Annotated in this window: 97 protein-coding genes and 1 tRNA gene; 44 read left to right on the forward strand and 54 right to left on the reverse strand. The window is 65.3% G+C overall.

The annotated features are described in order from the left end of the window. Positions 1 to 64: 64 nt before the first annotated feature. Both DQG17_RS00005 and DQG17_RS00010 read right to left on the reverse strand, forming a co-directional pair. Complete coding sequence (locus tag DQG17_RS00005) at positions 65 to 1,567, reverse strand: FGGY-family carbohydrate kinase (RefSeq protein WP_116130719.1); 1,503 nt, start codon at positions 1,565 to 1,567, stop codon at positions 65 to 67. Next, the gene (locus DQG17_RS00010) at positions 1,564 to 2,274 is read right to left on the reverse strand and encodes a hypothetical protein (RefSeq protein WP_157973461.1); all 711 of its coding nucleotides are present in this window, start codon (positions 2,272 to 2,274) and stop codon (positions 1,564 to 1,566) included. The genes DQG17_RS00005 and DQG17_RS00010 overlap by 4 nt, the downstream gene beginning before the upstream one ends. A gap of 807 nt (positions 2,275 to 3,081) precedes the next feature. Here DQG17_RS00010 and DQG17_RS00020 point away from each other — a divergent pair. Continuing rightward, positions 3,082 to 15,963 (forward strand): autotransporter outer membrane beta-barrel domain-containing protein, encoded by a 12,882-nt coding sequence (locus tag DQG17_RS00020; protein WP_157973462.1) that lies wholly within the window; start codon positions 3,082 to 3,084, stop codon positions 15,961 to 15,963. Between the two features lie 16 nt (positions 15,964 to 15,979). Next, the gene (locus tag DQG17_RS00025) at positions 15,980 to 16,483 is read left to right on the forward strand and encodes an invasion associated locus B family protein (protein ID WP_116130723.1); all 504 of its coding nucleotides are present in this window, start codon (positions 15,980 to 15,982) and stop codon (positions 16,481 to 16,483) included. Between the two features lie 48 nt (positions 16,484 to 16,531). Here DQG17_RS00025 and DQG17_RS00030 read toward each other — a convergent pair whose 3' ends face one another. Beyond that, positions 16,532 to 17,521 (reverse strand): helix-turn-helix transcriptional regulator, encoded by a 990-nt coding sequence (locus DQG17_RS00030; RefSeq protein WP_116130724.1) that lies wholly within the window; start codon positions 17,519 to 17,521, stop codon positions 16,532 to 16,534. A gap of 151 nt (positions 17,522 to 17,672) precedes the next feature. Here DQG17_RS00030 and DQG17_RS00035 point away from each other — a divergent pair, with 151 nt between their 5' ends. Genes DQG17_RS00035 through rhaM form a run of 8 tightly spaced genes read left to right on the forward strand, consistent with a single transcriptional unit; the run spans position 17,673 to position 26,235 of the window. Next, on the forward strand, positions 17,673 to 19,160 hold the full coding sequence (locus DQG17_RS00035; RefSeq protein WP_116130725.1) for a rhamnulokinase family protein: 1,488 nt from the start codon (positions 17,673 to 17,675) through the stop codon (positions 19,158 to 19,160). Beyond that, the gene (locus DQG17_RS00040; protein WP_116130726.1) at positions 19,157 to 20,404 is read left to right on the forward strand and encodes an L-rhamnose isomerase; all 1,248 of its coding nucleotides are present in this window, start codon (positions 19,157 to 19,159) and stop codon (positions 20,402 to 20,404) included. The genes DQG17_RS00035 and DQG17_RS00040 overlap by 4 nt, the downstream gene beginning before the upstream one ends. Before the next feature lie 10 nt (positions 20,405 to 20,414). Then, positions 20,415 to 21,290, forward strand: a complete 876-nt coding sequence (rhaD, locus tag DQG17_RS00045) for a rhamnulose-1-phosphate aldolase (protein WP_116130727.1) — start codon at positions 20,415 to 20,417, stop codon at positions 21,288 to 21,290. Positions 21,291 to 21,319: 29 nt separating this feature from the next. Then, positions 21,320 to 22,309 (forward strand): rhamnose ABC transporter substrate-binding protein, encoded by a 990-nt coding sequence (rhaS, locus tag DQG17_RS00050; RefSeq protein WP_116130728.1) that lies wholly within the window; start codon positions 21,320 to 21,322, stop codon positions 22,307 to 22,309. A gap of 57 nt (positions 22,310 to 22,366) precedes the next feature. Continuing rightward, the gene (locus DQG17_RS00055; protein WP_116130729.1) at positions 22,367 to 23,902 is read left to right on the forward strand and encodes a sugar ABC transporter ATP-binding protein; all 1,536 of its coding nucleotides are present in this window, start codon (positions 22,367 to 22,369) and stop codon (positions 23,900 to 23,902) included. After that, on the forward strand, positions 23,899 to 24,891 hold the full coding sequence (locus tag DQG17_RS00060; RefSeq protein ID WP_116130730.1) for an ABC transporter permease: 993 nt from the start codon (positions 23,899 to 23,901) through the stop codon (positions 24,889 to 24,891). The genes DQG17_RS00055 and DQG17_RS00060 overlap by 4 nt, the downstream gene beginning before the upstream one ends. 2 nt (positions 24,892 to 24,893) lie before the next feature. Beyond that, positions 24,894 to 25,919: an ABC transporter permease gene (locus tag DQG17_RS00065; RefSeq protein WP_232829275.1), complete on the forward strand. Its 1,026-nt coding sequence runs from the start codon at positions 24,894 to 24,896 to the stop codon at positions 25,917 to 25,919. Between the two features lies 1 nt (position 25,920). After that, a complete protein-coding gene (gene rhaM / locus DQG17_RS00070; RefSeq protein ID WP_116130732.1) occupies positions 25,921 to 26,235 on the forward strand; it encodes an L-rhamnose mutarotase in 315 nt (104 codons plus the stop codon). Between the two features lie 255 nt (positions 26,236 to 26,490). On the opposite strand, the gene DQG17_RS00075 is transcribed toward rhaM, so the two are convergent. Then, the gene (locus DQG17_RS00075; RefSeq protein ID WP_232829276.1) at positions 26,491 to 27,141 is read right to left on the reverse strand and encodes a 3'-5' exonuclease; all 651 of its coding nucleotides are present in this window, start codon (positions 27,139 to 27,141) and stop codon (positions 26,491 to 26,493) included. Between the two features lie 351 nt (positions 27,142 to 27,492). Here DQG17_RS00075 and DQG17_RS00080 point away from each other — a divergent pair, with 351 nt between their 5' ends. The 3 genes from DQG17_RS00080 (at position 27,493) to DQG17_RS00090 (ending at position 29,594) form a co-directional block, all read left to right on the forward strand. After that, the gene (locus DQG17_RS00080; protein ID WP_116130733.1) at positions 27,493 to 28,059 is read left to right on the forward strand and encodes an NADPH-dependent FMN reductase; all 567 of its coding nucleotides are present in this window, start codon (positions 27,493 to 27,495) and stop codon (positions 28,057 to 28,059) included. 237 nt (positions 28,060 to 28,296) lie between these two features. Further along, complete coding sequence (locus tag DQG17_RS00085; RefSeq protein WP_116130734.1) at positions 28,297 to 29,259, forward strand: DnaJ C-terminal domain-containing protein; 963 nt, start codon at positions 28,297 to 28,299, stop codon at positions 29,257 to 29,259. Then, a complete protein-coding gene (locus DQG17_RS00090; RefSeq protein WP_116132505.1) occupies positions 29,256 to 29,594 on the forward strand; it encodes a chaperone modulator CbpM in 339 nt (112 codons plus the stop codon). The genes DQG17_RS00085 and DQG17_RS00090 overlap by 4 nt, the downstream gene beginning before the upstream one ends. A gap of 109 nt (positions 29,595 to 29,703) precedes the next feature. On the opposite strand, the gene DQG17_RS00095 is transcribed toward DQG17_RS00090, so the two are convergent. The 4 genes from DQG17_RS00095 to DQG17_RS00110 are packed head-to-tail and all read right to left on the reverse strand — an operon-like array spanning position 29,704 to position 32,084. After that, positions 29,704 to 30,600, reverse strand: coding sequence for a TonB family protein (locus DQG17_RS00095; protein ID WP_157973463.1), 897 nt, complete (start codon positions 30,598 to 30,600; stop codon positions 29,704 to 29,706). Beyond that, entirely contained in the window at positions 30,597 to 31,016 is a 420-nt protein-coding gene (locus DQG17_RS00100; protein ID WP_116130736.1) for a biopolymer transporter ExbD, read from the reverse strand. Before DQG17_RS00100 ends, DQG17_RS00095 begins: the two co-directional genes overlap by 4 nt. Before the next feature lie 4 nt (positions 31,017 to 31,020). Continuing rightward, positions 31,021 to 31,401: a biopolymer transporter ExbD gene (locus DQG17_RS00105; RefSeq protein WP_116130737.1), complete on the reverse strand. Its 381-nt coding sequence runs from the start codon at positions 31,399 to 31,401 to the stop codon at positions 31,021 to 31,023. Beyond that, positions 31,398 to 32,084 carry a MotA/TolQ/ExbB proton channel family protein gene (locus tag DQG17_RS00110; protein ID WP_198665997.1) on the reverse strand — a complete coding sequence of 229 codons (687 nt, stop codon included), beginning with the start codon at positions 32,082 to 32,084 and terminating at the stop codon, positions 31,398 to 31,400. Before DQG17_RS00110 ends, DQG17_RS00105 begins: the two co-directional genes overlap by 4 nt. A gap of 810 nt (positions 32,085 to 32,894) precedes the next feature. Here DQG17_RS00110 and DQG17_RS00125 point away from each other — a divergent pair. Together DQG17_RS00125 and DQG17_RS00130 are read left to right on the forward strand one after the other, a co-directional pair. After that, on the forward strand, positions 32,895 to 34,394 hold the full coding sequence (locus DQG17_RS00125) for a multicopper oxidase family protein (RefSeq protein ID WP_116130741.1): 1,500 nt from the start codon (positions 32,895 to 32,897) through the stop codon (positions 34,392 to 34,394). A 210-nt stretch (positions 34,395 to 34,604) separates the two neighbouring features. Continuing rightward, on the forward strand, positions 34,605 to 34,991 hold the full coding sequence (locus tag DQG17_RS00130) for a DUF302 domain-containing protein (RefSeq protein WP_116130742.1): 387 nt from the start codon (positions 34,605 to 34,607) through the stop codon (positions 34,989 to 34,991). 75 nt (positions 34,992 to 35,066) lie between these two features. On the opposite strand, the gene DQG17_RS00135 is transcribed toward DQG17_RS00130, so the two are convergent. The 4 genes from DQG17_RS00135 to DQG17_RS00150 all read right to left on the reverse strand — a co-directional run bounded on the left by DQG17_RS00135 (position 35,067) and on the right by DQG17_RS00150 (position 38,783). After that, the gene (locus DQG17_RS00135) at positions 35,067 to 36,341 is read right to left on the reverse strand and encodes a TRAP transporter large permease (RefSeq protein WP_116130743.1); all 1,275 of its coding nucleotides are present in this window, start codon (positions 36,339 to 36,341) and stop codon (positions 35,067 to 35,069) included. Next, positions 36,338 to 36,814 carry a TRAP transporter small permease gene (locus DQG17_RS00140; protein WP_116130744.1) on the reverse strand — a complete coding sequence of 159 codons (477 nt, stop codon included), beginning with the start codon at positions 36,812 to 36,814 and terminating at the stop codon, positions 36,338 to 36,340. Before DQG17_RS00140 ends, DQG17_RS00135 begins: the two co-directional genes overlap by 4 nt. Positions 36,815 to 36,912: 98 nt before the next feature. After that, a complete protein-coding gene (locus tag DQG17_RS00145) occupies positions 36,913 to 37,887 on the reverse strand; it encodes a TRAP transporter substrate-binding protein (protein WP_116130745.1) in 975 nt (324 codons plus the stop codon). Between the two features lie 68 nt (positions 37,888 to 37,955). After that, complete coding sequence (locus DQG17_RS00150; protein WP_116130746.1) at positions 37,956 to 38,783, reverse strand: phosphogluconate dehydrogenase C-terminal domain-containing protein; 828 nt, start codon at positions 38,781 to 38,783, stop codon at positions 37,956 to 37,958. A gap of 68 nt (positions 38,784 to 38,851) precedes the next feature. On the opposite strand from DQG17_RS00150, the gene DQG17_RS00155 reads away from it, so the two are divergent. Then, positions 38,852 to 40,288 (forward strand): four-carbon acid sugar kinase family protein, encoded by a 1,437-nt coding sequence (locus tag DQG17_RS00155; protein ID WP_232829277.1) that lies wholly within the window; start codon positions 38,852 to 38,854, stop codon positions 40,286 to 40,288. Between the two features lie 147 nt (positions 40,289 to 40,435). Further along, positions 40,436 to 41,677: an MFS transporter gene (locus DQG17_RS00160; RefSeq protein ID WP_116130748.1), complete on the forward strand. Its 1,242-nt coding sequence runs from the start codon at positions 40,436 to 40,438 to the stop codon at positions 41,675 to 41,677. A 75-nt stretch (positions 41,678 to 41,752) separates the two neighbouring features. On the opposite strand, the gene oiaX is transcribed toward DQG17_RS00160, so the two are convergent. Then, positions 41,753 to 43,033 (reverse strand): 3-oxo-isoapionate-4-phosphate decarboxylase OiaX, encoded by a 1,281-nt coding sequence (gene oiaX / locus DQG17_RS00165; protein WP_116130749.1) that lies wholly within the window; start codon positions 43,031 to 43,033, stop codon positions 41,753 to 41,755. Between the two features lie 462 nt (positions 43,034 to 43,495). On the opposite strand from oiaX, the gene nanR reads away from it, so the two are divergent. Then, positions 43,496 to 44,269, forward strand: a complete 774-nt coding sequence (nanR, locus tag DQG17_RS00170) for a transcriptional regulator NanR (RefSeq protein WP_116130750.1) — start codon at positions 43,496 to 43,498, stop codon at positions 44,267 to 44,269. Positions 44,270 to 44,320: 51 nt separating this feature from the next. Here nanR and DQG17_RS00175 read toward each other — a convergent pair whose 3' ends face one another. The 7 genes from DQG17_RS00175 to DQG17_RS22105 form a co-directional block, all read right to left on the reverse strand. Beyond that, positions 44,321 to 45,340, reverse strand: a complete 1,020-nt coding sequence (locus tag DQG17_RS00175) for an ABC transporter ATP-binding protein (RefSeq protein ID WP_116130751.1) — start codon at positions 45,338 to 45,340, stop codon at positions 44,321 to 44,323. A 3-nt stretch (positions 45,341 to 45,343) separates the two neighbouring features. Continuing rightward, on the reverse strand, positions 45,344 to 46,180 hold the full coding sequence (gene ugpE, locus DQG17_RS00180) for a sn-glycerol-3-phosphate ABC transporter permease UgpE (protein ID WP_116130752.1): 837 nt from the start codon (positions 46,178 to 46,180) through the stop codon (positions 45,344 to 45,346). 17 nt (positions 46,181 to 46,197) lie between these two features. Then, complete coding sequence (gene ugpA, locus DQG17_RS00185) at positions 46,198 to 47,079, reverse strand: sn-glycerol-3-phosphate ABC transporter permease UgpA (protein ID WP_116130753.1); 882 nt, start codon at positions 47,077 to 47,079, stop codon at positions 46,198 to 46,200. Between the two features lie 40 nt (positions 47,080 to 47,119). Next, entirely contained in the window at positions 47,120 to 48,430 is a 1,311-nt protein-coding gene (ugpB, locus tag DQG17_RS00190; protein ID WP_116130754.1) for a sn-glycerol-3-phosphate ABC transporter substrate-binding protein UgpB, read from the reverse strand. Positions 48,431 to 48,679: 249 nt separating this feature from the next. Next, on the reverse strand, positions 48,680 to 49,732 hold the full coding sequence (locus DQG17_RS00195; protein WP_116130755.1) for a hemin-degrading factor: 1,053 nt from the start codon (positions 49,730 to 49,732) through the stop codon (positions 48,680 to 48,682). 310 nt (positions 49,733 to 50,042) lie between these two features. Next, entirely contained in the window at positions 50,043 to 50,582 is a 540-nt protein-coding gene (locus tag DQG17_RS00200; RefSeq protein ID WP_116130756.1) for an AAA family ATPase, read from the reverse strand. A 370-nt stretch (positions 50,583 to 50,952) separates the two neighbouring features. After that, on the reverse strand, positions 50,953 to 51,321 hold the full coding sequence (locus DQG17_RS22105; RefSeq protein ID WP_116130757.1) for a winged helix-turn-helix transcriptional regulator: 369 nt from the start codon (positions 51,319 to 51,321) through the stop codon (positions 50,953 to 50,955). A 48-nt stretch (positions 51,322 to 51,369) separates the two neighbouring features. On the opposite strand from DQG17_RS22105, the gene DQG17_RS00210 reads away from it, so the two are divergent. Beyond that, entirely contained in the window at positions 51,370 to 51,837 is a 468-nt protein-coding gene (locus DQG17_RS00210) for a VOC family protein (RefSeq protein WP_116130758.1), read from the forward strand. Positions 51,838 to 52,091: 254 nt separating this feature from the next. On the opposite strand, the gene DQG17_RS00215 is transcribed toward DQG17_RS00210, so the two are convergent. Both DQG17_RS00215 and DQG17_RS00220 read right to left on the reverse strand, forming a co-directional pair. Continuing rightward, positions 52,092 to 52,167 (reverse strand) — tRNA-Ala (locus tag DQG17_RS00215). Between the two features lie 72 nt (positions 52,168 to 52,239). Then, a complete protein-coding gene (locus tag DQG17_RS00220) occupies positions 52,240 to 52,566 on the reverse strand; it encodes a TIGR02300 family protein (RefSeq protein ID WP_116130759.1) in 327 nt (108 codons plus the stop codon). A 92-nt stretch (positions 52,567 to 52,658) separates the two neighbouring features. Here DQG17_RS00220 and DQG17_RS00225 point away from each other — a divergent pair, with 92 nt between their 5' ends. Both DQG17_RS00225 and DQG17_RS00230 read left to right on the forward strand, forming a co-directional pair. Next, positions 52,659 to 53,369 carry a M48 family metallopeptidase gene (locus DQG17_RS00225; RefSeq protein WP_116130760.1) on the forward strand — a complete coding sequence of 237 codons (711 nt, stop codon included), beginning with the start codon at positions 52,659 to 52,661 and terminating at the stop codon, positions 53,367 to 53,369. A gap of 56 nt (positions 53,370 to 53,425) precedes the next feature. Beyond that, positions 53,426 to 54,067 carry a GntR family transcriptional regulator gene (locus DQG17_RS00230; RefSeq protein WP_116132506.1) on the forward strand — a complete coding sequence of 214 codons (642 nt, stop codon included), beginning with the start codon at positions 53,426 to 53,428 and terminating at the stop codon, positions 54,065 to 54,067. Here DQG17_RS00230 and DQG17_RS00235 read toward each other — a convergent pair. The 4 genes from DQG17_RS00235 to DQG17_RS00250 form a co-directional block, all read right to left on the reverse strand. Further along, a complete protein-coding gene (locus tag DQG17_RS00235; protein WP_116130761.1) occupies positions 54,048 to 54,662 on the reverse strand; it encodes a thymidine kinase in 615 nt (204 codons plus the stop codon). The genes DQG17_RS00230 and DQG17_RS00235 overlap by 20 nt on opposite strands. A 74-nt stretch (positions 54,663 to 54,736) precedes the next feature. Beyond that, positions 54,737 to 55,441 (reverse strand): purine-nucleoside phosphorylase, encoded by a 705-nt coding sequence (deoD, locus tag DQG17_RS00240; RefSeq protein ID WP_116130762.1) that lies wholly within the window; start codon positions 55,439 to 55,441, stop codon positions 54,737 to 54,739. A 69-nt stretch (positions 55,442 to 55,510) separates the two neighbouring features. After that, a complete protein-coding gene (locus DQG17_RS00245; RefSeq protein WP_232829278.1) occupies positions 55,511 to 55,870 on the reverse strand; it encodes an H-NS family nucleoid-associated regulatory protein in 360 nt (119 codons plus the stop codon). Positions 55,871 to 55,930: 60 nt separating this feature from the next. Continuing rightward, positions 55,931 to 57,922, reverse strand: a complete 1,992-nt coding sequence (locus DQG17_RS00250) for a methylmalonyl-CoA mutase family protein (protein WP_255415651.1) — start codon at positions 57,920 to 57,922, stop codon at positions 55,931 to 55,933. Between the two features lie 362 nt (positions 57,923 to 58,284). Here DQG17_RS00250 and ccrA point away from each other — a divergent pair, with 362 nt between their 5' ends. The 4 genes from ccrA (at position 58,285) to DQG17_RS00270 (ending at position 63,067) form a co-directional block, all read left to right on the forward strand. Continuing rightward, the gene (ccrA, locus tag DQG17_RS00255) at positions 58,285 to 59,568 is read left to right on the forward strand and encodes a crotonyl-CoA carboxylase/reductase (protein WP_116130765.1); all 1,284 of its coding nucleotides are present in this window, start codon (positions 58,285 to 58,287) and stop codon (positions 59,566 to 59,568) included. A gap of 415 nt (positions 59,569 to 59,983) precedes the next feature. Next, positions 59,984 to 60,697 (forward strand): LuxR family transcriptional regulator, encoded by a 714-nt coding sequence (locus DQG17_RS00260; RefSeq protein ID WP_116130766.1) that lies wholly within the window; start codon positions 59,984 to 59,986, stop codon positions 60,695 to 60,697. A 110-nt stretch (positions 60,698 to 60,807) separates the two neighbouring features. Continuing rightward, entirely contained in the window at positions 60,808 to 61,449 is a 642-nt protein-coding gene (locus DQG17_RS00265; protein ID WP_116130767.1) for an acyl-homoserine-lactone synthase, read from the forward strand. Between the two features lie 91 nt (positions 61,450 to 61,540). Then, positions 61,541 to 63,067, forward strand: a complete 1,527-nt coding sequence (locus DQG17_RS00270; protein ID WP_116130768.1) for an ATP-dependent RecD-like DNA helicase — start codon at positions 61,541 to 61,543, stop codon at positions 63,065 to 63,067. Between the two features lie 4 nt (positions 63,068 to 63,071). On the opposite strand, the gene pgeF is transcribed toward DQG17_RS00270, so the two are convergent. Genes pgeF through lgt form a run of 3 tightly spaced genes read right to left on the reverse strand, consistent with a single transcriptional unit; the run spans position 63,072 to position 65,817 of the window. Further along, positions 63,072 to 63,827: a peptidoglycan editing factor PgeF gene (gene pgeF, locus DQG17_RS00275; RefSeq protein WP_116130769.1), complete on the reverse strand. Its 756-nt coding sequence runs from the start codon at positions 63,825 to 63,827 to the stop codon at positions 63,072 to 63,074. Beyond that, the gene (locus DQG17_RS00280) at positions 63,824 to 64,897 is read right to left on the reverse strand and encodes a class I SAM-dependent methyltransferase (RefSeq protein WP_116130770.1); all 1,074 of its coding nucleotides are present in this window, start codon (positions 64,895 to 64,897) and stop codon (positions 63,824 to 63,826) included. The genes pgeF and DQG17_RS00280 overlap by 4 nt, the downstream gene beginning before the upstream one ends. Beyond that, positions 64,894 to 65,817: a prolipoprotein diacylglyceryl transferase gene (gene lgt, locus DQG17_RS00285; protein ID WP_116130771.1), complete on the reverse strand. Its 924-nt coding sequence runs from the start codon at positions 65,815 to 65,817 to the stop codon at positions 64,894 to 64,896. Before lgt ends, DQG17_RS00280 begins: the two co-directional genes overlap by 4 nt. Before the next feature lie 96 nt (positions 65,818 to 65,913). Between lgt and DQG17_RS00290 the strand changes: the two genes are divergently transcribed. The 6 genes from DQG17_RS00290 (at position 65,914) to DQG17_RS00315 (ending at position 69,755) form a co-directional block, all read left to right on the forward strand. Next, positions 65,914 to 66,165, forward strand: a complete 252-nt coding sequence (locus DQG17_RS00290; RefSeq protein WP_116130772.1) for an accessory factor UbiK family protein — start codon at positions 65,914 to 65,916, stop codon at positions 66,163 to 66,165. Positions 66,166 to 66,473: 308 nt separating this feature from the next. Further along, on the forward strand, positions 66,474 to 66,974 hold the full coding sequence (locus DQG17_RS00295) for a YbjN domain-containing protein (protein ID WP_116130773.1): 501 nt from the start codon (positions 66,474 to 66,476) through the stop codon (positions 66,972 to 66,974). Positions 66,975 to 67,056: 82 nt separating this feature from the next. Further along, positions 67,057 to 67,869, forward strand: a complete 813-nt coding sequence (gene proC / locus DQG17_RS00300) for a pyrroline-5-carboxylate reductase (protein ID WP_116130774.1) — start codon at positions 67,057 to 67,059, stop codon at positions 67,867 to 67,869. After that, positions 67,866 to 68,204 carry a tRNA-binding protein gene (locus DQG17_RS00305; RefSeq protein ID WP_116130775.1) on the forward strand — a complete coding sequence of 113 codons (339 nt, stop codon included), beginning with the start codon at positions 67,866 to 67,868 and terminating at the stop codon, positions 68,202 to 68,204. Before proC ends, DQG17_RS00305 begins: the two co-directional genes overlap by 4 nt. Continuing rightward, positions 68,204 to 69,163, forward strand: coding sequence for a D-glycerate dehydrogenase (locus DQG17_RS00310; protein WP_116130776.1), 960 nt, complete (start codon positions 68,204 to 68,206; stop codon positions 69,161 to 69,163). Before DQG17_RS00305 ends, DQG17_RS00310 begins: the two co-directional genes overlap by 1 nt. 148 nt (positions 69,164 to 69,311) lie before the next feature. After that, positions 69,312 to 69,755, forward strand: coding sequence for a hypothetical protein (locus tag DQG17_RS00315; RefSeq protein WP_157973464.1), 444 nt, complete (start codon positions 69,312 to 69,314; stop codon positions 69,753 to 69,755). Between the two features lie 325 nt (positions 69,756 to 70,080). On the opposite strand, the gene DQG17_RS00320 is transcribed toward DQG17_RS00315, so the two are convergent. From DQG17_RS00320 to mntR, 5 genes are all read right to left on the reverse strand, one after another. Further along, the gene (locus tag DQG17_RS00320; RefSeq protein ID WP_116130778.1) at positions 70,081 to 70,860 is read right to left on the reverse strand and encodes a succinate dehydrogenase iron-sulfur subunit; all 780 of its coding nucleotides are present in this window, start codon (positions 70,858 to 70,860) and stop codon (positions 70,081 to 70,083) included. 191 nt (positions 70,861 to 71,051) lie between these two features. Beyond that, on the reverse strand, positions 71,052 to 72,857 hold the full coding sequence (gene sdhA / locus DQG17_RS00325; protein ID WP_116130779.1) for a succinate dehydrogenase flavoprotein subunit: 1,806 nt from the start codon (positions 72,855 to 72,857) through the stop codon (positions 71,052 to 71,054). A gap of 17 nt (positions 72,858 to 72,874) precedes the next feature. Then, positions 72,875 to 73,276, reverse strand: a complete 402-nt coding sequence (locus DQG17_RS00330) for a succinate dehydrogenase, hydrophobic membrane anchor protein (RefSeq protein WP_116130780.1) — start codon at positions 73,274 to 73,276, stop codon at positions 72,875 to 72,877. Between the two features lie 13 nt (positions 73,277 to 73,289). Then, positions 73,290 to 73,685, reverse strand: coding sequence for a succinate dehydrogenase, cytochrome b556 subunit (gene sdhC, locus DQG17_RS00335; RefSeq protein ID WP_116130781.1), 396 nt, complete (start codon positions 73,683 to 73,685; stop codon positions 73,290 to 73,292). Positions 73,686 to 74,030: 345 nt separating this feature from the next. Further along, entirely contained in the window at positions 74,031 to 74,546 is a 516-nt protein-coding gene (gene mntR, locus DQG17_RS00340) for a manganese-binding transcriptional regulator MntR (RefSeq protein WP_232829279.1), read from the reverse strand. Between the two features lie 235 nt (positions 74,547 to 74,781). Between mntR and DQG17_RS00345 the strand changes: the two genes are divergently transcribed. Next, complete coding sequence (locus DQG17_RS00345) at positions 74,782 to 76,041, forward strand: Nramp family divalent metal transporter (protein ID WP_232829280.1); 1,260 nt, start codon at positions 74,782 to 74,784, stop codon at positions 76,039 to 76,041. A gap of 21 nt (positions 76,042 to 76,062) precedes the next feature. Here the strand turns inward: DQG17_RS00345 and DQG17_RS00350 are convergent, their stop codons facing one another. From DQG17_RS00350 to DQG17_RS00370, 5 genes are read right to left on the reverse strand one after another with little or no spacing between them, the layout of a single operon-like run. Then, positions 76,063 to 76,911, reverse strand: a complete 849-nt coding sequence (locus tag DQG17_RS00350) for a hypothetical protein (RefSeq protein WP_116130784.1) — start codon at positions 76,909 to 76,911, stop codon at positions 76,063 to 76,065. 20 nt (positions 76,912 to 76,931) lie between these two features. Beyond that, the gene (locus DQG17_RS00355) at positions 76,932 to 77,963 is read right to left on the reverse strand and encodes a MaoC family dehydratase (protein WP_116130785.1); all 1,032 of its coding nucleotides are present in this window, start codon (positions 77,961 to 77,963) and stop codon (positions 76,932 to 76,934) included. A 2-nt stretch (positions 77,964 to 77,965) separates the two neighbouring features. Next, positions 77,966 to 78,169 (reverse strand): DUF1737 domain-containing protein, encoded by a 204-nt coding sequence (locus DQG17_RS00360; protein ID WP_116130786.1) that lies wholly within the window; start codon positions 78,167 to 78,169, stop codon positions 77,966 to 77,968. Between the two features lie 4 nt (positions 78,170 to 78,173). Next, positions 78,174 to 78,728 (reverse strand): NnrU family protein, encoded by a 555-nt coding sequence (locus DQG17_RS00365; protein ID WP_116130787.1) that lies wholly within the window; start codon positions 78,726 to 78,728, stop codon positions 78,174 to 78,176. A gap of 19 nt (positions 78,729 to 78,747) precedes the next feature. Further along, a complete protein-coding gene (locus DQG17_RS00370) occupies positions 78,748 to 79,620 on the reverse strand; it encodes a CoA ester lyase (RefSeq protein ID WP_116130788.1) in 873 nt (290 codons plus the stop codon). 473 nt (positions 79,621 to 80,093) lie between these two features. On the opposite strand from DQG17_RS00370, the gene mdh reads away from it, so the two are divergent. The 4 genes from mdh to sucD all read left to right on the forward strand — a co-directional run bounded on the left by mdh (position 80,094) and on the right by sucD (position 84,257). After that, positions 80,094 to 81,056, forward strand: a complete 963-nt coding sequence (gene mdh, locus DQG17_RS00375; protein ID WP_116130789.1) for a malate dehydrogenase — start codon at positions 80,094 to 80,096, stop codon at positions 81,054 to 81,056. Between the two features lies 1 nt (position 81,057). Beyond that, on the forward strand, positions 81,058 to 81,915 hold the full coding sequence (locus DQG17_RS00380; RefSeq protein ID WP_116130790.1) for a putative nucleotide-diphospho-sugar transferase: 858 nt from the start codon (positions 81,058 to 81,060) through the stop codon (positions 81,913 to 81,915). Positions 81,916 to 82,176: 261 nt separating this feature from the next. Continuing rightward, positions 82,177 to 83,370: an ADP-forming succinate--CoA ligase subunit beta gene (gene sucC, locus DQG17_RS00385; protein WP_116130791.1), complete on the forward strand. Its 1,194-nt coding sequence runs from the start codon at positions 82,177 to 82,179 to the stop codon at positions 83,368 to 83,370. Positions 83,371 to 83,375: 5 nt separating this feature from the next. Continuing rightward, entirely contained in the window at positions 83,376 to 84,257 is an 882-nt protein-coding gene (gene sucD, locus DQG17_RS00390; RefSeq protein WP_116130792.1) for a succinate--CoA ligase subunit alpha, read from the forward strand. Positions 84,258 to 84,469: 212 nt separating this feature from the next. Here sucD and DQG17_RS00395 read toward each other — a convergent pair whose 3' ends face one another. Continuing rightward, a complete protein-coding gene (locus DQG17_RS00395) occupies positions 84,470 to 84,793 on the reverse strand; it encodes a hypothetical protein (RefSeq protein ID WP_157973465.1) in 324 nt (107 codons plus the stop codon). Between DQG17_RS00395 and DQG17_RS00400 the strand changes: the two genes are divergently transcribed. From DQG17_RS00400 to lpdA, 3 genes are all read left to right on the forward strand, one after another. Beyond that, a complete protein-coding gene (locus DQG17_RS00400; RefSeq protein WP_116130794.1) occupies positions 84,761 to 87,712 on the forward strand; it encodes a 2-oxoglutarate dehydrogenase E1 component in 2,952 nt (983 codons plus the stop codon). The genes DQG17_RS00395 and DQG17_RS00400 overlap by 33 nt on opposite strands. A gap of 4 nt (positions 87,713 to 87,716) precedes the next feature. Further along, positions 87,717 to 89,213 carry a 2-oxoglutarate dehydrogenase complex dihydrolipoyllysine-residue succinyltransferase gene (gene odhB / locus DQG17_RS00405; protein WP_116130795.1) on the forward strand — a complete coding sequence of 499 codons (1,497 nt, stop codon included), beginning with the start codon at positions 87,717 to 87,719 and terminating at the stop codon, positions 89,211 to 89,213. 157 nt (positions 89,214 to 89,370) lie between these two features. Next, positions 89,371 to 90,765: a dihydrolipoyl dehydrogenase gene (lpdA, locus tag DQG17_RS00410; RefSeq protein ID WP_116130796.1), complete on the forward strand. Its 1,395-nt coding sequence runs from the start codon at positions 89,371 to 89,373 to the stop codon at positions 90,763 to 90,765. Positions 90,766 to 90,935: 170 nt separating this feature from the next. Here the strand turns inward: lpdA and carB are convergent, their stop codons facing one another. The 3 genes from carB to DQG17_RS00425 form a co-directional block, all read right to left on the reverse strand. Continuing rightward, positions 90,936 to 94,292 (reverse strand): carbamoyl-phosphate synthase large subunit, encoded by a 3,357-nt coding sequence (gene carB, locus DQG17_RS00415; protein WP_116130797.1) that lies wholly within the window; start codon positions 94,290 to 94,292, stop codon positions 90,936 to 90,938. 188 nt (positions 94,293 to 94,480) lie between these two features. Continuing rightward, positions 94,481 to 95,446, reverse strand: coding sequence for a collagen-binding domain-containing protein (locus DQG17_RS00420; protein WP_232829375.1), 966 nt, complete (start codon positions 95,444 to 95,446; stop codon positions 94,481 to 94,483). Positions 95,447 to 95,841: 395 nt separating this feature from the next. After that, a complete protein-coding gene (locus tag DQG17_RS00425) occupies positions 95,842 to 97,044 on the reverse strand; it encodes a cyclopropane-fatty-acyl-phospholipid synthase family protein (RefSeq protein ID WP_116130799.1) in 1,203 nt (400 codons plus the stop codon). 224 nt (positions 97,045 to 97,268) lie between these two features. Here DQG17_RS00425 and DQG17_RS00430 point away from each other — a divergent pair, with 224 nt between their 5' ends. Then, on the forward strand, positions 97,269 to 97,577 hold the full coding sequence (locus DQG17_RS00430) for a hypothetical protein (RefSeq protein ID WP_116130800.1): 309 nt from the start codon (positions 97,269 to 97,271) through the stop codon (positions 97,575 to 97,577). Positions 97,578 to 97,601: 24 nt separating this feature from the next. On the opposite strand, the gene DQG17_RS00435 is transcribed toward DQG17_RS00430, so the two are convergent. The 6 genes from DQG17_RS00435 to DQG17_RS00460 are packed head-to-tail and all read right to left on the reverse strand — an operon-like array spanning position 97,602 to position 104,140. Next, on the reverse strand, positions 97,602 to 98,537 hold the full coding sequence (locus tag DQG17_RS00435; RefSeq protein WP_116130801.1) for a glyoxylate/hydroxypyruvate reductase A: 936 nt from the start codon (positions 98,535 to 98,537) through the stop codon (positions 97,602 to 97,604). Continuing rightward, entirely contained in the window at positions 98,534 to 99,682 is a 1,149-nt protein-coding gene (rodA, locus tag DQG17_RS00440) for a rod shape-determining protein RodA (protein ID WP_116130802.1), read from the reverse strand. The genes DQG17_RS00435 and rodA overlap by 4 nt, the downstream gene beginning before the upstream one ends. After that, positions 99,679 to 101,598: a penicillin-binding protein 2 gene (mrdA, locus tag DQG17_RS00445; RefSeq protein WP_116130803.1), complete on the reverse strand. Its 1,920-nt coding sequence runs from the start codon at positions 101,596 to 101,598 to the stop codon at positions 99,679 to 99,681. Before mrdA ends, rodA begins: the two co-directional genes overlap by 4 nt. Next, positions 101,595 to 102,134 carry a rod shape-determining protein MreD gene (locus DQG17_RS00450; protein ID WP_116130804.1) on the reverse strand — a complete coding sequence of 180 codons (540 nt, stop codon included), beginning with the start codon at positions 102,132 to 102,134 and terminating at the stop codon, positions 101,595 to 101,597. The genes mrdA and DQG17_RS00450 overlap by 4 nt, the downstream gene beginning before the upstream one ends. Further along, complete coding sequence (gene mreC, locus DQG17_RS00455) at positions 102,127 to 103,053, reverse strand: rod shape-determining protein MreC (protein ID WP_116130805.1); 927 nt, start codon at positions 103,051 to 103,053, stop codon at positions 102,127 to 102,129. The genes DQG17_RS00450 and mreC overlap by 8 nt, the downstream gene beginning before the upstream one ends. A 49-nt stretch (positions 103,054 to 103,102) precedes the next feature. Next, the gene (locus DQG17_RS00460; RefSeq protein WP_116130806.1) at positions 103,103 to 104,140 is read right to left on the reverse strand and encodes a rod shape-determining protein; all 1,038 of its coding nucleotides are present in this window, start codon (positions 104,138 to 104,140) and stop codon (positions 103,103 to 103,105) included. A 273-nt stretch (positions 104,141 to 104,413) separates the two neighbouring features. Between DQG17_RS00460 and DQG17_RS00465 the strand changes: the two genes are divergently transcribed. Further along, positions 104,414 to 105,259, forward strand: a complete 846-nt coding sequence (locus DQG17_RS00465; protein ID WP_116130807.1) for a cycloisomerase — start codon at positions 104,414 to 104,416, stop codon at positions 105,257 to 105,259. A 135-nt stretch (positions 105,260 to 105,394) separates the two neighbouring features. Here the strand turns inward: DQG17_RS00465 and DQG17_RS00470 are convergent, their stop codons facing one another. After that, positions 105,395 to 106,960 (reverse strand): 2-isopropylmalate synthase, encoded by a 1,566-nt coding sequence (locus DQG17_RS00470; RefSeq protein WP_116130808.1) that lies wholly within the window; start codon positions 106,958 to 106,960, stop codon positions 105,395 to 105,397. A gap of 295 nt (positions 106,961 to 107,255) precedes the next feature. Next, the gene (locus DQG17_RS00475; protein WP_232829281.1) at positions 107,256 to 108,776 is read right to left on the reverse strand and encodes an MORN repeat-containing protein; all 1,521 of its coding nucleotides are present in this window, start codon (positions 108,774 to 108,776) and stop codon (positions 107,256 to 107,258) included. A 176-nt stretch (positions 108,777 to 108,952) separates the two neighbouring features. On the opposite strand from DQG17_RS00475, the gene DQG17_RS00480 reads away from it, so the two are divergent. Further along, the gene (locus tag DQG17_RS00480; protein WP_116130809.1) at positions 108,953 to 110,614 is read left to right on the forward strand and encodes an NAD+ synthase; all 1,662 of its coding nucleotides are present in this window, start codon (positions 108,953 to 108,955) and stop codon (positions 110,612 to 110,614) included. 90 nt (positions 110,615 to 110,704) lie between these two features. On the opposite strand, the gene DQG17_RS00485 is transcribed toward DQG17_RS00480, so the two are convergent. Further along, on the reverse strand, positions 110,705 to 111,034 hold the full coding sequence (locus DQG17_RS00485) for an SMR family transporter (protein WP_116130810.1): 330 nt from the start codon (positions 111,032 to 111,034) through the stop codon (positions 110,705 to 110,707). Positions 111,035 to 111,232: 198 nt separating this feature from the next. On the opposite strand from DQG17_RS00485, the gene mgtE reads away from it, so the two are divergent. Continuing rightward, the gene (gene mgtE, locus DQG17_RS00490) at positions 111,233 to 112,639 is read left to right on the forward strand and encodes a magnesium transporter (RefSeq protein WP_116130811.1); all 1,407 of its coding nucleotides are present in this window, start codon (positions 111,233 to 111,235) and stop codon (positions 112,637 to 112,639) included. A 28-nt stretch (positions 112,640 to 112,667) separates the two neighbouring features. Continuing rightward, positions 112,668 to 113,567, forward strand: coding sequence for an HD domain-containing protein (locus tag DQG17_RS00495; RefSeq protein ID WP_157973467.1), 900 nt, complete (start codon positions 112,668 to 112,670; stop codon positions 113,565 to 113,567). Between the two features lie 219 nt (positions 113,568 to 113,786). Here the strand turns inward: DQG17_RS00495 and DQG17_RS00500 are convergent, their stop codons facing one another. Then, the gene (locus DQG17_RS00500; protein ID WP_116130813.1) at positions 113,787 to 114,734 is read right to left on the reverse strand and encodes a 1-phosphofructokinase family hexose kinase; all 948 of its coding nucleotides are present in this window, start codon (positions 114,732 to 114,734) and stop codon (positions 113,787 to 113,789) included. Positions 114,735 to 114,880: 146 nt separating this feature from the next. Then, entirely contained in the window at positions 114,881 to 115,306 is a 426-nt protein-coding gene (locus DQG17_RS00505; RefSeq protein ID WP_116130814.1) for a metallopeptidase family protein, read from the reverse strand. Positions 115,307 to 115,343 lie beyond the last annotated feature (37 nt).

Consider the following 115,343-nt stretch of genomic DNA (forward strand, 5'->3'; position numbering starts at 1 on the left):
ATCAGGACGGGGATGTGGTCGATGTCGCGCAGACGGTTCAGAAGGGGCGCGCGGCCCATGTCGGTCATCGGATCGATATCCTTGCTTGGAGCTGAGCCAGCGTCGCCGCGGCATCCTGATACCTGGCGTAGCTGGCGTTCAGGCGGTCCGATCTCGGGCCGGGGTCATAGACCCTGAGCGGCCCCGCGGTCTGCGCCAGCGCATCGTCCCAGTCCTCATAAAGGCCCGCCGCCAGACCGGCGCAGATCGCCACGCCGAGGGCGCCCGCCTCCAGCGTCTGCGGCACCTCGACCCGGCGGCCCAGCACGTCGGACATGAGCTGTGCGAAATAGGCGTTGCGGCTGCTGCCGCCTGTCAGCCGGACCGACGGGATGGCATGGTTTGGGTCGAGCGTGTCGACGTGGTGGCGATGGTTGAAGGCAATGCCCTCGCCCACCGCGCGCAGCATGTGGCCGCGCCCGTGCCAGCCCCGCAGCCCGAGGAAGGCGCCCGGCACATCCACCCGGTGCGGAGAGCCGAAAAGATAGGGCAGATAGATGATCTCGGACGGGTCCTGCGCGATGGCATCGAGCTCTTTTTGCAGCATGGCAAAGGGGTCGTCCGTCGCCAGGGCATCGCGCGCGGCCTGATGCAGGAACCAGTCCAGATTGGCGCTGGAGGCGGGCGAGATCGACATGCAGTTCCACTGCCCCGGCATCAGCCCGTTGCGGGTCAACCAGCCGGGCGAGGTTTCGGGGCGCTCGCGCAGGGCCTCGTTGATCGAATAGGTGCCCGAGACCACGGCCAGCTTGCCCGGTCCCGCGATGCCCGACCCCACGGCGCAGGCCGTGACGTCGTGCAGTCCCGCGGCGACGGGAAGGCCCTGTGGCAGGCCGGTCGCCTGTGCGGCCTCGGCGGTGACACGACCGGCGATCTGACCGGGCAGGAACACTTGCGGCAGCGCGTGACGGATCGCGCCCAGGCCGAACAGCTCCAGTGCCGCGTCGCTGTAGGTCTGGGTCTGCACGTCGGTGAAGGACAGGCTTGCCTCGGTAAAATCGGTGCCGACAATGCCGGTCAGGCAGAACCGCAGCCAGTCCTTGCACGACAGGATCGCCCCGATGCGCGCGAACCCTGCGGGATCGGCGTCGCGCATATAGGCCAGCAGGGCTGCTGGAAACGCGGGAAATGGCTGTTGCCCGCAAAGTGCCTGCGCCCGCGCCGAGGTGCCGTCGGCATCCCAGCCGGCGACGACATCCTGTGCGCGGCTGTCGAGCGAGGTTGCGGCCAGACCCAGCGGCACGCCGTCCCGGTCGAGCAGATAGACCCCGTCACCATGTCCCGCGACCGCGATGGCGGCGGGCCGAACGGCGTGCCCCTCGGCCGCCGCCGCCGCGGCAAGCGCGTCGCGGATCGACCGCGCCGCGGCGTTCCAGTGCGCGGTCATATCGCGTTCGACCCGGCGCGGCGCGTCCTTGATCTGCGGCACCGCGCAGTGGCCCGAGGCCACAACGGACCCGTCCCGCCGGAACACCACCGACTTGGTCACGGTCAATCCGCTGTCGAGGCCGATCAGATAGTCCGTCATGTCTCGATCCTTGCATGTCGCAGCCTGTCTTGCAGGCTGGCAAGATAGATCGCCACCAGCATCACCGCGCCGACATCGCCGGCAATCCGGCCGGTCCGTTTGCGCGCGGCGGTTTTCGCGGCGTTGCGGCGGCCGTTGCGCATCGCCGACACGCGGTCAGAAAGCCCCATGAATTCGACCACACGGTTCGAGGTCGGTGGGAACGACAGGGGCGGATCTGGCACAATCAGTGCCTCGCGCCGTTGCAGGAGTTCTTGCTTGCGGTTGATGCTCAAAAACGCGGCGATCTTGTCCAGCAGAGCCTCTCGCCGCCCGGCGGCTTCGTTGTCGATGGCGACAAAGGTCCGTGCGGCCCCGGGCAGCCAGGCGTCCGAGGTCACGACAGGTGTCCCGGTTTCTGCCATTTGACCACGATGCCGCGCCTCTCTGCTCCAGGGAACAGGCATCATGCCATCCACCCCACGAGCCACCTGCGTCAGAAGCGCGTTCAGGTGTTCGCGGACATCGTTCGCGCTGATAATGCGAAAGAAGGTCACGTCTCCCGTCCCGGTTTCGATCCGCGCCGCCGTCTGCGGCTGACCCATCTCAACACCGTTCAGGTAGTTGTCGTTCGGCGCCCAACGGCTCGCCGCGCCTTCACAGGTCTTCGCCATCGCGAACTTGCAGAGCGCCATCGTCAGCGCGGTCCAAGTCGTGTCCACTCGCATGTTGTCCTCCGCCTTGCGAGGTCCAAGGGATCATTGCACGCAACGGAAAATGTATCAATATTTCTGTTACAGGAGTTTCAATAAAGGGATGGTGCTCTCTGATACTTGAGTAAATGACCATATTACACTGCAGAAGAACGATAATTATGTCAGTCAATGTTATCAATAATTGTGGTGAATTATGAGGGCAGCTTCATGGTCGCATCCGCCGTCCGGACCGGAAGACCGTTCAGGCGCCACAGCGGTCGCGCCATGGCGGTTCGACTGGCTCGCACCCTGCCAGTGGGGCGGTGCCCACATGCCGAAGACTCCGCAGCCATAATTTTTCGGCGATTGCATGTTTGACAAACCCAAACGGAAAACCGTCGGCTGATGTATCGTCTTTCATCACAACCGCGAACTCTGTTGCCACACGTACCGGCACACTGACCTTCCGCGACCTCGACCTTTGGGTCTGTGCCGACGACGTCACGCTGGACGTCACGCGGCCCGGCAAGCCGACGGACCACGGGTTCATCGAGGCATTCGAGTTTCACGTCAGGCTCGCGCAATTCGAGTCGCAAAATAGTCGCAACTAGTTCCAGCTGGGGCTTTTTCGCTTTGTGGTCGGGGTGGACGTGGGTAAAACAACCAAGACGTGCAAATATTCCTGGCATTCGGTGCAAAAATATGCGGCTGTTGAATTCCATTGGCGAGCAGGCTGAATGTTTCCGGTTTGAGAACAAGGCCTTGGATCTATTTCTGAGGCGCGCGTGCGGGGGCGTATTGGTTTGCGCCATTGCGCTTTTGCTGTTCGCCGGGCCGGTGATGGCTGCAGGTCCGACAAGCAGTTCGACGGTCGGCGAGGCGATTACGAACCCTGTTACCGGCGACCCCACAACGGTTACCGCCTTGCTGGTCGATCCGGTCGGGACGCCGACGGCGGGGGATACAGCCTTCGTGCAGACCGACGACGGCTATACCTTTCTGGTGAAGTCGGTTGGCGAGGACTTCTACAACAGCGATGACCCGCCGGTGCAATTTTCCGTTGTCAGCATCAGCGGCAATACCGCCACAGTCACCAGCCCGGAGGCGGACGGCAATACCGATTTCCCGGTCGGGCAGCTGACGACCGATTTCGACGCCGACTTCGAGAGCTCCGGCACCCCAGGTACCCTGACGCCGCCGGTCGATGTCACCGGGCCGAACGGGGTAAATCAGGTCGTATACGGGCAGAATGGCAGTAACGGCCGGGATGGCGCGTTGTTCGTGCCGCCCTCCTCGGGGGGAGACGGCGCCAATGGACCGGTTCAGACCCAGACGCTGAGCACCGATGTCAGCGCAAGCTCGAACATCGGCTGGGAAATCGGCAGCGTCGGCGGCAACGGTGGCGTTGGCGGGGATTCGTATCTGAGCTTCTGGAGCGGGAGCGATGGCGGCAACGGCGGGGCCGGCGGCCAGGTGACGGCGACGCAGGCCGCCACCAGCACGATCACGACCACCGGCGACGACAATTACGGCATTTTTGCCTACAGCCGCAGCGGCGAGGCCGGCAATGGCGGCAGCGGCTATGCCGCGCCGGGTGGCGGGACAGGCGGCCATTCGTCGGATGGCGGCAGTGTCACCGTGAACCAGTTCGGAGAGATCTCGACCGCCGGCACGAATGCGCACGGAATCTATGCGCTGAGCGTCAGCAACAATGGCGGCAACGGCGGCAACCAGTGGGGACTTGTCGGGACGGCCGGTAGCGGCGGATACGGCGGCAGCGGCGGGGCCGTCGATGTGAGCACCGATGCGGGTGCAATCATCCTGACGTCCGGAGAGTTCGCCAATGGCATCCTCGCCCAGTCGATCGGCGGCACCGGCGGCTCGGCGGGCAACAGCGGCAACCTTCTGGTGTCCCTGATCGGGGCCGCCGACAATGGCGGCAACGGCGGGACCGTGACCGTTTCCAACGGCGGCAGGATCCAGACCACAGGAAACCTGTCACGAGGGATCATGGCGCAGTCGATTGGCGGCGCTGGCGGCGGTGGCGGCACGGCCGGCGGTCTGGTGTCGCTGGCGCTCGGCGGGGTCGGGACGAATGGTGGCTCCGGGGCTGCGGTGAGCGTGACGAATACCGGAACCGGGCAGATCGCGACGACCGGGCTTCTTTCGGACGGCATTTTGGCGCAGTCGATTGGCGGCAGTGGCGGTCAGGGTGCCAATGCCTTCGGTCTGGTTGCGGTGGGCGGAAACGGCACCAAGGCGGGCTCGGGCTCGACCGTCACTGTCACCAACCTTGGAACAATCTCGACCGAGGGCAACGGGGCGCGCGGTATCGTTGCGCAATCGATTGGCGGCGGCGGCGGCGATGGCGGTTCGTCCGGCGGGATGGTTGCGGTCGGCGGCAGCGGTGCGGGTGGCGGCAGCGGCGGCACGGTCAATGTCACCAATGACGGCAAGATCACGACCACCGGGGCGGATGGAATAGGCATTCTCGCGCAGTCGATCGGCGGCGGCGGCGGCAACGGCGGATCGTCCGGCGCGGTCGGCGCCTTTGTCGGGGTCGCGGTTGGCGGGACCGGCGGCACCGGCGGCGCTGGCGGAGATGCCAACGTGACCCTGTCCGATACCGACGCAAGCCAACCCTCGCGGGTTCTTACATCGGGCGACCGTGCAACGGGCGTCTTCGTTCAGTCGGTTGGCGGCGGCGGCGGCAACGGTGGCGGCGCCGTCAGCGTGGCACTTGGGGCCTTTGGCGCGGCATCCGTGTCGGTCGGCGGCGATGCCGGCGACGGCGGTGCAGGTGGAACCGTTACCCTGTCCGGCAGTGGCGATGCTACGGTCCAGACCGGTGGCGACGACGCCGCAGGCGTCATGCTGCAATCGGTCGGCGGCGGCGGCGGCAACGGTGGCTACTCGGTCGCGGTCGCAGCCTCGGCCGGGCCTGTCTCGGGGTCGTTGGCCGTTGGCGTCGGCGGCAGCGGCGGGTCGGGCGGCGCAGGCGGAGAGGTCGTTGTCGGCACGGTGGACGGCGGAGGCAACCTGACCGCTCCCGGCTTTTCGGGCAGCATCCTGACCTCCGGCGCACGTTCGACCGGGCTGTTGTTCCAGTCGGTTGGCGGCGGCGGCGGCAATGGCGGCCTGGCGGTGGCTGCCTCGGGCGGCGGGTCGTTGTTCTTCTCGGGAAGTGTCTCGGTCGGAGTCGGGGGATCGGGCGGGACCGGTGGCCTCGGTGGAACGGTTCTGGCCTATACCGACAGCGACGTGGTCACGACCGGCGACAGTTCGACGGCGATGCTGGTCCAGTCGATCGGCGGCGGTGGCGGCAACGGCGGGGGCAGCATTGCCGCCGGCGTCGACGGCAGCGGCGGCGGCGCGGCCGGGATCAGTGTCGGGGTTGGCGGCAGCGGCACGACCGGGGGCGCGGGCGGCGACGTGACTCTGATCGCGGGTGGAAGCGTGATCCGAACCAGCGGACAGTTCTCGAACGGCGTTTCGGTCCAGTCGATCGGCGGCGGTGGCGGCAACGGTGGCTACAGCGTGGCCGTGTCCGGTACGGGCGCGGGCATCGGGGCGGGATCGGTCAATGTCGGTGTCGGCGGATCAGCGGCAAACGGCGGTGACGGCGGGGCGGTCAATGCCCGCATCGATGCCGCTGTCAGAACGACGGGCGTCGGATCGGGTGCCATTCTGGTCCAGTCGGTCGGCGGCGGTGGGGGCAACGGCGGATTTTCTGTCGCGGCCGGCGCGGCCGGCGGTGGCGCCGGAGCCGGGACAGTGACCGTTGGTCTGGGCGGTTCGGGAGGCGCCGGGGGCGCAGGCGGAACCGTTGTTGCCACGGTGAACGGCGATGTCGCGACCAAGGGCGACCGCGCAGCGGGCGTTGTTGCGCAGTCAATCGGCGGTGGCGGCGGCAACGGTGGATTTTCGGTTTCGGGCGCCGTCTCGGGCGCCGGAACCGGAAGCGGCGCGGTTTCGGTCGGGCTTGGCGGGGCGGGCAACAGTGGCGGCGCAGGCGCTGACGTGACGGCGACGGTCACCGGCGACGTGACCACCGAGGGGAGCGATTCGACCGGGATCCTGGCGGAATCGGTCGGCGGTGGCGGCGGCAACGGCGGCTTCAGCGTGGCCGGGACGATCAGCGGCTCGGGCATCGGCAGCGGTGCCGTCAGTGTCAGCCTTGGCGGCGGCAGCGGCACGGGTGCCGATGCCGGTACGGTCACGCTGACCAGCGACGGTACGGTCTGGACCCAGGGCGACCGGTCCTCGGGCTTTGTCGCGCAGTCCATCGGTGGCGGTGGCGGCAATGGCGGATTCTCGGTCTCGGGGGCTGTTTCCGGGTCTGGCGAGGGGTCTGGCACTGTGGCGGTCGGGCTAGGCGGCAGCGGCGCTGGCGGCGGCACTGCCGGGGATGTCATTGCAACCTCGAATGGCCAGATCCTGACCGAGGGCTATGCGTCCTCGGGGTTTGTGGCACAGTCGATTGGCGGCGGCGGTGGCAATGGCGGCTTCAACGTCAGCGCCTCGGTCGCAGGTGCGGGCACGGCCGCGGGGTCGGTCGCGGTCGGGCTTGGCGGCACCGGCGGCGGTGGCGGCAATGGCGCGACGGTGACGGCCGACACCACGGCCAATATCGAGACCCGGGGCGATGCCTCGGTCGGCGTGCTGGCCCAATCCATCGGCGGCGGCGGCGGCAACGGAGGTTTCAACGTCTCGCCCGCGCTCTCGGGCGCAGGCACCGGATCGGGCGCGGTCTCGGTCGGGCTTGGCGGCAGCGGCACGGGGGGCGGCAACGGCGGAACGGTCGGGCTGACGATTGCCAATGACGTGCTGACGCGCGGCGCGCAATCGGCGGCCGTGATCGCGCAATCGGTCGGCGGCGGTGGCGGCAACGGCGGCTTCAATGTTGCAGTTGGCGGCACAGGTGCCGGCACCGGATCGGGCGCCATCGGCGTCGGTCTTGGCGGCCGTGCGGGCACCGGCGGCACCGGCGGCGCGGTGAGCAGCAGCGTGACCGGCAATCTGACGACGCTGGGCGAGACCTCCAGCGCGCTTCTGGTGCAATCGCTCGGCGGCGGTGGCGGCAACGGCGGGATGAATGTCTCGGCCGCGATTGCGGTCGCAGGCACCGGCGCGGGTGGCGCATCCGTCGGGATTGGCGGCGCGGGTGGCAATGGCGGCGATGCCGGCACTGCGACCTCGGTCCTCAGCGGCGACGTGACGACATTTGGCAAGGATTCGGGCGGCGTCATCGTGCAGTCGCTTGGCGGCGGCGGCGGCAATGGCGGGTTGAATGTCTCGGCCATCATCACTGCGGCGAGCAGTGGCTCGGGCGGTGCATCTGTCGGCATTGGCGGCAGCGGCGGCGACGGCGGTAACGCGGGCGCGGCCGACAGCACCATCACAGGCGATGTCGTGACGCTTGGCGACAATGCGGGCGGCGTTCTTGTCCAGTCGGCTGGTGGCGGTGGCGGCAACGGCGGGGTCAACGTCTCGGCCGCGGTCAACCTCAGCAGCACGGCCGGCGGCGCGGCGGCAATCGGTGTCGGCGGGTTCGGCGGCGGTGGCGGCGACGGCGACATGGCGACAAGCCAGATGACCGGCGATATCGTGACCACCGGCGACAATGCCGGCGGCATGATCGTGCAATCGCTCGGCGGCGGTGGCGGCAACGGCGGGCTCAACGTCTCGGCCGCCGTCAGCCTGACGGGCGAGTCGAGCGGTGCGGTCGGGATCGGTGTCGGCGGTTTTGGCGGCGATGGTGGCAATGCGGCGGCTGCGACCGGCACGCTTGCCGGTGACGTCACGACGTCTGGCGACAATTCGGCCGGCGTTCTGGTGCAATCGCTTGGTGGCGGCGGCGGCAATGGCGGGCTGAATGTCAGCGCGGCTGTCAGCATCGCAGGCTCGGGGTCGGGTGCGGCGGCAATCGGCGTCGGCGGCTTTGGCGGCAGCGGCGGTCTGGCGGGCAATGTCACCGGCACGTACAGCGGCACGGTCGTGACCTCGGGCGACCGCGCGGCCGGTGTCGTGGCGCAGAGCCTTGGCGGCGGTGGCGGCAATGGCGGCGTCAACGTCTCGGCGGGTCTTTCGGTTGCCCCGAGCTATTCGGGTTCGGTCGGGATCGGTGTCGGCGGCTTCGGCGGCGCCGGCGGCGCGGCGGGATCTGTCACGCATAATGTTGCGGGCAGCGTGGAAACCGCAGGCGACGATTCGATCGGCGTGCTCAGCCAGAGCCTTGGCGGCGGTGGCGGCAATGGCGGCACCAATGTCGCGGGCGCGGTCTCGATCTCCCGCTCGACCAGCGGTGCGGTCGGGATCGGCGTCGGTGGCTTTGGCGGTGTTGGTGCGGATGCGGGCGGCCTGACCACGTCGGACTTCACGGGCAACGTGCGGACCCTTGGCGACCGCAGCCTGGGCGTCGTCACGCAAAGCCTTGGCGGCGGTGGCGGCAACGGCGGTACCAATGTCGCGGGGGCGATCAACCTGACCCAGTCGAATGGCGGATCGGCGGGTCTGGGCGTTGGCGGATTTGGCGGTGGCGGCGGCAATGGCGGTGCTGTCACCGGCACGGTGCAAACCGCGGCGGCAAGCGATAGTATCGAGACCCGTGGCGATGACAGCACGGGCGTTCTGGCACAATCGGTTGGCGGCGGCGGCGGTGCGGGCGGCGTGAACGTCAGCGGCGCGATCAGCCTGAGCGGAAAGTCGGGCGCCGCGGTGGCGCTTGGCGTTGGCGGCTTTGGCGGATCGGGCGGCGATGGCGACACGGTCACGCTCGACGTTGCCGGCACTGTCAGCACCTATGGCGACCGCTCCGATGGCATCCTCGCGCAGTCGCTTGGCGGCGGCGGTGGCGCCGGCGGCACCAATGTTTCGGGCACGCTCGCCCTGACCAAGCCCTCGGGGTCGGACACGATCTTCTCGATCTCGGCCGGTGTTGGCGGCTTTGGCGGCGGTGGCGGCGATGCCGGTGCGGTCGATCTTTCCTATTCGGGGGCCCTGACTGCCCTGCCGCGCACCGTGAATGGCGACGGGTCTGTCACCTTGAACGAGACCGAGGGCGCAAACGGTCTGGTCGCCCAGTCGATTGGCGGCGGCGGCGGCGATGGCGGCGTCAATGTCAGCGCGGGCGTTGCAATCAGCAGCAAACCTGGCGCGGGCCAGAGCGATACGAGCAAATCCTATGCGGTGCTGGTGGGCGTCGGCGGTTTCGGCGGCACCGGCGGCAACGCGGCGGCGGTCAATGTCGACGTGGCCACGGGCAGCACGATCCGCGCCCATGGCACCGGCAAGTCGGGCATCCTGGCGCAGTCGGTCGGCGGTGGCGGCGGCAATGGCGGGCTGAATGTGTCCGGCGGCATCGTCTCGGACACCTCGCTGATCGTGGGCGTGGGCGGCCTTGGCGGCAATGCCGGCATCGGCGAGGACGTGACCGTCACGTCGCGCGCCGATATCGCCGTCACCACCGACCCTGCCGATTTCGAGGTGCCGAGCGACGAGAGCTTCGAGGCGAAGCTGCGCGAGGTGCTGGGCGACACGGTGGTCGATGCGGCGAAAGATCTTGTCGACTCGAAGGGGTTGAAGAACCTGTTCGTCGATCTCGGCCTGTTCAAGGGCGACGAGGTGACCGAAACCGAAGGCTCCGCCGGCCTGCTGGCGCAGTCTATCGGCGGCGGCGGCGGCAATGGCGGGATGAATGTCTCGGGTGGGATCGCGCTCAGCAAGGACGGCAAGATACCGTCCATCACCTTCGGCATCGGTGGCTTTGGCGGGTCGGGCAACGTCTCGGGCGACGTCAGCGCGGACCAGGGCGGCACCATCGCGGTCGAGGGCAACTGGAAGCACGGCATCCTTGCCCAGTCTGTCGCGGGCGGCGGCGGCAACGGCGGCATGAACGTCAGCGGCCAGCTCAACTGGGGCAGTTCCGAGGGCACAGACGGCGCCACCGACCTCAGCATCGTTGCGGGCCTTGGCGGCCATGGCGGTACGGGCGCGGATGCGGGCGGTGTCGCGGTGGTCTCGACCGGCAACATCAGCACCGAGGGCTATCATTCACGCGGCATTTTTGCCCAATCGGTCGGCGGCGGCGGCGGTACCGGTGGCATGAACGTGACGGCGGTTGCCACCAAGGACAGCTCGCCCGTGGCCATCGGCATTGGCGGCTTTGGCGCCGCGGGCGGCGATGCGGGCGACGTGGCCGTGACCCGTGGCACCAGACTGGCCTCGGCCGGAACCATCGTGACCGACGGCATCGGCGCCCATGGCATCGAGGCCAGCAGCATCGGCGGCGGCGGCGGCGACGCCGGTATCAATGCGGTGCTCGGCTTCAGCAAGACCACCGGATCGGGCAGCGACAGCGGCTCGGCCGGGGATCGCAAGACGCCCACCAACACCGGCGTCGATGACAGCGTGATCGCGAATTTCAACACGGTACTGGACGAACTCGAAGGCAAGTTCAGCACGACCAACACCGATGGCAGCAAGTCGGTCAATTCGGCGCTGATCGCCATCGGCGGATCGGCGGGCGACGCCGGTATCGGCGGCGACGTGACCGTGACGCATTTCGGTGACATCGCGACGGCCGAGGACAGCAGCAACGGCGTCTTTGCGCAATCTCTCGGCGGTGGCGGCGGCAACGCGGTCTTCAACCTCGGTCTGATCTTCGAGGCCGGGGATGCCGCACAGAACAAGGGCGTCGGCCTTGCCATTGGCGGCGGAACCGGGGACGGCGGCTCCTCCGGCACGGTGACGGTCGAAAACACCGGCAACATTGCCACGGAAGGCGACGATTCCCACGGCATCTTCGCCCAGTCGGTCGGCGGCGGTGGCGGCAACGCCGGCTATACCTCGCTGAACCAGTCGGGAGACGGCGGCAATGTCGGCATCACCATCGGACGCACCGGCGGCACCGGCGGCGCGGGCGGCAATGTCTCTGCCAGCAGCAATGGTCAGGTGAGCACCGAGGGCGACCGGTCGCATGGTCTGTTCGCACAGTCGATCGGCAATGGCGGCGGCAATTCGAGCGCGACCTCGGTATCGCTCGCCACGGCCAAGACCGACGATGACAAGGGCAACAGTTTCAGCCTTAGCGTCGGTCTGGAAGGCGGCGAAGGCGGGGCTGCAGGCAATGTGTCGGCCGATGCCGCAGGGCTGCTTTACACCATCGGCGACGAATCCCACGGGATCTTTGCGCAGTCGGTCGGCGGCGGCGGCGGCAACGGCGGCGGCGCGGGCGGCTCGGCCGGGGCCGCGACCTCGTTCTCGCTCAACATCGGCGGCGATGGCGGCGCGGGCGGCATTTCGGGCAGGGTCGGTGTGGCCAGCACGGCGCGGATCGCGACCGAGGGCGCGCGCTCTGACGGCATCCTGGCGCAATCCATCGGTGGCGCTGGCGGTACGGGCGGTATCGTCAAGGGCGGCACCAGCGTCATCGCCATCCTGAAGAACACCATAAAGGGCTCGGCCATCGGCACCACCACCTCGGTCAACATTGGCGGCACGGGCGGCGACGGCATGACCTCGGGCGATGTCACGGTGACAAGCGGCGGTGTGGTGACGACGAAGGGTGACAATGCCCAAGGGATCTTTGCGCAATCTGTCGGCGGCGGCGGCGGCAAGGGCGGTCTGGTCGAGACCGACATCGTCAACCTGCGCTCGACCATCGCGACAACCGTGACGATCTCGGTCGGCGGCGATGGCGGCACCGGGGCCGTGTCGGGCGATGTCAGCGTGACCAACAGCAGCGATATCGGCACGCAGGGGGTCCGGTCGGCGGGCGTCTATGCCCAGGCCGTCGGTGGCGGCGGCGGCGATGCGCAGCACGTGCGCAACCTGGTCATCGGGCCCGATGCCGACAACAGCTCGCGCAACGCGTTGCTGATCGGCGGTTCGGGCGGCAGCGGCGGTGCGGCGGGCGCGGTCAGCGTCACCAACACCAGCACTGCGCGCATCGTCACCGATGGCGACGAAAGCCATGGCATCTTTGCCCAGTCGATCGGCGGCGGTGGCGGCAACGGCAGCGACGTGCTGTCCGTCTCGATCAGCCGGCTGGGCAGCACGGCCACAATGGCGCAGGGGCTGCAACTGGCGATTGGCGGATCCGGCGGCACCGGCGGCACCGGCGGCGCGATTGACGTGATCAACGACGGGCTGATCGTCACCAGCGGCGACAAGGCCCACGGCATCCTGGCGCAATCGATCGGCGGCGGCGGCGGCAATGGCGGTTATTCGATCACCGGCACCGCGACGCTGCAGAAGGGGACCGGATCCGATCCGACCATGGCGCTGAATATCGGTGGATCGGGCGGCAATGGCACCGAGGCAGGCGATGTCACCGTTACCAACACCGGCGAGATCGACGTCCTCGGCGACGGGTCCTATGGCGTGCTGGCGCAGTCGGTTGGCGGCGGCGGCGGCAACGGCGGTCTGGCGGTGTCGCTGTCACTGAACGATCTGGCCGAGCAGGCGACGAACCAGACATTCTCGAAGATCGCGATTGGCGGATCTGGCGGTACCGGTGCCGATGCCGGCGACGTGACGGTCAACCATAGCGGCCCGATCACTGTTCTGAGTGAAAATGGCTATGGCATCTTTGCCCAGTCGATCGGCGGTGGCGGCGGCACGGCCGGGCTGTCGTTCTCGACCCCGGCGGCGACGGTCGGCGATTTCACTGTCTCGACCGGGCTCGGTGCGCGGGATGGCGCCAAGGGGACGGCCGGAAATGTGGTGGTCAACAGCACGGGCGATATCATCGTGATCGGCGCCGGCAGCCAGGCGATCTTCAGCCAGGCGGTCAATGGCGGCGGCGGCACGGTCGATACCTTCATCGACTTCACCAAGACGGCCGAAACCGAGGCCAGCGCTTCGGTGACAAGCGAGATCGTGCTTGGCGGCGACGATGTGGACGGCAGCGCCAGCGCCGAGGTCCAACAGACCCACACCGGGGACATCGCGACCACGGAAGACCGTTCGACGGCGATGGTGCTGCAGAGCATCGGCGGCGGCGGTGGCACCGCCTCGACGACGCTGCAATCCGGCATCAGCGGCGACGTGACGTTGAACGCCATGCTGGGATCCAAGAATACCGACGACGCCACCGGCGGTACGGTCACGGCAACTCGCACCGGCTCGATCCTGACGATTGGCGATCTGTCGGAAGGCGCGTTGGTTCAGTCCATCGGTGGCGGCGGTGGCCGTCTGGTCGTCGCTGCGGGCAGTGATGACGGAACGTCGGGCGAACGGGTTGCCACCGTCCTCATGGGGTCCGATCCCTCGTTCCGAAACGATGGTGGCGACATTGCCGTGACCCTTGTTGGTTCGGTCGCGACCATCGGTGACAACTCCAGCGCCCAGATCATCCAGTCGATTGGCGCAGGCGGTGGCGAAACCTATCTGACCGGGCTCGACAGCGCCGAGATCGTGATGGGCGCGACCGACGATTCGACCGGCGATGGCGGTGCGGTCACGGTGGTGAACACCGGCGACACCAGCACCGAGGGTTACCTTTCCTATGGCTTCGTGTTGCACAGCATCGGTGGCGGCGGCGGCCTTGTCGGAACGGACCTGAGCGCGGATGCGGTCGATGTGCAGCTTTCGACCGCAAATGGCGGCGACGGGGGCACGATAGAGTTCACCAACGACGGCTATGTCGTGACGAGGGGCCGCGATGCCGTGGCCGTTCTGGCGCAGAGCCTTGGCGGTGGCGGCGGATCGGTCGACGGCATCTTCCGTGGCAGTTCCGGCGGTGCCGGCAGCGGCGGGGCGGTCACGCTCGACCTGAACGGCAATGTCATGGCTCTGGGCGAGGGCGGGATTGCGGTCATGGCGCAATCCGCGGGTCGCGATGGCGCAGGGCCGATCGACGTCTCGCTCGATGGGCTGATCGTCGGCGGCAGCGGCGGAACCTATCTGGCGGACCCGGTCGAGCAAGGCGTGGCCGGGCTGACCTCGGGCACCGCAGCCATCGTCATCGATGGCGGCACGGACAATACGCTCAAGCTTGAATCGGGCAGCTTCCTGATGGCGCTGAACAACCGCATCCTCAGCGGCGGTTCGGGCAACGAGACGGTCCGCCTGTCAGGCGGCGCGGTCGGCAACATCGATCTCGGTGGCGGCACCAACAACGTGACCGTGACCGAGGACGGTGCCTTCTATGCGCAGGATCAGGTCGATCTGGGCACCTCGGGGCTGTTGACCATCGACGGCGATCTCTACCTTGGCGGCACGGCCTATCTGACCAGCGGAACGCTTGGTGCGCAGACCAGTGCCTCGGACATCCGCGTCACGCAGGATGTCATCCAGACCACGGCCGTTACCGGATCTCTCGGCTTCGGCAGCACGGCGACCTATACGGCCGACGTGTCTTTTGGCGGCGGTGACAGCGACCTGATCAATGTTTCGGGCGATGCGACGATTGCGGGCACGCTTGTTCCTGTCCTGCATGAGCTTGGAAACGACAAGCCGATCACGCTGATCAAGGCCGGCGGCGCGGTTTTCGACGCCGGCACGACGCTCGTCGATACCCCGGTCCTGAGCTATTCGCTCTCGCTCGATTATGCACAGGGCACCATCGACCTCGATGTCGACGCAGATTTCGAGATGCCGGGCATGAACCGCAACCAGACCAACACGGCAGCGCAGATCAACCGCGTGCTGAGCGGCCAGGGTTCGTCCGACATGGCGCCGATGTTCGCGCTGATCGCCAACATGGAGGACGAAGACGATGTCGTCGATGCCGTCGATCAGCTGATATCCGAGGACTATGCGGCGACACTGGCCGATGCGCTTTATGCCAGCCGCCGGTTCGCGGACACGATCTATCGCTGCGACTTCTACAACCTCGCGAAGGCCAACGACGACCCGCGCACCTGCTATTGGGCGATGGCAAGCGACAGCACCCTTACCCGCGATGCGTCCTACGAATACCGCCGGTATCACAGCGACGGGTCTGCCTTTACGGCGGGCGCCCGGATCCCGGTCGGGGACGACCTCTATCTGGGTCTGACGGCGGGCTTCGAGAACTTCTCGGTGTCCAATGGCGACAACTTCGCGGCCGACGGAACGCGGACTGAACTCGGCGTGTCCCTGCAGCGGTTTGCCGGACCGTTGGAGCTCTACGGGATGCTCAATGGCAGCACCGCGCAATACAACTCCAACCGCTTCATCGACATCTCGGGGACCCTGCCGGGGGGCGATGTGGTGACCGGCGGCACGGCGCAGGCCAAGCAGCGGGTGAGCGTTGCGAACCTGCGGTTCGGGGCGGGCTATCGCTATCAGGTGCCGGGCAACAGCTTCTATCTTCGACCGGGACTCGACCTCGATGCCACCTATCTGCAGTCGAACAATGTTGCAGAAAGCGGCACGGACTATGGTCTGGTGCTTGACGAAACCGGCCAATGGGTGCTGTCGGCGACGCCGTCTGTCGAGATCGGCTCGGACATGAAGGTGAACGCCACGGACCGGTTGCGGGGCTTCCTGCGCGGTGCCGTCGCGTTCTCGGATGTCGACGATGTCTATATCGACGCAACCTTCGCAGGCGCCAGCTCTTCGGACGGGTATTTCCGCAACTACAGCGGCATCAGCGATCAGACGCGAAGCCTTTCGGCGGGCCTCGTGCTCTATTCGAGCGACAACAGCGCCTACATGAGCGTTGCGTATCAGGGCATCTGGGACGATCAACTGAGCGGGCAAACCGCGACCGTGAATTTCGGCTTCCGGTTCTGAGGCAAGAGGAAAACAGATGAAACCGACGACCCCGACGATACTGGCGGTGGCGATCAGCCTTCTGAGCGGCGCCACGGCGTTCGCCCAGGCCACGCCACCGGCTGCGCCCGCAGCGCCGATGTGGCTGATGTCCTGTTCGAACCGGCAGGACCCCGCCCAGCTGGTGTGCGAGCTGTCGCAGAGCATCGTGCTGACGCAGGGCAACCAGCGCGTTGCCACCGCGTCGTTCGCGCGCGTCGCTGGGCAGACCCGGACCAACGCGAACTTCATTCTGCCGGTCGGGGTCCTGCTGCCGGCGGGGGTGACCGTGGCGGTCGATGGCAATCGCGTCGGCGAGGCGATCTATCAAAGCTGCGATGCCGACGGCTGCTATGCCACTGCTGACGTTGGGGACGCCTGGCTGAAGGCAATGCGCGCGGGCGAAACGCTGACACTCGGCCTCAAGGCGCAAGACGGGCAGGCGGTCGATTTTGGCTTTCAGCTCGACGGGTTCACGACGACCGAGGCGATGTTGCCCTAGGGCACGTCGGTTGTCGCGCCGTCACAGCGCTGAGTACGAAGGTAGCCGTCAGGTCGGCAAGGGCGCCGCGATGCCAGGCCGGCGGCCGTCGGGGTGGCAGGCGATCTCGCGCACGGGCGGCGCCTCTGGCGGAGCCGCGACAAAGCTGCCGACCCGTTCACGGATCTGTTTCGGCGAAAGCCCGAACGCGGCCTGACAGTTCCGCGCCATCGAACGGTAATCGGCAAAGCCCGCTTGCTCGCTTGCCTCTTCGAGGTTCCGCCCGGGATCTTCGAGCAGCAGGTTGAGGAAGCGGATGATGCGGTTGCAGGTACAAAGCTCGTGCGGGGTCAGTCCGGCCAGTTCAGGCAGCAGCCGTTCGAAACTGCGCCAGGCAAGCCCGTGACGACCGACAAGCGCACGCAGCGCTTCGCGGTCGAACACCTGTGGCAGCGCCGGGTCCGAGAACACCAGAAGCGCCTTGCCGCGGCTGATCTCGTCACCTTCCAGCGGACGAACCGCGTCGGGCTGGCGGTACTGGCGCAGCACCAGCACCAGAAACTCGACCAGATGGGCCAGGGCTGAATATTCAGAATACTCGTCGGCCCGCAGCGTTTCGAGGTCAAGCTGGTTGGCGAGCGCGCGCAGACGGGCATAGACCGGATAGTTGGTGAACAATCGCGACTGTTCGCTTTGCAGGCGGTAAAAATCCTCGAGCAGCTCGTGCATCTTGGGGAAGTTGTGGTTGAGCCGGGCATGGTCGAAGAAGATGTTCACCAGCACCAGATGGTCGACCATCGGATAGGCATGGGTGTCGGCGGCGCGCAGATAGACGATGTTTCCTGGCAGCAGCAGCTGGAACTGTGCCATGAAACTCACCCCGTGGCCCTTCAGGATATAGGCGATCTCGTCGAAATCATGGTTGTGCAGCGGGAAAAGCGGCTGCGGATCGCGGCGCGAGACCTGAATCGGCAGCCAGAGATTGTGAAAGAACCGCGACCGCGACGCCTGAATGACCTGCTCGGGAAAGGCGATGTCGAGATGGAACGGCGCGAGCATTCTCTTCTCCGTTGAAGCAACGCGATCCGCGTCTTCAGACTGGTCATTTTACGCCAGCCTTCTGCGAAAAACACCCCTTTCTGTCCTGCCACTTTTGCGGGCAACTTCCTAGCCTGATTGCAAGCAGATCAAGCCTTTTTGGGAGGGAGGCATGGCGCAGAAATCCGTTATTGCCGTTGATCTTGGTGCCTCATCGGGGCGCTGCGTGGTGGTGTCGCTCCAAGACGGGCGGCTGAGTTCGCGCGAGATCAACCGCTTTCCCCATGGCCCGGAAGACCGCAGCGGCACGCTGTGCTGGGATCTCGACTACCTGTGGACCGGCATCCACGACGGTCTCGCCAGCGCATTTGCCGAGGATCCCGATATTGCCTCGATCGGCGTTGACAGCTGGGCGGTGGATTTCGTTCCCGTCGACCGGCGGGGCAAGGCACTGCTGCCGTTCGTATCCTACCGCGACGGGCGCACGACCGGGATCATTCCCGAGTTTCTGGCGGCGGCGGGTCTGACCGACCGGGAAATGTTCCAGCGCACCGGCGTCCAGTCGCTGGATTTCAACTCGCTCTATCAGCTCTACGCGGTCAAGCTGCACCCGCCGTCAAGCTATGCCGCCCTCGACCGCTGGATGCTGCTGCCGGACTGGGTCCATTTTCAACTGACCGGCATCTGGTCGACCGAATACACCAACGCCACCACCACGCAGATGCTCGACTGCCACGACCGGGACTGGGACCCCTATCTTGTCGAGGCGGTGGGGCTGTCTCAGCAGGCGATGCCGCCGATCCGCGAGGCGGGCGAAGTGCTTGGCCCGGTGAAACCCGAATTCTGCCGCGAATGGGGCCTGTCCCAGCCGCCGAAGGTCGTGCTGCCCGGCACCCACGACACTGCCTCGGCGGTTGCGGCCCTGCCTTCGACGGCGCCCAGCACCTATTTCATCTCGCTCGGCACCTGGGCGCTGGTCGGGCGCGAGTCGCTGGTGCCGGACCTGACCGACTTTGCCCATGCTCACGGGCTGTCGAACGAGGGGGGCGTTTTCGGCACCTATCGCCAGCTTCGCAATGTCTCGGGTCTCTGGCTTATCCAGCGGGTGCGCGAGGAACTGGCACCCGACAGCGACTTTGCCGACTGGGTGGCCGAGGCCGCGACGGTCAGTCCCGGCCGCTCGCTGATCCTGCCGACCGATCAGCGGTTCTTTCGCACTCCGAACATGACCGAGGAGATCCGCGCCTTCTGCCGCGAGACCGGCCAGCCTGTGCCCGAGAGCCATGGCGAACTGGCGCGCTGTATCTTTGAAAGCCTGGCGCTGAACTTTGCCGACGTGCTCGACGATTTCCGCAAGGGCGATCAGATCCACGAACTGCATGTTGTGGGCGGCGGTGGCCGCAACCGGATGCTGTGCCAGATGGTGGCCGATTTCCTTGGCGCACCGGTGCTGGCCGGGCCGTTCGAGGCCTCGGCGCTTGGCAATGCGCTGGTGCAGATGATCGGGCTTGGCTGGATCGAGGACCTGGCCGAGGGGCGCCGCATCCTGCGGGCCAGCGAAGAATTCGTGCGTTGCGAGCCCAATCCGGGAGCGCGCAGCAACGCCATACGCGCAAGCTATCACGCGCTTCTGTCTCCCGAAAAGGACATGGTATCATGACACGCCTCGACTATTCCGCCGCTCAGGCCGCCTTTGCCGATTGGGGCGTCGACAGCGATGCCGCGATCGACCGGCTGGCCGATATCTCGATCTCGGTGCATTGCTGGCAGGGCGATGACGTCGCCGGCTTTGAAGGCCGGAGCGGCAGCAGCGGTGGCGGCATTCAGGCCACGGGCAATTTCCCGGGCCGCGCCCGGACCCCGGCCGAACTGCGCGCCGACCTTGAATTCGCCTATTCCAGAATACCGGGCCGTCACCGGCTGAACCTGCACGCCTCCTACCTCGACAGCCCGGAAACCCCGGCCCGCGATGCGCTCGAATACCGCCATTTCTCCTCCTGGGTGGATTGGGCAAAGCATCAGGGGCTGGGGTTGGATTTCAACCCGACCTTCTTTGCCCACGAAAAGGCGGACGACAATCTGACGCTCGCGCACCCCGATGCGGGCATCCGCGACTTCTGGATCGCCCACGGCGAGGTCTGCCGCGAAATCTCGGCCCGGATCGGGCAAGAGATGGGCAGCCCCTGCATCATGAATATCTGGGTGCCCGACGGGTTCAAGGATACGCCCGTCGACCGGCTGGCGGCGCGCAAGCGGCTCGAGGCATCGCTCGACCGGATGCTGGCCAAACCCTTCGACAAGGCCCTGATGCGCGATGCGGTGGAAAGCAAGCTGTTCGGCATCGGAGTCGAGGCCTGCACCGTCGGCAGCCACGAATTCTATCTTGGATATGCGATCCGCAACGATACCGTGCTCTGCCTCGACATGGGGCATTTCCACCCGATGGAAAGCGTGGCCGACAAGCTGTCTGCGGTCAGCCTGTCGGTCGACGAGATCCTCATGCACGTCAGCCGGCCGATGCGCTGGGACAGCGACCATGTGATCCTGCTGAACGACGACATCCTTGCCATCGCGCAGGAACTGGTGCTGGGCGACCTGCTGGGGCGGACCCACATCGGGCTCGATTTCTTCGACGCCACGATCAGCCGCACCGCCGCCTGGGTGATCGGCACCCGCAACATGCAAAAGGCGCTGCTGCGCGCGCTGCTTCTGCCCAAGGCACCACTGCAGGCAGCCGAGGAGGCGCTCGACTTCAACCGCAGGTTCATGATGACCGAGGAACTGAAGGACCTGCCCTATGGCGCGGTCTGGCAGGAGTTCTGCACACGGTTGGGCGTGCCGACCGGCAACGCGCTGATTTCCGATCTCGACGTCTATCAGGCGTCGGTTGCCGACAGAGGCTGAGGACACACAGATGACATCCTTTTCGCACGCCATCCCCTTCGTTCAGGAAGCCGCGCCGATCATCCGGCTGTGTTGGGAGAACGGCTGGAACGAGGCCAACGGCGGCAACTTCAGCTGGCGTCTGCCAACCGACGAGATCACCGGCGTGCTGGCACGGCGCTATCCGAATGTGGCCCGCGGTGCGGCGACCCCCTTGCCGCAGCCGCAGCCAAGCCTTGACGGGGAATATTTCCTTGTTACCGGCACCGGGCAGTTCTTTCGCCACGCGACCGAGTACCCCGAACAGGTCTTCGGCATCGTCCAGATCGTCGAGGGCGGCACCGCCTGTCAGACCGTCTGGGGGTTCGAGAACGGCGGCAGGCCGACCTCCGAATTCGCCACCCATCTGGTGGGCCATGCCACGCGCAAGCGGATATCGGGCGGGCGCGAACGGGTCGTGCTGCATTGCCATGTGCCCGAGTTCATCGCGCTGAGCTTCCTGATGCCGCTCGACAGCCGGACCCTGACGCTGGCGCTGTGGGAAAAGATGCCCGAATGCATCGTGATCTTCCCCGACGGGGTGCGGGTTGTGCCGCCGCTGCTGCCCGGCACCGTCAAGATCGCCGAGGCTTCGGCGCGCGAACTGGAAAAGGGCCGGGTGATCTCGTGGAGCCACCACGGCATCTTTGCCTCCGAGGAAAGCCCCGAAAAGGTCTTTACCCTGGTCGAGACGGTCGAGAAGGCGTCGGGCATCCATCGCCGGGTGCTGTCGGCCGGAGGCCCCAAGCGCGGCATCGACAAGGCGCTGCTGGCCGAACTGGCGTCGTATTTTGCCAAGATGATGGTCTGTCCGCCCGACCTGCTGGAGGAGCCCGCGCGGGACGCGGCGGTCGAACCTACCGAGTGACGAAAACGTAAACCAAAGGGAGAGAGAAAATGAAACTCAAGACACTTCTGCCGCTGGCACTTGCCGGCGCGATGGTGGCCGGTGCCGCCGCCGCTGATGACGTCCGCATTGCCATGGTCCCGAAAAGCCTTGGCAATGCCTTCTTCGAGGCTGCCCGCGACGGCGGCATGGAAGCTGCCAAGGAAATCGGTGGCGTCGAGATCATCTTCAACGCGCCTGCGGTCGTTACCGCCGAAGGCCAGATCGAGGTGATCAACGCGCTGATCGCGCAACGGGTCGATGCCATCGTCGTATCCTCGAACGATCCCGACGCGCTGGTGCCGATTTCCAAGAAGGCGATGCAGCGCGGCATCAAGGTGATGTCCTTCGACAGCGCCATCGCGCCCGACGGCCGCATGCTGCACCTGCATCCCGCGACTGCCCCCGGTGCGGCAAAGTCGATGCTCGAGATGACCGTCGATGCAATCGGCCCCGAGGGCGAGATCGCCATCGTGTCGGAAACCCCGCAATCCACCAACCAGAACGAGTGGATCGCCGAGATGGAGAAACTGCTGGCGACCGAGGAATTCTCGGGGCTGAAACTGGTGCAGACCGCCTATGGCATGGGCCAGTCCGACAAATCCTATCGCGAAACCATCGCGTTGCTGCGCCGCTATCCCGACCTGAAGGCGATCATCGCCCCCTCGACGGTCGCGATCTCGGCCGCGGCCAAGGCGGTCGAAGATCAGGGTATGGTCGGCAAGGTTTATGTCACCGGTCTCGGCCTGCCGTCGGAACTGGCGGGTTATGTCCACAACGGCTCGGTCAAGTCCTTCGCGATCTGGAACCCGATCGATCTGGGATATGCCGCGACCTATCTGGCCTATGACCTGATCCAGAACGACGGCGCCAAGGCGGGCGATACGCTCGACGCCGGCCGCATGGGCAGCTTCACCCTCGACGACAAGCTCGAGACCTCGCTGCCGCAGCCGTTCATCTATGACGCCACCAACGTCGACGAGTTCGCGGAAATCTTCTGATCCGGTCACGACAACCGGGCAGGTCGGTCCGCCGGCCTGCCCTCAAGGGAGGACGTCATGGCAGTGCACGAAAACACCACCCCCCTCGTTGAACTGGAGGGGATCAACAAGATCTTCGGTGGCATCCACGCCCTGCGCGACGCGCATTGCAGGATTCATGCCGGCGAGGTCGTGGCGCTGGTCGGCGAGAACGGGGCCGGCAAGTCGACGCTGGTCAAGACGATGACCGGCCTCTATCAGCCCAACTCCGGCACGATCCGGGTCAAGGGGCAGGCGGTACGGCTGGCGACGGCCAAGGCGGCCTCGGAATACGGGATCACCGCGATCCACCAGGAGACGACGCTGTTCGAGGAACTGTCGATCGTCGAGAACATCTTCATGGGCCACCCCCGCACCAAGCCGAGCGGGCTTCTGGACTGGGCGGCCATGCGGTCCGAGGCGCGCGAGCATCTGGAACGGGTCAATCTGGATGTCGAACCGACGACGCTGTTGAAACAGCTAAGCCTCGGGCAGCAGCACATGGTGGCTATCGCCCGCGCCCTGGCCGAAGCGGCCGATGTGGTGATCATGGACGAACCCACCGCCTCGCTGTCCTCGAACGAGATCGAGAAGCTTTACGTCATCATCGAAAAGCTGCGAGATCTGGGCAAGGGCATCCTGTTCATCTCGCACAAGTTCGACGAGGTGTTCCGCATCGCCGACCGCTATGTGGTGTTCCGCGACGGCGCCTTCGTGGGCGACGGCAATATCGCCGAGGTGACCGAACACGATCTGGTCAAGATGATGGTCGGCCGCGAGGTCGGGACGGTGTTTCCAAAACGCGCGGTCGAGATCGGCGCGCCGCTGCTGGAGGTCGCGAGCCTGTCGAACGGCATCGAGTTCAAGGACGTCTCCTTCACCCTGCACAAACGCGAAATTCTGGGGTTTTACGGGCTTGTCGGCGCCGGCCGGTCCGAAGTGATGCGCGCCATCATGGCGCTCAGCCCCTATCCGTTCACCGGGCAGATCCGCCTCGATGGCGTCCCCGCCAACTGGAAGATCTGCGGCGATGCGATTGACGCGGGCGTGGTCTATGTTCCCGAGGACCGGCGCAATCAGGGCGCTATCCTGCCGCTGTCGATCCGCGACAACATCGCGCTGCCCTCGATGAAACGGCTGGCCCGCGGGATCTGGCCCGACAAATCCGCCGAACGCAGGCTGGCGCAGGAATACGGCCGCGTGTTCGAGATCCGCGCCGCCAGCATCGAACAGCCTGTCGAGGACCTGTCGGGCGGCAACCAGCAGAAGGTGGTTCTTGCCCGCTGGCTGGCGACCAATCCCGATGTGGTGATTGTCGATGAACCGACCCGCGGCATCGACGTCGGCGCCAAATCGGCGGTGCACGAGGCCTTGGCCGAGATGGTCGAACAGGATCTGTCGGTTCTTCTGGTCTCGTCCGAACTGCCCGAACTGATGGGTATGGCCGACCGGATCATCGTGATGCGGCTGGGCGAGATGGTTGCCGAATTCACCCGCGACGACTTCAGCGCCGAACTGATCGCAGCCTATGCGACCGGCGCGCGGGCGCCGCAACCCGCCAGGGAGGTGGCATGATGCTGAATGTCCTCAAAAGCCGCGAGGCGCTGTTGGCGGCAAGCTGGCTGGCGCTGATCGCGCTGGCGGGCTCGATCACGCCCAATTTCGTCTCGATCCAGGGTCTGAGGGATCTGATGACAGACCTGTCGATCCTTGTGGTGCTGGCGGTCGCGCAGATGATCGTCATCCTGATCCGCGGCATTGACCTGTCGGTCGCGGCCAATCTGGCCTTTACCGGGATGGTGGTGGCGCTGCTGTCGGTCGCCAACCCCGGCCTGCCGACCGTGGTCTGGCCGCTGGTCTGCATTGTCGTCGGCGCCATGGTCGGGATGCTGAACGGGGCGCTGATCGCTGAACTGCAGATCCCGCCGATTGTCGTCACGCTTGGCACGATGAGCATCTGGCGCGGCATGATCTTTGTCATCTCGGGCGGATCCTGGGTGGTGCAGCACCAGTTCCCCGAGGGCTATCTGGCCGTACCCCGCACCCAGATCCTGGGCCTGACCCTGTTCTTCTGGATCGGGCTTACGGTCGCGGCGGGCATGTGGCTGGTGATGACCCAGACCCGGTTCGGCCGCGAGCTTTACGGCATGGGCGGCAACCCGCGGGCGGCGCAATATGCGGGCGTGCGGGTCAAGCATCACGAATTCTGGGTCTATACCATCACCGGCGCGCTTGCCGGTCTGTCGGGCTGGCTCTGGACCTCGCGCTATGCCATGGCCAACACCGATGTCGCGGCGGGCTTCGAGCTGCAGACTGTGGCGGCTTGCGTGATCGGCGGCGTCGCGATTGCGGGCGGCGCCGGCACGGTGATCGGTGCCGTGTTCGGTGCGCTGTTTCTTGGCACGCTTTACAATATCCTGCCGGTCATCGGCGTCAGCCAGTTCTGGCAACAGGCGCTGTCGGGCGCGATCATCCTTCTGGCCGTCTACTTCAACATGATCAGCCGCAAGCCTCCGGTCCGCCGGATCCTGCCGCTTGCCTCACCCCAGGGAGCAGGAGAATGACGATGTCCGTGTCCCACGAAGCCCCTGCCGACCTGCCGGCCCCGCCGACGCTGTCGGTCGGCAAGATCCTGAGATCCCGCGAGCTTGTGCTGATCGGGCTGCTGGCGATGGTGTTCATCGGCGGCAATGCCTCCAGCCCATGGTTTCTCGATATCTACAACCTGCTCGATTCGACCGCGATCTTCTCCGAGATTGCGCTGATGGCGCTGGGGACGGCGCTGGTGATCATCACCCGCGACATCGACATCTCCATGGCCTCGATCCTGGCGCTGTCCTCGCTCGTCATGGGGCTGGCCAGCCAGCATCTGGGCCTTGGCGCGGTGCCGCTGGTGCTGATCGGGCTTGCCACCGGCGCGCTTTGCGGTGCGGTCAACGGCACGCTGGTCGCCCGTCTGGGAATGCCCGCGATCGTCGTGACAATCGGCACCATGTCGCTGTTCCGCGGGATTGCGGCAGGCATCCTCGGCGACGGCAAGATCGCCGAGTTTCCGACCGCCTTCACCGCCATTGGCCAGTCCTATCTGTTCGGGATGATCCCGCTCAGCTTTGTCGTCTTCATCCTGCTGTCGGTCGTCTTCGTGGTGCTGACGCATTTCACCGTGCTTGGGCGCAACCTGTTCGCGCTTGGCAACAACCCGGAGGGCGCGCGGTATTCCGGCGTGCGTACCAACCGGCTGCGGTTCCTTCTGTTCACGCTGAACGGGCTGATGGCGGGGCTGGCGGCGGTGTTCCTGACCGCACGGCTTGGCAGTACGCGTCCCGACATCGCCATGGGGCTCGAGATGGAGGTGATCACCATGGTCGTGCTGGGCGGCGTGTCGATCTCCGGAGGCAAGGGCACCATCACCGGCGTCGTGCTGGCCGCGCTGGTCATCGGTTTCCTGCGGCTTGCGGTGACGCTGAACAACGTGCCGGGCAATATCCTGATCGTCTTCACCGGATTGCTGCTGATCGGGTCGGTCGCACTGCCCATCATCGGCGAGAAATACGCCTATCTCTTCAAATTGATGCGCCGCCCGAGGAACTGACATGGAACAGATCGCCTTCGCCATGCAGTTGAAACCGGGCGTTGCCGCGGAATACCAGAAGCGCCACGACGAGATCTGGCCGGAACTGGTGGCAGCGCTGAAGGATGCGGGGATCTCGGATTATTCGATCTTCCTCGACGAGGCGACGGGAACGCTGTTTGCGGTCCAGCGGCGGACTGCCGACAATGGTGCCGACGCCCTGCCGGGGCTGGAGGTGGTGCAGAAATGGTGGGCGTGGAACGCCCCGCTGATGGAGGTTCACCCGGATAACGAGCCCGTCGCACGGCCGCTGCGACGGGTGTTCCACCTGCCCTGAGCCGGGCGTATCCGACGGGGAAAGCTCCTCAGGGTGAGGGCAGGGGTCTGCCCGATCCCGCAGCCTCAGCTTTCGTCCCCCTCAAGCGGGGCGGGACACGGTCCCGCCCTTTGCGTCGCCAGAACGTCCGCAACCTTCACTCGAAACGGATCGCGCGGCAGGCGGCCGCCTTGCGGCGACGGGCATAGGATCAGGCCGAAGGGCCGCCTCTGGCAGGCCGCTGCGCCCGAACCTTCGCGAGTACGCCGTCCAGGGTCAGGCCCCGGCGGCCTTTCGCGTTTTGGGTGTCGGGCCAAGGAGCGCCTCGAACACTTCCCTTGTGCGCCTTTCGGCACGAAGAACCACCTCGGCCGCGGCGCGCGCGTCCTCGCCGGCATCGTGGTGATCAAAGCGCAGGTCGAGCCGCTGTTTGAGGTTCGCAAGCCCGTGGCCGCCATTGCCGATGAACTCGGGCCATGCGCGGCGGGCAATCCGCACGCTGTCGCCCCATGTCCAGGGCGGGGCCTCGCGGCCGAGAACGGCATAGGCGCCCGAGATCGCGCGCCGGTCAAAGCTGCTGTGCTGGATGATGTGGTGGCGCGCGAGCAACGGCTCGAGCAGCGCGATCGCTTCGTCAAAGCAGGGGGCATCCACCACATGCTCGGGCTCGATGCCGTGAATCCGGATGTTGAACGGCGAGAAATGGGTTCGGGGATTCACATGGCTGGCCCAGGTTTCAATCGTGTCGTCCGGGCTTACACAGGCGATGCCGATCTGACAGATGCTGGCGGCATCGCTGCAGGCGGTCTCGACGTCGAGGGCGATGAAGCGATAGCTGCCGGCAGGAACTGACGACAGCGGCCGCGTCGCGAATTCGGTCAGATCGCGCAGTCCGGCATAGTCCCGTGTCGCTGGGGTCTCTGTCACTGCGGGCGTCCTTGCATCGTGATGGTCTGGGCCGTCGCCGGACTTTGGCGCATCTGCGGGTCCACCGCAAAGGGCGTTGCCTCCGCCCGACCCTAGCGCCGAAGTCAGAGCTTTGCCAGTTCCGGGACAGGGCCGGACATAGTGACCGGATGCCTCTTTCGACCGGATCGGTCCGCGGGCAGGTTGGAGCGCGCAATGCTACGCACAGACGCCATACGGCGCAATCATACCGGCCCTGCGCTCTGGCACAGGCCCTGTGAACCCTTTGGCCTTATATTGGCGCGTCCTGGACCATAGGTGAAAAAAAGCATCCCTGTCATCGGGGAAAGCAACAGCAGTCAGGAGAGTCCCATGAAATTGAACGTCATTATCACCAGCACCCGCCCGGGCCGGGTCGGCAAGCCGGTCGCAGACTGGTTCTATGATCATGCCCAGAAGAACGGCGCAGGCTTTGAAGCCGTGCTGACCGATCTTGCCGAAATGGCCCTGCCGCTGCTCGACGAGCCGAACCACCCGGCGCAAAAGAAATACACCAAGGAACACACCAAGGCGTGGAGCGCCATCGTGGAGGCAAGCGACGCCTTCGTCTTCGTTTTGCCTGAATACAACTTCACCATGCCGCCGGCGTTCGTGAACGCGGTCGATTACCTCTACCACGAATGGGCCTACAAACCCGCGGCCTTCGTCAGCTATGGCGGCATCTCGGGCGGGCTTCGGTCGACGCAGACTGCGAAGACGCTGCTGACCACGCTCAAGGTCATGCCGATCCCCGATCAGGTGATCATCCCCAATGTTTCCAACCAGTTGAAAGATGGTGTCTTCACACCCGGCGAGATGCAGGTCCAGAGCGCCGATACCCTGCTGGACGAACTGGCAAAATGGGCCGGCGCGCTGGCCGGACTGCGCACCGCGGCCTGAGCGCAGGGGCTGATCGTCCCGCGCGGGCGCTGATAGTCGGTCCCCCGGTTCAGCCGGGCCAACGGGTGCGACGAACAGGCCAGCGGTTCCGGCGGGGCGGCTATTGCACCGGGAGGCTTTGGTTCGCATCTTAGGATCGAACCTCGCCTTCTTTGCCCCCGGGGGGCGCGAGCCGCAATGGCTCGACCGTTCCTTCGGGTGCGGTGGGCGCGCCCAGGGACAAGAAGCAGACACAAGATGGCAAAAGACACCCTGAAGGATCCCTATGAGGCGCTCGGCGTTGCCAAGACGGCCAGCGATGCCGAAATCAAGAAGGCCTATCGTCAGCTTGCCAAGAAGCTGCACCCGGATCTGAACGCGGGCGACGCCGGCAAGCTGGAACAGTTCAAGGCGGTCTCGGCCGCCTATGACCTTTTGCGCGATGCCGAGAAACGCCGCCGTTTTGACGCCGGCGAGATCGACTCGAGCGGGCAGGAACGGCCGCAGCGCCAGTATTACCGTCAATACGCCGAATCCGATCCATCGAACCGCTATGAATTCGACGGCGGCATGGACGATCTGGGCGACATCTTTTCCCGCGCCTTCCGGTCCCACGGGCAGGGCGGGCAGGGCGGATTCTCGGGTGGACCGTCCGGCGGGCAAAGCCAGTTCAGGATGCGCGGCGCCGACCGGCATTTCCATATGGAGGTCGATTTTCTCGACGCAGTGCAGGGTGTGTCCCGCACCGTGACCCTGCCCGAGGTCGGCCGCATCGAGGTTTCCATTCCCGCCGGAATCGAGGACGGCCAGACGCTGCGGCTTGCCGGCAAGGGCGAGCCCGGGATCGGCGGCGGGCCTGCGGGCGACGCGATGGTGCGGATCGCGGTGCGGCCCGATGCGGTCTTTACCCGCGAAGGCAACGATCTGCTGCTCGAACTGCCGGTGTCGATCGACGAGGCGGTCCTGGGCGGATCTGTCGAGGTTCCTGTGCCGGGCGGTCGCGTCAAGCTGAAGGTGCCGCCAAATTCCAGCTCGGGCCGGGTGATGCGGCTGCGTGGCAAGGGCGTGGCACCGGCGCGGGGAACGCCGGGCGATCTGTTGGTGACGCTCAAGATCGTACTTTCCGAAAGTGACGACACCGCGCTGGCAGATGCGGTTCGGGCCTGGCGTGCCAAGAACCACTATGACCCGCGCGCCGGATGGAGGGGGAACCGCTCATGATGACCGAAAGCGATATCCTGGACCGGGTAGGACGGCTCAGCGTCGAGCGACTTCAGGTCTGCGTGACTCGCGCCTGGGTGCGGCCAAGGCAATCCGAACGCGGCCGTGTCTTTGACGAGACAGATCTGGCGCGGCTGCGGCTGATCGTCGAACTGACCGAGGACATGGATGTGAACGACGAGGCCGTGCCGATGATCCTGACGCTGATCGACGAGGTCAGCACGCTGCGGCGGCGGATGCGGGCGGTCGACGCGGCGATGAGCCAGCAGGGCGCCGAGGCCTGCGAGGCGCTGATCGCCCGGTTGCGCCAGATGCAGCAGACGCCGCAAGGCTGAACCCTGCGCCCGCCGCCGGGTCAGGGCGCGTTCCGACGGCCCCGTCGGGCCATTTCGGTGGTCGTGCAGGATACCCGTGATATGGCGCCCGTCCCTTCGGGCCGTCCGGTTAGGGATCGAAGCGGATCGGCAGGCTGAAGCGATAGCTCGCGTCGGTCAGCCCCTTTGGGGCAGCCGGGAACCGCCCGGCCTGCCGGACGGCCGCGATTGCGGCCTGATCGAGCGCAGCATTGCCCGACGACCGGGCGACCGAGACCGTGCTCAGACGGCCGTCACGCGCCACAGTCAGCGCGACGGTCGTCGTGCCCTCGGCGCGCCGGGCCGCACTCGGGTAGCGTTTGTACCGTTCAATCCGGGCCCGGATCGTAGCCCCCCAACCGGCCGCAAGGCTCTGGCGCTGACCCGCTGACAGGGCGGACCCTGCCGGTCCGCCGGTGCCGCCTGCGCTTCCTCCGCCCGCGGTTCCTGCGCGCGTGCCCGCCGCCTGCGTCGCGCCGCTTGGGCCTGCCGGAGCGGTCCGCGCCGCTCGCGGCGCCTGTTCCTGAGGCGGGGCGTCAGGGCGTTCGGGGGGCCGTGGCACGGCCTCCGGGGCCGCCTCGGTCGCGGTGTCGGGCGGTGCAGGTTCTGTCGGCTGCGGGGGCGCCACCAGCTGCGCAGGCGCCGTCGGCCGATCCGGCGCGGCCTCATGTGGGGGCTCGGGCAGGCGGGGCAGGGGCGGTGCATCTGACGGTGCGCCGGTCGCTGCCACTGGCACCTCGGGCAGGGCCGTGGCTTCGGGCGGCGGCGCCAGCGCGGGCCCCGCAACCGGCGTTGCGGGCGGCGATTGCCATTGCGTCACAAGATCCGAGATCGTGTCGGACGCACCCGCGACAATCATCGCCGTATCGCCGCCACCGCCACCGCCCTGCGATGCGCCCTCTTGTGCTGCGGGCCGCAGCCCGAAGGCCACGAGGTGCAGCAGCACGGCCAACCCGACGAAGACCGACATCTCGCCCCAGCGTCTCATCTGAGGGCGGTGATCATCAGGACATCGTGCACGCCGATCGCGCCAAGCCGTGGCAGCAGGGCCGCAACTGTCGCGGCCTCGACCGCGCGGTCGGCCCGCAACCGGACCCGGGGCCGGGCCTCATCGCTGCAGCCGTCGGCGCCGCAAATGTCCTGCACCGCCGCCTGAAGCGCGGCAAGCACGGCCGCCTCGCCCGTCGCGTCGCGAAAGCCAAGCTGCCCGCCCGCGTCGAGAAACAGCGTCAACTCGCCCTCGGCGGGGTCCTCGCGCTCGGCACTCGGAACATCGACCGGAAAGGGCTCGGGCGGGGCGAGTTCCGCCGAGATCAGGAAAAAGATCAGCAGCAGGAACACCACGTTGATCATCGGCAGGATGGGCTCGCCCCGATGCGGGCGCGGCGGCTCGGGGATCAGCATCGCCCTATTCCACCAGCACGAAGTGCGAAAAGCCGCCCGCGCGCAGCAGCTCCATCGCCCCAATGACACGCTGCAGATCGGCGCCGTCGCGGGCGCGCAACACGATCGTGTCCTCGGGGCTGTCGGTCAGCGCGCCGATCCGGGCAACCAGATCCTCGGGGGCAACCGCGACCCCGTTCAGCGCCATGGTATCGGGTGCGACCTCGAGCAGCCGGGGCGCGCCGGTATAGCCGCGGCCTTGCCCCGCGACCTTCAGCGGCAGGAACATGTCGGAACCAAAGCGCGAGGCCAGCATGAAGAACACCAGCAGCAGGAACACCACGTCGATCATCGGTGTCAGCGAGGGCCGCCGGCGCGGCGGAGGGGCGCCGAACGACAGTTTCATTCCGCGGCGTCCCGGCGTGCCTCTGCTCCCGCTGGCCCCTCGCCCGGACGCATCAGGATCACGGTCGCCGCATCCTCCATGTCATGGCGCAGCCGGTCGACGACGCTTTCGAACCAGGTCAGCGAGACCGAGGCGGGGATCGCGACCGTCATGCCGGCCGCGGTCGTCAGCAGCGCTTCCCAGATCCCGCCGGCCAGCAGCGAGGGATCGGCGCGCGCGCCCGCCTCCTGAAGTGCCTGAAAGGCGCCGATCATGCCCAGAACCGTGCCGAGCAGGCCCAGAAGCGGCGCAATCGTGGCGATCAGTTCGAGCGCCCGCAGACCGCTGCGCGCCTCGGCCAGCAGGCTGCGGGCGACGCGCCCGGTCTCGGCCTCGGCCGCCTCGGCGCCGATCTTTGGGTCCTGCTGGGCCTGCATCGCCGCCACCGCGAGCCGCGCGCGATAGGATCGCCGCCCTTCGACCAGCGCCATCGCCTCGGCGGCCGACCCGCGCCGCCACAGCATCGCCGCCTGTGCCGAACGGGCGCCGCCGCCAAAGGCGCCTTGCCGCAGAAACTGCCAGACCTTCCACAGGATCAACGCGACGGTCAGCACCGACAGCGCCCCGATCCCCCACATTGCGGGACCGCCTCGGGCAAGGAACCCGAACGCCAGATCGAAGGCTTGGGCCAGAGAAAACTGCATGTTCGCGACGCCACCCATCACAAACGGGTCGATTCTGCCATGGCACCATCGGTATCGCGCAGCGTGGCGCGAGGGCGGGCACAGTCTGCCCGAGCGCGGCTCTGGGCGAGCGTTGACAACATCGAGATCCCCATTTCGATGAAACCTATCAGACAGCCCGGGTGCAGCAACCCGGCGCCACCCGTTGCATACTGCACCTGAACCGAATTACCCATCCCGTCCTGCCGGTAATCCTGACGCGGCCCAAGGCCCGGATCGTGCGATCCGAGCCACAGCCCGTCTGCCAAACGCCGTGGTTGCTGGCGCCCGCCTGCACACACCCTCGCCGCCGCACACGGAGTTGTGCGTTATGCGGAAATGGACAGGACCCTGGCGCTGCCACTAGGGTTGCGCATGATCCGGTTTTTCCTGGCCCTTCTTGTCCTGGTGTCACTGAGCCTCGTTCCACTTGCGAGCGTGGCTCATGTTGCCAGCATGTCCGCTGCGTCTGGGCATGGTGGCGCCGCGATGCAGCAGCACGGCCACGACGGCGCGGGATCTGCCCTGACCCGCAGTTGCGATGCCGCGGCGGGCCAATGCGGGGCGGTCTGCTCGGGTATCGGCATCGTTCCGGCCTTTGCGCCCGGCAACGCCAGCCCTGCGTTCCTGATCCTGGCCTATGGTATCCCTGATGGACCGCGGATCGTCGGGGCCGTTCCGGACCCGGCCATCAGACCTCCGCAATCACGTCTCCTCTGAAGCTGCGCCTGGGCGAATGCCCGGCGCGATCTGCAGGATTTTCAGCCGGGACAGGTTCCCGAGGAGACATACATGACGACCATTTCAAGACGCGGCTTTCTGGCCGGCAGCAGCGCCGTGCTGGCCGCTTCGAGCCTGCCTGTCGGTTCCCGGGCACAGGGCGATGCACCGCTGTCGTTGGCGGCGACCACCCGGACGCTCGATATCGACGGGCGGGCGGCCACGGTGTTTGGCCTTGCCGGGCCGCAGGGCGAAGGGCTGATCCTTGACCCCGGACAGCGTTTCCGGGTCGACCTGACCAACGATCTCGACGTCGAGACGATCATCCACTGGCACGGTCAGATCCCGCCCAATGTGCAGGACGGCGTGCCCGACATGCCGATGCCAAAGCTGAGGCCGGGCGAGACGCGCAGCTATGACTATGCGCCGCGGCCGGGGACGCACTGGATGCACTCCCACGTGCCGCTGCAGGAGATCCGCCAGCTTGCCGCCCCCTTGATCGTGCGAAGCCCGGAGGACATCGCGGCCGACCGGCAGGAAGTCGTGCTGTTCCTGCACGACTTCTCGTTCAGCACGCCCGAGGAGGTGATGGCAGAGATCACCGCCGGACACGGCACGACCGGACACGACGATCACGGGGCGATGGGGCAGGGCGCGATGCCGGGGATGGCCGGCAGCGCCATGGCCATGGATCCGGCGGAGATGAGTGCGATGCCGATGGACGCCATGCCGATGGGGGGCATGGGCGGCATGGCGATGGACCTCAACGATTATGACTGGGACGCCTATCTGGCCAACGGCCGGACCCTGTCGGACCCCGAAGTGGTGACTGTCGAGCGTGGCGGGCGGGTCCTGCTGCGGGTCATCAATGGCGCGGCGGCGACCGTTTTCTGGATCGACACCGGTGCCGCCCCCGCGCATCTGGTCGCGGTCGATGGCCACGGCGTGGTGCCGGTGGCCGGGCGCCGGTTCGGCATCGCCATGGGCCAGCGGCTGGATATCGAGATCGCGCTGCCGGGCGAGGGCGGCGCCTGGCCGATCCTTGCGCTGCGCGAGGGCGCGCGGGACCGGACCGGGCTGATCCTGGCCACGCCGGGTGCGGCGATTGCACGGCTCGGGTCCCTGGCGGCGACCGAGGCGCCCGCCTTCGACACCGATCTGGCGCAGGAATCCCGGCTGGTGACGCGCGATCCGTTGCCCGCGCGGCCGGTCGAGCGCGGCCATATGCTGATGCTGTCGGGCGCGATGCAGCCCTATGTCTGGACCATTGACGGCCGGACCTGGGCCAACCACCTGCCAGTCGAGGCGCGCTCGGGCGAGCGGGTGGAACTGATGTTCCACAACATGTCGATGATGGGGCACCCGATGCACCTGCACGGCCATGCCTTTCAGGTCGTCGAGATCAATGGCCGGCGCCTGTCCGGCGCCCGGCGCGATACCGTCTATGTGCCGCCGATGGCGAGTGTGACCGTGGCGCTCGACGCCGGCGAGGCGGCGCGCTGGATGCTGCATTGTCACCACATGCCGCACCTTGCCACAGGCATGATGACAGAGCTTTCGGTGACCGCGTAGGGCTGAGCGCAAGCCCCGCGGCGGAGCCGGCCGATTTCTGTCCGGGTCCGCCGTCGCAAGCGACACCGGGGCCATCGTCCCGGTGTTGCAACCCGAAGGATCACCCCACATGTGCGTGTAGGGAATGGGCCGTGGACAGGGGCCGCGGTGCCCCGCTTGGCCTGGCCACAGCGGCCGCGGCGACAGTCCCGGCGAAATGAAGGAGCGAAAATGTCCTATACCCTCAACCGCCTGTTTGCCGATGGCGGCATCGACGAGGTCGAGACCCGCACCCGCAAGGCGCTGGCCGATCACGGCTTTGGAGTCCTGACCGAGATCGACGTCAGGGCCACGATGAAAAAGAAGCTCGATGTCGAGATGCCGGGGTATCGCATCCTCGGGGCCTGCAACCCGGAGATGGCCTGGCAGGCCATCGGGATGGAGCCGCGTATCGGAGCGATGCTGCCCTGCAACGTCATCCTGCGCGAGGTCGAAGGCGGCGTCGAGGTCAGCGCGATTGATCCGGTTGCCTCGATGCAGGCCATCGAAAACCCGGATCTGCAGACGGTCGCGGGGCCGATGCGCGCGCTATTGCAGACGGTGGTCGACGCGATCTGAAACCGGGGCTCCAGGGGGGCGAGGGATGCCCCCCTGGCAGAGTTCCGGCGATCCGGTGCGGACGGCTCTTTGGGCTCAGATGCCCCAGTTCGCCACGCCGACGGAAAGCGCCGGCACATAGGTGATCAGCATCAGCGCGCTGATGACCACCAGGATCGGCCAGACGAGGCTCGAAAACATCCTCTGGACCGGGATGTCCGCGACCTGTGCCGCGGCAAAAAGGTTCACCCCAAGCGGTGGCGTGAACATGCCAAGGGCGAGGTTGACCACGATGATGACCCCGAAATGCACCGGATCGATGCCGAAGGATATCGCGACCGGCGTCAGGATCGGTGCCAGCACCAGGATCGCGGCCGAGGTTTCAAGGAACATGCCGACGAAGAACAGCAGAACATTGATGCCGAGCAGGAAGAAGATGGGAGACGAGAATGTCTCTTTTGCCCAGGCGCCGATTTCGTCGGGCAGCCCGGAGAGGCTGATGAGGAAGCTGAACAGCGATGCGGCGGCAATGATCATCATCACGGCGCCCGAGGATTTTGCCGCGTGCCGGAACAGGGCCGGAAGTTCGGCAATCGTGATCTCGCGATAGATGAAGACCGAGAGGATCAGCGCATAGACGACCGACACGGCCGCCGCCTCGGTGGGCGTGAAGATGCCGCCATAGATACCGCCGATGATGATGATCGGCATCAAGAGCGCACCGAAGGCCCGGTAGGTCGCCTTGCCGATAGGCTCGCGGCTTTCTCCGTCCCGCAGGCCATAGCCTTTGCGGCGGCACCAGACCTGCACCATGATGATCAGCGCGACCACGATGGTCAGGCCGGGGACCAGCCCCGCAAGAAAGAGCTTGGTGATCGAGGTCTCGGTCGAGACGGCATAAAGGATCAGCGGCACCGAAGGCGGGATGATGACCCCGAGTTCAGCCGAGGATGCCTGGATCGAGGCGGCCATCGGCGTCGGGTATCCGTGCCGCACCATGGCCGGGATCAGGATCGAACCGATGGCGAATGTCGTTGCGACCGACGATCCCGAGATTGCCGCAAAGACCATGCAGGTCAGCACGCAAGAGCTTGCCAGTCCGCCCTGGATGCCGCCGACCAGCGACTTGACGAAGTCGACCAGCCGTTCGGATATCCCGCCATGGGTCATGATGACCCCTGCCAGGATGAAGAAGGGCACGGCCATCAGCGGGAAGCTGTCGAGACCGGTGAACATCTTCTGGGGTACGACGAGCAGCGGCAGGTTGGAAAAGAAGTGGATCGAGAAGATCGAGGCGAGGCCGATCGAAACCGCGACGGGAACCGAAAGCGCGAAAAATGTGATCAGGAAGAAGGCAAGTGCGGCGTTCATGACTCGCCCCTTTCAGCATCCGCATAGCGCAGCAGGACACCCGGAATGGCGAACAGCGCGCCGATCGGGATGGCATAGTAGAACACCGACATCGACACGTTCAGCATGGCGACCCTCTGGTTCTGGACCCGTTCCGCCATGGCAATGCCGTACCAGACCAGAACGCCGAGGAAGATCAACGTCAGCAGCATCACAAGCCGGATCACCCACAGCTGAAGACGTGGCGGCAGCAGCGCGCGCAGGAAGTCGATGGGGATCATGGTGCCGGTGCGAAACGCTGCCCCGGCGACGAGGAACGTGGACCAGATGATGATCCCGCGCGCCAGTATCTCGGACCAGACCGCCGCATCCCCGAGCAGGAAACGCGTCACCACCTGTATGAAGACCAGAAGTGTCGCGATGGCGAGTAACAGCGCTGACATATTATGTGTCAGGCGCACCACGGATTCACCCGCGGCTGTCAAGGTTTTCATTATGTCTCCTCCCGAAACAGGGGGGCCGCGGTGGCCCCCCTTTTGCCCGATCGGGCGATCCGTCGGGCGCGGTTGAATGCCGTGCCCGACGTGGTCTGTCACTTCTGTGCGTCTTGAATCCGCTGGATGAGTTCGGGCGCATAGCGATCGGCATATTCGTCATAGGCAGGTTGGACTGCGGCTGCGAAGGCATCCTTGTCAACCACCGTGACCACTTCCATCCCGTTTGCGATCATTTCCTCGACCCCGGCCGTCTCGTTTTTGGCGACGGTTTCCCGGGCTGCCGTGGCGGCGGCCTTCGCGGCTTCACGCATCCAGCCCTGCTCTTCCTCGCTCAAGGCATCCCAGTGGATCTTGGACATCACCACGACAGCGGGGGAATAGACGTGCCCGGTCAGGGTCGCGTATTTCTGGATCTCCCACATGTTGTTGGCGGTGATGATCGGCACCGGGTTTTCCTGCCCGTCGATCGTGCCCTGCTGCAGCGAGGTCAAGACCTCGGTCCAGCTCATCGGGGTCGGCGAGGCGCCGGCTGCCTTGAACGCCGCGATATGGACCTCGTTTTCCATGGTCCGCAGCTTGAGACCTTGAAGGTCCGCGGGCGTCACGATCGGGTGTTTCGAGTTGGTGACATGCCGAAACCCGTTTTCGGACCACGCCAGACCGACAAGGCCGGCGTCTTCGAACTTGGCAAGGATCTCTTGTCCGATCGGCCCGTCGAGAACCGCATGGGCCGAGTCGTAATCCTTGAACAGGAACGGGAAATCGAGCGCATAGACCTCGGGGACGAAGTTCCCGATCGGTCCGGTCGAAGAGATCGTCAGTTCGACGGTGCCGATCTGAAGTCCCTCGATCACATCCCGCTCGCCGCCAAGCGCACCGGCCGGCTTGAGCGCAATCTCGATGTCGCCGCCCGAAAGCTCTTCGGCGGTGGCCTTGAACGCCCGGCCCGCATCGCCGTAGTGGCTTTCGAGCGGCGGCGTGAAGGCAAGGTTGAAGGTCTTGGCGGATGCCGGAAGGGCAACCGCGGCCGTGCCGGCGAGCAGCGCGGCAAATACTGTAAATCGTGTCATACGAGTCCTCCCTTGGATGACAGTAAGATGTGCGGCGCGCGACTGGCGCGCGCCGCCCGTGAGTGGTGTCAGGTAATCCTCTTGACGCTTTCCAGGATCTCTTCGCGTTCGAAGACACGCTTCCAGTCGTCCCGCATCAAGACGGGAATGCCGAACTCGATAGCCTTGTTGCAGGCATCCGAGAACACGCCATCGACCTCTTCAAAGATCACGGCGCCGAGAATGTTCATGTGCCCGAGCAGGAAGTCGCGCGCGCAATCCTTGCTGACGCCGGTCTTGACCACCTCGTCCATGGCCTGCCGCATCACCACCAGAAGCGAGGCGCAGACGGTTTCGGAAAGACCGGGCTCAAGATAGGCCATCTGCTCGACGGTGCAGCGATGGGTGCGGGAGACGGGCGCATAGATGGTGCGGGCAATCTTGTCGCCAAGCGCATAGTGATCTTCCGGGCCCTGCATCAGCGCGTTCACGACGCCTTGTTCGGCCGCGATGCCACCGAAATGGTCCTTGCGGCCTGCCTCGGTCGCCTCGTTGCTGAAGATCACCGGATGGCAGGGGTGGGTGACGAAATAGGTGATGTCCTCGCGCACCGGCAGATAGCCCGCATAGGGCGCCGCAGCGTCGAGGACGACAACCATCGTGCCGGGGGCCAGTTGCGGAACGAGGTCCGCCGCGACCTTGCCGAGCACGGTGTCCGGCACCGCCAGAATAACCACGTCCGCGCCGTCGATCGCAGCTTCGGGCGTAACGGCGTCGGCGCCGATCTCGGTCTTCAGGCGCGCCTTGCCAATGTCGGATACTTCGACGTGGCGCACGTCGAAGTCGGACTTGGCCAGATTCTTGCCGAGTCGAACCCCCATCTTTCCGCCTGCACCGAACAACGCAACTACTGTCATGGAACCTCCTCCAGGTATGTCGTGTATACCTTGCTAAACTGGTATAATGAGATAACAATGTGACGATCATGTCAATAGCGGCTGTGGTCGAGTATTCGACCGGTGCCGACGTACTGGGGGGAGCGATGTCTGCTGAGTTGAAAGGTGGGGACCAGAGGGCCCCTTGGGTCACGTGGTATGGTGACGATTTCACCGGATCGGCGGCTGTCATGGAGGTTCTGGCCTTTGCGGGCGTGCCGACAGTGCTGTTTTCCGGCGTTCCCTCGGACGCGCTCCGCGACAGGTTCCGCGATGCCCGCGCCATCGGCATTGCCTCGACCGCGCGGACGAAGGATCCCGCCTGGATGGAGCAGAATCTGGCCCGGCCACTGGCCTGGCTCGATGCCTGCAAGGCACCGATTCTGCACTACAAGGTCTGCTCCACCTTCGATTCCGCGCCCGATGTCGGCTCGATCGGAAAGGCCATCGAAGTCGGTCTTTCGGTGCGGCCCGCGGCGGCGGTTGCCATGGTGACGGCGGCGCCGCAGATGCGGCGATATCAGGCGTTCGGTCACCTGTTTGCCGGAACGCTTGACGGGGTGTTCCGCCTTGACCGCCATCCGGTCATGGCGCGACATCCGGTCACCCCGATGGACGAGGCCGATCTGTTGCGCCACCTCGCCTGCCAGACCGGCCTGCCATCGGCGTTGATCGATCTCGAGATGCTGGCAAGCGATCCGCAGGCGGCGCTCGACCGGCTGGTTTCAGCGGGTGCGCGAGTCGTGTCCATCGATTCGATGGAAGAAATCTCTGAAACGGCCGCCGGCCGATTGATCTGGGAAAACCGGGACCGGCTGGGGTTCGTCGTCGGCAGCCAGGGGGTCGAATATGCGCTCGTCCGGCATTGGCTGGCCACCGGCCAGCTGGCCGAGGCGGCCCCCGCCCCCGGTGCCGGAAAGGTCGAGGCCATTGCCGTGGTCTCGGGCTCGGTTTCGCCGACCACGGCGCGACAGCTCGATCACGCGGCCGCACATGGATTTGCGCTGCTGGGCTTCCCGGCAAGCGCGGTCTGCGGCGCGCAGTCCACGCTCGATGTCGAGGTCGAGCGCCTGATTGCCGCGGGTGCCGCGGCCGCGGCACGTGGCGCAAGCCCGCTGGTCCATTCGGCCAGCGGTCCCGATGACCCGGCGGTGGCGGCGTTTCGGGCGGCCCTGTCGGGGTCGGGCCTTTCCCCCGCTGACGCCAACGCGCGAATCGGCGATGCCCTTGGCCGTATCCTTGACGGGATATTGCTTAAATCCGGTCTCAGGCGGGCGGTCATCTCGGGCGGCGATACCTCGGGCTATGGGATGGAGCGGCTGAAGCTGCAGGCGCTCGTTGCCCGCGCGCCGACGATCCCCGGCGCGTCGATCTGCACGGGCCACGGCGAGTCGCCGCACGACGGGCTGGAAATCGCCCTGAAGGGGGGGCAGATGGGGTCGGAGGACTTCTTCAGCTGGGTTCGCGATGGTGGCGGTCCCCGCTGAGGCAGGGCCGCTTTGGCCATCGACCCGTCCCCGGTTTCGCGGTTTTCGGCCTTCATTATCGGGCGCGGGAAGGCGTATGCACCCCATGTTGCACCGGTCTGCCGGCTCATAACATTCCGGGCATTCAACCTGAAGGACCCAGCCTGCATGACCGACCTCTGGTGCCAGCGCGATGATGCGCGCCCGGACAATCGCGAGAGCCGTGCCGTTACGGACCCGCCACGCCGGGACTTTGCCAGCCCGCCTTGGATGGGCGCGCAGGCCCTGCTGGCCGCTGCGGCCTTTGTCCTGCTGCTGGCGGGCACCAACACGACGACGCCGCTGTTGCCCGTTTATCGCGACGTGCTGGGGTTCTCGTCGCTATCGATCACGCTGACCTTCTCGGTCTATGTCGGGGCGCTGGTCTCGGTGCTGTTTCTGGCCACGCATCCCGCAGTGCTGCGCCGGGCCCCCCTGATGCTGGTGGTGTCGCTCGGCGTTGCCATCCTTGGCGATCTTCTGCTGGCCACGGCAACGTTGCGCGGGGTTCTGGCTGGTCGGGCGCTTGCCGGTATCTCGGGCGGGATCGGCACCGGGGCTGCGGCCTCGCTGGTCGTCGCGGCCATCGGGGCGCGCGGGCGGGCGCTGTCGGCAACCGGCAATCTGGCGGGGGCGATCCTTGGCACCGCCGCGGCCGAGCTGCTTTTGCAGCTCGTCGGCGTGCGCGCCATATCGCTCAGCTTTCACCTTCACGCCGCTGCCTGCACCCTGCTGGCGCTGCCGCTGGCCGGGTTGCTGTTGCTGCGCCGGGCCGACAACCGGCGCCTGATCCGTGTCGATCCGGTGGCGACCGGGAGCCTGGGCGCGATCCTGCGCCGGCGCCGCGTCGCGATCCTGACCGGCTGCCTCGCCTGGGCTGTCACCAGCACCTGCATCGTCTTCCTGCCGACCTATTTCGCCGACCACCAGCTGCCAGTGGTGCAGGCGGTCGGGATCCCGATGCTTCTGCTGAGCAGCCTCCTGGCGCAGCTTTTCAGCGGGGCTCTGACGCGACACCTGCCAGGGCTTTCCGGCATGGTGCCGATGGCGCTGGGGATTGTGGCCGTTCTGATCTCGGCCGGGGTCGGGTCGACCCCGTCGGGCATCGCCGGATTCATGCTGATCGGGGCAGGGGCCGGCACGGCCTATCGGATCTCGCTGGTGCTGCTGACGCTCGATGCCTCCCCCGCGGCCCAGGGCAGGCTTGCCTCGCTGTTCGCGGCGATCACCTACACCGTTGCGGCGGCGGTCGTGCTGTCGGGCGGCGCGCTGGCGCAGGGCTTTGGCATGGCGGCTGTGACCACCTGCATGCTGGCAACCGCCGGGCTGCTGGCGATTGTTGCGATTCCGGTGGCGCCGCGATTGGGGTGACCGACCCGAGCCGGGTCATGGCATCGTCGAACTGCGAGCCTGTCGAACGGACAGATGGTCTGCGCGGCCGTGCTCTCAGCGTCCGAATTTTGCCAGGGCGGCGGCAAGTTCGGGATGGGTCTCGGCATAGACCGGCAACTCGATACCGGCCTCGGCCGCTTGCCAGGCCTGACGGATCGCCGAGACACCTGCCTTTGCGCCCATCGGGTGGCCATGAATGCCGCCGCCGCCGAGATACATGAGATCAAGGCGCTGGCCGGTCCTTCGATAGGTCTCGGGTGCCTGTCCGCCCCACTGGCCGGAGCAAACCACTGGCAATGCCCGGTCGGCCTCCGTGAAGATCGGGGTGAGACAATCGTCGAAGCTGCGGACGAAGCTCTCGTCCGGCTCCCAGTATTTTGCGGCAATTCCGTTGACCTGAAACTGATCCACACCCAGCAGGCGCCAGATCTTCTGATAGGCGCGGAACTCCATGCCAAGGGCGGGGTGACGGGTCAGGATGTCCCATCCGTTGCGATGCGCGTGCAGACACAATTCGGATCGCTTGCGCAGAAAGCTCATGCCGCCATAGCCGATGGAGTTGATGTTGACGACGGCGGCCTGTCCGCCGGCCGCGCGCACCAGGTCATGGTTTCGCATCATCACATCGGGGTCGGCCGAGGAGATGCCGAAGGCGTAAAGCACGCGCTTGCCGGTCCGCTGGGCATGATCGTCGATCACCGGCATGATCGCGGCAACCCGGTCTTCCAGCGAGGAATAGCCGGGCGACATGAGCTTTTCGTCATCCTTGATGAAGTCGACCCCGGCCTCGCAAAGCTGGCGCACGACAAGCGCGGTCTCCTCCGGGCCAAGGCCCAGCGATGGCTTGATGATCGAGGCGAACATCGGCCCTTCGGGCACATCCATAAGCCGGCGCGACCCGTCGATGCCGAATTGCGGCCCCGGGTGGCAGGACCAGGCGTCGGGAAGATCGATATCCATCACCCGGACCCCCGACAGCCCGCGGACGGCAAATACCCCGCCAATGGCGATGGTCATCAGCGCGGCAATATCCGTTCCCACAGCCTCGAGCGGGAAATCGATCGCCACATCGCCGCGCAGATAGCTGGTTCCGTCCGGGTCTTCGGGACGCGGAAAGCCTGGGGTCGCGACGCTGTCGAGCGGGGTGACCGACACGACGCGTGCGGCACAGCGGGATTTGACCGCTTCGGTCTCGCCCGGAAGGTCGGTGAAGGTGCCGGTGGATTGGTCCGACGCAATCTTGGCGGCCATGGCCTCAAGGCTCTGACCTGCAAGCGCGGGGACCTCCAGACGGTATGTGACCCGGATCGCGTTAGTATCAGGGGTTTCGACCATGGTATCCTCCCAACGGATCGTAGATTTGGCATACTCATTATACCTTATGACATCAATACCAATCTGTTCCGCCCGCTGCTCGGTGGACAGGTCACAACGATCCGCGACTGTGGCGGTGACATGTGAATGCAAATGATGACTTTTGCCTCGAAGTACGTTTCGTTACAGTTTCAGGGTTGCCGCGGATCTGGCCCGTTTCGGGCGCTTGGCGGCCACTGGAAAACTTGTTGCGAAACTGAAGAAAGCGAACTACCTTGTTCAAGATGTCATGTGATCATACCAGATAGGCAGGGCCTGAGGTTCCGATGGCGCTTCGCCCCCGAACTGCGGAGACGGGGACGCCCTCAATCGGGCGACCGTTCGAAACAGGCGGCGCCAACTTAATTTCGGCGGTCATCCCGCAGACCTGCGATTCGATCGCGCCCAAACCCGGGCCGCCAGGAAAGATCCAACGAGACACCCATGCCCCGGACTTTTGAATCGAGCAACACGTCGTCAACGGAGACCCCGGCCGGGTCCCGGAATGCTGCCGAGACCGCGGACAAGATCGTTCGGCGCAAGCTTTCCGACGAGGTCTTTGACCGGCTTCGGACGATGATCGCCTCGGGCGATCTGGGTCCAGGCGACCCCATGCCCTCCGAGCGTGACCTGATGCAGCGCTTTGGCGTCGGCCGCCCGGCGGTGCGCGAGGCGCTGCAATCCATGCAGACCATGGGGCTGATCACGATTTCCCACGGCGGGCGCAGCCGGGTCAATGCGCTGACCCCCGAGAGCGTGTTGGAACGTGTCGACGAGGTGGCCCAGATCCTGCTGTCGTCGGTACCCGACCAGTTGGAGAACCTAAAGGAAGCCCGCCGGATGTTCGAGATGGGCGCGGTGCGTCTGGCGGCCGAACGTGCGACCGAGGATGACATCGCCGACCTGCGGGCCATTCTGGACCAGCAGCGCGACGACCTTGACGACCCGAAGCAATTCATCGAATCCGACATGCGGTTTCACGCGCGGATCGCCGAGATGACCGGCAACCCGATCATGGGGGCGGTGTCGCACGCCATGCTGCGCTGGTTGCTGCGCTACTACACGGCGCTGCTGCATTGGTCGGGAAACGAGGAAAAGACCCTCGCCGAACATGAGCAGATCTTTTCGCTGATTGCTGCAAAGGACCCGGTGCGGAGTGTGGACGCGATGCGCAAGCACCTCGATCGGTCCAGCGAAATGTACCGCCACGACGTCTGACAGGGGGGCTCGTCTGGCCTGTCGCTGGAAACTACGGCTTCCTGCGGTTGCCTATCGATCTTGCCTCAATCGCCGGCCGTCCGGGCCAAAGCGGAACTCCTGGCTCGGGTCCCAGACGGCACCAAGGCGGTCGCCCTCGGCCGGCACCGGCAAGACACCGTCCTGCCGGATCGTCAGGGCCTGGCCATCCGCGGTGCGCAGGTGGATCAGGGTCTCGGCTCCCAGCGGCTCGGCATAGGCGACGGTTCCCTCCAGCCGTCCCTCGGACGTGCCGACCAGCCGGACGCTTTCGGGCCGCACCCCGAGGCTGACCCCTGCAGGCGCGTTCTCGAGCGCCGCGGCATCGAGGAAATTCATCGGCGGCGAGCCGATAAATCCCGCGACGAAGGTGGTGGCAGGATTGCCATAGACCTCGAGCGGTGCACCGATCTGGTCGGCGGTGCCCTCGTTCATCACGATCATCCGGTCCGCCAGCGTCATCGCCTCGACCTGATCGTGGGTCACATACAGCGACGTCACGCCCAGCTTGCGCTGCAGCGCCTTGATCTCCAGCCGCATCTGGACCCGCAGCTTGGCGTCAAGGTTGCTGAGCGGTTCATCGAACAGGAACACGGCCGGCTTGCGGACGATGGCGCGGCCCATGGCGACCCGCTGGCGCTGTCCGCCCGAAAGCTCCCTCGGCTTTCGCTGCAGATAGGGGCCGAGCTGCAGGATCTCGGCCGCGGCCTCGACACGCGTCCGGATCTCGGCCTTCGGGACGCGGCCGATCTTCAGCCCGTAGGCCATGTTGTCAAAGACCGACATGTGCGGATAAAGCGCGTAGTTCTGGAACACCATGGCGATGTCGCGGTCCATCGGCTCGACCCCGTTGACCGGCCTGCCGCCGATCAAGACCTCGCCCGCGCTGACCGTCTCCAAGCCCGCAACCATGCGCAACAAGGTGGACTTGCCACAGCCCGAGGGGCCGACGATGACGATGAACTCGCCATCGGCGATGTCGATGTCGACGCCGTGGATGATCTCGGTCTTGCCGAAGGATTTCTTCAGGTTTTCAAGGGTGACGGTTGCCATGCTCTATTTCTCGCTGTCGACGAGGCCGCGGATGAAGAAGGTCTGCATCCCGACCACCACGGCGACCGGCGGCAGCATCGCCAGGATCGAGGTCGCCATGATGACTGGCCAGTCGGCGGTGTCGTCGCCCGACGGGAACATCTGCTTGATGCCCATGACGATGGTGTTCATCGACGGGTCGGTGGTGATCAGAAGCGGCCAGAGATACTGGTTCCAGCCATAGATGAAGAGGATGACGAACAGCGCCGCGATATTGGTCCGGCTCATCGGCAGCAGGATGTCGAAGAAGAACCGCATCGGCCGGGCACCGTCGACCCGCGCCGCCTCTGCCAGCTCGTCGGGTACGGTCATGAAAAACTGCCGGAACAGAAAGGTCGCCGTGGCCGAGGCGATCAGCGGGAAGATCAGCCCCGAATAGCTGTTGAGCATGCCAAAGCTTGCCGCGACCTCGTAGGTCGGCACGATGCGCACCTCGACCGGCAGCATCAGCGTCAGGAAGATCAGCCAGAAGAAGATCTGCCGCCCCGGAAACCGGAAATAGACGATGGCAAAGGCCGAGATGATCGAGATCGCGATCTTGCCCACCGCAATCCCCACCGCCATCACCGCCGAGTTGAACAGCATCCGCGCCACCGGCGCATTGATGCCCGCGCTCAGCGCGCGGCCGTAGTTCTCGACCAACTTGTCGCCGGGCAACAGCGGCATCGGCGGTCGCACGATGTCCTGCTGGCTGACGGTCGAGGCGACGAACGCGAGCCAGATCGGAAAGAAGATGAACAGGATGCCGACGATCAGACCGAGGTGGGTCAGCCAGATCCCAAGCCCGCGCGATTGCACCATGCCGCCACGATCCGCCATCAGTAATGCACCCGGCGTTCGAGGTAGCGGAACTGGATGACGGTCAGGATCGACACGAGCACGAGCAGGATCACCGATTGTGCCGCCGAAGATCCCAGATCCTGCCCGATGAAGCCGTCGGAATAGACCTTGTAGACCAGGATCGTGGTTGCCTGCTGCGGCCCGCCCGAGGTGATGGTGTGGATCACCCCGAAGGTCTCGAAAAAGGCATAGACGATGTTGACCACCAGCAGGAAAAAGGTGGTGGGGGACAGAAGCGGGAAGACGATGGTGCGGAAGCGTGTCCAGAACCGCGCCCCGTCGATCGCCGCCGCCTCGATCACCGAGCGCGGGATCGCCTGCAATCCGGCCAGAAAGAACAGGAAGTTGTAGCTGATCCGCCCCCAGGCCGAGGCAACGACGACCAGCCCCATCGCCTCGCGCGGGTTCAGCACGTGGTTCCAGTCATAGCCGAGCTGCCCGAGATACCAGGTGACGACGCCGACGCGGGTGTTGAACATGAACAGCCACAGCACGCCCGCGACCGCCGGGGCGACCGCATAGGGCCAGATCAGCAGCGTCCGGTAGGTGCCCGATCCCTTGATCAGCCGGTCGGCCAGCACCGCAAGGTAAAGCGCCACGCCCATCGAGACCGCCGTCACGAGGGTCGAGAACACCGCCGTGGTGACGAACGAGGCGCGGTAATAGGGATCGGACAACAGGAATTCGAAGTTCCCGAGGCCGACATATTGCATCGACAGCCCGAAAGGATCGGGGATGAACAGCGACTGCCAGACAGCCTTGCCCGCCGGATAGAAGAAGAACACCGCCGTGATGACGATCTGCGGCAGAACGAGCAGGATGGGCAGCCAGAGGCCCTTGAAGGTGACACGCTTTTCCATGGCGAAGGGCGCACCCCGGACCGGCCGGGGCGCGCCTGTCTCAGCGGTTGGCTTGTTCGAACCGGCGCAGCAACTGGTTGCCGCGTTCGGCTGCGTTATCAAGTGCCGCCTGTGCGGTCTTGTCGCCGGTCCAGACCGCCTCCAGTTCTTCGTCGATGATGGTGCGGATCTGGTCGAAGGATCCCAGCCGGATGCCCTTGGAATTGGCCGTCGGCTCCTTCGTCGTCATCTGGATCACGGCAACGTCGGTGCCGGGGTTCGCGGCATAGAAGCCCTGTTCGCGCGTCAGCTCTCCGGCCGCCTTGGTGATCGGCAGATAGCCGGTGTCCTGGTGCCACTTGGCCTGGATCTCGGGCGAGGACAGGAAGTTCAGGAAGGCCGCCGTCGCCTTGTATTGCTCGGGCGTGTGCCCGGCCATCACCCAGAGCGAGGCGCCGCCAATGATCGTGTTCTGGGGCGCGCCCTCGACCCCGGCCCAATAGGGCAGCGGGCGAACGTCGAAGTCGAACTGCGCCTCGGACTTGATCCCGGCGTAGCCTGCCGAGCTTTCGGTGAACAGCGCGCATTCCCCGGCGCGGAAGTTCGCCCCGCCCTCGTTGCGGCGGCCGGTATAGACGAACTTGCCGTCCTTCGCCCAGTCGCCGAGGGTCTGGATGTGCTGGACCTGCAGCGGGCCGTTCAGTTCGAGCACGGTGTCGAGCCCGGCAAAGCCGTTCTCTTCGCTAGCAAACGGCACGTTGTGATAGGCCGACAGGTTTTCAAGCTGGATCCAGCTTTGCCAGGCGGTGGTCAGCGGGCAGGTGTTTCCGGCGGCTTTCAACTGGTCGAGAACCTCGCCGACCTGTTGCCAGGTGGTCAGATCGACATCGGGGTCGATGCCTGCGGTCTCGAGCGCGTCGCGGTTGACCCACAGCACCGGGGTCGAGGAATTGAACGGCATCGACAGCATGTTGCCGTCGGTGTCGGTGTAGTATCCCTTGACCGCACCGATGAAGGCGTCGGGGTCGAAATCGGTGTTCGACTGCGCCATCAGCTCATAGACCGGCACGATCGCGCCCTTGGCCGCCATCATGGTTGCGGTCCCGACCTCGAAAACCATCAGGATCTCGGGCTGTTCCTTGGCACGGAAGGCGGCGATGCCGGCGTTCAGCGTTTCGGAATAATTGCCTTTGTAGTTCGCCGTCACGACATAGTCGCTTTGGGCGTTGTTGAAGGTCTCGACCTGTTCGGCCACCAGATCACCCAGCCTGCCGGTGAAGGCGTGCCAGAACTGGATCTCGGTCTGTGCCAGGGCCGCCTGGGCCGAGCCCAGCGTTGCCGCAAGCGCCAGCACGGACGTTGCATGTCTCATGAATTCCTCCCGTCTTTTCTCTTTCTTGCCGAGGCACCTTGCCCGCACCGACGTTTCCGGCGGTGCTCCTCCTGGACAGTCGGGCCTCTGCTACAGGTTTGCCGCGTATGGGCATGGCTTGTCATCCCCCTTCTTGTCCGGACGGTGGATGGATGGCGCGACGGTTCGGCCGGGCACCTGCCGAATTCGGGTCGGGATAGCGTCGCGCGCTACATCCGGTCCTGTCAGGGATGGCGCGCCCGTTCGCTGTCAGGCGTCCGCGCTTTGCAGGCCGGGCAGGGCCGCGACGATCTCGTCCCACGCGGGGCGGAAATCCATTGCTTCGGTGCGCCGGCCGAAGATCTGAAAGATCAGCCCGCCCTCGGCATCGAAAACCTCGACCGAGACCGCCGGGCCGCGCTGCGTCGGCTTGTCGACGGCCCAGACCTCGGCGATGTGATCGGCGCGCAGGTGCAGGTTGAACCCGTCGTCGAGCACGTTCTGCCATGGCCCCGTGGGCGCAAGCGACAGGATCGGTCCGCCGTGGATCTCGATGCAGCCCCGGTTGCCGACGAACAGCATGACCTCGATGCCCTGCGCCTTCACCGCTTCCAGCATCTTGTTGACCGCACCAACCGCCAACTGCCGGGCAAGTGGCGCACCGGCGATCCGGTAGGCGCCAAGGCGGTTCATCTTCAGCCGGGAGGTCAGGCGCAGGAACTGGTGCGTGTCCGTCAGCTTGGCCCATTCCTCGCGAAGCTGTCCGGCCTTGTCAGGATTTGCCTTTGCCGGCTCGACGGGTTGCCGCGGCGCGACGGCGAGGGCGCAGGATTGTTCGTCGAGCGCCAGTCTCGGCACCAGCGCCTGCCAGTAATCGAGGTTCGATCCGTCGCCCAGATGCACCTTGTGCACCGCGTCGCCGGCCGCATCGAACACCTGGATCGAACGCCGCGTGCCGGCCGCCGTCCGACGCTCGACCGCGAAGGCCGAGACCCAGTGCGACGGGAACATCCGCAGATCGATCTCGGGTGTCAGAACCATCGCCGCGTGCTGGCCGGGTCGGTAAGTGTCATAGGTCCCGACCTTCTCGATCACGCAGGAGCGATTGCGGGTCAGGGCCATGACCTCGCCCAGCCCGGCCAGGTGCGGCATCAGATCGTCGGGATGCGCGCCTATCCGTGTCGCCCCGTGGCCGACATGTGCCGCAACAAGCTCGGCCTCGGAAATCCCCAGTCCGTCGGCCAGATCCCTGTCATAGCTTCGGGCGTCTTCAATACGGGCGGCGCGAATTTCGGCCGCGGTCAGGATTGCCTGATATGTCATGTCATCTGTCTCGCACATTCAGTGTCGGGGGGGCATCGTCGGAGGGCCCGTCTGCGGCGGCAAGTGGAAACGCCCCTCGGCAGGAAAACCTGGCAAAAGGCGTGCCCGGAGCGAACAAACTTATCTCGATAAAATTAGTATGTTATAATGGTGAGTACAAGGCGGAGGCGGGGATTTCGAGACACTCAACAACAGGTCTGCGCCAGTTCCCTCGTCAGCATCCGGTCGTAGGACATGCTGCAAAGGAAACAGCACTGCGACTGTCAATTCCCGAAAGGCCGTGCCGCATTGAGGTGGCGCTTGGCGCATGTCACAAGCCCAACTGCGCAGCAACGAAGTTGGCGCGCTGCGCTATGTCGGTCCGTGGAAGCTCCGTAATCGCGTATCCGAGCGCGGCGTAGGTGTCGCGCATGGTCGCGCAGGTCGCTTCGGCCTCAGTCCGGCTTTGCTTGCGCTCGATGTCCTGCGTGAAGATCTCGTCCCAGTAGGGCGCCAGCAAGACGCGGCTGTTGTAGCGGGCTGCCTTGGCTGCTGCGGCGATGTGGGGCGGCACGGGGAGCCCGCAGAGCGTCAGGTAGCCCATGATGTCGGGAATGCCCCGGTCGAAGATCACTGGCCCTGTCAGGCGCTCTGCCGCACCGTAGGCGCGGAGGTCCCGTTCCAGCATCCGTTCGGCATAGGCCAGGCGATCCGCCCAGGGAAGGGCGCTGCCGCCGGTTAGCATTTCCTCGCGGATGATCGCGCGGCCGGATTCGGGGATCGTGTGGAAGCCGCGGCGGGCGAGTTCGGTGATGAGGCTGGTCTTACCCGCACCGGGGCCGCCCGTCACGACGAAGAAATGGTCACTCATGGGCCATCCTCGGGTTCGACAGGGAAATGGCTGCGCAGCGATCGGCACGCCATCGGCAAGGATCGAAGCAGCATGGATTTTGATAGGGAAAACAGCACCCGTCTGCGCGGCAGAGGCAAACCCTCTGACGAGAAAGGCAGACCTATCTGGTGCGTTTCAAACGGTTGGCAGAGGTCACAAAGGTCTGCCTCTGGGGCTGTAAGATATCGTTTGGAAAGAAAGCGACGCAATTTCGGCGCGGAGCCGAGATTGCCTCCCTTGTTCGAAAGGTTTGCCTTTCGTGGGCCGCGCGCCGCTCGCTAGGCCCGCCAAGCTGCCGTTCGTGCAGGGCGCGGCGAACGACCCCTCCGAGCCCTTAATGCCGGTTAACTCAGGCACCAGTTTTTCTGCGAGCCCTCTGCCATCGGGCAATATCCCCCAGAATTTCAATTACCTGGCTTCCGTCAGATGTCAGGGAGTACCGGGTGCCGCCAGCCGAACGTTCGACAAGACGATCTTTCTCAAGTTCGCGCAACGCTCGGACAAGCACCCTTCGGTCCGCCACGGCGAGACGACCTTGCAGAGCTGGTATATCACTCTCAGTTTCCGAAAGCACCATAAGGATAGATGCTTTCCACTGTCCTCGAATGGCTTGCATACCAACCGCAAGATCACACCATTTCTGCAGGTTCGCACGATTTCGCTCTTGTGTCGTAGCGGGCGTACGAAACCCTCTGTCAAAATTGTCAGACTTGTTCATGGGACCTTAGGGCTGAATACCGATCTCCCGTAATATGGAGACCAGAGTATGACTGAACAACTGTTTGTCGGATTTCACCATTTTGCCATGCGCACCCCAGATTTGCAGCGTTCGATCACGTTCTACGAAGCGCTGGGTTTCCGGCAGGTGCACGAGTGGGCACTGCCAGATTATGGGATCGATCGTGCCGTTATGATGCAAGCGGCCGACACTAAAAGCTGGATCGAGATTTTCGACCTGAAGGCAGGTATCCCGATGCAGGGACGGGGCGCGAAAGTCGGCCAAGCTATCGCGACGGGCGCACTCGCGCATATTTGCCTGACAGTAAATGACTTGGAGAAAGCATGCGCGCGGATCGTCGAAGCAGGCGCTACGCATCTGCATGGCCCTGAAAATCTTGGACTTGGCCAACCTGAGGTGAGCGTACAAAACGCGATCTTTGAAGGCCCCGCTGGGGAAGTGATTGAGCTACTGCAGCACGTTCGTTTTCCGGGTGATCTGCCGGAGGCAGAGTGAATGCGAAGGTCGGTGACCTTCCCTACGACGCCTTATGAGTTAGTCCAGATGTTCGAGCGCGAGTTTCTCCGGCGGAACCGATAACATTGTGGCCGGAGCGGTCCTTGGCATCCAAACAACGAAAGCCCGCTCAGTCCCGCACTGTGGACACTCGCGCCAGCGGCAGCGATGGGCCGCTTCTCCATAGACAGTCCGGCCAGAGGCAACGCCTCTGACGAAAAGGGCAGACCTATCTGGTGCTTTTCAACGGTGATTGGTGGAGCCAAGGGGGATCGAACCCCTGACCTCTTGCATGCCATGCAAGCGCTCTCCCAGCTGAGCTATGGCCCCGGTAGCGCGGTGTCTAGTCACGCGCTGGGGGGAGTTCAAGAAGAAAATGCTCCCCCCAAAAACGGAATTCTGTCAGGATTCCTCGTCGTCGGCTTCGACCTCGGCCAGGTCATCGAACGAGACGCTGTCGTCGTCGGCGTCCTCGTCCAGCACGTCGTCATCGAGATCGACATCTGCGTCGGCGTCAAGAACGTCGGCGTCATCTTCGATCAGGACGTCTTCGTCTGGCTCGACCACCTTTTCCTTCACGTCCTTGATCAGGACGCGGGATTTGTTGCCGGTGTCGAGGGTCACGACTTCGCCGGTATAGGGTGAAACGATCGGGTTGCGGCCGAGATCGTAGAACCGTTTCCCGGTGGTCGGGCAGACACGCTTGACTCCCCATTCTTCCTTGGGCATCGATTGGTCCTTTGATTGTGGGCGAATTCTGAAAGCGCCCGATGCCACAAGGGCGCGGGTCTGTCAAACCCCAAAACACCCGCGGAGATGGGATGCACGAGTTCATTCTGCCCGGAGATCCGCCCGTGCGTGTCTTGTTGCGGCGTTCTGCGCGGGCGCGGCGATTCTCGCTCAGGGTTTCGCGACTGGACGGGCGGGTGACCCTGACATTGCCGGCCAACGTCGCCGAACGCCGGGGGATCGCCTTTGTCGAGGAAAAGGCCGGCTGGCTGCGGCAGCGCCTGTCCGAGCGCACGCCGGACATTCCGGTGGCCGTCGGCACCGTGCTGACGGTGGCGGGCCAGCCGCTGGTCGTCGCCCCTTCGAGCCGCAGCCGGATCGACCCTGCCGCCGGGGTGATCGCGGTCGCGCGCAGCTCGCGCAGCGTGCCGACCACGGTCGCCGCCTTGCTGCGGGGGTTGGCGCGGGACCGGGTTGTCGCTGCCTCGGACGATCATTCCGGGCGTCTCGGGCGACCCTATGCCCGCATCACGCTGCGCGACACCCGCTCGCGTTGGGGGTCCTGTTCGGCCGAGGGCGCGCTGATGTACTCCTGGCGGCTGATCCTTGCGCCGCCCGGTGTGCTCGACTACGTCTGTGCCCATGAAGTCGCCCATCTGGCCGAGATGAACCACGGGCCGCAGTTCTGGGCCACGGTCGAACGACTGCGCCCCGACTATGGTCCCGACCGAAGCTGGCTGCGCCGCCATGGCGAGGACCTGCACCGGTTCAGGTTTGCCGCAGACGCAGAGGATCGATCGTGATCGAAGGGCCCGAAGGCATCCCCCCGGTCCTGGTGAATGCGGGTCAGAGCCCGGCCATGGCCAGCGTCGGGGCGACCGTTTTGGCCCACGACCGGATTTACAGGACGATGCGGGTGCGGATCATGCACGGCGAGATGCAGCCCGGCCAGTCGCTGACCCTGCGCGGCATCGGCAAGGAGTTCGGCGTCTCGATGACCCCGGCGCGCGAGGCTTTGCGCCGGCTCGTTGCCGAGGGAGCGCTGACGCTGTCGGCCTCGGGGCGGGTGTCGACGCCCGAGCTTTCCAATGACCGGATCGAGGAACTGGCGGCACTGCGGGCCCTGATCGAGCCCGAACTGGCCGCACGCGCCCTGCCGCGGGCCCACATGGCCCTGATCGAGCGGCTGCAGACCATCAATCAGCGGATCGTCGAGCAGCGCGCCATCAAACATGCGGCCCAGACCTATATCAGGGCCAATCTGGAGTTTCACCGCACACTCTATCTGCGGGCACAGGCGCCGGCGATGCTGGCGATGGCCGAAACAGTCTGGCTGCAACTGGGCCCGACAATGGGAATGCTCTATGACCGGCTGCGGCGGACCGAGGCGCCCTATTATCACAAGGTGATCATCGCGGCGCTGAAGGCGGGCGATGAATCCTCGCTGAAGCTCGCCGTGCGGACCGACGTGACCCGCGGTCTCAGGCTTCTGGCGCAGTAGCGTCGGGGCCGCGGGCGGCCTCGCCCACCGCCTCGCGCCAGTGCCGCCGACAGAGCGAGACATAGGTCTCGTTGCCGCCGATCTGAACCTGTTCGCCGGTCATCGTGGCCTGGCCGTCCGGGCCGATCCGCGCCACCATGGTGGCCTTGCGCCCGCAATGGCAGATCGTGCGCACTTCGCGCATCTCATCGGCCAGCGCCAGCAGGGTCGCCGAACCGGGGAACAGCCGGCCCATGAAATCGACGCGGAGCCCATAGCACATGACAGGGACCCCGAGGTCGTCGACCGCGCGGGCCAGTTGCCAGGCCTGAGCTTCGGTCAGGAACTGTGCCTCGTCGACAAAGACGCAGGCGATCCGCCCTTTCGCCATGCGCTGCGAGATCCGCGCGAAAAGGTCGTCATCGGCATCGAACACCTCGGCCGGCGCCGAGATCCCGATACGCGACCCGATCGTGCAGGCGCCGGCGCGGGTATCGACCCCGGCCGTCAGCAGATAGGTGTCCATACCGCGTTCGCGATAATTATAGGACGCCTGCAGCAGGATCGTCGACTTGCCGGCGTTCATGGTGGAGTAGTGGAAGTAGAGCTTGGCCATGTCCAAGGCTCTAGACCGAGGCGAGGGGCGCGCGCAATGCGGCCGGCGGACCTGACCAGACGGTCGCCACGCGCTCAGCCGAAGGCAGTTTCAAGCGCGATTTCGACCATGTCGCCAAAGCTGCGTTCGCGCTCGTCGCTCGACAACTCCTCGCCGGTCAGCAGATGGTTGCTGATGGTCAGGATCGCCAGCGCCCGGCAGCCATGGCGGGCAGCGACGGCATAAAGCTCGGCTGCCTCCATCTCGACCGCAAGGACGCCATGGCGGGCCAGCTGATCGGAAAGGTCGGTACGCTCGTCATAGAATGTATCGGAGGAATAGATGCCGCCGACGTGGGTCTGAACTCCGCGCGCTTCGGCGCAGGCGACGGCACGCGACAGCAACGACCAATCGGCGCAGGGGGCAAAGTTCAATTCCCGAAACAATCCCCGAGAGGGGGTGGACATCGACGAGGCGGTCATTGCGATCACCAGATCGCGAACTTCCACCGACGTCTGCATTGATCCGGCCGATCCGATCCGGATCAATGTCTTTGCACCGAAATCTTTTATTATCTCATTTGCGTATATCGAAAGTGATGGCATTCCCATTCCGGAGCCATGGATCGTCACTCTATTTCCGTGCCAGAACCCCGTGAAGCCCAGCATTCCGCGGACTTCATTAACGCATTCTATCTCATTCAGAAACTTCTCGGCTGCCCATTTTGCGCGGTACGGATCGCCGGGAAGAAGAACGACCTCTGCAATGTCGCCCTCATTCGCGCCAATATGCACTGACATTCTTGCCTCCCGCGCCGCAACGGACCCTGTTGGCCGGCCTTGGGGGACCGGACCTGAACGGGGCTGCGATCAGATAGAAAACTCTTCTATGTTCGCACCTTCCGCTTCGGCGTCCTTGATCCATTGCGGTTTGCGCCCGCGGCCGGACCAGGTCTGTTCCGGGTTCTCGGGGTTGCGGAATTTCGCGGGGTTCTTTGACTTCATCCGCGCGCGCATTCGCAACGACGGGTCGGCCGTCAGTTCGTCGAGGCGGAAGCCATGTGCCGCCGCCGCCTTTATCGCGGCATCGAGCGCGGCACGCCGTTCGCGTTCCGCAAGGCTGGACAGGGCCGCATCGACATCGATCTTGAGCTGTTCGAGCTCGGTTCTCGAGAGTGTGTTCAGGTCGTGCAAGTTCGTTTCTCCGAAGTTATGGCGATTAAAAGCCACAACCTCCGGGAGAAATCAATTGCCAATTTCTTGATGTCCGCTCTTCGGAGCGGCAATTGCCTATTCAGCGGCCATTTTTGACGGGTCGGCAAGCATAACGATATCCATCATGATTTTGTTGAGCTCGAAATCTTTTGGTGTGTAAACCTTGCTGACTCCGATGGACAGCAATGTAGCGGCATCGTCATCGGGGATGATGCCCCCGACAATCACGGGAATGTGACCAATTCCGGCATCGTTCAATTTCGCAATGATATCCGAGACCAACGGTATATGGCTGCCTGACAGGATCGACAGGCCGATCACATTGGGACGTTCCCTGGATGCCGCTAGGGCAATTTCATCGGGGGTAAGGCGGATGCCTTCGTATTCGATCTCCATGCCGCAATCGCGGGCGCGGAAGGCGATCTGTTCGGCCCCGTTTGAATGGCCGTCGAGTCCCGGTTTGCCCATGAAGAACTTCAGCCGCCGGCCAAGCCGGTCGGAGACCGCATCAACGGCTTCGCGAATGTGATCGAGCCCCTCGGTCTTGTTCGAGATCGAGCGCGAGACCCCGGTCGGGCCGCGGTACTGCCCGTGGACCTCGCGCATGACCCCGGCCCATTCGCCAGTAGTCGCGCCGGCCTTGGCCGCGGCAATCGACGGCGGCATGATGTTGTCGCCCGCCTGCGCCGCCTGACGCAGCCGGTCGAGCGCTGCGGCGACAGCCGCGGCGTCGCGGCCCGCGCGCCAGGCCTCGAGCCGGCCGATCTGATCCTGTTCCATCGCCGGATCGACCACCATGATGCCGCCATCGGCACCGACCAGCGGCGAAGGCTCGGCCTCGGTCCAGCGGTTGACACCGACGACCACGGTCTGGCCCTGTTCGATGCCGACCAGACGGTCGGCGTTGGAATTGACCAGTTGCGCCTTCATGTACTCGATCGCCCCGATGGCGCCGCCCATGCTTTCGATATTGGCCAGTTCGGCGCGCGCGCCGTCCTTCAGCGACTCGACCTTGCGATCGACCGCAGGGTTGCCATCGAACAGGTCGTCGTATTCCAGCAGGTCGGTCTCGTAGGCCATGATCTGCTGCATCCGCAGCGACCATTGCTGGTCCCAGGGCCGCGGCAGTCCCAGCGCCTCGTTCCAGGCCGGCAACTGCACGGCGCGGGCGCGGGCGCGTTTCGACAGTGTCACCGCCAGCATCTCGATCAGGATGCGATAAACGTTGTTCTCGGGCTGCTGTTCGGTCAGGCCGAGGCTGTTGACCTGCACGCCATAGCGGAAGCGGCGGTATTTCTCTTCGGTGACACCATAGCGGTCGCGGCAGATCTCGTCCCAGAGCTCCGCGAAGGCACGCATCTTGCACATCTCGGTCACAAAGCGGATGCCCGCGTTGACGAAGAACGAGATGCGTCCGACGAGTTTCGGAAAGTCCTTGTCCGCCACCTTCCCCCGCAACCCGTCCAGCACCGCCTGGCCGGTTGCCAGCGCGAAGGCCAGTTCCTGCTCGGGCGTCGCGCCGGCCTCTTGCAGGTGGTACGAGCAGACGTTCATCGGGTTCCACTTCGGGATCTCGCGATAGCAATATTCCGCGACGTCGGTGATCATCTTCAGCGATGGCTTCGGCGGGCAGATATAGGTGCCGCGCGACAGGTATTCCTTGATCAGGTCGTTCTGCACCGTGCCCTGCAGTTTCGACACGTCTGCGCCCTGTTCCTCGGCCACGGCGACATAGAGCGACAGCAGCCAGGGCGCGGTCGCATTGATCGTCATCGAGGTGTTCATCTGTTCGAGCGGGATCTGGTCGAACAGCGCCCGCATGTCGCCCAGATGCGCCACCGGCACGCCCACTTTGCCGACCTCACCCCGGGCAAGTTCGTGGTCGCTGTCATAGCCGGTCTGGGTCGGCAGGTCGAACGCGACCGAAAGGCCGGTCTGACCCCTGGAAAGGTTGTTGCGATAAAGTTCGTTCGAGGCCTTGGCCGTGGAATGCCCGGCATAGGTGCGGAAAAGCCAAGGCTGGTCTTTCTGGGTATCGGTCATCGGCGGGCCTCGCGACTGGGGAATGGCAATAATATTCCGATCTGGAGCAACTATGCGAAAGATTGTGGCGGTGTCAATTCGCTGCAATGCGGCGGGTGTGACAGAGGGCGGCCTCGGCAATGCCGGTAATTGCCGGAAGGCTGTATTGAGGCCGCCCAGGCGGCTGCAGCGGGGATTGTCCGGGCAGGCGCAGCCCTGAGACGGCAGAAACGGGAGGGCAGGCGGCAGAATGCCGATGCCGTCGAGGGCGCCATGGACTCTTCGGTGGCGACATAAAGTTTCAAAAACCTTAGCAGCACTGTTGATAAGTTGCGCCAAGATCTCTAATCCACTACGAGCAGCCGTGATGATTCTGCATTGCGGCACGTACTATGGTGGAGGCTTGGATGGCTCTGGACGACATGAACCACGCAACCTACGAAGCGCCTGAGAAGGAGCTGTACGAGATCGGCGAAATGCCCCCGATGGGCTACGTGCCCGCCAAGATGTACGCTTGGACAATCCGTCGCGAGCGGCACGGCGAGCCGGACAAGTCGTTTCAGGTCGAGGTCGTCGATACCCCCAAGCTCGACAGCCACGAAGTGCTGGTTCTCGTCATGGCGGCGGGCGTCAACTATAACGGTGTCTGGGCCGGGCTCGGCATCCCGATCTCGCCCTTCGACGGTCATGGCGCCGATTATCACATCGCGGGTTCGGATGCCTCTGGCATCGTCTGGGCCGTCGGCGACAAGGTCAATCGCTGGAAGGTCGGCGACGAGGTCGTGATTCACTGCAACCAGGACGACGGCGACGACGAGGAATGCAACGGTGGCGATCCGATGTTCTCGCCCAGCCAGCGGATCTGGGGCTATGAGACGCCGGACGGGTCGTTCGCCCAGTTCACCCGCGTCCAGGCGCAGCAGCTTTTGCCGCGTCCGCAGCATCTGACCTGGGAAGAAAGTGCCTGTTACACCCTGACACTGGCAACCGCCTACCGGATGCTGTTTGGCCATCACCCGCACGAGTTGAAGCCGGGCCAGAACGTTCTGGTCTGGGGCGCCTCGGGCGGTCTCGGCTCGTTCGCGATCCAGCTGATCAACGCCGCCGGTGCCAATGCGATCGGCGTGATCTCGGAGGAGGACAAGCGCCCCTTTGTCATGGGCCTTGGCGCAAAGGGCGTGATCAACCGAAAGGACTTTTCCTGCTGGGGCCAGCTGCCCACGGTCAACACGCCCGAATACGCGGCCTGGTTCAAGGAAGTGCGCAAATTCGGCAAGGCGATCTGGGACATCACCGGCAAGGGCGTGAACGTCGACATGGTGTTCGAACACCCCGGCGAGGCAACGTTCCCGGTCTCGACCTTCGTCGTCAAGAAGGGCGGCATGGTGGTGATCTGTGCCGGCACCTCGGGGTTCAACTGCACCTTCGACGTCCGGTATCTGTGGATGCACCAGAAGCGTGTGCAGGGTAGCCACTTCGCGCACCTCAAACAGGCCGCGGCGGCCAACCGGCTGATGATCGAACGGCGAATCGACCCCTGCATGTCCGAGGTCTTCCCCTGGGAAGAGATCCCGACCGCCCACATGAAGATGCTCAAGAATCAGCACAAGCCGGGCAACATGGCGGTTCTGGTCCAGGCCCCGACGACCGGTCTGCGGACCTTCGAAGACGCCCTCGCCGCGCGCAGATAGCAGGTGAGTGTGCGCAAAAAGCAGGTGATTCTATAGCGCCAATGACGGCCGGTTCCGCTCGGCGGGGCGGGCCGTCTGTTCGGCATGGCTCAAATTTATTTATATTCAATGGCTTGGCCGGTGGCCGGCTCGCCACATCTGGGGAGGATAAAGCCGTGAGTTATGTGGCGTAAATGTCCCGTGCTATGGCTGCGGGGATAATTCGCTATCCTCCCGAACCGAGGTTCTGATATGACCCATTATTGGATGCTGGACGTACTGGCCGATCTTCGGGCGTATGCCCGCGAATGCGAACTTCCGGCGTTGGAACAACAGCTTGAAGTTGCCATTGGGGTCGCTTCGTCCGAGTTTTCCCTGCAGGAAGGCCTCTTGGTGCCGTCCCTAACGTCGAGGAGGTTGCCGGAAGCGGCCATATATGCAGGAGACGCTCGACGATCTGTGTGAATACGTTCAGGCCGCCACGGATGTTGGTGGCCTTCAGAGTGCGACCGAGCGTCTTAGAGATCATTATGGTGTTGCGCACATCGTTTACCACTGGGTGAATGCCGTCGGCGAGCGGTTCGGGGCCGGGACATACAGCCAGGAATGGGTCGACCGTTACGTCGAGAAAGACTATCTGCGGATGGATCCGGTCATCCTCGGGTGTTTTCAACGATTTACGCCGGTCGACTGGAAAGACCTCGACTGGACCAGTCGTGCAGCACGGGCCTTCCTGAAGGAGGCAATCGAGTTTGGTGTTGGCAACCAAGGCTTCACCATCCCGATTCGCGGTCCCTCCGGCCAGTTCGCCCTGTTCACGGCGTCGGATAGTTGCGAGGATTACGAGTGGACCCGCTTCATCGACGGCAACCTGAGAGACTTGATGATAATCGCCCACGAATTCAACAAGAAGGCGTTGGAATTTGAAAGTGGCGGCGACTCGGCTCCGGTTCCGGCGCTGTCGCCGCGGGAGTTGGCGGCGATGACCTATCTGGCGCGTGGGATGAACCGCGCGCAAGCGGCGCAGGAGATGGACATCTCGGAACATACCCTTCGGGTCTATATCGAGGCCGCGCGCCACAAGCTTGGCGCCATGAATACAACCCATGCCGTGGCCCGTGCGCTGAGCCGAGGGCTCATCGTCGTATGACGAAATCGTGAATCGTGCGAATTTGTTAAGGTGACCTAGGGTCTGCGTAGGACCTTGTTAACCAAGTTGGGCCAATCCTTTCCGTACCGGACGGAAAGGAGCCAATCAATATGCTACGGTACATCTACGGAAACGACCTCAATCGCTACCCCACGCTGCGTGACACCATGTTTCGCGACCGCGCCGACCAGTTCTCTCGGAGGCTCGGGTGGGAAGTAAATGTTAACGATCGCGGCGAAGAACGCGATCAATACGACATCCTGAACCCGCTATACGTGATCTGGGAGCTCGACGACGGCACCCACGGGGGCTCCATGCGCTTCCTGCCCACAGTTGGCCGGACCATGATCAACGAGCATTTCTCGCATCTGACGGACGGGGTGAAGATCGAATCACCCCTGATCTGGGAGTGCACGCGGTTCTGCATCTCGCCGCGCGCCGACCGCCGCGCCGCGGCTGCGCTGGTTCTGGGTGGGGGCGAGCTGATGGAGCTCTACCATCTGATGCACTTCTGCGGCGTCTTCGACCCGCGGATGGAGCGGATCTATCGCCTGTACCACGTGGAACCCGATGTGATCGGGACTGCGGGCGAAGGCAAGGATCGCATCGGCGTCGGCCTTTGGGAAATGAAGCCCGAAGCCTGGAAGCCGACGCTCGCCCGTCTTGGCATCGATCGCGCTACCTCGCTCAGCTGGATCAACCGCTCGTTCAACCGTGTTGAGCCGCCGATGGAGCTTGCGAAGATCGCGTGACCTGTTCCTCAAAGGAAGAGCCGCGAATTCCCGGGACGGATCGCGGCTCTCCTGGCTGGAACATCACCGCATTCGTCGCTAGGCTCCGGCCATGGCCGTCCCCGTCGTAACATTCTCGGACGACCAGGCCGAAGCCTGGGATCGCGCGACGGAGGTTCTGGCCTCGGCCGGCGTGGATCTTGTGAACGATGCCCTGACCCCACGGGACGATTCCGCCACCGGACTTCTGGCGGTCATCGGCAAGGCGGGATCGGGAAAGACCCTTCTGCTTGCGCGGCTTGCCGGCGATCTGCTGGCCGCAGGCGTCGAAATCGTCTCGGGCGATTGGGAAGGACGGCGTCGGCGCGACCGGCGTACGCTGGCGATTCTGGCACCGACCAACAAGGCGGCAAGCGTGCTGCGTAACCGCGGCGTGCCTGCAACGACGATCCACCGCATACTCTATACCCCGGTCTACGATCCGGAATACGAAAAGATCGCGGCCTGGCTTGCCGGCCAGGGTGAGCGCCCGACGGTCGAGGGGCTGACAGATGCCGCGCTTGACCGCGCCCATGCGTTTTTTCAGACCCACAAGTCGATCCCCGGCGCGCTTGCGGTCGCAGGACTGCGCGGGTCCGATTTCATCACCGGCTGGAAGCGGCGCGACGAGCCGCTCGATATCGGCTTTGTCGACGAAAGCTCGATGCTCGACACCCGGCAATTCGACGACCTGCGCGAGATCTTTCCGACCCTGATACTGTTCGGCGACCCGGCGCAGTTGGCCCCTGTCAACAATTCCGGCGCCATGGTCTTCGAAACCCTCCCCGAGGCGAACCGGATCGAACTCCACCGCGTTCACCGTCAGGCCGGCGACAGCCCGATTCTCGATCTCGCCCACGCATTGTCCGACCCGGATCTCGATTTCGAGCAGTTCGAGCGGATGATCGAACAGGCTGCCCGCGATGATCCGCGGGTCGAGATCGCGGGCCGGGTCGATGCCGAATTGATGGCGCGCTCGCCGGTGCTGGTCTGGCGCAACGCCACAAGAATCCGGCTGATCAACGCTTTCCGCACCGCCTATGACGCGCCGCCCGACGGTCTGCTGCCGGGCGAGCCGCTGATCTGCGACGGGATCGAGCTGCCGCTCAAGCACCGCAAGAAGCGGCTCGACCTCGAGGCACGGGGCCTGATCAAGGGCGCGCAGGTGATCTGGCTTGGCCCCGGGCGTCGCCCCGGATTCTCGCGCCTGCATGTGATCGGAACCGAGGATCCGCGGCTTTCGGCGGCCTCGATCATCAAGATCGAGATGCCGGGCGAGGAAGAGCCGTTCATTCCCTTTGCCGCCAACATGGGCGCGGCGTTCCTGCATGGGGCTGCTGTCACGATTCACAAGGCGCAGGGCTCGCAATGGCCCGCCGTCCAGGTCTTTGCCCCCGATCTCTATGCCGCCGCGCGTGCAGGCCGGGTCGAGGCGGGCCAACCGCTCTGGAAACGACTGGCCTATGTGGCGATCACGCGCGCCGAAGAGCGGCTGATCTGGGTTACCCGCTATCGCCTTGCGCGGCCAAGGTCGCCGCTCGACATCGCGGATCTGCCGGTGCCGCAGACCGCCCTGTCACTGACCCCGGCCGAACTGTGACGGCCTAAAGCCGGACCACAGAAATCAGCCGGCCATAATCCGCCTCGCCCCGATGTACCGACCGGCGATAGGAATAGAACCGTTCCGGGTCGGAATAGGTGCAGTGCCGGGTCCAGCTGGCCTGACCGATGCCGGCCGCGCGCATCCGCGCGAGGCTGTAGGCGGGCAGGTCGAAGTATGGCTTTTCGCCGCCGCTGCCCGCAAAGAACCGCTGGTTGTCGGGATCTTCGGCGATGAACTCGTCGAAAAACTCCCAGCCGACCTCATAGGCGCGCTGCGAGATCGTGGGGCCGATCACCGCGCTGATCCGCTCGCGGTTGGCACCAAGCTGCTCCATCGCGTCAAGCACCGCCTCAAGCACGCCGCCAAGTGCACCGCGCCAGCCCGCGTGCGCCGCCCCGATCACCTGGGCCTCGTGATCGGCAAACAGCACCGGCTGGCAATCGGCCGTCAGCACCGCAAGCGCGATCCCGGGGGTGGCCGTCACCATCCCGTCGGCATCCGGCCGGTCGGTCGGTGCCGAGTCGAGGGTGATGACATTGGCCGAGTGGATCTGGTTCATCGAGATCAGCTGGCCCGATCCGACGCCCATGGCCTGGGCGACGCGGTCGCGGTTGATCGCCACGATTTCGCTCTGGTCCGACGATCCCGGGCCGCAATTCAATCCCTCGAATACCCCCGAGGAGGCGCCGCCGCGGCGGGTGAAGAACCCGTGGCGCAGGGGCGACAGGCTGTCGGCGGTGAGAATTTCGAGGGTCATGTTGCAAATCCGGGGGGCAATGGGGTTTCGGGCGAATGAATGCCGATGACTTTGAAGAGCGAACCCATTTCCTCGGGGTGGGTCAAGCGGCGATGCGCGGCAACATGGGATGCCAGAGCGGATTCGTCACGGATATGGGCGGCGAGCGCCCGGGCGCGTTCGGTGATGCCAAGCCGCTCCAGCCAGACACCTTGCGGCGTCATCGGGGTCACGGCGGCGCCGGCCGCTTGCGCGGCGGCGGCGACCGCTTCGAAATCCACATGGGCGGTCAGGTCGGCCCGGCCGGGGGCTGCCAGCGGATCGGCAAAGCGGTGGTCCTGCACCGCCTGCAACGTGTCCCCCCGCGATCTCCAGTCGCCATAGTCGATGACGAGCGCCAGCCCGCCGCGGTCGGCAATCTGCCCCGCGATTCTGGCAACGATGCCGGGCAGGGCGGGGCAAAGCTCGACGATTTCGCCCGGTTCGGTATCGCCCAGACGGTGGTCGAGCGCGGGGACCGGCCCCGGCTGCGCGAAATCGAACGCCAGCCTGCCCGAGGACAGCGCCACCTCCCGTTCGCGCCAGCCCGCCCCGTCGCGGCGAAACTGCCGGATCGGCAGCGCATCGAGGAATTCGTTGGCGATCAGGAACAGCGGCGCGTGCGGCAAATCCGCGATGCCGCCGATCCAGACCGCCTCGTGGTTTCCCAAAGCCGCCCGCTGCAGATCGCGCAGGCGCGGGCTGGCCTCCAGCAGATGCAGATGCGTCGCCACATGGAACCCCGGCACCCGGCCGGTTGCGCGCAGCGCGTCCCGCATCAGGGTGCCGCGGCCGGGGCCAAGCTCGGCCAGAACGCTGGGGGCAGGGCGCCCCTGGTCGAGCCAGCCTTGCGCCAGTGCCAGGCCCACCAGTTCGCCGAACATCTGGCTGATTTCGGGCGCGGTGGTGAAATCGCCGGCCCGTCCGAAGACCTCGCGCGTGGTATAGTAACCCCGTTCGGGGTCGAACAGGCAGGCCGCCATGAAGGCGTCGAGGCCAAGCGGGCCGGTCGCGGCGATCCGGCGGGCCAGATCCTGCGCAAGGTCGGTCACGGCATCGACCTGCGGCGAAGGGCAATCGCCACCAGCATGAGCCCGAGCGCCAGCATCGGCAGCGACAGAAGCTGGCCCATGGTAACGCCATAACCGCCCAGGCCGATCACATGACCCGACGGATTGCCGGGGCCGACGAATTGCGCGTCGGGCTGGCGGAAGAACTCGACCACGAAGCGTGCGATCCCATAGCCGGCAAAGAACACGCCCGCGGCCAGTCCGGGCACCTTCAGCGCCCCGCGTCGCAGCACCAGCCACAGCAGGACCGCGCCCAGCACCAAACCTTCGAGCCCGGCCTCGTAAAGCTGGCTCGGGTGCCGCGCCAGTTCGTCGCCATAATAGAACCACTTGCCGGCCTCGGCGCAGCCTTGCATCGCCGGATCGCTGCACATGGTCGGGAATTTCATCGCCCAAGGCGCATCGCTGGCCCGGCCCCAGAGCTCGCCGTTGATGAAATTGGCAATCCGGCCAAAGAACAGCCCCGGCGGCGTCGCGATCGCCATCGCATCGGCGGCGGAAAGCCGCGGGATGGCATTGCGTCCGGTAAAGATCCAGGTGGCCAGAATCACCCCGAGCAGCCCGCCGTGAAACGACATCCCGCCCTCCCACAGCGCGAAGATGCGCAGGGGATTGGCAAGATAAAACAGCGGGTTGTAGAACAGCACGAACCCCAGACGGCCACCCAGAACGACGCCGAGGATCACCCAGCTCATCAGCTCTTCGACCTGCGCCGCGGTCATCGGCGGCCGGTTGGCGGGCCAGAGCGTCGGCCGGCGCATCAGCAGGACGAGCAGCCGCCAGCCGAGGAGCAACCCGGCGATATAGGCCAGCGCATACCAGCGCAGCGCGAAGTCCATGCCGAACATGGAGAACGAGAACAGCTCGGGGCTTGGCTCGGGAAATGGGATCAGCGCTTTCATCAAACCGCTATTGCCTGTGGGATCGCGGCGAAGTCAACCTTGAGGCCTGCCGCCTGCGGGGCCATATAGGGTCCAGATGTAACGGACGGATAGGCCATGCAAAGCCGCAGCAGTATTTTCGATGACATGTCAAAGCTGATGACCAACGCCATGGGCGTGGCTCAGGGTGCCAAACAGGAGGCCGAGACGGCCATGAAGTCCATGATCGACCGCTGGCTGGCGGATCGGGATTTCGTGACGCGCGAGGAATTCGACGCCGCCCGCACCATGGCGCAGAAGGCGCGTGAAGAAAACGATGCGCTCAAGGCCCGGATCGAAGCCCTCGAAGCGGTGCTGAAATCCGAGTGACCTGACCGGCCGCGCAGGTCTGGCCGCCGCGCGGGACGTGCGGCGGCCTTGGTGATTCCCCGGCAAAGCGCCGGCTGGAATTGGCACTGCCGCTAGCTTCATTCGGGATGAATTTTCCAATAGGTGCGCACTCGCGCAACATATTGGTGTGTCTGCCCTTTACCGACCGAAGAATCCTCTTTACACAGAGGCCGCTTTGCCCGCACCATATATGGTAAGGGCGGTGGAAATCTCCTCCGAACCTAGAGCAGGCACCTAGCCCTAGTTGCTGCCAGCAAGCTCAGGGCGAAAAACCAAAGAGGCCCGGTATGTCCCTTTCAGAAGACTTCCTTTCCGAAGACCTTCACCCGATCGACATCGTGGAAACCCTGGCCGAGAACAACGAATGGGATTTCGACCGGGTTGGCGAGGACCAGATCGCCATGGCGGTCGAGGGGCAATGGCGAACCTACTCGATCACCCTGGCCTGGTCGGCCTATGACGAAACCCTGCGGATGATCTGCACCTTCGAGATGGAGCCGCCGGAGGCCAAGCTGCCGGCGCTTTACGAGGCGCTGAACCGCGTCAACGACGCCTGCTGGGCGGGAGCCTTCACCTACTGGCGCGACCAGCAGCTGATGACCTATCGCTATGGTCTCGTGCTGGCCGGTGGGCAAATGGCCAGCCCCGATCAGATCGACCGGTTGATCGGCACCGCCGTGATGGCCGCCGAACGCTATTACCCCGCCTTCCAGCTTGTGATCTGGAGCGATCAGACCCCGGAACAGGCGCTGCAGATCGCGATTGCCGAGGCCTACGGCCGCGCCTGAGCGAGGCGCGCGCAGATCGTGGCGCCATTGCAGAGCGCCGCGGTCGCGCATACCCTCCGCCCCTGACTGACAGGGGGCAAATATGGATCTCGAGGATGTGAAGAGTCGCGGCCTGGTGCTTCTGGGCTGCGGCAAGATGGGCTCGGCGCTGCTGCGGGGCTGGATCGACGCTGGCCTGCCGGCCTCGGTCGTGGGCGTGTTGGACCCGTCGCCACCGGATTGGCTGGAAAGCGCCGGCGTCACGCTGAACGCCGAACCCCAGTCCGCGCCGGCTGTCGTCCTGCTGGCCGTCAAGCCGCAGATGATGGCCGAGGCGCTGCCACGGGTCGCGCGCTGGAAGGGGGGCAAGACGCTCTATCTCAGCGTTGCTGCCGGAACCCCGATCTCATTTTACGAAAGTGTCCTTGGCGCCGAGACCCCGGTGGTTCGCGCCATGCCGAATACGCCGGCGGCGGTCAGCCGCGGCATCACCGCGATTGTCGGCAACGCGGCGGCGGGGCCCGCGCATCTGGCGTTGGCCGAAGCGCTGCTGTCGGCGGTGGGCGAGGTGGTCCGGCTCGACAATGAAGGCCAGATCGATGCGGTCACCGGGGTTTCGGGCTCCGGTCCTGCCTATGTGTTCCATCTTGTCGAGGCGCTGGCGCTGGCTGGCGAGGCACAGGGTCTGCCGCCCGAGCTTGCCATGAAGCTGGCGCGCGCCACAATCGTCGGGGCGGGTGAGTTGCTTCGACAATCCGACAAGTCCGCCGAGCAACTGAGGATCGACGTCACCTCGCCCAAGGGCACGACGGCCGAGGCGCTCGAGGTGCTGATGAGCGAGGAGGACGGCTTTCCGGTTTTGCTGTGCCGTGCCGTCGGCGCCGCCGCCGACCGCAGCCGCGAGTTGTCGCGATGAGCACGATTGCCTTTGACGATTTCCTGAAGGTCGATATCCGGGTCGGGCGGATCGTGGCGGCCGAGCCCTTTCCCGAGGCCAGAAAGCCCGCTTACCGGCTTCGCGTCGATTTCGGCCCCGAGATCGGCGAACGCAAATCGTCTGCGCAGATCACCCGCCACTATAGCCTCGAGGAGCTTCCCGGGCGTCTGGTTCTGGCGGTTGTGAATTTTCCGGCGCGCCAGATCGGCCCGGTGAGGTCCGAGGTTCTCGTGCTCGGCATTCCCGATGCCGATGGCGAGGTGGTTTTGCTGACACCCGAGCGTGACGTGCCGCTTGGCGGAAGGATGTTCTGATGACGCGACCGAAGGTTCTGATCACCCGCCATCTGCCCGATGCCGTCATGGCCGAAGCCGGGCGTCTGGCCGATATCCATGTGCTCGATGCCGCAAAGGGGCTGACGGCGGCCGAGGCGCGCGATGCGCTGGCCAGCTTTGACGGCATCGTTTCGTCCCATGGCGACGATTTCAGCGTTCCGGCCTTCGATCTGGACCGCCCGCGCTGCAAGATATTGGCGAATTTCGGCGCCGGCATCGACCATATCGACCCGGGCGCGGCGCGCGCCTGCGGGGTCCTGGTCACCAACACGCCCGACACCGTGACCGATGCCACCGCCGATATCGGCATTCTGCTGATGCTGATGACCTGCCGGCGGGCGGGCGAGGGCGAGCGGCTGTTGCGCCGTGGCGACTGGACCGGATGGAAGCCGACCCAGATGTTGGGCACCCATGTGACCGGCAAGACGCTCGGCATCATCGGCATGGGGCGGATCGGCAAGGCTGTGGCAAAGCGGGCGCATCTGGGATTCGGCATGGAGATCGTGTTCTTCAACCGCTCGAAGGTGCCTGACCTCGGGTTTCCCGCCCGCCAGCTCGAAACGCTCGAACAGGTGCTGGGCGGTGCCGATGTGGTGGTGATCGCCTTGCCCTCGACCCCGCTGACCTGGCATCTGATCGGGGCGGAGCAATTGGCGGCGATGAAGCCCACGGCCTATCTGGTCAACATTGCCCGCGGCGACATCGTCGACGAAAGCGCGCTGGTGGTGGCACTGGAGGCGGGGCAGATCGCCGGAGCGGGGCTCGACGTCTACGAGTTCGAACCGAAGGTGTCCGAGGGGCTGCTGGCGCTGGAGAACGTCGCCTTGCTGCCGCATCTGGGGACGGCCGCGCTGGACGTGCGCGAGGCGATGGGACGGATGGCGCTCGAAAATCTGCGCGCCGGGCTGGAAGGGCGACCGGTCCCGAACCCGGTATGACGGACCGGCGCCAGCCTTTTCTGGCCGGGCGATGCGCAGATTTCGAGGGCTTGCATCAAGCCCCCCGGCGTCCGGGACAATCGCACTTGACCGATGGCGGCGGTCGCTCTTTGGATTCTTCGGGGACCCATCGAATCGGAGGATAGCCATGCGGAGAGTGACACTGGCCCTGCTGCTGGCGCTGGCCGGGTTGCCCGCCGGGATCGCGGCGGCGCAGGATCTGGGTGAACTGATGCGCTCGGGCCTCGCGCCCGGGCGAAGCTTTGAGAACGGCGGCTACTGGCTGCCGAACGATATCGATCCGGCCGCAGCGGTCGAGGCGATCGGGTTCGTCTATCCGATCATCGAGGGTGCTGCCGGCAATTTCGACATCAGCGTCGGTTATTTCACGCGCCAGCCCGGCAGTCTCTGGCGGCTGAGCGGTACGGTAAGCGGCCTCTATGGCACCGATCCGCGCGACACCTTATTCCTGCCCGACCGGATCGAGCTGACCACGACGACACTGGCGCCGTCCGATGCGCGTTGCTGCCCGACCGGTTCGACGCGCTGGGGCATCGACCGCAGGACATTGGTGGCGCAGGCGGTGAAGTAATCGTGGCTCGCGGGTGTGGCCTGGTTGTGGCGTCTCGACCGTCAGTCTGGTCCCTTCTCCCGTTGACCCAGAGATAGCCTCACAAAGGCCGGGTTCCGCATCGAGACTTGGGCCTTGGTCTCGCTCCGGAGCCCCCACCGGGACTGAGGACCGCGGCTTGGGCAAACGGGGTGCGAATGCTGTCGAACGGTCGAAGGCCGATATGCCGACCGAACGCGGTGGGGCGCCCGACGATGCGGTCTTCATGCGTGTCGTCGGAGCCAAAGTGAAAAGCCCGACCTTGCGGCCGGGCTTGACGATTTGCGGCTGGAACGGACTGGCGCGCCTAAAGCAGCCGTTCCTGCGCCAGAAGACGGATCTCGGCGATTGCCTTGCCGGGGTTCAGGCCCTTGGGGCAGGTCTGGGTGCAGTTCATGATGACGTGGCAGCGATAGAGCTTGTAGGGATCTTCCACGTCGTCGAGCCGCTCGCCCGTCGCCTCGTCGCGGCTGTCGATCATCCAGCGGTAGGCATGCAGCAGCGCGGCCGGGCCGAGATAGCGATCGCCGTTCCACCAATAGGCCGGGCAGGACGCGGTGCAGGAGGCGCAGAGCACGCATTCGTAGAGGCCGTCAAGCTTGGCGCGGTCCTCGGGGCTTTGCAGCCATTCCTTTTCGGGCGCCGGTGTCTTGGTTTCAAGCCACGGCATGATCGAGGCGTGCTGGGCATAGAACAACGTCAGGTCCGGCACCAGATCCTTGACCACCGGCATGTGCGGCAGCGGATAGATCTTGATGTCGCCCTTCTGGTCGTTGATCCCCCAGATACAGGCAAGCTTGTTGATCCCGTTGATGTTCATCGCGCAGGACCCGCAGATCCCTTCGCGGCAGGAGCGGCGGAAGGTCAGGGTCGGATCAAGCTCGTTCTTGATCTTGATCAGCGCGTCCAGGATCATCGGGCCGCACTTGTCCATGTCGAGGAAATACGTGTCGAGCCGCGGGTTCTGCCCATCGTCCGGGTTCCAGCGGTAGATCACGAATTTGCGGACGTTGGTTGCGCCTTCCGGCTTGGGCCACGTCTTGCCCACCTTGATCTTGGAGTTCTTGGGTAGGGTGAACTGAACCATGTTGTTCTCCGACCTGGTCTCGGGCCGACCCTAAACCCAAAGCGGCCTTGGAACCAATCGCCTGGGCGCACATTCCGGGGACACGATGTCGCTATCGGAGGTGGACAGGCCGCGTGGAAACCAATGCGCTGCGTCGGGTCGGGCAGCGTGGGGGGAAGGGCGCCGCCGGTCAGACCGGCGGCGCCGCGAAATCAATAGACCCGCGCTTTCGGCGCGATCTTCTTCAGGTCGATGCCGCCCTCGTCGGACGTGGTCAGCGGATCGAGGTGCACCGGACGATAGCGCAGCGTCACCTGCGGCCCGTCGACATAGGCCAGCGAGTGCTTGCGCCAGTTCTCGTCGTCGCGGTTCGGATGGTCCTCGGAGGCATGTGCCCCGCGGCTTTCCTTGCGCGCCTCGGCACCGACGATGGTCGCCATGGCGTTCGGCATCAGGTTGTCCAGCTCCAGCGTCTCCATGAGATCGCTGTTCCAGACCATCGACCGGTCGGTGACCTTGATGTCGTCCATCTTCTCGGCAACGTTCATCATCTTGACGACGCCTTCGGCCAGCGTCTTGTCGGTGCGGAAGACGGCTGCGTCCGATTGCATGGTCTTCTGCATCTCGTCGCGCAGGTCGGCGGTTGACACGTTGCCGTCGGCATGACGGAAACGGTCGAACCGGGCGATTGCCGCGTCGAGGCTGGCCTGGTTCAACTCGGGGTTGGCCTCGGTCGGGTCGACCACCGTACCCGCCTTGATGGCGGCGGCGCGACCGAAGACGACGAGGTCGATCAGCGAGTTGGAGCCAAGCCGGTTGGCCCCGTGCACCGAGGCGCAGCCGGCTTCGCCCACGGCCATCAGGCCGGGTGCGATGGCGTCGGGATTGTCCTCGGTCGGGTTCAGCACCTCGCCCCAATAGTTCGTCGGGATGCCGCCCATGTTGTAGTGGACCGTCGGCAGAACCGGGATCGGTTCCTTTGTCAGGTCCACACCGGCGAAGATCTCGGCGCTTTCGGTGATGCCCGGAAGGCGCTCGGCCAGCACTTCGGGGGGCAGGTGGTTGAGGTGCAGGTAGATGTGATCCTTGTTCGGGCCGACGCCGCGGCCCTCGCGGATCTCGATCGTCATGCAGCGGCTGACCACGTCACGCGAGGCAAGATCCTTGTAGGTGGGCGCATAGCGTTCCATGAACCGCTCGCCCTCGGAGTTGGTGAGGTAGCCACCCTCGCCGCGGGCGCCTTCGGTGATCAGGCAGCCCGAGCCGTAGATGCCGGTCGGGTGGAACTGCACGAACTCCATGTCCTGCAGCGGCAGTCCCTGACGGGCGATCATGCCGTTGCCGTCGCCGGTGCAGGTGTGCGCCGAGGTCGCCGAGAAATAGGCCCGGCCATAGCCGCCGGTCGCCAGCACCACCATCTTGGCGCTGAAGGCGTGCAGGGTGCCGTCGTCGAGTTTCCAGGCCAGAACGCCCTGGCAGGTGCCGTCTTCGGCCATGATCAGGTCGGTGGCGAAGTATTCGACAAAGAACTGCGCGTCGTGCTTCAGCGACTGGCCATAGAGCGTGTGCAGGATGGCGTGGCCGGTGCGGTCGGCGGCAGCACAGGTGCGCTGCACCGGGGGGCCTTCGCCGAACTCGGTGGTGTGGCCGCCGAAGGGCCGCTGATAGATCTTGCCCTTTTCCGTGCGCGAGAACGGAACGCCGTAGTGTTCAAGCTCGTAGACGGCCTTCGGGGCTTCACGGGCGAGGTATTCCATCGCGTCGGTGTCGCCGAGCCAGTCAGAGCCCTTGACGGTGTCGTACATGTGCCACTGCCAGTGGTCGGGACCCATGTTCGACAGCGAGGCGGCGATGCCGCCCTGGGCGGCGACGGTGTGGGACCGGGTCGGGAAGACCTTGGTCACGCAGGCCGTCTTGAGCCCTTGTTCGGCCATGCCGAGCGTTGCGCGCAGACCAGCGCCGCCGGCGCCGACCACGACAACGTCATAGATGTGGTGTTGGATATCGTATGCGGACATTTTCGTCTCCGGGGGGCTCAGAGGGCAAGGACGATGATCATCGCCTTGATGATCATCAGCTTGACCAGGGAATAGAGACCGAGGCCACAGAAGAACCAGCCGAGCGCAGTTGTGATGATCATTCCGGCGAAGTCCCAGCCCTTGGGGACGTAATCCTCGAACACCTTCTTGATGTTAAAGCGCCAGTGATAGGTGGTGCTGACAATGAAGAGGCCGCAGATCACCGTGTTGAACGGCGAGGTCAGGCCGGCCAGGACCACTTCGTAGGGGGCCCCGATCAACGGGGCGATGCGGATCAGGAACAGGACGACCAGGATGGCCATCATGTAGGAGGAGTAGGTCACCTGAAGCTGGTGATCCGCCCCATGGGCGAGCGACCCCTTGCCGGCGGCGCGCTTGCGATCTGTAATATAGTGCATGGCTGGCTCCGGTTCAGAGGATGAGCATGAAGATCGAGATCACGACGGCAAGTGCGCCCGATCCGATCACGATGGCCCAGCCGAGCTTTTCGGCTGTTTTCAGATCCAGCCCTACGGCTTCGTCCCAGATGATGTGCCGGATGCCGCCGAGCATGTGATAGCTCAGCGCCCAGATCAGGCCGAACCAGACGATATAGGCAAGCCACCAGCCGGTCAGCCATTCCATGTTCGCGGCATAAGCTTCGGGGCCGGCCGCTGCGGCCAGAAGCCACCACAGCACCAGAACGATTCCGACGGTCAATCCGTTGCCCGTGATCCGGATCAGGATCGAGCTGACCATGAGGATGTGCGTCCTGTAGATCTGAAGGTGGGGCGACAGAGGACGGTTCCCCTGATTCACATCTGCCATGAGATCTGGCTCCCTTTTGTTTGCGCGGGGTGCGACCCGCCTTTCGACCCTTTCTCTAATACTTCTCGCGGCAGTGTCACGCGGATGCGGTGCGCTCCGGCGCGGTAAATCGGCGCAACATGTCGCAGAGCCCCGGCGGCAGGACAGGGCGAGGGGCAGGCGCCGGGCCAGGCAACCCGAGGGCACGGCCGGTCACAGGCGCTGGTTCGGGCACGCTTCGGGGCCAGCCAATGCTGACATTTGCGGTGAAGAAGGGTCCTGAGAGACGCGCTCGCGACCGGGGAGCAATGGCATGTGATCGGGGAAACGCGGGGCTTGCTCCGATCCTTCGCAACTGCGGGCGCCTCAGTCCTGACTGGAGGATTCGGTGCCCGGCGGAGCGTCGATCTGGCGAAGATAGTCCTCGAACGCGCGCAGCGTCGTGCGCGAGACATGGTGTTCCATGCCTTCGGCGTCCATCTCGGCGGTCTCGGCCGGCACGCCAACGGCGACCAGCAGGTCGACCACCGTGCGGTGGCGGGCGCGCACCCGGCCGGCCAGCGCCTCGCCTTCGTCGGTCAGGAAAATGCCGCGATAGGGGCGCGAGATCGCCAGCCCCTCGCGTCGCAATCGGGCGACCGCCTTGGTGGCGGTGGGATGAGTTACCCCCATGCGGTGGGCAATGTCCGTGACCCGCGCCTCGCCGAATTCGGCAATCAGGTCGCCGATCATCTCGGCATAGTCCTCGAGGATCGTCGCGGCCTGCGCGGCGCGGGCGCGGTTGAAGCGGTCGGGCTGACAGGCCGTTTCCTGCTCGGCACCGGTTTCGGCGCGCTCAGGCCCTGGCGCGGCAGCGGATCGGTCGAGTGGGTCGGCTGGCACGGGGCGCCCTCCGGTCTGAGCGGGGTTGCAATCTTGGGTACAGATTACAGCCATGGCTACATTTTGCAATTCCGCACCACCATCGAGCCATGTTTCGGGCGAAGGTCCGCACTGCCCGCGTTGCCAGTTGACATAAGTGTAGCCACGGCTTCATTTCGGCACCAGCGGCCCGCAACGGGTGCAATCGGGGTGACGGTAAATGGACGGGTCCACGACGGGACGCACGAGAGCCGGCATGGATCTGGTGCTGCAGGGCAAGCTGCGCGGGCCGCGGGCCACGCTGCTGTTCTTCGGGCCGGCCGTGGTGGCCTCGGTGGCCTATATGGATCCGGGCAATTATGCGACCAACATCCAGGCCGGGGCCGGCTATGGCTATACCCTGCTGTGGGTGGTGGTGCTGGCCAACCTGATTGCCATGCTGTTTCAGGGCCTGTCGGCGCGGCTGGGGATCGTCACCGGGCGCAACCTGGCAGAACTTTGCCGCGACCGCTTTCCGCGGCCCGTCGTGCTGGCGATGTGGGGGGTCAGCGAGATTGCCGCCATGGCGACCGATCTGGCCGAGTTCCTCGGCGGCGCGATCGGTCTGTCGCTGCTGGCAGGCATGCCGCTGCTTTACGGAATGATCGTGACCGCGATCGTGACCTACGGGATCCTGATGTTCGAGGGCCGGGGGTTCCGCCCGATGGAGCTGATCATCGGTGCGCTCGTGGCGGTCATCGGGCTTTGCTATCTGATCGAGGTCTGGATCGCCCCGATCAACTGGGGCGAGGCGGCGATGGGGATGGTGACCCCTGCGCTGCCCGATGCCACGGCACTGACCATTGCGGTCGGGATCATCGGGGCGACGGTGATGCCGCATGCGATCTATCTGCATTCGGGGCTGACCCAGAACCGCGCGTCGATCCGGGACGAGGCCGCGCGGCGGCTGGTGCTGCGGTTTTCCAACCGCGAGGTGATCGTGGCGCTGGCGGCGGCGGGGCTTGTCAACATGGCGATGGTGATGATGGCGGCGAGCGCCTTTCATCAGGGCCACAGCGAGGTCGCCGAAATCGAGACCGCCTATCACACGCTGACACCGCTGCTGGGTGCGGCGGCGTCGGGGGTGTTTCTGGTATCGCTGATCGCCTCGGGGATATCGAGTTCGGTTGTCGGTACGATGGCGGGGCAGCTGATCATGCAGGGATTCCTGCGGATCCGCATCCCGATCTGGGTGCGGCGGGCGGTGACGATGGTGCCGGCCTTCGTGGTGGTGGCGATGGGGGTGAATGCGACCGACGCGCTGGTGATGAGCCAGGTCGTGCTGTCGATCGCCCTGCCGGTGCCGATGATCGCGCTGATCCTGTTCAGTGGCCAGCGCGAAGTGATGGGCGAGTACCGGATCGGGCCGGTGGTGCGGGTGCTGGCAATTCTGGGCGCGACGGCGGTGCTGTCGCTGAATTTCGTGCTGCTGGCGCAGGTCTTTGGCGTGCCAATGCCGGGCTTGGCGGCGGGCTGAGCCGGCGCTGCGCGTGGCGGCTCACTCCGGCGGCATCTGGCTGCAGTCGATCTGGCTGGCGCGGGGATAGGTCAGCCCGTCGATTGCTGCCCGGGCGCCGCAAAGCGCCGCCTTGCAGCCCCAGCCGACATCGCTCAGCCGTATGCCGCCGTCCGGGGTTGGCTCGATGCCGAGACGGCAGGTCTGGCCGTAGAAATCCTCTTGATAGAGCCAGCCGCCTTCGACCGGACGGGCGACGCCGCCGCCGGAACAGGAATGCCCGCCCCCCTGCCAGCTGTCGAACTCGAACAGGCCGATTCCATCTTCCCCCACCTCAAGCCGCAGTGTGTCGTTCTCGGTCCGGAAACAATAGCCATTGGCCGAGGGTGCGGGCGCAGCGCGCGCTGCAGTGCAGGGGATCCGCGACACCTGCCATCCCGGGCCCGTGATGTCGTCGATCCGCCAGACCCCGTCTTCGGGAACGAAGTCATAGGTAATGCTGGCGGGGGTGCCGAAGTTGGTGAACCGCGCGATCACCCGCTGGTGCGCGGCGTCGCCGCCCGATGTCACCGATAGTGTGCGCGCGATTTCCCGTTCGTCGAAATCGTTGCCCGGGATGTCGAAGGCGAAGTCGACACAGGCCTCGGCCAGGTCGTCGCCATGGCTGTCGTTGGCATCGAAGAAATCGACCATGCGGCGCGAGAAGAACTGGTTCCGTTGCGCCGGCGCTGACAGCCAGGCCAGTCCCTTGGCGCCCGGCGGCCCGGGCTGCTGCAGCGAAAGATAGATCCAGCCCACCAGATCCTCGGGGGTCTGCTGCGCCCGGGCGGGCAGGCATGAAAGCGTCGCGATCAGGCTGGCCGCAAGGGCCGTGATCAGGGGTCGGTTCATGGCCTGCGCCTCCCTTCGGTCTACATCGGCATCAACGCCCAGTAATCGAGGTCGAGCAAGACCTCGGGCAGGTATTTGCCATCCTCGCCTTTCAGCACGAACGGCGCGCCGCCTCGGGTGGCGACCAGCCGCAGGCGGATCGCGCCGACGCCGGGGGCCGCGGTTTCGGCCTTGTCGAGCACCTCGGACCAGGCCCTGACGGTGTCGCCGGCAAAGCAGGGGTTGGCATGCGCCCCGCCGTTCAGCCCAACGATCAGTTGCGCATTCGCAAGCCCGTTGAAGGACAGTGCACGGGCCATCGAGATCACATGGCCGCCATAGATCAGACGCTTGCCATCTTCGCGGAAGGTGGCGTCGAAATGCACCTTGGCGGTGTTCTGCCACAGCCGGGTGGCCAGCATGTGTTCGGCCTCTTCAATCGTCACGCCGTCGACGTGGTCGATCTGTTCGCCGATCTCATAGTCGCCCCAGCGGTGCGGCTCGCCCGCCAGGGTGAAGTCGTAGTCGGAGAAATCGAGTCCCTCGGGCAGCACCAGATCGGCCGGGGCGACGACCTTTGACAGCGCGGGCAGCACCGCCTCGGGCGCGGGCGCGTCGAGGTTGGCTTTTCGCACCATGACCCAGCGGACGTATTCCAGCACCGGCAGGCCATGCTGGTCGCGGCCGGTGGTGCGGACATAGACCACGCCCGACTTGCCGTTCGAGTTCTGCTTGAGCCCGATCACCTCGCTTTCCGAACGCAGCGTGTCGCCCGGATAGACCGGTTTCAGGAACCGGCCCTCGGCATAGCCAAGGTTTGCCACGGCGTTGAGCGAGATGTCGGGCACGGTCTTGCCGAAGACGGTGTGAAAGGTGATCAGATCGTCGAAGGGCGCGGCGGGAAGGCCGCAGTTCCGGGCGAATTCGTCCGAGGACGCGAGCGCGTGGCGCGCGGGATAGAGCGCGTGATACAGCGCCCGCTCGCCCCCCGACAATGTGCGCGGCACGGCATGGGCAATCGTCTCGCCGAGACGGTAGTCCTCGAAGAATCGGCCGGGATTGGTCTTTGCCATGCTCAGAGCTCTCCCAGCTTCAGACCCGGGTCGTAGACGCCGTTGACGTCTTTCACCACGGCCTGACCGCAGCGCATCACGCCCTTTGCGGCATCAAAGGCATAGGTCGGATTGCCATGCAGGTGCCAGCCGTTGTTCAGCGCCGCGGTGACCTTGTGGCAAAAGGCGGATGTGTCGTCATCGGTCAGGAAACGGTAAATCTTCATTGTCTCATCCGAAGGGGTAATAGCCGAGCCAGGAATGGATCAGGCCGATCAGGACCAGCAGAACTGCGCTGGCCAGAAGAAAGATCCCATCCTTGGACCAGGACCCGGGCGTGCGCGGGGTCCAGACGGGCTCGGCCCGGTTGACCAGCACTCGGGCGACCTGCGCCCAGCCCAGCAACCCGCCGAACATCAGGATCGAGGCGAGATCGCCGTTGACCAGCAGGTGCGCCGCGGCCCAGAGGCTGAAACCCCAGAGCATCGGGTGACGCATGCCGCTGAGCAGCCGGCCGCGTTTCGGCGCCGGGCTGAACATGAAGATCGCGATCAGCATCATCAAGTTGTTGATGTGCGTGAAGAACACGGGCGGGGTCCAGACCTGCACCACCGGCGTGCCGCGAAAGCCCACGATCATCAGCACAATCGCGGCGAACAATCCGATGGCGATGGCAGCCGGACCGGCCTTGTCGCCCAGTTGCGCCCGCAGATCCGGGGCGAGGCGTTTCAGCAGATGCAGGCCCCACCAAAGGGCGACGCCCAAGACAAGCAGAATCCAGTACATTCGAGGCCTTTCTAATGGCTCAGGCGCCGAGCGATGCGATTGCCTCGGCTTTGGCCAAGGTCGCCCGGGCGGTCACTATATGAAGGTTCTCGACGATCTTGCCGTCGACAACGGCAACGCCGAGCCCCTTTGATGCGGCCTCTTCGAAGGCGGCGATCTGGCGGCGGGCGAGGGTAATCTCGGCCTCGGTGGGCGCGAAGACCTCGTTTGCCACCAGAACCTGATCGGGGTGGATCAGCGTCTTGCCGTCCATCCCGAGGTCGCGGCCCTGCTCGCATTCGGCGCGCAGACCCTCGACATCCTTGAAGGCATTATAAACCCCGTCGACACAGATCAGCCCCTGGGCGCGGGCGGACAGCAGGCAGGTCTGCAGCGACGTCTGCAACGGCAGCCGGTCCGGGCGAAAGCGGCAGTTCAGGTCTTTGGCAAGGTCATTGGTGCCCATCACGAAACCGCCCATCCGCGCTGCGGTGGCAATCGTGGCCGAATGCAGGATCCCGCGCGGGGTCTCCATCATCGCCCAGATCCGGGTCTTGCCGCAGGCCGGGTGGGCATCGAGCCGCTCGGCAATCCGCGAGACCTGGCCGACGGTTTCGACCTTTGGCAGCAGGATCGCCTGCGGGCCGATCTCCATCACCGCGGCAAGGTCGTCGTCGAACCATTCGGTGTCGGTGCCGTTCAGCCGCACGATCTGGGCCCGGCCGCCATAGCCGCCGCCCGCCAGCGTGTTGCACAGCAAGGTCCGGGCATTGGCCTTTTCATCGACAGCCACCGCATCTTCGAGATCGAAGATGATTGCGTCCACGGCGAGGCCCTTGGCCTTCTCGAGCGCGCGTTCCTTCGAGCCGGGAATATAGAGCACCGAACGGTAAGGGCGGGCGGAAAGGTCCATGATTCTCCTCCTGTCGTGTCGCAAGGTCGAGAGACCATGCTGGCGACTGGATCGCAAGTTATGAAATGCCGCGGTGCGGAAATGCGCAAGAATGCTGCGCGGGTGGCCGGCGGCGCCAGCGGGCGTCCGATCCGTCCGCGGTTGGGGGAGAACTGCGCAACCGGGTCGATTCGCATTGGCGACGGCCCGCGCACGGCCGCGGGCGCCGTCGCCCGAGCCTGAATTGGCGCCCTGCCAAAGGCGGCGCGCGGGCCGGGTCTTGCCTTCGCGGTCCCGGCAATGACCACGGCCGAAATGGCCGGGAACGCCCTTGCAGGACCGGATATCGCGGTGATGCGTTCCGAAACGGGCCTCTGGCAGGCCGCCTGCCCGCAGGAGTGCATCCTTGTGCCGCGCTGGCACACAGTTGCATGCCGCTGTCCAAATGGCTACGCACAGCGCCGAACGATTAACCAACGCAGGGATACAACGAAATGGCCAGACCCAAGATTGCCCTCATCGGTGCCGGGCAAATCGGTGGCACGCTCGCCCATCTCGCAGCCATGAAGGAACTCGGCGACGTCGTGCTGTTCGACATCGCCGAGGGCATTCCGGAAGGCAAGGCGCTCGACATCGCAGAGTCCGGCCCCTCCGAAGGGTTCGACGCGACGCTGAAAGGCACCTCGAGCTATGCCGATATTGCCGGGGCCGATGTCTGCATCGTCACCGCCGGCGTGCCGCGCAAGCCGGGCATGAGCCGCGACGACCTGCTGGGCATCAACCTGAAGGTCATGAAGTCGGTCGGCGAAGGCATCAAGGAACATGCCCCGGACGCCTTCGTGATCTGCATCACCAACCCGCTCGACGCCATGGTCTGGGCACTGCAGCAGTTCTCGGGCCTGCCCGCGAAAAAGGTCTGCGGCATGGCCGGCGTGCTCGATTCGGCGCGCTTCCGCCATTTCCTGAGCGTCGAGTTCGGCGTTTCGATGAAGGACGTCACTGCCTTCGTGCTGGGCGGCCATGGCGACACCATGGTGCCGTCGGTCCGCTATTCGACCGTTGGCGGCATCCCGCTGCCCGACCTGATCGAGATGGGCTGGACCACCCAGGAGAAGCTGGACGCAATCGTGCAGCGCACCCGTGACGGTGGCGCCGAGATCGTTGGCCTGCTGAAGACCGGCTCGGCCTTCTATGCCCCGGCCACCTCCGCGATCGAGATGGCCGAAGCCTATCTGAAGGACCAGAAGCGCCTGCTGCCCTGCGCCGCCTGGTGCGACGGTGAAATCGGTCTGAGCGGCATGTATGTCGGCGTCCCGACCATCATTGGCGCCGGCGGCGTCGAGAAGGTCGTCGACATCAAGCTGTCGAAGGACGAGCAGGTCATGTTCGACAAGTCGGTCGCGGCCGTGAAGGGCCTCGTTGACGCCTGCAAGGCCATCGACCCCAGCCTGGCCTGACGTGACCGATCTGGACGACAGCTGCGGCTTCGTCTTTGGCGTCAGCGGCGAGGCGTATGTGCCCCTCGCCGTCAACGCCGCCCGGTCCTTGAAAGCGGTCTGTCCGGATGCCCGGATAGACCTTTTCACCGACCTCGACCCCAAGGCCGACGGGCTGTTCGAGCAGATTCACATGCTGGAGCGCAGCTGGTTCCGGCCCAAGTTCGAAGCGTTGCTGCGGTCGCGCTTCTCGCGCACGATCTACCTCGATGCCGACATGATCGTGGTTGCCGACCCCGGCGACATCTTCGAGGTGCTGGAGCGGTTCGACATCGCCGTGGTCCACAACCAGCACCGCAACAGCGTTCATGCCCAGACGATCTGGAAGCGGCCGCTGCCGAATGCCTTTCCCCAGATGAACGGCGGTCTGATCGGGATCCGGAAATCGCCGGCGGTGACGCGACTGGTCGAGGATCTGCAGCAGGCGATGCTGGACGACCCCGATCTGAAGGTCGATCAGGCGCCGATGCGCGAGCTGCTGTTCGACAGCGACCTGAGGCTTGCCATCCTGCCGCCCGAATACAACCTGATGCAGGTCCGCATGACCGAGGTTCAGTCCCGCAAGGATACCGCGCCGCGGATCCTGCACCTGACCCGGCTGCACGCCCATGCCAAGGGGCGCGAGCGGCCGCTGACACGCGCCGATCAGGCCATGGGGCCGGTGCTGTGGTGGAACATCCAGCGCATGTTGAAGAATGACCGGACGCTCGGCGGAGCGCCCGACCGGCGGTTCCGGCCGCTGGTCGACCGCGGCGTGACGGGGGCGCTGCAGCGGGCCTGGCGCAAGTCGCTGAAATGGATCTGGCAGTCCTTCGGCTGAGTGCCGCGACCCGGCGTCGCGCTGGCGGTGCGGCGTTTGCGCTACCATGATTCTCTGCCCGCGGGTCCGGATTGAGGGTCGGCGAATCGCCTTTCAGGCTGAGGGGGTTGCCTGCGACGCCGGTTGTGATCACAGGCGAAATTTGTGTGATCACAAAAACTGAAAAAAAGGCGAAAACACCGCTGCTGCGTCGAAAAATGCTTTTGATTGACGTGGCTGTCATGCAATCAAACGAAAATTGTAGCTAGACGGGACAGTTTCATGAACATCCATGAGTACCAGGCGAAGGCTCTGCTTCGCGACTACGGCGCCCCGGTCAGTGACGGCCGGGTTGTCCTGAAGGCGGAAGAGGCCAAGACCGCGGCGGGCGAACTCGACGGCCCGCTGTGGGTGGTCAAGGCCCAGATCCATGCCGGCGGCCGTGGCAAGGGGAAGTTCAAGGAAGCCGATGCCGGCGAGAAGGGCGGCGTGCGCCTTGCCAAGTCGGTCGAGGAAGCGGAAACCGAAGCCAAGAAGATGCTCGGCCGGACGCTGGTGACCCATCAGACCGGTCCCGCCGGCAAGCAGGTCAACCGGATCTATATCGAGGCCGGCTCCGGCATCGAGCGCGAGCTTTACCTTGCGCTGCTGGTCGATCGCCAGTCCTCGCGGATTTCGTTCGTCTGCTCGACCGAGGGCGGCATGGACATCGAGGAAGTCGCGGCCAACACCCCCGAGAAGATCCTGAGCTTCTCGGTCGATCCGGCCACCGGCTATCAGCCGTTCCACGGCCGTCGCATCGCCTTCATGCTGGGCCTTGAAGGCGGCCAGGTGAAGCAGTGCGTCAAGCTCATGGGCATCCTCTACAAGCTCTTTGTCGACAAGGACATGGAGATGCTCGAGATCAACCCGCTGATCGTGGCCGAAGGCGGCGACCTGAAGATCCTCGACGCCAAGTTCGGCTTTGACGGCAACGCCACCTATCGCCACCCCGATATCGCGTCGCTTCGCGACGAGTCCGAGGAAGACCCGAAGGAGCTGGAAGCCTCGAAGTTCGACCTGAACTATATCGCGCTCGACGGCGACATCGGCTGCATGGTCAACGGCGCCGGCCTTGCCATGGCGACCATGGACATCATCAAGCTCTATGGCTCGAACCCGGCGAACTTCCTCGACGTCGGCGGCGGCGCGACCAAGGAGAAGGTGACCGAGGCCTTCAAGATCATCACCAGCGACCCGCAGGTGAAGGGTATCCTCGTCAACATCTTCGGCGGCATCATGCGCTGCGACGTCATTGCCGAGGGCGTGATCGCCGCGGTCAAGGAAGTCGGCCTGAAGGTGCCGCTGGTGGTGCGTCTGGAAGGCACCAACGTCGAGAAGGGCAAGGAGATCATCAACACCTCCGGCCTCGCCGTCATCGCGGCGGACGATCTGAAAGACGGCGCCGAGAAGATCGTCGCTGCGGTGAAAGGATAAGTAGAATGGCCGTTCTCGTTGACGAAAACACCAAGGTGATCTGCCAGGGCTTCACCGGCTCGCAAGGCACCTTCCATTCCGAACAGGCGATCGCCTATGGCACCAAGATGGTCGGCGGCGTGACCCCGGGCAAGGGCGGCATGACCCACCTCGGGCTGCCGGTCTTCAACTCGGTGCACGAGGCGCGTGCGGTGACCGGGGCCAATGCCTCGGTGATCTATGTGCCGCCCCCGTTTGCCGCCGACTCGATCCTCGAGGCGATCGACGCCGAGATGGAGCTGGTCGTCTGCATCACCGAAGGCATCCCGGTTCTGGACATGATGAAGGTCAAGCGGGCGCTGGTGGACAGCAAGACCCGTCTGATCGGCCCGAACTGCCCCGGTGTCATCACGCCCGGCGCCTGCAAGATCGGCATCATGCCCGGCCATATCCACAAGCGTGGCTCGGTCGGCGTCGTGTCGCGCTCGGGCACGCTGACCTATGAGGCCGTCAAGCAAACCTCGGACAGCGGCCTTGGCCAGTCCTCGGCTGTCGGCATCGGGGGCGACCCGATCAAGGGCACCGAGCATATCGACGTGCTGGAAATGTTCCTTGCCGATCCCGAGACCCAGTCGATCATCATGATCGGCGAGATCGGTGGCTCGGCCGAAGAAGAAGCCGCGCAGTTCCTGAAGGACGAGGCCAAGAAGGGTCGGTCCAAGCCCTGCGCCGGGTTCATTGCCGGTCGCACGGCGCCTCCGGGTCGCCGGATGGGCCACGCGGGCGCCATCGTCGCTGGCGGCAAGGGCGGCGCCGAGGACAAGATCGAGGCCATGAAGTCTGCGGGCATCGTCGTGGCCGAAAGCCCGGCGGGTCTGGGCGAGGCGGTTCTGGCCGCCATCGGCTGACGGTCTCGCCGCAGTCGTTCGGTAGGGGAGGACCGGAGGATGGGCAGGATCAAGGTGAAGGGCATCCGTGCGGGGCGGCTGAGGGCGCCGCTGCACGGGTGCCGGACATCACGGGCCGGCCGGTGCAGGCCGGTTCTGCCAGCCGCCCGGCGGGCGGTACGGCGTGGCGGTCCGGCCCTTGGGCCGGATCACGGCCAGATGGCCGGCACAGTTTATGTCGGCGCCGCGGGAGAAGGCCTCGCGGCGCCGTCGGCGTCCGCGGTGGCGCCCGTGACGCTGGCGGCATCTTGCCGGCAGCGTGCCTGCGGTTCGGCGGTGGTTCGGGATGTGGGGTTTTCGCCCGCTCCGACCTTGCCGGCGGGCGAATCGATACACACGTTCACCCGGCCTGAACGGCCTTCCAGCCCGGGTGAGATCGAATACGGCCCTGAACCCGCCGCGAACGTCACAATCGCCGCGTGCACAAACCCGAGGCGCGCCGCCATAACCCCGATGGTGCCCAGATGACCGAGCACAGTAAGAACGACATATTCCACGCCTCCAGCTTCCTGCAGGGGCAAAACGCGGAATATATCGAACAGCTATACGCACGCTATGCCGAGGATCCGGCGTCGGTCGAGCCTGACTGGGCCGACTTCTTCCGCCAGCTCGGCGATGCCGAACCCGACGTGAAGGCCGAGGCCAAGGGGCCCAGCTGGACCCGGCCGAGCAACTTCGTCGCCGACGACCTGACCGCCGCGCTGACCGGCGAATGGCCGGTCATGGAGGCGAGAGGCGCCGAGACCAAGATCCGCGCCAAGGCGGCCGAGTCCGGTGCCCCGATCAGCGAAGAGCAGATCAAGCGTGCGGTGCTCGATTCGGTGCGTGCGCTGATGATCATCCGCGCCTATCGGATCCGCGGCCATCTGGTGGCCGACCTCGACCCGCTGGGGATGCGCGAAGAGCAACCCCACCCCGAGCTCGACCCGGCCTCCTATGGCTTTGCCGATGCCGACATGGACCGGCCGATCTTCATCGACAACGTGCTGGGGCTGCAAATGGCCTCGATGCGGCAGATCCTCGACATCGTGAAGCGGACCTATTGCGGCACCTTCGCGCTGCAGTACATGCACATCTCGAACCCCGAGGAAGCCGCCTGGCTGAAGGAGCGGATCGAGGGTTTCGGCAAGGAAATCCAGTTCACCCGCGAGGGCCGGCGGGCGATCCTGAACAAGCTGGTCGAGGCCGAGGGCATCGAGAAGTTCCTGCATGTGAAATACATGGGGACCAAGCGCTTCGGCCTTGACGGCGGCGAGGCGCTGATCCCGGCGATGGAACAGATCGTCAAGCGGGGCGGGGCGCTTGGCGCCAAGGAAGTGGTGATCGGCATGCCGCACCGCGGCCGCCTCAGCGTGCTGGCCAACGTGCTGATGAAGCCCTATCGCGCCATCTTCAACGAGTTCCAGGGCGGCAGCTTCAAGCCGGACGAGGTCGAGGGCTCGGGCGACGTGAAATACCACCTCGGCGCCTCGGCCGACCGGGATTTCGACGGCAATTCGGTGCACCTGAGCCTGACCGCCAACCCCTCGCACCTTGAGGCGGTGAACCCGGTCGTGCTGGGCAAGGCGCGCGCCAAGCAGGACCAGAACAAGGACCAGAGCCGGACGACGGTGATCCCGATCCTGCTGCACGGCGACGCGGCGTTCGCAGGCCAGGGCGTGGTCGCTGAATGCTTCGGTCTTTCGGGGCTGAAGGGGCACCGCACCGGCGGCACGATCCATATCGTGGTGAACAACCAGATCGGCTTTACCACCGCACCGCACTTCTCGCGCTCGTCGCCCTATCCGACCGACAACGCGCTGGTGGTCGAGGCGCCGATCTTCCACGTCAACGGCGATGACCCCGAGGCCGTGGTGCATGCCGCCAAGGTGGCGACCGAATTCCGCCAGAAGTTCCACAAGGACGTCGTGATCGACATCTTCTGCTATCGCCGGTTCGGGCATAACGAGGGCGACGAGCCCATGTTCACCAACCCGATCATGTACAACCGGATCAAGAAACATAAGACCACGCTCGCGATCTATACCGAGCGGCTGGTCCAGGACGGCCTGATCCCGGAAGGCGAGATCGAGGACATGAAGGCCGCCTTCCAGGCCAAGCTGAACGACGAGTTCGAGATCGGCAAGGAATTCAAGCCGAACAAGGCCGATTGGCTCGATGGCCGCTGGTCGCACCTCAACCGCGAGGGCGAACAGTACCAGCGCGGCCAGACCGCGATTTCGGAAGAGACCTTCAACCAGGTCGGCGCCGGGCTGAGCCGGGTGCCCGAGGGCTTCGCGATCCACAAGACGGTCGGGCGGCTGCTGGAGACCAAGCAGCAGATGTTCGAAACCGGCGAGGGCTTCGACTGGGCGACCGCCGAGGCGCTGGCCTTCGGCTCGCTGTTGACCGAGGGCTATCCGGTGCGTCTCGCCGGGCAGGATTCGACCCGCGGCACCTTCAGCCAGCGCCATTCCGGCATCATCAACCAGGAGACCGAGGAGCGCTACTATCCGCTCAACAATATCCGCGAGGGTCAGGCGCATTACGAGGTCATCGATTCGATGCTGTCGGAATACGCCGTGCTCGGGTTCGAATACGGCTATTCGTTGGCCGAACCGAACGCCCTGACCCTCTGGGAGGCCCAGTTCGGCGATTTCGCCAACGGCGCCCAGATCATGTTCGACCAGTTCATCAGCTCGGGCGAAAGCAAGTGGCTGCGGATGTCGGGTCTGGTCATGCTGCTGCCGCACGGTTTCGAGGGGCAGGGGCCCGAACACTCCTCGGCGCGCCTCGAACGCTGGCTGCAGCTTTGCGGTCAGGACAACTGGATCGTCGCCAACTGCTCGACGCCTGCGAACTATTTCCACATCCTGCGCCGGCAGCTGCACCGCAGTTTCCGCAAGCCGCTGGTGCTGATGACGCCAAAGTCGCTGCTGCGTCACAAGCTCTGCGTCTCGAGCAAGGACGACTTCGTCGAGGGATCGAGCTTCCACCGGGTGCTGTGGGACGACGCCCAGCTTGGCATCGCCGATCAGCAGCTTGCCCCCGACGATCAGATCAAGCGGGTCGTGATGTGCTCGGGCAAGGTCTATTACGACCTGCTGGAAGAACGCGGCGCGCGCGGCATCGACGATGTCTACCTGCTGCGTATCGAACAGTTCTATCCGTTCCCGGCGATCTCGCTCGTCAAGGAACTGGAACGCTTCAAGGGGGCCGAAATGGTCTGGTGCCAGGAAGAGCCCAAGAACCAGGGCGCCTGGACCTTCCTCGAGCCCAACATCGAATGGGTGCTGACCCGGATCGATGCGACCTACAAACGCCCGCGTTTCGTCGGGCGTCCCTCCTCGGCCTCGCCCGCGACGGGTCTGGCCAGCCAGCACAAGGCCCAGCAAGCCGCGCTGATCGACGACGCGCTGACCATCGAAGGAAAGTAAGACAATGAGCATAGAAGTCCGCGTACCCACCTTGGGTGAAAGCGTTACCGAAGCGACGGTCGCAACCTGGTTCAAGAAGCCCGGCGATGCCGTGGCGATCGACGAGATGCTGTGCGAGCTCGAGACCGACAAGGTGACGGTCGAAGTGCCGGCACCGGCGGCAGGCGTTCTCGGCGAGATCGTCGCAGCCGAAGGCGAAACGGTCGGCGTCGACGCGCTGCTCGCCACCCTGACCGAGGGCGAAGGGGCGGGAACCGCCCCCGCCGAAGCGAAGGACGCCCCCGCAGCCGCGCCTGCCGGCGGTGCCAGCGTCGATGTCATGGTGCCGACGCTTGGCGAAAGCGTCAGCGAGGCCAGCGTTTCGACCTGGTTCAAGAAGGTCGGGGACACCGTTGCCCAGGACGAGATGCTCTGCGAGCTCGAGACCGACAAGGTCTCGGTCGAGGTGCCGTCGCCAGCCGCGGGCGTGCTGACCGAGATTCTGGCGCCCGAGGGTTCCACGGTCGAAGCCGCCGGCAAGCTTGGCGTGATCGCCTCGGGCAAGGGCGCTGCCGCGCCGGCCCCCGCCCCTGCTGCGGCCCCCGATGCGGCACCGGCGGCGCCCGCCTCCGGCAAGGATGTCGCCGACGCTCCCTCGGCGCGCAAGCTGATGGCCGAAAAGGGGATCAGCTCCGATCAGGTCACAGGCAGCGGCCGCGACGGCCGGGTGATGAAGGAAGACGTGCTCAAGGCGCTGACCCAACCCGCCGCCAAGCCTGCCGCACCGGCCGCACCGCGCCCCCCGGTTCCGGCCGAGGATGCCGCCCGCGAGGAGCGGATCAAGATGACCCGCCTGCGCCAGACCATCGCGCGCCGGCTGAAGGATGCCCAGAACACCGCCGCGATCCTGACCACCTACAACGAGGTGGACATGACCGAGGCAATGGCAATGCGCTCGCAGTACAAGGACGAATTCGAGAAACGTCACGGCGTCCGGCTCGGCTTCATGTCCTTCTTCACCAAGGCCTGCGTGGCCGCGCTGAAGGAAGTGCCCGAGGTCAACGCCGAGATCGACGGCGACGAGATCGTCTACAAGAACTTCGTGCATATGGGCATCGCCGCCGGCACGCCGCAGGGGCTGGTGGTGCCGGTCATCCGCGACGCCGACCGGATGAGCTTTGCCGAGATCGAGGCCGCGATTGCCGAAAAGGGCAAGCGCGCCCGCGATGGCAAGCTTTCCATGGCCGAGATGCAGGGTGGCACCTTCACGATCTCGAACGGCGGCGTCTATGGCTCGTTGATGTCCTCGCCGATCCTGAACCCGCCGCAGTCGGGCATCCTCGGCATGCACAAGATCCAGCAGCGCCCGATGGTGGTGAACGGCCAGATCGTCGCCCGGCCGATGATGTATCTGGCGCTCAGCTACGATCACCGCGTCGTCGACGGCAAGGGCGCCGTGACCTTCCTCGTCAAGGTCAAGGAAGCGCTCGAGGATCCGCGCCGTCTGCTGATGGATCTCTGACCGGACCCCGGTCTGCCGCACATACGGACAGAAGGATGCTTCTTCTGTTCGAAAATATCCTCGGGGGGAGCGCGGGCCTGCCCGCGCCGGGGGGCAGACAGCCCCCCGCGCCCCGCCCGCCAGAGCGCGGTCCCGAACGAACGGAAGGAAGTTCCTCATGGCAAGTTATGACGTCATCGTAATCGGCGCCGGCCCCGGCGGCTATGTCTGCGCGATCCGCTGCGCCCAGCTCGGGCTCAAGACCGCCTGCGTCGAAGGGCGCGACACCCTCGGCGGCACCTGCCTCAACGTCGGCTGCATCCCCTCCAAGGCGATGCTGCACGCCAGCCACCTGGTGCACGAGGCCGAACACAATTTCTCGGCCATGGGTATCGGTGTCGCCGCACCCAAGATCGACTGGCCGCAGATGCTGGCCTACAAGGACGACGTGATCGGCCAGAACACCAAGGGCATCGAGTTCCTGTTCAAGAAGAACAAGATCGACTGGCTGAAGGGCTGGGGATCGATCCCCGAGGCCGGCAAGGTCAAGGTCGGCGACGAGGTGCACGAGGCCAAGCACATCATCATTGCCTCAGGCTCTGCCGCGGCCTCGATCCCCGGCGCCGAGGTCACCATCGACGAGAAGATCGTCGTCACCTCGACCGGCGCGCTGGACCTGCCGAAGATCCCGAAGAAGATGGTCGTGGTCGGCGGCGGCGTGATCGGGCTCGAACTCGGTTCGGTCTATGCCCGGCTCGGCACCGAGGTGACGGTGATCGAATTCATGGACGGCATTGTTCCGGGCGCCGACAAGGAGGTTGCACGCAGCTTCGAGAAGATCCTGAAGAAACAGGGGCTCGAGATCGTCACCGGCGCCGCGGTCGGCAAGGTCGAGACCCTGAAGACCAAGGCCAAGGTCAGCTACAAACTGCGCAAGGACGACAGCGAGCACCAGATCGACGCCGATGTGGTGCTGGTCGCGACCGGGCGGGTGCCGTTCACCGAAGGGCTCGGACTCGATGCGCTGGGGGTAAAGTTGTCGCCCCGCGGGCAGATCGAGACCGACGGGCATTTCCGCACCAGCGTGCCGGGCGTCTATGCGATCGGCGACGCGATCGCAGGGCCGATGCTGGCGCACAAGGCCGAGGATGAGGGCTCGGCGGTTGCCGAGATGATCGCGGGCCAGAAACCGCATATCGACTACAACCTGATCCCCGGCGTGATCTATACCACCCCCGAGGTCGCCTCGGTGGGCGCGACCGAGGAAAAGCTTAAGGAGGCGGGCCGCGCCTACAAGGTTGGCAAGTTCTCGTTCATGGGCAACGGCCGGGCGAAGGCCGTGATGCAGTCCGAGGGCTTCGTGAAGCTGCTTGCGGACAAGGACACCGACCGGATCCTCGGCTGCCACATCATCGGCCCGTCGGCGGGCGAGCTGATCCACGAGATCTGCGTGGCGATGGAATTCGGGGCCTCGGCCGAGGATGTGGCGCGGACCTGCCACGCCCACCCGACATTCTCGGAAGCGGTCCGGGAGGCGGCACTGGCCTGTGGCGACGGGGCGATCCACGCCTGAGCGGGGATGGCTCGGGCAGGCGTCGGACGGGGGGCTGTCTGCCCCCCGCGCGCGCCTTGCGCGCTCCCCCCGAGGATATTTGACAACAAGAGAAGCCGGCGCCCGTTTTTCGGGGCCGGCTTCTCTTTGATCTGATTGGCGCGACGGCGGCTCCGCGGCGCGGCTGCGGCTCAGATTTCCTGCAGGGCGTGAACCTCGAGCTCGCCCTCCTGGCGCGCCTTCATCGCAAGGGCTGCGGCGTGGCTGCCGGCGAGCGTGGTGAAATAGGGGATCTTGTCCATCAGCGCGACGGTGCGCAGCGTCCGGCTGTCCTCGACCGCCTGCGCGCCTTCGGTGGTGTTCATCACCAGGTTGACCCGGCCGTCCTTCAGCACGTCGACGATGTTCGGCCGGCCCTCGTAGACCTTGTTGACGATCTTGGCGGGGATCCCGGCGGCCTGCAGGAAGGCCGCCGTGCCGCGGGTTGCGAGAATCTCGAAGCCGAGTTCGTCGAGGGTCTGGGCGGCCTCGAGCAACTGGGGCGTCTTGTCGTCGGGCTTGATCGAGAGGAACACGCAGCCCTCGGTCGGCAGGTCCGCCCCGGCGCCGATCTGGGCCTTTAGGAAGGCGCGGTAGAAGTTCTTGTCCGAGCCCATGACCTCGCCGGTCGAGCGCATCTCGGGGCCGAGCAGCGTGTCGACGCCGGGGAAGCGGGCGAAGGGCATCACCGCCTCCTTGACCGCATAGGTGTCGATCTGGGGATCGACGAGGGTGAAGGCCGAGAGCTTTTCGCCCGCCATCAGCCGGGCTGCGATCGAGGCGATGGGCGAGCCCACGGCCTTGGCCACGAAGGGCACGGTCCGCGAGGCGCGCGGGTTGACCTCGATCAGGTAGATGTCGCCGTTCTTGATTGCGAACTGGACGTTCATCAGTCCGACGACATTGAGCGCCAGCGCCAGCGCTTCGGTCTGCACCTTCAGTTCGGCGATCAGTTCGGGGCTGAGCGAATAGGGCGGCAGCGAGCAGGCGCTGTCGCCCGAATGGACGCCCGCCTCTTCGATATGCTGCATGATGCCTGCGACATGTACCTGGGTCCCGTCGCAGAGCGCATCGACGTCGATCTCGATCGCGCCCGACAGATAGCTGTCGAGCAGCACCGGGCTGCGCCCCGACACCACCACCGCCTCGGCGATATAGCGTTCGAGCTGGGCGGTATCGCGCACGATCTCCATGGCCCGGCCGCCCAGAACATAGGAGGGCCGGATCACCAGCGGGAAGCCGATTTCCCTGGCGATCCGCATGGCTTCCTCGTCCGAGGCGGCGATGCCGTTGACCGGCTGTCTGAGCCCGAGGCGGGTGACGAGCGACTGGAACCGTTCGCGGTCCTCGGCGAGGTCGATGGCGTCGGGCGTGGTGCCGAGGATCGGGATGCCGGCCTGTTCCAGCGCATTGGCAAGCTTCAGCGGCGTCTGGCCGCCGAACTGGACGATGACGCCATGCAGCGTGCCGCGTTCCTGTTCGACGCGCAGGATCTCCATCACGTGTTCGAAAGTCAGCGGTTCGAAATACAGCCGGTCCGAAGTGTCGTAGTCGGTCGACACGGTCTCGGGGTTGCAGTTGATCATGATGGTTTCATAGCCCGCTTCGGTCAGCGCGAAGCAGGCGTGGCAGCAGCAATAGTCGAACTCGATCCCCTGGCCGATCCGGTTCGGGCCGCCGCCGAGAATGACGACCTTGCGGGCGTTCGAGGGCCGCGCCTCGCATTCCGCCTCGCCCATCATCGGCACTTCATAGGTCGAATACATGTAGGGTGTCTGCGCCTCGAATTCGGCGGCACAGGTGTCGATGCGCTTGAACTGGGCATGGACGCCCAGGTTCTCGCGCGCGCGGCGCACGTTGTCCTCGTCGCGCCCGGTGAGCGTGGCGAGGCGGGCGTCGGTAAAGCCCATCATCTTCAGCTCGCGCAGGCCCTGTTCGTCGAGTGGCAGGCCGTCCCGGCGGACACGCGCCTCGGTGGCGATGATTTCGCGGATCCGGGCCAGGAACCACGGGTCATAGGCGGTAAGCTCGTTGATCTCGTCGTCCGAGAAGCCATAGCGCATGGCGTGCGCGATCACCCGGATCCGGTCGGGCGTCTGTTCGGACAGCGCGCGGGTCAGCGACTTGTCGATGGCCATCTGCGCCGTCTCGTCGCGACCGACCAGGATCTGCGGGTTCACCGGGTCGTCGCATTCGGCGGTCATCAATTGATCGAGGCCCGGCATACCGTCGATTGCCACCTCGTCGAAGCCGGTCAGACCGGTTTCCATCGAGGCGAGCGCCTTCTGAAAGGATTCGTGGATCGTCCGGCCGATTGCCATGACCTCGCCCACCGACTTCATCGCGGTGGTAAGCTCGGGCTTGGCACCGGGGAACTTCTCGAACGCGAAGCGCGGGATCTTGGTGACGACATAGTCGATGGTCGGCTCGAAGGAGGCGGGCGTCACCTTGGTGATGTCGTTGTCGAGCTCGTCGAGCGTGTAGCCGACCGCGAGTTTTGCGGCGATCTTGGCAATCGGGAAGCCTGTGGCCTTCGATGCCAGCGCGGACGAGCGGGAGACCCGCGGGTTCATCTCGATCACGACCATACGGCCGTCGGCGGGGTTGACCGCCCATTGCACGTTCGAGCCGCCGGTTTCGACGCCGATCTCGCGCAGCACGGCAATCGAGCCATTGCGCATGATCTGGTATTCCTTGTCGGTCAGCGTCAGCGCCGGCGCGACGGTGATCGAATCCCCGGTGTGCACGCCCATCGGATCGACGTTCTCGATGGCGCAGACGATGATGGCGTTGTCCGCGCGGTCGCGAACCACCTCCATCTCGAACTCTTTCCAGCCGAGCAGGCTTTCGTCGACGAGGATCTGGCCCATGGGCGAGGCCTCGAGTCCCGAGCGGCAGAAATATTCATAGTCGTCGCGGTTATAGGCGACGCCGCCGCCGGTGCCGCCGAGCGTGAAGGCCGGGCGGATGATTGCCGGCAGGCCGATGTCTTCGAGTGCCGCCTTGGCCTCTTCCAGCCCGGCGCGGATGTCGTATTTGCCGTCCGCGCGTTTCGGCGCGGCGATAATGGTGGCCTTGGGGTTTTCCAGCCCGATCCGGTCCATGGCCTCGCGAAACAGCTTGCGGTCCTCGGCCATTTCGATGGCCTGGCGGTTGGCGCCGATCAGTTCGACCCCGTACTTGTCGAGAATTCCGAGGTCTGCGAGTGCCAGCGAGGTGTTGAGCCCGGTCTGTCCGCCCATGGTGGGCAGCAGCGCGTCGGGGCGTTCCTTCTCGATGATCTTGGCGACGATCTCAGGGGTAATCGGTTCGATATAGGTCGCGTCGGCCAGGCCCGGGTCGGTCATGATCGTGGCCGGATTGGAATTGACGAGGATGACGCGATAGCCTTCTTCGCGCAGGGCCTTGCAGGCCTGAGCGCCGGAATAGTCGAATTCGCAGGCTTGCCCGATGACGATCGGTCCCGCCCCGATGATCATGATGGACGAGATGTCGGTACGTTTGGGCATGGCGAGTCTCCGGGCGGGGGCGGCGCAAATTGCCTGCGTTATAGAGGGCGGGCAGGGGGGCGCAAGCCCTGCCTCGCCGCGGCCCCGGCGCTGTGCGGCAGGCAGGGCCCGGATGGCAGCGCGGAGGGCCGGACAGGAAAAAAGCGGGCCCAGGGGTGGGCCCGCTTCGTCGTTCGGTTTGGACAGGGTCAGCGGCGGCGGCGGCGCATCGCGCCAAGCGCGAGGCCGGCCGAGCCCAGCAGCACGAAGCTTGCCGGCAGCGGGACGACCGGCGGCGTGGCGGTCGGTAGATCGCCCGCAAAGCCGTTGGAATTGTTGTAGGGCCGGATCTCGCCGCCGAGGCGGATTTCGCCGGCGACGACAGTGCCGTTGACGCCGCCTTGCGGGGTCGAAACCGTGGCCAGAGGGGCAAGGACGCTGGCGTTCCAGGCCTGGCTGCCGAAGGTCACTGTGGTGGCTTCATAGAAGTTGAACAGGACATTGGGCTGGTCGGTATTGACCTTGGCGGTGACGTAGCTGGTGTCGAAGTTGCCAGCCACGTTGATGATCAGCGTGGTGTCGTCATCGATCGAGAAGTTCATGAGGGCGTTGGTGGTGAAATAGGACGCAGCGGTCGTTGCGTCGAGGTTCAGCACCGCGATCCCGTCCACACCTGCGCCCGAGACGACGGAGATGTTGTTCATGTCGCCGGTGATCGAGGCACCCAGCGTTGTCGACAGGCTGGACAGTTCGCCCGAGAGGTCGGTGAACAGGCTGGTCATGGCGGCAACCGGAATTCCGTCGACGTGGTCGGTAATGACCGCCGACGACGAGGCGCCAGAGTTGGTGTCGGTGAAGGTGCCGCCTACCTGGGCGCCGCCGATGATCGTATTGGCATGCGCCGTCATATCGCCGCCGACGATCAGGCCACCGGTAATGCCGCCAACGTTAATGGACGGAAGACCGTCGGTGTTAACGTCGAAGGTTCCCGACGCGACGCTTCCGCCAATATAGGTCGGGCCTTCGACATGGGCGGTATTAACGGTTGTAAAGTCGCCGAGCGAAATCGCGACGGCGGTATTCATCAGTGTCTGGGCATCAAGGGAAACAGCACTTGCTGCGAAGGGGGTAAGGATCACGCCAAGCGCGAAAGCGCCAACTCTTACAAAACTCATGGTCACGTCTTTTCTACAATGTCTCAAGGACTGATACGGTACATGGCGACAGGTCGCCTTCCGGCACTGAAACATCTGTGGCGCCGGGTGTTCACCCTAATACGGAGGTTAACGAGGATATCAAAATAAAAATTAATAGTAGCGTTAACATGTAGATGGATCGGGACGAGATCCGGAAGTGTCGAGATTGCATCCCGGTCGCTTTGGTGGCGGCTATCTTCTTGAAAGGGAACAAAACTTCCATAAGTCGCGCCTGACGTGCAAGACGCGCGGTCGGCGGCGGACAAGTGGGTTGCAAAATGTGAATAGCAGGGCTGCGCCTGCGTCATACCTTTTCAGGCATGGCAGCGCTTACGAGAACGGCGTGGCCGTTCCGTCCGGCGGGAATCGAGCGTTCAGGCGTCGCCGCACATGTAGTCGCGGGTCAGCGGAACGGCCTGTTGGTGGCGGGACAGCTGGATCTGGAACACAACCTGGTTGAAGTGCCGGAACGACATTTCGCTGGCGACCAGATAGTACCGCCACATCCGGCAGAACCGGGCGTCGTACAGCGCCTCGGCCGCTGCGATGTTCGCTTCAAACCGCTCGCGCCAGTGCCGCAGGGTCTCGGCGTAGTGCATCCGCCAGACTTCGATGTCGTCGGCCCAAAGACCCTCTTTCTCGACTGCCTGCATCACCTCGGACAGTGCGGGCACATAGCCGCCGGGAAAGATGTACTTGGAAATCCAGGGGCTGGTCGAACCCGGCGGATCGTGGCGGCCGATGGTGTGGATCAGCGCGACGCCGTCGGGCGAAAGCCGCTCGCGCACCTTGCCGAAGTACTCCCGGTAATGCGGCACACCCACATGTTCGAACATGCCGACCGAGACGATCCTGTCGAAGGTTTCGGTGACATTGCGATAGTCGGTCAGGCGGATGTCGATACGGTCGGACAGCCCCGCCTCAGCGACCCTGCGGGTGGCCACTGCATGCTGTTCGGTCGACAGCGTGACGCCCACGACGTCGGCGCCGTAGTCGCGCGCCAGCGTGATCGCCATCCCGCCCCAGCCGCAGCCGATGTCGAACACGCGCATCCCCGGCTGCAGCAGCAGTTTCTTGGCGATGTGCGCCTTCTTCTGCACCTGCGCCTGTTCGAGCGTATCGTCGGGGTGGCGGAAATAGGCGCAGGAATACTGCCGGTCGGCGTCCAGAAACAGGTCATAGAGCTTGCCCGACAGGTCGTAGTGATGGGCGACGTTGACGCGGGCGCGGTCGAGCGGATTGTACTGGCGGATCCCGCGCACCATCCGGCGCAGCAGCAGGTTGGTTTCGATCGCCCAACTGGTCTGGCCGTTGCCGCGGTTGGCAAGGATGAGCCGCATCATTCCCGGCAGGTCGTCGCCGTCGATGGTGATGCCGCCGTCCATATAGGCCTCGCCCAGGGCCAGGTCCGGGGTGAGCAGCAATTTGCGCGGCAAGGACGGGTCGGTGATCCGCACGGTGACATCGGGCGTTGCACCGGGGCCATAGCTGCGCAATGTTCCAGAGGCATCGATCAGATCGAGCCTTCCGATACCGATCAGATTTCGAAGCATCAGATCAAAGGCTTGTGTCCACATGCCTGTACCTTCCTCTCCGCGCCTTTCCCACGGCACTCTTCACGTTGTCTTTCGACCCGGCAAATCTGGCACTGACCCTTCGTCATGTCGAGGCTGCGGATGCCAGTCGAACGTGACGGAAATTTCACCGCAGGGCCCGAGACCTGTCCACCCCAGGCCAAGGACCGTGCGCCGCATTGTAACTGGGTTTGGGAGAGCTATGTCTGCGGGCATTGGAGCGTGGCATGAATCATCCGCTGAACCTTACCCTCGATCTCTATTTGCAACGCATGGAACGGGACGGCGTCTTTGACGGCTTGTCGGGGTCCGGCGCACCGATCGAGGGGCTGGACGGGGCGGCACCGGATGTGCTGGGCCGGATCATGGCCGAAGCGCACGCCAAGCCGCTGGTGGTCTTGCTGAACCAGAGACAGTCCGCGCTGCGCGAACAGCTCGGCTCGCTGACCGACCCCGAAGAGCGGCGGGCCGTGCAAAAGCAGATCGCCGATGTTCAGACCCGGATCGCCATCGAGATCGAGGCGTGGCGGAAATAGCACTCGGTCTGCAGCGCGCGGGGGTCAGTACCCGTTCGCCCGATCCACCAGATGCAGGAACGGCTCGCCCGCCTCGCCGCGACGGATGTTCTCGGCGATCACCCGGGCTGCGCTTTCGGGCCGGGTTTCCGAAGCGACATGCGGGCTGACGGTCACCCGCGGATGGCCCCAGAACGGATGCGAGGGGGGCAGGGGTTCGGTGCGGAAAACATCCAGCGTCGCATGGCCAAGCCGCCCCGCGTCGAGCGCGGCCAGCAGGGCTGCGTCGTCGATCAGCGGCCCGCGGCCGGGATTGAGCACGACCGCGCCGTCCGGCAGCAGCGCCAGCCGCGCGGCATCGAGCAACCCGTCGGTTTCGGGCGTCAGCGGCAGCAGCAGCACCAGGATCTGGCCCGAGCCGAGCGCCTCGGCCAGACCGCCCTCGCCGTGAAGGCACCGGATGCCGGGGATGTCGCGGGCGGTGCGGCTCCACCCGGTGACCGGGAAGTTGAGCGCCGCGAGCGCCCGCGCGCAGGCGGCACCCAGCGCGCCGAGCCCCAGCACCGTGACCGGCCGCCAGCGGGCAAGCGGCGGCACGTTCTGCACCCATTCCCCGGACTGGTGGGACAAAACGTGGTCGAGCCCAAGGTGGTGGCGCAGCACCTGTCCCGTGACCCATTCGACCATGCCTTCGGTCAGCCCCGCATCGACCATCCGAGCGAGCGGCATGGTCAGCGTCCGGTTGCCGACGATCTTTTCGACCCCGGCCCAAAGGCTCAGCACCGCCTTGGCGCGGGTGAAGGGGGTGAAGTCCTGCAGACCGGGGTGCGGGGCATAGACGATATAGTCCACGTCCTCTGGCGGGCCTGCATCGGGCCCAAGCCGGGCGCTGACACCCACCTCTTCAAGCGCGCGGGTCAACGGTGCCTGATATCTCGCCCACAGCCGGTCGGGCGCTGCGAAAAGGACATTCGGGGTCACGACCGTTCCCTCGGACGGTGGACATGGCCCGATTGCACCAGCCCGAAGGCCGCCAGCAGCACCAGCATCGCCGATCCGCCATAGCTGACAAGCGGCAGCGGCACGCCGACGACCGGCGCCATCCCCATCACCATCGACATGTTGACCGCGAAATACAGAAAGAAGGTCGCAGCGATCCCGATCGTCATCAGCGAGGCAAAGCGGTCCTTGTTCGAGACGGCAGAGGCAATGCAGAACACGATGATCAGCGCGTAGAGCGTCAGCAGCGAGGCCGCGCCGACAAAGCCGAACTCTTCTGCCAGCGTCGTGAAGATGAAGTCGGTGTGCTTTTCGGGCAGGAAGTTCAGCCGCGACTGGGTGCCCTGCATGAAGCCGCGTCCGGCCCAGCCGCCCGAGCCGAGCGCGATCTTCGACTGGGTGATGTGATAGCCCGCCCCCAGCGGGTCGCTGTCGGGGTTGAGGAAGGTGTCGATGCGCCGGAACTGATAATCCTTGATCAGTTGCCAGGGCGTGCCGCGGGATTCGATCACCGCGCTGACAAGGCCCACGCCGCTGGCGATGACGACCGCGAAATAGGCCCAATGGACCCCCGCGGCGAACATCAGGATGCCCCCGCCGGCGACCAGCAGGATCGCGGTGCCAAGGTCCGGTTGTTTCAGCACCAGGAATGTCGGCAGCAGGATGATGATCAGCGGGATCAGTACCCAGAGCGGACGGCTGACCTTGCGGATGTCGAGCCAGTCGTAATAGGCGGCCAGAAACATCACCACCGCGATCTTGGTGAATTCTGAGGGTTGCAGCCGGATCGGCCCGATCTCGATCCAGCGCTGCGCGCCCATCCCGATCGACCCCATGACCTCGACCGCGACCAGCAGCATGACGGAAAGCGCATAGGCAAGCCCCGCAGTGTTGCGCCAGATGTGGATCGGCACCATGGCGATGGCGAACATGCCGATCATGCCGATGGCAAAGCGTTTCATCTGCGGTTCGGCCCAGGGCTGCAGCGACCCGCCAGCGACCGAATAGAGCATGAGAAAGCCGACCGATGCGACCGAGATCAGCAACAGCACCAGGCCCCAGTTGATATAGAGCAGCTTTGACAACCCGGTCGGAGTGGTCTGGACGCGGTATTCGAGATAGCTCATGCGCGGTCGCTCACAGGGGGCATACCGGTACGATCGCGCAGCGGCATCGATTGGAAGCGTTCTGCGACGCTGTCGCGGACGCCCGCGGGGAAGATGTCGAGGGGGGGCAGATCGCCATGGAGCGCGCGGGCGACGATGTCGCGGGCCACCGGCGCCGCCACCGCCGAGCCGCCGCCGCCATGTTCGATGACCACGGAAACGGCGATCTTGGGTGCATCGAACGGGGCGAAACAGACGAACAGCGCATGGTCGCGGTGTTCCCACGGCACCGAGGCATTGTGCACCACGACCGAGCGGACCTGACTGGTGCCGGTCTTGCCGGCAAAGCGCATGTTCTCGGGCAGCAGGCGGCTGGCATAGGCGGTGCCACCGCGGGCGTTCGACACCGCGTACATCGCCTTGCGGATCTGGGACAAGGTGGTCGGGCTGACCCCAAGCGGCCCGTCGGTTCCGATCGGCTGTTCGACGGCATCGATCGACTTAATCAGCCGCGGCCGGATCATCTGTCCGGTGGCGACCCGCGAGACCATGATCGCAAGCTGCAGCGGCGACGCCAGCACATAGCCCTGACCGATCGCGGCGTTCAGGCTGTCGCCGACGCGCCAGGCCTCGCCATAGCGCTCCTGCTTCCAGGCCTTGCTGGGGGCGAGCCCTTCGGCCACCGCCGACATCGGCAGATCGTGGCGGATGCCGATGCCGAGCCGTCGCGCCATCTCGGATATCCGGTCGATGCCGACGCGTTCGGCCAGTTCATAATAATAGACGTCGCAGCTGTGCATCAGGCTGCCGTGAAGGTCGACGCGGCCGTGGCCGCCACGCTTCCAGCAGTGAAAGCGGCGGGTGCCTAGCTGCTTGTAGCCCGGGCAATAGATCGTTTCGCCCGCGGTCACCACGCCGGCCTCGTGCGCCGCAAGTGCCGTCACCAGCTTGAAGGTCGAACCCGGCGGATAGGTGCCCTGCACCGACTTGTCCGCGAGCGGCCTGTGATCGTTCTCGGTAAGCGAGCGATAATCCTTGCCCGAGATCCCGCGCACGAACAGGTTCGGATCGAACGACGGCGCCGAGGAGATCGCGAGGATGTCGCCGGTCTCGACCTCGAGCACCACGGCCGCCGCGCTTTCGCCCGCAAGCCGGGCGTTGACGAAGTTCTGCAGCCCGTGGTCGATGGTCAGCTGGATGTCGGCGCCCTTCTTGCCTTCCTGACGCGACAGCTCGCGCATCACCCGGCCGCCGGCGTTGACCTCGATCCGCTTTGTGCCGGCCGAGCCGCGCAGCAGATCCTCTTCCTTGGCTTCGAAGCCGACCTTGCCGATCTGGAACTTGGGGATCTGCAGAAGCGGATCGGGGTTTTCGAGCTTGCCGAGGTCATAATCCGAAACCGGGCCGACATAGCCCACCACATGGGCGAAATCATGGGCGAGAGGATAGTGCCGGGTCAGCCCGACTTCGGGGGTGACGCCAGGCAGGGCGGGGGCGTTCACTGCAACCTCGGCCACGTCCTTCCAGGCAAGCTGGTCGGCGATGGTCACCGGGACAAACGGGCTGCGGCGGCGGATCTCGCGCAGGGCGCGTTCGACATCCTCGTCCGTCAGCGGCACCAGCTTGCGCAGCATGGCGAAGGTCTCGTCGAGATCGCCCACGTCTTCGCGCACTATCACCAGACGATAGTTCTGGGCATTCTCGGCAACCGGCGTGCCGGTCCGATCGAAGATCAATCCGCGGGCGGGCGGGATCAGGCGGATGTTGATGCGGTTCTCTTCTGCCAGCAGGCGGAATTGCTCGGCCTGATCGACCTGCATGTAGCGCATCCGCGCCGCCAGCACGCCCATGAAGCCCAGCATCCCCCCGCCCAGAACCAGCCCGCGGCGGGTAATGCGGCGGCGGCTGTCTTCGGTATCTTTCGGTGGGCGTCTCACAGGCGGCTCCCCAGAGCATCGGCTTCGTGCGGGGCTGCGGCGCGCACCCCGAGGACATAATGCGACAGGGCGACCACCAAAGGATAGGCCGCTGCGGTCACAAGTGCGCGTAAAAGAGCGAGGCCAAGCGGCGGCGGACCGAGCATCACGACGGCAAGAGCAAGCTGGTTGAGCCCGACAAGCGCCAACAATACCGCGGTCACCAGCGCCCATTCGACCGTAAACGGCAGCGAACGCGACATATGGCGCCGTGCCCGCAGGAATTCGCTGCCAAGCACCACCAGTGCTGCGTCAAGCCCCGGTGGGCGTTGCATCAGCAGATCGAGAAACAAGAACAGCCCGGCAATCAGCGGCACAGGCACATAGGCCGGCCGCCGCAGCACCCAGGCAAAGGTCAGCGCCAGCGACAGGTCCGGTCCCGCCCACTTGCCGGTCACCGCCCCCAACGGCAGCAACTGGAAGAAACTGATCAGCAGGATCAGCAGGACGTAAAGCGCCCGATAGCTCCAGGTGCGGGCGGTGATCGGGTCAACCATCGCCGGCGGTCCCCTCGGCCTTGTCCTCGGCGGTTGCGGGCGCGGGGTCGGGCGCCGGCTGCGGCGGTACGATCAGCCCGCCGGGGTCGGTGATGACCTCGCCATGGTGGCTGCGCAGGACGCGCAGGAATTCGAGCCGCTGATAATCGGCGGACAGCCAGACGCGGTATCGCCCGTCGGGGCCAAGCGCGAGCTGGCCGACCAGCATGCCGGCGGGAAACACCCCGCCATCGCCCGAACTGACGATACGGTCCCCGGGTTCGACCGCCTCGAGATCCTCGAGAAAGTCCACAAGGGGGGCTGCGGTGTTGTCGCCGGCAAGGATCGCGCGCTGCCCCGAGGGCTGGATCGTCACCGGCAGCCGGCTGGCCGCGTCGGTCAGCAGGATCACCCGGCTGGTGGTCGCCCCCACGCCCGAGATCCGGCCGACCAGCCCGAGCCCGTCCATGGTGGCCCAGCCATCCATGATCCCGTCCTCGGCGCCGACGTTCAACAGCACCGACTGGCGAAAGGGCGAGCCGGAATCGGCGATCACGACGCCCGAGACCGAGGTCAGCTTCGGATCGAGCCGGACCTTGTTCAGCGCCAGAAGTTTGGCGTTCTGCTGTTCGAGCTGCACCGCGGCCTCTTTCCAGGCCTTCATCTGCTGCAGCTCGCGCCGCAGGTCCTGATTCTGCTGATAGATCCGCTGATAGGACTGGAAATCCTCGACCATCTTGTAGAATTGCGTGATCGGCACGCTGGCCCATTCAAAGTTGGGCACCACTTCGTCGATCAGGTCGGCGCGGAACTTCTCGATCCGCGGGCTGTCGATCCGCCAGACCAGAAACAGACCGAGGCACAGCATCCCAAGCCCGATCACCAGAATGCGGCGGACCGGGCGGACGTAGTCCAATTCTGGGTTTCGGTTGCGTGCCACGCGATATGCCTCGGGTCGGGCGGCCGGGACGCGGCCGCCCGCAACGGGGTTAGCTGTCGTAGTCTATGGCGTGACGGAGCTGATCTTCGTGTTCCAGCGCCTTGCCGGTGCCAAGCGCCACGCAATTCAGCGACTCGTCTGCCACCGAGATTGCAAGCCCGGTCTGCTCGCGCAGCGCAAGGTCAAGCTCGCCCAGCAGCGCGCCGCCACCGGTCAGCATCACGCCGCGGTCGACGATGTCGGCAGCGAGATCGGGCGGGGTGGCTTCGAGCGCGGCCATCACCGCCTCGCAGATTGCCTGCACCGGCTCCGACAGCGCCTCGGCCACCTGGGCCTGGTTGATCTCGGTTTCTTTCGGGACGCCGTTCAGGAGATCGCGGCCGCGGATCTTCATCGATGCACCGCGCCCGTCTTCGGGCATCCGTGCGGTGCCGATGGCGGTCTTGATCCGCTCGGCGGTCGAGTCGCCGATCAGCATGTTCTGCTGGCGGCGCAGATAGGAGATGATGGCCTCGTCCATCCGGTCGCCGCCGATGCGGACCGAGCGGGCATAGACGATGTCGCCGAGCGACAGGATCGCGACTTCGGTGGTGCCGCCGCCGATATCGACCACCATCGACCCGGTGGGGTCGGTGATCGGCATGCCGGCGCCGATGGCCGCCGCAATCGGTTCGGCGATAAGGCCCGCACGCCGGGCGCCGGCCGACAGCACGGACTGCCGGATCGCGCGCTTTTCGACCGGGGTGGCGCCATAGGGCACGCAGACGATGATCTTGGGCTTGGTGAAGGTCGTGCGCCGATGCACCTTGCGGATGAAATGCTTGATCATTTCTTCCGCCGTGTCGAAGTCGGCAATCACGCCTTCGCGCATCGGCCGGATCGCCTGGATGCTGCCGGGGGTGCGCCCCAGCATCAGTTTGGCGTCCTCGCCAACCGCCAGAACTTCCTTGCGGCCGTTCTTGGTGTGATAGGCAACGACCGAAGGTTCGTTCAGGATCACACCCTTGCCCTTGACATAGACGAGCGTGTTCGCCGTTCCGAGATCGATTGCCATGTCGGAGGAGAACAGCCCACCAAAAAGCGCCATGTGTGTTCCTGCTCGTTATCGTTGCGAATCGTGATTGGCGCGACGATTCTGGCGCCACGCAGTTTGCGTCTTATAGGGGGCGTGGGTCAGCGGGAAAAGGGGGCATTCCCCGGCGATGCCGGCCGCGTGTGCCCCGGACGGCGAATGCGCGCCGGTGGCCTGATCCCTGACTGACGTAGCGGCCTGTTACCAAAGCGTCGCCTGATCGTGCCGCGGCCGACACATTGCTGCACCACCAGACCGGTGTTCGTCCGACAACAAGAGAGCACCCAGATGCGCACGCTTCTCCTTTCCATGGGCCTTGCGGCAATGGCCTTTACCGCAGCCGCCGATCCCGACCGGATCGAATCGCGGCTTGCCGCCGAATTCGACATCCCCGCTGCCAATCAGGGGGTCGGTGTCGACGGTGACTATTTCTATGCGGTGAACAACCACACGATCACCAAGCATGACAAGCAGACCGGCGCCGAGGTTGCGCGCTGGGACGGCGGGAAGGGCGGCGCGATCCGGCATCTCGACGGCGCCGCGCTGATCGAGGGAAAGCTCTATGGCGCGCAGTCGAACTATCCCGAATGGCCGATGACCTCGTCGATCGAGGTCTGGAACCCCGAGACCATGGAGCATGTCGACAGCTACAGCTTCGGCATCAACTATGGCTCGCTGACCTGGCTCGACCGGCATGACGACGCGTGGTGGGCGACATTTGCCAATTACAACCGCGTCTTCGGCCGCAGCGCCGAGGCCTATGGCAACAAGTACAACACCATGCTGGTCAAGCTCGACGACGACTTCCGCTTTGTCGAGGGCTGGGTGTTTCCCGAAGCCATCATCGACACCTTCGGCGACATGAGCAACTCGGGCGGGTCCTGGGGGCCGGACGGCACGCTCTATATCACAGGCCATGACGAGCCCGAGATCTATGCGCTGCGCTTCCCCGAAGCCGGGTCCGAGATGGTCTGGGTCGGCACGATCGGATTGACGAACACGGGCCAAGGCTTTGCCTGGGACCGAACAGCCGACCTGCCCACGGTCTATGCCATCATCCGCGACAAGAAGAACGGCAACAAGGTTACGGTGAACGTGGTCGAGGGGCTTAACGCGGCATCCTGGAACCAGTGAGCCGGGATACCGGCCGGCAGGCATCGGCCTAAGCCTCTGGCGTCACTGCGGCCGTGTTCTTGGCCGCCGGGGAAACCGCCCCCGCGCAGGCTGCGCTGGGGGCGGTTCGGTGGGGCGTCGGCGACAGGCGTGCGATCAGCTGACCGCATCCTTGTAGCTGATCTCTTTCTGGTCGCTGCCGGTCTTGGTGCGGCGCACGATCAGCCGGTTCAGCGCCGCGACATAGGCCTTGGCCGAGGCAACGACGGTGTCGGTGTCGGCGGACTGGCCGGTGACGATCCGGCCGTCTTCCTCCAGCCGCACGGTCACGGTCGCCTGGGCGTCGGTGCCGCCGGTCACGGCGTGGACCTGAAAGAGCTTCAGATGCGCGCTGTGCGGGAAGATCTGCTTCACGGCGTTGAAGGTCGCATCGACCGGCCCGTCACCGTTCGCCGTCACCTGATGGTCGGTGCCATCGACGGTCAGCGTCAGATCGGCCGATTGCGGCGCCTCGGTGCCGCAGATTACGCGCAGGAACTTGACCTTCAGATAATCCGCCGCCTCGGTGCCGGCATCGCGCATCAGCGCGATCAGGTCATCGTCGAAGACCTCCTTCTTGCGGTCGGCCAGCGCCTTGAACCGCACGAACACATCCTTCAGCTGATTGTCGCCCAGATCATAGCCCAGGTCATGCAGCTTGGCGCGCAGCGCGGCTCGGCCCGAATGCTTGCCCATCACCAGATTGGTCGCCGACAGCCCGACGTCCTCGGGGCGCATGATCTCGAAGTTCTCGGGGTTCTTCAGCATGCCGTCCTGATGGATGCCGCTTTCGTGGGCAAAGGCGTTCTTGCCGACGATCGCCTTGTTGAACTGCACCTGAAAGCCCGACACATCCGCCACCCGCCGCGAGATGTTCATGATCTTCGTCGTGTCGATGCCTGTCGTATAGGGCATGATGTCGTGACGCACCTTCAGCGCCATCACGACCTCTTCCAGCGCGGTGTTGCCGGCCCGTTCGCCGAGCCCGTTGATCGTGCATTCGATCTGGCGGGCGCCGGCCTCGACCGCGGCCAGCGAGTTCGCGGTCGCCATGCCGAGGTCGTTGTGGCAATGCGTGGCAAAGATGATCTGATCGGCGCCGGGGACCCGTTCGATCAGCATCCGGATCAGATCGGCCGATTCGCGCGGCGCGGTATAGCCGACCGTGTCGGGGATGTTGATCGTGGTCGCACCGGCCTTGATCGCGATCTCGACCACCCGGCACAGATAGTCATGTTCGGTCCGCGTGGCGTCCATCGGCGACCATTGCACGTTGTCGCAGAGGTTGCGGGCGTGGGTGACCGTCTCGTGGATGCGGTCGGCCATCTCGTCCATGGTCAGGTTCGGGATCGCGCGGTGCAGCGGCGAGGTGCCGATGAAGGTGTGGATGCGCGGCCGTTCGGCATGGCGCACAGCCTCCCAGCAGCGGTCGATGTCCTTGAAATTGGCACGCGCCAGACCGCAGATCACGGCATTCTTCGCGTTCTTCGAGATGTCGCGCACCGCCTCGAAATCGCCGTCCGAGGCGATGGGGAAGCCGGCCTCGATGACATCGACACCCATCTCGTCGAGCAGCTGGGCGATCTCCAGCTTCTCGTCATGGGTCATGGTGGCGCCGGGGCTTTGTTCGCCGTCGCGCAGGGTCGTGTCGAAGATAACGACGCGGTCATTCATAGCAGTCATGGGGTGTGTTCCTTGGTGTCCTTCAATCCCTGGCGCGATTGCCTAAGCCCTCTGAGCGGACGCGCCGATCGGCACGCTCAGAGGCGGCTAAGGAGAAGGAGGCCGGCAGCCGGAAGCGCCCGCAGGATCGCGGAATTGCAGGGGATATGCCGGGGCGTCATCATGGCTCGGGACTATACCCGCGCCTTGGCGAATGAAAAGCGATAAATCTCGGGCTGCCACAGATTGCGGCGACGCTGCCGCCATCGCGGCGCCGGGCCGGGCACAAGGCAGATGTCGGGCAGGGGAAGGGGCGTCAGTTCGATGTCGGTGCAGCCGGTCCCGCGCCTGTCTCTTGCGGGGCGGTTGCCTCGGGGGCCGTCGGGGCGGCAAGGGCGGCGCCCCCGGCCTCGCCTTTCGGCACCAGGGTGCCGTCGTCCCACTGGCCAGCCACCTCGTCGCCGTTCGAGAACCGCATCTGGCCTTCGCCCTGGGGAATACCCTCGGCGAATGTCCCCTCATAGACGTCGCCGTTGGCATAGGTGGCGATCCCCTTGCCGGTGATCTTGCCGTCCTTCCAGGCGCCGACATAGCGGAAACCATTGGGCGAAATCAGGGTGCCCTGGCCCTCGCGCTGGCCGCCGACGAATTGCCCCTCATAGGTGCTGCCGTCGGGATAGCTGGCCCGGCCCTTGCCCTCGCGCACGCCCTCGACCCAGTCGCCATCATAGGAATAGCCATCGGGATAGGTCATGACGCCGGCGCCGTTGTACTTGGCATCGTCGAAATGGCCCTTGTAGACGCTGCCATCGGCATAGCTCGCAACGCCGTCGCCCTGCATCACGTTCTCGACCCAGTCGCCGTCATAGGAATTGCCGTTGGGATAGGTGATCTTGCCCTTGCCGTGGGCCATATTGTTCACCGACTGCCCGACATAGACCGAGCCGTCGGGATAGGTCACCTCGCCCTGGCCCTCGATCCGTCCATCAACCCACTGGCCGGTATAGACATAGCCGTCTGCGCCGGTCAGCGTGCCCTGGCCGTGGCGGCGGTCGTCCTGAAACTCGCCCTCATAGACATCGCCGTTGGGGTAACTGGCCTTGCCGTGGCCCTGGCGCTTGCCGTCGACCAGAACGCCCTCGTATTCCTCGCCATTCGGTTGGGTCAGCTTGCCCAGACCGTTGATCTGGCCGTTCTGCCAGGATCCGTCATAGCGGAATCCGTCCGGCCGGGTCAGCGTGCCCTGACCCGAGCGCTGGCCGCGGGCAAGATTGCCCTCGTAAACCGTGCCGTCGGGATAGGTGATCTTGCCCCGGCCTTCCTTGACCCCCGCGATCCAGTTGCCGTCATAGCGATAACCGTCGGGTGCGGTCAGCGTGCCCTGGCCCTCGTGCAGCGCGTTCACGAACTGGCCCTCATAGCGCATGCCATTGGCATAGGTCGCGACGCCCTGTCCGGTCATCTCGTTGTCGACCCACTCGCCTTCATAGGTCGAGCCATCGGCAAACGTGATCTTGCCATAGCCGTCCGGCTTGCCCTTGGCAAAGCTGCCCTCATAGATCGACCCGTCCGGAAACCGCGCCATGCCCTGGCCAAGGATCTCGCCCTCGACCCAGTCGCCGGTATATTCGTATCCGTTCGGCAACCGGTACGTACCCTTGCCGTGTTGCAGCCCGTTGCGGAAGGTCCCCTCGTAGATCCCGCCATTGTCGTATTGCTTGGTCTGGACGTCTGCCGTCTGCGCCGGCACAGGGCCGGCCAGGACTGCCGCCATCAGCACGGCAGCGGCAGGCGCCAGAAGTGGCGCCGGCAAGAAAGGACGGGCCTGTCGGGTCATGACTGCTCCCACCGTGGAACCGGGGTTATTCGGGTCGCTCATTCGGTTCGCAACCCTAAATGGGCCTTGCCCGGGGGGCAACGGTTTTTGGCCCAGTTTTGCCCGCGTGTCTTTCACTCCCCCGTCAGTCTGCTAAGAGGTCCACGGCCCCATCGAGCCACGGCAAGGAGCGACCGATGACCCGATTCCGCGTGACGCTGGCGCAGCTCAACCCGACCGTCGGCGCGCTTGCCGACAATGCCGCCAAGGCGCGCGACGCCTGGGTGCAGGGTCGCGATGCCGGCGCCGATCTGGTAATCCTGCCCGAGATGTTCCTGACCGGCTATCAGGCGCAGGACCTGATGATGCGCCCTGCCTTCATCGCCGATTGCGCCCGGCATCTGGACCTGCTGGCCGCCGATTGCGCCGATGGACCGACGCTGGGGATCGGTCTGCCGCAGATGAACGGCGCCGAGCTGTTCAACGCCTATATCTACCTGCGGGGCGGCCGGATCCTGACCTCCATCTGCAAACACCATCTGCCGAATTTCAACGTCTTCGACGAAAAGCGGGTGTTCCGGTCGGGCGAGGTCCACGGGCCGGTGGCGCTGGGCCCCGTCCGGATCGGCACGCCGATCTGCGAGGATGCCTGGCATCCCGACGTCTGCGAGACGCTGGCCGAGACCGGGGCCGAGATCCTGGTGGTTCCGAACGGCTCGCCCTATTTCCGCGGCAAGCGCGAGATCCGTCTGACCCACATGGTCAGCCGGGTCATCGAGACCGGCCTGCCCATGGTCTATCTCAACATGGTGGGCGGGCAGGACGATCAGGTGTTCGACGGCGGGTCGTTCGTGCTGAACCCGCATGGCGCGCTTGCGGTGCAACTGCCGGTCTTCGACGAGGCCGTCGCGCATGTGGATTTCGTGCAGGGCGACGCCGGATGGCAGGCGATCCCGGGCGAGATGGCGCATCTGCCCGACGACTGGGAACAGGATTATCGCGTCATGGTCGAGGCGCTGCGCGACTATCTGCGCAAGTCGGGTTTTGCCAAGGTGCTGCTGGGACTGTCGGGCGGGATCGATTCAGCCATCGTCGCGACCATTGCCGCCGACGCCATCGGCCCCGAGAACGTGCGCTGCGTGATGCTGCCGTCGGAATATACCTCGGCGCATTCGCTGGAGGATGCCGCGGCCGTGGCGACGGCGCTCGGCTGCAAGCTTGACACCCTGCCGATCACCGGGCCGCGCGCGGCGGTGACCGAGGCATTGGCGCCGCTGTTTCAGGGGATGGCTGCCGACATCACGGAAGAAAACGTGCAATCCCGCCTGCGCGGGCTGCTGCTGATGGCGCTCAGCAACAAGTTCGGCGAGATGCTGCTGACGACCGGCAACAAATCCGAGGTCGCGGTCGGCTATGCAACGATCTATGGCGACATGGCCGGCGGCTATAACCCGATCAAGGATCTCTACAAGATGCGGGTCTTTCAGACCTGCCGCTGGCGCAATGCCAATCACCGGGACTGGATGATGGGCCCCGCGGGCGAGGTGATCCCGCCCCGGGTGATCGACAAGCCCCCCAGCGCCGAGTTGCGCGAGGACCAGAAGGACGAGGACAGCCTGCCGCCCTATCCGGTGCTCGACCGGATTCTCGAACGCCTGGTGGACGAAGAGGCGAGCGTTGGCGATATCGTGGCCGAAGGGATCGACCGCGAGGTTGTCGAACGGGTGGAGCGGCTGATCTTCCTTAGCGAATACAAGCGCTTTCAAGCGGCGCCGGGGGCACGGTTGACTCGCCGCGCGTTCTGGCTCGACCGCCGCTATCCAATCGTCAACCGCTGGCGTGATCGGCTTGGCAACTGACCGACCGGAAAGTGGCGCCTTGTGCGCTGTTATCGAAATCCTTGATCCGGGCGATCCCGCGCCTCCGTGTCACCAGCCCGGTGCGACCTTTCAGTGGCTGACCATCGCGGCGCCCGCGATCACCATCGCGCCGCCCAGCAGGTCCCTGTGGCTCAACGGCTCGCCGACCAGACACGCGATTGCGAGCACGAGAAGCGATTCGACCCCGATCACGACGACATAGGCGATGCCAAGATCGAGCCGTCGCAACAGGACGATCTCGGCGGAGACTGTCACGCCGAGGGCGACGACGATTCCCGCAATCGGCCAGAGCGCATTGCCGTCTGCGGCCAGCTTCATGAACAGAGTGGCCAGCGCGTATCCCGCCGCCGCGGCAATCGCCATCGTCGGCCTGGCTGTGAGCATATCGATCGAAAACATGATCACTTCCTTGAAATAGCTGTATTCTGTGCCTGTCAGTCTACCCTGCGGTCTGTGCCGGACCTAAGGGAAATCTCCGTGAATTCGGCGTGTCGCGGGCGTGACATGGTCGTGGTGTAACGGCGGAAAGCGGTCTTTGATCATGCTGCGCTGCCGCGATAGGATCGCCCGCGACAAGGAACCTCGGGAAGGCACGAGATGATCGAGACAGACGCGCCGCCCCTTTGGGATGCGACAGAGGGCGAAAACGCCGACGCCGCCAATGCCGCGGCGACCAAGGCCATATCTGCCATGATCAAGGCCGGCGAACGGCGCAGGGTGCTGACCGTTCTCGACCGCTGGCAGCCGACCGACATTCTGGCGCTGTTCATGCGGTTGCGGTCGAAACACGCGCGCCGGCTGCTCGAATGGTTGCCCGACGAGGCCGGGATCGGGATCCTGTCCGAACTCGATCCGCGGTTGCGCGCCTTGCTGGTCGAGGAAAAGACCAAGGCCAAGTTCCGCAAGCTGATCGGCAACCTCGATCAGGACCGGGCGCTGGCGTTGCTCGAAGGGCTGCCGCACGACTATGCGCTCGACATCGTCACCGGCGATCCGAACGAGGCGGCGCTGCGCGAGGCGCTTGAGACCGACGACGATATGGCCGCGGCCCACATGCTGCGCGGCATCCTGACCGCGCGCGAGGACGGCACGGTCGGCGAGGTGATTGCGGAAATCCGCGCCCGGTCGGATCAGATCGACCGGCTGGAGCGGGTCTATGTGATCGACGCCCAGCAGACCCTGAAGGGCTGCGTGCGGCTGCGCGACCTTTTGCTGAACGACGACGACACCCCGATTGCGCAGGTGATGGAACAAAACGCGGTGGTGGTGACCGCCGAGACCGATCAGGAAGACGTGCTGGCGCTGGCCAAGAAAAAGCGGATCCACAACATCGCTGTGGTCGATGCGGCCGGCCGGCTGATCGGCGGGATCACACCGAGGGGCCTGCGCCGGATCGCGCGTGAGGAAGCCGAGGAAGACATGCTGCTGATGGGCGGGGTCTCGCCCGATGCGACGGCCTTCGACCGGCCGCTGCAGATCGTGCGCCGGCGGCTGCCATGGATCCTTGGCGGTCTGATCGGGTCCTCGATTGCGGCAACGGTGATCGGTTCGTACGAACAGGCGCTGGCCGAGGCGGCGATCCTGGCCAGCTTCATTCCGGTGGTGATGTCGACCGCCGGCAACGTGGGCATCCAGGCCTCGACCATGTCGATCCAGGCGATAGGCAACGGCATGAGCCTGCGCGGCGATTTCCTGCCGCGGCTGGGGCGCGAGATGCTGGCGGCGGTGATGAACGGGCTGCTTGTGGGGTCGGTCGTCGGCGCGCTGGTGCTGCTGGCGTCGATGCTGTTTCCGATCCCGTCGCCCCTCTATCTGGCGCTGACCTGCCTGTTCGCGATCCTGCTTGTCACCATTCTGGCCGCGACCCTCGGCACGCTGGTGCCCTTCGTCCTGAAGGCGTTGAAATTCGACCCGGCGGTGGCGACGGGCATTTTCATCACAACCACGAACGATGTCTTCGGCGTTCTCGTGTTCTTTACCGTCGCCTCTGTCTTCTACCTCTAGCCCCGCCCTTCGGGAAACTGGAACGTCAATGTCTGAAGAAATCCTGAAGCTGTCCCGGGCGCTGGTCTTTGCTGCCGAGGCGCACCGCAACCAGCGCCGCAAAGGCGCCGCGCAGGAGCCCTATATCGACCATCTGATCGAGGTGATGAACCTCGTTGGCGAGGCGACGGGCGGTGCGGATGTGGACCTGATGATTGCAGCCCTGCTGCACGATGCGATCGAGGATACCGGCGTCGGCGCCGCCGAGCTTGAGGCACGTTTCGGCGCGCGGGTGGCACGCATCGTGGTCGAGAATTCCGACGACATGAGCCTGTCAAAGCCCGAACGAAAGCAGCGCCGTCTGGCGTCGATTGCGGGCAAGCCGGTCGATTCGCGGATGGTCAAGCTTGCCGACGTGATCTCGAACCTGCATTCGGTCGTGGTCTCGGCGCCGGCGGGCTGGGGGTCTGAACGCAAGATCGGCTATCTGGAAAGCTGCCGCGATCTGGTTGCGGCCGGCCGCGGTGCCTCGGCCGAGCTGGAAGAGACCTTCGCGCGCACCGCAGAAACAGTCGAGCAGGCAATCCGCGAGATGGACGGCATGGATATCGAAGGCCAGCGGGCGGCGGTGCGCCACCTCGAGACGGTGATCGGCCAGCCGGTTCACACGCTCTATCTGCCCAACACCGGGCTGCGCAAACTGTCTGCCCCGGACATCGAACGGCTGGCCGAGATGGCGGCGCACTACTTTCCCTCGGTCACGGTGGTCGAGGCCCATGCCATGGTCGAGGGCAAGCTGCGGCCCGTGTTGCTGGCCCGGATCCGGTCAGACGACAGCGACGCCATCGTGGCCCTTGCCCAGCGACTGGGGCTGGCCTTCGATCAGGACTACATCGGGATCGAGGTCGAGGGCCGATATGTCCGGGTCTATACCGACGACACGGCGTGAGGGGGATTGAAAGCCCCGGCCGCCTTGCCGCCCGCGGTGCGCAGGGCCTGGCGCAGGGTCAGGCCGGCGACTGTGAACAGCGCCTGCAACTGGGGACGCATTCAGCCCGTCTTCAGGTATTCGACGACCGTGCCCTCGTGACCCGCCGCCTCGATGACCCGCAGCACGTCGCGTGACGTGCTGCAGGCCGGGTTGTCATGGATCAGCACCCGCAGGGGGTCAGACCGGGATCAGTTTGCATTCGGGCAGCAGGCGCTCGACGTCTTCCTTGGTGCAAAGCTGGGTCGCCTCGGTCATCACCGCGGCACTGGCCGCGGCTGCGCCGACGCGGGCGGCCTCCTGGATCGACTTGCCCTCGGCCAGCGCCCAGGTGAAGCCGCCGACATAGCTGTCGCCTGCGCCGACCTTGGACACGACCTTGACCTTGGCCGCCGTCGCGAGCCACGAGCCATCGGGCGTGGTCAGCACCGACCCTTCGGCACCGCGGGCGAAGATCACGTTCTCGGCCACGCCGCGCGCGATCAGTTCGCGCGAATAGGCGGCGGTGTCGGCAGGCGTCGTCAGCTCGCGGCCCGCCAGCCCCTCGGCCTCTGCATCGTCCGAACGCAGCAGGAAGGGCGGGGTTCTGGGATTTTCGACCAGATGCTTGAGCGGGGCGCCCGAGGTGTCGACGATCAGCCGGGCACCGGTATCGCGCAGCCGCTCGGTCAGCTTTTCCTCGAAATCGACCGGCACGCCCGGCGGCTGGCTGCCGCTGAGCACGACGAAGGCGCCGTTCGTGGCGTTCGAGGCCGCGGTGTTCAGCGCCATCTCGACATGGTTGCTGTCCCAGGCAGGTCCGGGCAGCACAAAGCGGTATTGCTCGCCGGTTTCTAGATCGGTGACGGCGATGCTGGCCCGGGTTTCACCGGGGCCCGGAACCGCGACCGTCGGGATCCCTTCAAGGGCGAGGAAATACAGCAGCTTCTGGCCGTTGTAGCCCGCGGTTGCGACAAGGGCTGTCGCCTGGCCGCCCAGATGCCGGATCGCACGGGCGACGTTGATGCCGCCGCCGCCGGGATCGACCTGGGGCTCGCTGCAGCGCAGTTTCAACTCCGGCACGACCCTTGCAGCTTCGGTCGCGGTGTCCAGCGCGGGATTGAGTGTGATCGTGAGGATGCCCGTCAAACCGCGGCCTCCCTATATTGTTGAGGAATGTTTGCGCACACAGTGCCGATGCCGAACGACTTTGCAACCGCTTTGGCCGCGGGCTTTCGGCGCAGGCGGCGTTTGCGGAATGTCCGGGTTGCGCCCGGCGCGGGCCAGCGGCCGGTCTATTCCCACCAGCGGTCGACCGAGGCGATGTCGGCATCCGACCAGCCGAAATGATGGGCGAATTCGTGCACCACGATATGCGCCACCAGTTCGTCCAAAGGCACCTCGCCGCGGTCGATCCATTCGTCGAGGATGGCCCGACGATAGAGCCAGATCGTATCGGGCTGGGCGGGCTGGTCCATGACCGAGCGTTCGGTCAGCGGGATGCCGTCATAAAGCCCGGTCAGATCATAGGGGTCGTCGATGCCGAGCCCGTCGAGGGTGGCGTCGTCGGCGAATTCCTCGACCCGTATCGCCACCTCGGCCGCGGCGGCGGCGAAGGGGGCGGGCAGGGCGGCGCGGGCGGCCTCGGCCATGGCCGCGATATCCTCGGCAAGCGGCGCGGTGGCCGCGGTCCAGTTACCCTGCGTACCGGTCTGTTCCATCGGCCCCTCCTGCGCCATGGTATGGACAATTTCGCCC

Origin of the sequence: Tropicimonas sp. IMCC34043 (genome assembly GCF_003390845.1) — a bacterium.
In the GTDB taxonomy this organism is placed as follows: domain Bacteria; phylum Pseudomonadota; class Alphaproteobacteria; order Rhodobacterales; family Rhodobacteraceae; genus Tropicimonas.

Bases quoted from the DNA above. Each gene is read 5' to 3' on its own strand.
- DQG17_RS00005 (WP_116130719.1), bottom strand. From the start codon at position 1,567: ATGACGGACTATCTGATCGGCCTCGACAGCGGATTGACCGTGACCAAG.
- DQG17_RS00010 (WP_157973461.1), bottom strand. From the start codon at position 2,274: ATGCGAGTGGACACGACTTGGACCGCGCTGACGATGGCGCTCTGCAAG.
- DQG17_RS00020 (WP_157973462.1), top strand. From the start codon at position 3,082: ATGGCTGCAGGTCCGACAAGCAGTTCGACGGTCGGCGAGGCGATTACG.
- DQG17_RS00025 (WP_116130723.1), top strand. From the start codon at position 15,980: ATGAAACCGACGACCCCGACGATACTGGCGGTGGCGATCAGCCTTCTG.
- DQG17_RS00030 (WP_116130724.1), bottom strand. From the start codon at position 17,521: ATGCTCGCGCCGTTCCATCTCGACATCGCCTTTCCCGAGCAGGTCATT.
- DQG17_RS00035 (WP_116130725.1), top strand. From the start codon at position 17,673: ATGGCGCAGAAATCCGTTATTGCCGTTGATCTTGGTGCCTCATCGGGG.
- DQG17_RS00040 (WP_116130726.1), top strand. From the start codon at position 19,157: ATGACACGCCTCGACTATTCCGCCGCTCAGGCCGCCTTTGCCGATTGG.
- rhaD (WP_116130727.1), top strand. From the start codon at position 20,415: ATGACATCCTTTTCGCACGCCATCCCCTTCGTTCAGGAAGCCGCGCCG.
- rhaS (WP_116130728.1), top strand. From the start codon at position 21,320: ATGAAACTCAAGACACTTCTGCCGCTGGCACTTGCCGGCGCGATGGTG.
- DQG17_RS00055 (WP_116130729.1), top strand. From the start codon at position 22,367: ATGGCAGTGCACGAAAACACCACCCCCCTCGTTGAACTGGAGGGGATC.
- DQG17_RS00060 (WP_116130730.1), top strand. From the start codon at position 23,899: ATGATGCTGAATGTCCTCAAAAGCCGCGAGGCGCTGTTGGCGGCAAGC.
- DQG17_RS00065 (WP_232829275.1), top strand. From the start codon at position 24,894: ATGTCCGTGTCCCACGAAGCCCCTGCCGACCTGCCGGCCCCGCCGACG.
- rhaM (WP_116130732.1), top strand. From the start codon at position 25,921: ATGGAACAGATCGCCTTCGCCATGCAGTTGAAACCGGGCGTTGCCGCG.
- DQG17_RS00080 (WP_116130733.1), top strand. From the start codon at position 27,493: ATGAAATTGAACGTCATTATCACCAGCACCCGCCCGGGCCGGGTCGGC.
- DQG17_RS00085 (WP_116130734.1), top strand. From the start codon at position 28,297: ATGGCAAAAGACACCCTGAAGGATCCCTATGAGGCGCTCGGCGTTGCC.
- DQG17_RS00090 (WP_116132505.1), top strand. From the start codon at position 29,256: ATGATGACCGAAAGCGATATCCTGGACCGGGTAGGACGGCTCAGCGTC.
- DQG17_RS00095 (WP_157973463.1), bottom strand. From the start codon at position 30,600: ATGAGACGCTGGGGCGAGATGTCGGTCTTCGTCGGGTTGGCCGTGCTG.
- DQG17_RS00100 (WP_116130736.1), bottom strand. From the start codon at position 31,016: ATGCTGATCCCCGAGCCGCCGCGCCCGCATCGGGGCGAGCCCATCCTG.
- DQG17_RS00105 (WP_116130737.1), bottom strand. From the start codon at position 31,401: ATGAAACTGTCGTTCGGCGCCCCTCCGCCGCGCCGGCGGCCCTCGCTG.
- DQG17_RS00110 (WP_198665997.1), bottom strand. From the start codon at position 32,084: ATGCAGTTTTCTCTGGCCCAAGCCTTCGATCTGGCGTTCGGGTTCCTT.
- DQG17_RS00125 (WP_116130741.1), top strand. From the start codon at position 32,895: ATGACGACCATTTCAAGACGCGGCTTTCTGGCCGGCAGCAGCGCCGTG.
- DQG17_RS00130 (WP_116130742.1), top strand. From the start codon at position 34,605: ATGTCCTATACCCTCAACCGCCTGTTTGCCGATGGCGGCATCGACGAG.
- DQG17_RS00135 (WP_116130743.1), bottom strand. From the start codon at position 36,341: ATGAACGCCGCACTTGCCTTCTTCCTGATCACATTTTTCGCGCTTTCG.
- DQG17_RS00140 (WP_116130744.1), bottom strand. From the start codon at position 36,814: ATGAAAACCTTGACAGCCGCGGGTGAATCCGTGGTGCGCCTGACACAT.
- DQG17_RS00145 (WP_116130745.1), bottom strand. From the start codon at position 37,887: ATGACACGATTTACAGTATTTGCCGCGCTGCTCGCCGGCACGGCCGCG.
- DQG17_RS00150 (WP_116130746.1), bottom strand. From the start codon at position 38,783: ATGACAGTAGTTGCGTTGTTCGGTGCAGGCGGAAAGATGGGGGTTCGA.
- DQG17_RS00155 (WP_232829277.1), top strand. From the start codon at position 38,852: ATGTCAATAGCGGCTGTGGTCGAGTATTCGACCGGTGCCGACGTACTG.
- DQG17_RS00160 (WP_116130748.1), top strand. From the start codon at position 40,436: ATGACCGACCTCTGGTGCCAGCGCGATGATGCGCGCCCGGACAATCGC.
- oiaX (WP_116130749.1), bottom strand. From the start codon at position 43,033: ATGGTCGAAACCCCTGATACTAACGCGATCCGGGTCACATACCGTCTG.
- nanR (WP_116130750.1), top strand. From the start codon at position 43,496: ATGCCCCGGACTTTTGAATCGAGCAACACGTCGTCAACGGAGACCCCG.
- DQG17_RS00175 (WP_116130751.1), bottom strand. From the start codon at position 45,340: ATGGCAACCGTCACCCTTGAAAACCTGAAGAAATCCTTCGGCAAGACC.
- ugpE (WP_116130752.1), bottom strand. From the start codon at position 46,180: ATGGTGCAATCGCGCGGGCTTGGGATCTGGCTGACCCACCTCGGTCTG.
- ugpA (WP_116130753.1), bottom strand. From the start codon at position 47,079: ATGGAAAAGCGTGTCACCTTCAAGGGCCTCTGGCTGCCCATCCTGCTC.
- ugpB (WP_116130754.1), bottom strand. From the start codon at position 48,430: ATGAGACATGCAACGTCCGTGCTGGCGCTTGCGGCAACGCTGGGCTCG.
- DQG17_RS00195 (WP_116130755.1), bottom strand. From the start codon at position 49,732: ATGACATATCAGGCAATCCTGACCGCGGCCGAAATTCGCGCCGCCCGT.
- DQG17_RS00200 (WP_116130756.1), bottom strand. From the start codon at position 50,582: ATGAGTGACCATTTCTTCGTCGTGACGGGCGGCCCCGGTGCGGGTAAG.
- DQG17_RS22105 (WP_116130757.1), bottom strand. From the start codon at position 51,321: ATGAACAAGTCTGACAATTTTGACAGAGGGTTTCGTACGCCCGCTACG.
- DQG17_RS00210 (WP_116130758.1), top strand. From the start codon at position 51,370: ATGACTGAACAACTGTTTGTCGGATTTCACCATTTTGCCATGCGCACC.
- DQG17_RS00220 (WP_116130759.1), bottom strand. From the start codon at position 52,566: ATGCCCAAGGAAGAATGGGGAGTCAAGCGTGTCTGCCCGACCACCGGG.
- DQG17_RS00225 (WP_116130760.1), top strand. From the start codon at position 52,659: ATGCACGAGTTCATTCTGCCCGGAGATCCGCCCGTGCGTGTCTTGTTG.
- DQG17_RS00230 (WP_116132506.1), top strand. From the start codon at position 53,426: ATGGCCAGCGTCGGGGCGACCGTTTTGGCCCACGACCGGATTTACAGG.
- DQG17_RS00235 (WP_116130761.1), bottom strand. From the start codon at position 54,662: ATGGCCAAGCTCTACTTCCACTACTCCACCATGAACGCCGGCAAGTCG.
- deoD (WP_116130762.1), bottom strand. From the start codon at position 55,441: ATGTCAGTGCATATTGGCGCGAATGAGGGCGACATTGCAGAGGTCGTT.
- ccrA (WP_116130765.1), top strand. From the start codon at position 58,285: ATGGCTCTGGACGACATGAACCACGCAACCTACGAAGCGCCTGAGAAG.
- DQG17_RS00260 (WP_116130766.1), top strand. From the start codon at position 59,984: ATGCAGGAGACGCTCGACGATCTGTGTGAATACGTTCAGGCCGCCACG.
- DQG17_RS00265 (WP_116130767.1), top strand. From the start codon at position 60,808: ATGCTACGGTACATCTACGGAAACGACCTCAATCGCTACCCCACGCTG.
- DQG17_RS00270 (WP_116130768.1), top strand. From the start codon at position 61,541: ATGGCCGTCCCCGTCGTAACATTCTCGGACGACCAGGCCGAAGCCTGG.
- pgeF (WP_116130769.1), bottom strand. From the start codon at position 63,827: ATGACCCTCGAAATTCTCACCGCCGACAGCCTGTCGCCCCTGCGCCAC.
- lgt (WP_116130771.1), bottom strand. From the start codon at position 65,817: ATGAAAGCGCTGATCCCATTTCCCGAGCCAAGCCCCGAGCTGTTCTCG.
- DQG17_RS00290 (WP_116130772.1), top strand. From the start codon at position 65,914: ATGCAAAGCCGCAGCAGTATTTTCGATGACATGTCAAAGCTGATGACC.
- DQG17_RS00295 (WP_116130773.1), top strand. From the start codon at position 66,474: ATGTCCCTTTCAGAAGACTTCCTTTCCGAAGACCTTCACCCGATCGAC.
- proC (WP_116130774.1), top strand. From the start codon at position 67,057: ATGGATCTCGAGGATGTGAAGAGTCGCGGCCTGGTGCTTCTGGGCTGC.
- DQG17_RS00305 (WP_116130775.1), top strand. From the start codon at position 67,866: ATGAGCACGATTGCCTTTGACGATTTCCTGAAGGTCGATATCCGGGTC.
- DQG17_RS00310 (WP_116130776.1), top strand. From the start codon at position 68,204: ATGACGCGACCGAAGGTTCTGATCACCCGCCATCTGCCCGATGCCGTC.
- DQG17_RS00315 (WP_157973464.1), top strand. From the start codon at position 69,312: ATGCGGAGAGTGACACTGGCCCTGCTGCTGGCGCTGGCCGGGTTGCCC.
- DQG17_RS00320 (WP_116130778.1), bottom strand. From the start codon at position 70,860: ATGGTTCAGTTCACCCTACCCAAGAACTCCAAGATCAAGGTGGGCAAG.
- sdhA (WP_116130779.1), bottom strand. From the start codon at position 72,857: ATGTCCGCATACGATATCCAACACCACATCTATGACGTTGTCGTGGTC.
- DQG17_RS00330 (WP_116130780.1), bottom strand. From the start codon at position 73,276: ATGCACTATATTACAGATCGCAAGCGCGCCGCCGGCAAGGGGTCGCTC.
- sdhC (WP_116130781.1), bottom strand. From the start codon at position 73,685: ATGGCAGATGTGAATCAGGGGAACCGTCCTCTGTCGCCCCACCTTCAG.
- DQG17_RS00345 (WP_232829280.1), top strand. From the start codon at position 74,782: ATGGATCTGGTGCTGCAGGGCAAGCTGCGCGGGCCGCGGGCCACGCTG.
- DQG17_RS00350 (WP_116130784.1), bottom strand. From the start codon at position 76,911: ATGAACCGACCCCTGATCACGGCCCTTGCGGCCAGCCTGATCGCGACG.
- DQG17_RS00355 (WP_116130785.1), bottom strand. From the start codon at position 77,963: ATGGCAAAGACCAATCCCGGCCGATTCTTCGAGGACTACCGTCTCGGC.
- DQG17_RS00360 (WP_116130786.1), bottom strand. From the start codon at position 78,169: ATGAAGATTTACCGTTTCCTGACCGATGACGACACATCCGCCTTTTGC.
- DQG17_RS00365 (WP_116130787.1), bottom strand. From the start codon at position 78,728: ATGTACTGGATTCTGCTTGTCTTGGGCGTCGCCCTTTGGTGGGGCCTG.
- DQG17_RS00370 (WP_116130788.1), bottom strand. From the start codon at position 79,620: ATGGACCTTTCCGCCCGCCCTTACCGTTCGGTGCTCTATATTCCCGGC.
- mdh (WP_116130789.1), top strand. From the start codon at position 80,094: ATGGCCAGACCCAAGATTGCCCTCATCGGTGCCGGGCAAATCGGTGGC.
- sucC (WP_116130791.1), top strand. From the start codon at position 82,177: ATGAACATCCATGAGTACCAGGCGAAGGCTCTGCTTCGCGACTACGGC.
- sucD (WP_116130792.1), top strand. From the start codon at position 83,376: ATGGCCGTTCTCGTTGACGAAAACACCAAGGTGATCTGCCAGGGCTTC.
- DQG17_RS00400 (WP_116130794.1), top strand. From the start codon at position 84,761: ATGACCGAGCACAGTAAGAACGACATATTCCACGCCTCCAGCTTCCTG.
- odhB (WP_116130795.1), top strand. From the start codon at position 87,717: ATGAGCATAGAAGTCCGCGTACCCACCTTGGGTGAAAGCGTTACCGAA.
- lpdA (WP_116130796.1), top strand. From the start codon at position 89,371: ATGGCAAGTTATGACGTCATCGTAATCGGCGCCGGCCCCGGCGGCTAT.
- carB (WP_116130797.1), bottom strand. From the start codon at position 94,292: ATGCCCAAACGTACCGACATCTCGTCCATCATGATCATCGGGGCGGGA.
- DQG17_RS00420 (WP_232829375.1), bottom strand. From the start codon at position 95,446: ATGAGTTTTGTAAGAGTTGGCGCTTTCGCGCTTGGCGTGATCCTTACC.
- DQG17_RS00425 (WP_116130799.1), bottom strand. From the start codon at position 97,044: ATGTGGACACAAGCCTTTGATCTGATGCTTCGAAATCTGATCGGTATC.
- DQG17_RS00430 (WP_116130800.1), top strand. From the start codon at position 97,269: ATGAATCATCCGCTGAACCTTACCCTCGATCTCTATTTGCAACGCATG.
- rodA (WP_116130802.1), bottom strand. From the start codon at position 99,682: ATGAGCTATCTCGAATACCGCGTCCAGACCACTCCGACCGGGTTGTCA.
- DQG17_RS00450 (WP_116130804.1), bottom strand. From the start codon at position 102,134: ATGGTTGACCCGATCACCGCCCGCACCTGGAGCTATCGGGCGCTTTAC.
- DQG17_RS00460 (WP_116130806.1), bottom strand. From the start codon at position 104,140: ATGGCGCTTTTTGGTGGGCTGTTCTCCTCCGACATGGCAATCGATCTC.
- DQG17_RS00465 (WP_116130807.1), top strand. From the start codon at position 104,414: ATGCGCACGCTTCTCCTTTCCATGGGCCTTGCGGCAATGGCCTTTACC.
- DQG17_RS00470 (WP_116130808.1), bottom strand. From the start codon at position 106,960: ATGACTGCTATGAATGACCGCGTCGTTATCTTCGACACGACCCTGCGC.
- DQG17_RS00475 (WP_232829281.1), bottom strand. From the start codon at position 108,776: ATGACCCGACAGGCCCGTCCTTTCTTGCCGGCGCCACTTCTGGCGCCT.
- DQG17_RS00480 (WP_116130809.1), top strand. From the start codon at position 108,953: ATGACCCGATTCCGCGTGACGCTGGCGCAGCTCAACCCGACCGTCGGC.
- DQG17_RS00485 (WP_116130810.1), bottom strand. From the start codon at position 111,034: ATGTTTTCGATCGATATGCTCACAGCCAGGCCGACGATGGCGATTGCC.
- mgtE (WP_116130811.1), top strand. From the start codon at position 111,233: ATGATCGAGACAGACGCGCCGCCCCTTTGGGATGCGACAGAGGGCGAA.
- DQG17_RS00495 (WP_157973467.1), top strand. From the start codon at position 112,668: ATGTCTGAAGAAATCCTGAAGCTGTCCCGGGCGCTGGTCTTTGCTGCC.
- DQG17_RS00505 (WP_116130814.1), bottom strand. From the start codon at position 115,306: ATGGAACAGACCGGTACGCAGGGTAACTGGACCGCGGCCACCGCGCCG.